This is a genomic window from Rhodococcus sp. NPDC057297 (assembly GCF_042667435.1).
Taxonomy (GTDB): Bacteria; Actinomycetota; Actinomycetes; order Mycobacteriales; family Mycobacteriaceae; genus Rhodococcoides.
In genome coordinates this window covers 684,897-800,239 of the sequence record NZ_JBHUZE010000002.1, presented here as the reverse complement: position 1 = coordinate 800,239, position 115,343 = coordinate 684,897, and the positions used below count along the sequence as shown (strand labels likewise).

Genomic DNA, 115,343 nt, shown 5'->3' with positions numbered 1-115,343 from the left:
CGACACCGACACCGACGACGAGGAGCACTGGTGCTTCCGTGCGGTCACCTCGCCGAACGCCCGGGCTGCTCTCGCGCGCGTCGAGCGGGCCGTGTCGACGGCGGGCCTACACATCGACATGCCCCGTCGCCGTCTGATTCTCATCAGAAACGCGCCGTGGCCGTCGGGAGCGAAGACCGAGCAGACAATTGCCGCACTTCGCCGTGCAGGTGGCGTCGAGGTGCCGCTGTCCGAGGATGACCGACGCTCACTGTCCGCGTTGAGCACGCTGGTGGCAGAGAATTCACCCGCGTTGACCTCGTGGTTGCTCGTGCGCAAACCCGCTCATTCGATCGAGCTGTTCAAGACTGTGTTGCCCGCGGTCAGCGTTGTCGACGACGACCGCGCCCTCATCGAACAGGAAGCGGAACCCCCGGCGCCCACTCTCGCAGTGTCGCCGGCCCGAGTCGCATCGATCTCGATCGGCCAGGAGACCAGTACCAACGCGGATGTCACGGTGCCTCTCGAAGCGCTGCGGAAGCACACCGCGATGTTCGCGGGCTCGGGTTCGGGCAAGACCGTGCTGATCCGTCGACTCATCGAAGAGTGTGCGCTGCAGGGCGTTTCGGCGATCGTCCTCGACGTGAACAACGACCTCGCGAGGTTGGGCACCCCCTGGCCCGCCGACGAACGCACATGGCCGCCCGGCGACGAGGCGAAAGCAGCCGCGTATCTGACCGACACCGACATCGTCGTCTGGACTCCCCGTAAGTCCAGCGGCCGCCCGCTCAGTTTTCAACCTTTGCCCGACTTCGCGGCCGTCGTGGGTGACCAGGACGAGTTCGACGCATCCGTCGAATCGGCCCTGTCTGCGCTCATTCCCGCCGCGATGGTCACAGGAGAGTCGCCGCGGGCAAAGCACGGCCGGGCCGTTCTCAAGCAGGCGCTCGTGCTGTTCGGCGGATCCGGCGGCGGGACACTCGGCAGCTTCGTCGACCTACTCGAAGACTTTCCCGAGGGTGCGAGCGACATGCGCGACGCAGTGCGCATTGCGTCCGGTCTCGCGGAAAATCTCAAGGCTGCTGCCTCGAACGATCCACTCTTCGCCGGCGAAGGAACGCCGGTCGACCCCGGTGTGCTTCTGACCCCCGCTGCGGGTAAGAAGGCGCGGGTATCGGTGATCAATCTCGGCTGGCTGACGACGGACGAGCAGAAGCACAATTTCGTCAACCAGTTGCAGATGGGCCTGTTCGCCTGGATCAAGCGCAACCCCGCAGGAGATCGCCCACTCGGTGGGCTGTTCGTCATGGACGAGGCGCAGAACTTCGCCCCATCCGGCCGTACGACTGCGGCTACCAGAAGCACACTCGCGCTCGCGTCGCAGGCACGCAAGTACGGACTCGGACTGGTGTTCGCGACCCAAGCCCCCAAAGGCTTGCATCCCCACATAGCCGGAAACGCGGCGACTCAGTTCTACGGTCTGCTCAACAGCCCGGTGCAGATCAACACCGCTCAGGAGATCGCTCGCGCGAAGGGTGGCTCGGTGCCCGATATTGCACGTCTGCCCACCGGCCAGTTCTACGCCGCAGTCGAGGGGACCGAATTCCGCAGAACAGCAACGGCACTCTGCCTGACGTACCACCCCAAGAGCCCTCCGACCGAGGAGGAAGTCCTGCGACTCTCCCGGGCGAACTGAACCATTCCAACGACACGAAAAAGCCCACTTCCGAAAGGAAGTGGGCTTTTTCGCAGCAGTGAATGCTTACTTGGCCTTTTCGAGGACCTCGACCAGTCGCCAGTGCTTCGTGGCGGACAGCGGGCGGGTCTCCATGAGCTGAACGCGATCGCCTACGCCGGCGTCGCCTTTCTCGTCATGTGCCTTGACCTTGGTGGTCCGACGGATGACCTTGCTGTAGAGAGGGTGCTTGACCCTGTCTTCCAGCTCGACCACGATCGTCTTCTCCATCTTGTCGGATACGACGTATCCGATGCGGGTCTTGCGGTTGTTGCGTCCTTCAGTCACAGTCTTTTCCTCGCTCATGCCGCGTCACCTGCAGTGTCGTCGGCAGGACCAGTGGCCAGACCGAGCTCACGCTCACGCAGGACGGTGTAGATGCGCGCGATCTCGTGACGAACGGTGCGCAGTCGACGGTTGTTGTCCAGCTGGCCGGTAGCCATCTGGAAGCGAAGGTTGAACAGCTCTTCCTTCGACTCACGCAGCTTGGTGACCAGCTCTTCACCGGTGAGCTCGCGGAGCTCTGCGGCTGGGGTTCCGGTAGCCATCAGAACTGCTCCTCCCTGGTGATGATGCGTGCCTTCATCGGCAGCTTGTGGATTGCGCGCGTCAGGGCCTGACGTGCGACGGCCTCGTCGGGGAACGAGAGCTCGAAGAGCACGCGACCCGGCTTGACGTTCGCGACCCACCACTCGGGCGAACCCTTACCGGAACCCATTCGGGTTTCGGCAGGCTTCTTGGTGAGCGGGCGGTCCGGGAAGATGTTGATCCAGACCTTGCCGCCACGCTTGATGTGGCGGGTGATCGCAATACGGGAGGCCTCGATCTGACGGTTGGTGATGTAGGCAGGCTCGAGAGCCTGGATACCGTAGTCACCGAACGTCACGTGGTTGCCGCCCTTGGACGCACCCGATCGCTTCGGGTGGTGCTGCTTCCGGTGCTTGACCCGGCGTGGGATCAACATCGTCAGCCCTCCTGATTCGGCTCGGTCGAGGCCGGAGCCTCTGCGGATGCCGCACGGCCTGCCTCGGTGCTCGTCGCGGTGGTGCCCGAAGCACCGGAACGACGCGGACGCGAGGGACGCTCACGGCGCGGGCGATCGTTGCCTGCAGCAGGTGCAGCGGCGGCCAGCTCACGACGGCCACCGACGATGTCGCCCTTGTAGATCCAGACCTTCACGCCGATACGGCCGAAGGTGGTCTTTGCCTCGTACAGGCCGTAGTCGATGTCCGCACGAAGGGTGTGCAGGGGCACTCGGCCTTCGCGGTAGAACTCCGAGCGAGACATCTCGGCGCCGCCGAGACGGCCGGAGCACTGGACACGGATGCCCTTGACGTTCGGCTGACGCATGGCCGACTGAATGGCCTTACGCATTGCACGACGGAAAGCGACGCGGTTGCTGAGCTGCTCTGCAACACCCTGGGCCACGAGCTGAGCCTCGGACTCGGCGTTCTTGACCTCGAGGATGTTCAGCTGGACCTGCTTGCCGGTCAGCTTCTCGAGAGCTCCGCGGATGCGGTCGGCCTCGGCGCCACGACGACCGATGACGATGCCCGGACGTGCCGTGTGGATGTCCACGCGAACACGGTCACGGGTGCGCTCGATCTCGACCTTCGCGATGCCTGCGCGCTCCATGCCGGTGGCGAGGAGCTTGCGGATCGCGACGTCTTCCTTGACGTACTCCGAGTACTGCTTGTCTGCGTACCAGCGCGACTTCCAGTCAGTGGTGATACCCAAGCGGAAGCCGTGCGGGTTGATTTTCTGACCCACTACTGAGCCCCTTCCTTGGACGCCTGGCCCTTACGACGGTTACGACTTGTTCCGCCGGTCTTGGGCAGGCTCTCGACGATCACCGTGATGTGGCTGGTGCGCTTGCGGATCCGGAAAGCACGACCCTGAGCGCGCGGCTGGAATCGCTTGCCCGTCTTGCCCTCGTCGACGAACGCGGTCGCGACGATCAGCGTGCTGGGGTCGAGATCCAGGTTGTTCTCTGCGTTGGCCGCTGCGGAGGCGATCACCTTGGCGACCGGCTCGCTGGCTGCCTGCGGCGCGAACTTCAGGATGTTGAGCGCGTCCTCGACGGAGCGCCCGCGAACCAGATCCACGACGCGACGAGCCTTCATGGGCGTGACGCTGACGTGCTTCGCGACGGCCTTGGCAGTCGGGTTGGCGGTTTCGGTGTTGCTCATCGCCTCTTCGCCTTCCGGTCGTCCTTGATGTGACCCTTGAACGTGCGGGTCGGTGCGAACTCTCCGAGCTTGTGGCCGACCATCGAGTCGGACACGAACACCGGCACGTGCTTGCGACCGTCGTGGACGGCGAAGGTGTGACCGATGAAGTCGGGGAGAATTGTCGATCGACGGGACCAGGTCTTGATGACCTGCTTGGTTCCCTTGTCGTTCTGGACGTCAACCTTCGCGAGGAGGTGATCGTCTACGAACGGGCCTTTCTTCAGGCTGCGTGGCATTCTGAACTCCCTCCTAGCGCTTGTTCTTGCCGGTACGACGACGACGGACGATCAGCTTGTCGCTCGCCTTGTTCTTGCGGGTACGGCCTTCAGGCTGTCCCCAGGGGCTGACCGGGTGGCGTCCACCGGAGGTCTTGCCCTCGCCACCACCGTGCGGGTGGTCGACCGGGTTCATCACGACACCACGAACGGTCGGGCGCTTGCCCTTCCAACGCATACGGCCGGCTTTACCCCAGTTGATGTTCGACTGCTCGGCGTTGCCGACCTCGCCGACGGTTGCGCGGCAGCGCACGTCGACGCGACGGATCTCGCCGGACGGCATACGCAGGGTTGCGTAGGGGCCTTCCTTACCGAGGAGCTGGATGCTCGCGCCGGCCGAACGTGCCATCTTCGCGCCGCCGCCCGGACGAAGCTCGACCGCGTGAACGGTCGTACCCGTCGGGATGTTGCGCAGCGGCAGGTTGTTGCCCGGCTTGATGTCGGCGCCTGCACCCTGCTCGATGGGCGAACCCTGAGCGATGCCCTTGGGGGCGACGATGTAGCGCTTCTCGCCGTCTGCGTAGTGCAGCAGTGCGATGTTGGCGGTGCGGTTGGGGTCGTACTCGATGTGAGCGACCTTGGCCGGCACGCCGTCCTTGTCGTTGCGACGGAAATCGATCAGACGGTATGCACGCTTGTGACCGCCACCCTTGTGCCGGGTGGTGATACGACCGTGTGCGTTACGTCCACCGCGACCGTGCAGGGGGCGAATCAGCGACTTCTCGGGCGTGCTGCGAGTGATCTCCGCGAAATCGGAGACACTGGCGCCGCGGCGGCCCGGAGTGGTCGGCTTGTACTTACGGATTGCCATGAGTCTTCTCGTCCTTATATCCGAAGAGTCCCAGTCGCTTACGCGACCGGACCTCCGAAGATCTCGATGGGCTTGCTGTCGGCGGAGAGCGTCACGAGCGCGCGCTTGGTGTCCTTGCGCTTGCCGTAACCGGTGCGGGTCCGCTTGCGCTTGCCCTGACGGTTCTGCGTGTTGACGCTGGTCACAGTGACGTCGAAGATCTTCTCGACGGCAATCTTGATCTGCGTCTTGTTCGAATCCGGGTGCACCAGGAAGGTGTAGGTGCCTTCCTCGATCAGTCCGTAGGACTTCTCGGAGATGACCGGTGCAAGCAGGATGTCGCGGGGATCGGCGATGGTGGTCACTTGCTTCCCTCCTCGTTCTTCGCAGGCCCTGCGATGAACGTGTTCAGCGCTTCCACGCTGAAGACGACGTCATCGGCTTCGAGCACGTCGTACGTGTTGAGCTGATCGGGTGCGATGGGGTGCACGCCGTCCAGGTTCTGAACGCTCTTCCACGCTGCAACGTCCTCGCGGCCGACAACAAGAAGAAGCTTCTTGCGATCGGAGATCTCACCGAGGAAGGACTTCGCGACCTTGGTCGACGGAGTCTGTCCGGCAACCAGTTCGGTGATCACGTGCAGACGCTCGCTGCGAACCCGATCGGAGAGGGCACCGCGCAGTGCAGCTGCCTTCATCTTCTTGGGGGTGCGCTGGCTGTAGTCGCGCGGCTGCGGTCCGTGGACCGTGCCACCGCCGACGAACTGAGGAGCGCGAGTCGAGCCCTGACGAGCCCGGCCGGTGCCCTTCTGCCGGTACGGCTTCTTGCCGCCACCGCGAACCTCGCCACGAGTCTTCGTGGAGTGAGTTCCCTGACGAGCAGCAGCGAGCTGAGCCACGACGACCTGGTGCAGAAGCGCGATGTTGGCAGGCGCATCGAAGATCTCGGCGGGGAGATCGACGGTGCCGTTGGTCTTGCCGCCGGCTTCCTTGACGTCGAGCGTCAGGTTGGTCTTCTTCTCGAGGCTGGTCATGCCCGAGCACCACCCTTCAATGCAGACTTGACGATCACGACATTGCCGCGACGGCCCGGGATTGCTCCCTTGATCAAGAGCAGACCGTTCTCGCTGTCCACCTTGTGGACCGAGAGGTTCTGCGTGGTAACGCGGTCGCCACCCATGCGGCCGGACATACGCATTCCCTTGAAGACGCGACCGGGAGTGGCGCAACCGCCGATGGATCCCGGACGACGGTGCACGGCCTGGGCGCCGTGGCTTGCGCCCTGGCCCTTGAATCCGTGGCGCTTCATGGTGCCGGCGAAGCCCTTGCCCTTGCTGGTGCCGGTGACGTCGACGAAAGCGCCGTCCTCGAACACTGCAGCGGTGAGCTCCTGGCCGACCTCGAACTGCGAGGCGTCGGCGACGCGGATCTCCACGACATGGCGGCGAGGCGTGACGCCTGCCTTCTCGAACTGGCCGGTGGTCGGCTTGTTCACCTTGCGGGGATCGATCGCGCCGAAGGCGACCTGGACGGCGCTGTAGCCGTCGCGCTCCTGCGTGCGGATCTGGGTGACCACGTTGGGTCCGGCCTTGATCACGGTCACGGGAACGACGCGGTTGTTCTCGTCGAAGACCTGAGTCATTCCGAGCTTGGTGCCCAGAATGCCTGTGGCAGGCCGATTCTTGTTATCAGTCATCGTTGTCTCCGCGCTCACTGGATGTTGACGTCGACACTGGCAGGCAGATCGATGCGCATGAGCGCGTCGACCGTCTTCGGCGTCGGGTCGAGGATGTCAATGAGCCGCTTGTGAGTACGCATCTCGAAGTGTTCGCGCGAATCCTTGTACTTATGGGGCGAACGGATGACGCAGTACACGTTCTTTTCGGTCGGCAACGGCACCGGTCCGACGACGCGGGCACCCGTACGGGTGACCGTCTCGACGATCTTGCGCGCTGACGCGTCGATCGCCTCGTGGTCGTAGGCCTTGAGCCTGATGCGGATCTTTTGTCCCGCCACGCTTAGTGTCCTTTTCTTGCCGCTTGTCGTGAAGCCGGCCTCATGGCCTGCTCCACCTCGTCTGCACAGTCCCCGAGCCGCTCGGCGAAAACCGAGGAGACTCGAACTGCCCTCGTGCTCACACGACGAACCGAACGTTGGCGATCAGGAAAGACCCGATCCGTTGCCGCTGTTCATCTGTCATGGTTCTCCGGTCCACGCGGTCGGGCGTGTCGTATTTCTACTGACACTTCTTTCCGCTTGCTCTTCTTCGATGACCGGGTGCGCGAGGCGTTCCTTCATCTCCGAGCCGGCAAACCGAACGCACTCACGTGGAGTGCTGGTCCTGTTCTGCTCTTACCTGGCGAAGGCCGCACGAAAGCGCGTCCCGTGTCCAGGCAACCCGACCAGTATGCCGTAGACCGCGCCGGAGCACAAATCCCTCTCGATGCGGATTCGTCGCACGCGGAACCCGCGCACCTTACTCGGCAGTAAGATACGCGCATGACCGCCACCAGCACTACCTACGGCCTGTGGAAGAAGCTTCCCGACAATGTCCTCGGGCAGACGATCTTCTCCATCGGAATGTGTCTCAGGGTCCCGTACTTCGGATCCGTCCTCCCCCGTGTGAAGTCCCTCGAGCCAGGTCGCTGCGAGGTGACGGCCCCGAAGTGGTGGGGAATCAGGAACCACTTGGGAACATTTCACGCGATCGCCGCGTGCAATCTCGCCGAGGTGGCCATGGGCATGCTCGCCGAAGCGACGGTGCCACCGACTCATCGCTGGATCCCGAAGGAGATGACGGTGCGCTATCTGACCAAGGCCACCACATCACTGACCGCGGTAGCCCTGCTCGATCCGCCCGAGTGGGCGACCGTCACGGAAGGCTCGGACATCGTCGTCCCGGTGTCGATTCGCGACAGCGCTGGTGTCGAGGTCGTCCATGCGGACATCACCATCTGGATCTCCGTCGCGAGCAGAAAGCGGTGATACTCGACGAATGAAGTCGTATGACGCCGTCGTGGTCGGTGGCCGTGGAGCCGTCGGCACCCTTCTCACCGGGCTCCTCGTCTCCGACGGCCTGTCCGTCGTCACCGTTGATGTCGACGCGTCCGACGATCCACAGCACGACTGTGACCATGTGCAGGGAAACATCGTCGATCCGGACGACGATCTGCGCGAATTGTTGGCGTCGACGACCGTCATCGTATTGGCGGTCCCGGAATCGGTAGCTCTCGCCGCTCAGGTTCCGAATTCCAGCCGGGACGTTCTGCTGGTCGAAACGCTGTCGGTGAAATCCCGATTCGCCTCCTCGGTCGAGGCTCGCTCGACGCAGGCCTCCGTGCTCGGCATCAATCCGATGTTCGCTCCGTCCCTCGGGATGGAAGGACGTCCCGTCGCGGCGGTCGTCCACCGAGCCGGCACACGCGTCGGCGAATTCCTTGCTCGTCTCGAAACGTGGGGCGCACTGATCGTGCGAGTGAACGCCGACGAGCACGATCGGGTGGCGGCTGCAACCCAAGCTCTGACCCATGCTGCTGTTCTGGCGTTCGGAACTGCTCTCGCCTCGCTCGACGTCGACCCGGCGCTCGTGCACGCCGTCGCGCCTCCCCCGGCTCGTACCGCGTTGGCATTGCTGGCGCGAGTGACGCGCGGCGAGCCGGAGGTCTACTGGGATGTGCAATCCGGAAACCCTCACGCGATGAGCGCGCGGTCCGCTTTGGCGTCGGCGATGTCCGAGTTGACTACGGTCGTCGAGGACGGCGGAGCGCGGGATTTCGAGAAGTACCTCGACCGCGCCGGGTCGGCCCTCCCCGATCCCGCCGGATACGCGGCTCTCTGCGCTCGACTCTTCGGTATCGTGCGAGAACAAGGACGTGAGGAGAACCGGTCATGATCGACAATCCATCACTGCCCGAGTACGACCCGGACGATCCAGTGGAGAGCGCGATCGTGTCGAGGCTGGCCGGCAACTGGGCCAATCGGGCCACGGTTAAGAAGCCCGAACCCGAACTGGACGACCTGTTCGATCATGCCAAGCACGATTTCCCGGAAGCCCTGATCCCGTTCGCGGAACACGACGTGTACCTCTCACTGCCGGAGGAGAAGAGGGAACGGATCCGGGCCTGGGGTTGGGTCGCGTTCAACAAGAACGTCATGGACGTGGAGCAGCATGTAGTCAATCCGGGTTTCTCGCTCCTCGCTCAGGACGCGTTCGGCACCGGAATGGGTGACGTCCTGGCGATCGCCGTCACGCAGGCGATGGTCGACGAGCAGTACCACACCCTCATGCACCTGAACGCGAGCGCACTCACCCGTCGTCAGCGCGGTTGGGCGATGCCCGAGCGACAGCTCCCGTTCAGCGCGACAGTCCGTGCCCAACGCGCCGCGCAGCTCGGTGCCGCGAACTCCGGAGCTGCTGCGTTGAGCGCGCTTGCGTACACGACCGTCGCGGAGATCTCGATCACCTCCTACCTGGACTTGATCGAGGACGACGACGTCGTTCAACCGGTGAATCGCGCGACGGTGAAGCTCCACAACCGCGACGAGTACTGCCATGCCTCGATCGCCGACGAGATGGCAAAGATCGTCTTCGGCACACTGGACGACCGTGATCGCAGACTGTTCCTCGACGGCCTCGCCCAGGGCATGAAGGCGTTCTCGAGCACGGACTTCTCGACGTGGGAAGCAATTCTCGGTGCCGAGAAAGTCGACGGATTCGAGGCGATGCTTCGCGACATCGTCGACGACGGGAGCCGGGAGCACCTCGTCCAGGACTACAGCGGCATTCGATCTCTGTGCCGCGAACTGGACGTCGAGGACGAAATTGGAATCGAGTGGTCGTGAGCGATGTGAAATCGCCGTCTTTCCCGGCAGGTAACATTTCCGTCCGGTGCCTGGATTGAACTGACGGGTACGCGCTCACCGAATCCCTTCTTCAGAAGAACCCGACTGCACCACCGACCGCACGGAGTATCGATGCCCTTTCCCGAGGACGTAGCTGTACTAGTCGAAGACGTCCACAAATCTTTCGACGACGTGCACGCCCTCCGAGGCATCAGCTTCTCGGCTCCCAAGGGGACGGTTCTCGGAATACTGGGCCCCAACGGCGCTGGTAAGACGACCACGGTGAAAGTACTGGCGACACTGATCAAACCGGACACCGGCAGGGCACTCGTCGCGGGCCACGATGTCGTCACCGATGCACCTGCAGTTCGCAGATCCATCATGATGACCGGCCAGTACGCCGCCCTCGACGACACTCTGTCCGGACGGGAGAACATCGAACTGTTCGGTCGTTTGATGGGCCTGGACAAGAAGGCCTCCAAGGCCCGCGCTCACGCGTTGCTCGAGGAATTCGACCTGGCGGACACCGGCAAGCGGCCGGTGCGCGGGTACTCCGGTGGAATGCGCCGCCGCATCGACATCGCGTGTGGCCTGGTCGTCCGTCCGGAAGTCGTGTTCCTCGACGAGCCGACGACGGGTCTGGATCCCCGCAGCCGTCAAGGCGTCTGGTCGCTGGTCGAGGCACTCAAGGCGCAGGGAATCACGGTGCTGCTCACCACGCAGTACCTCGAGGAAGCCGATGTCCTCAGCGACAACATCATCGTCATCGACAAGGGGACTGTGATCGCGGAAGGAACGTCGGATCAGCTCAAAGCGATGACAGGCGGCAACTTCTGTGAAGTGGTCCCGGTCGATCCGAACCGCTTGACGGAGGTAGTGGGAATCCTCGGCGAGTTGGTACCCGGAGTTGTGGCACGCGAACTCGCGCCCGGCGCAGACCGCGTCTCCATCCCCGCTCCGGACGGTGCTGCCACGTTGTCCGAGGTTCTGCGTCGAATCGATCATGCAGGCATTCCACTGGCGGATATTGCACTGCGCAGGCCGTCCCTGGACGATGTGTTCCTTTCCCTGACCGGTCACTCCAACACCGCTGCCACGAAGTGACGACGACATCTCGGGACTCGACGGTGGCTGCTGCGCCGAATCCGACGTCGGCGACACCGCCTGGCCGCACCCGTACCAAGTCTCGCTTCGAGCCCTCGGGCTTCGTGCAGTGGAAAGTCCTCACTGCACGCACCGTCCGAACCATGGTCCGCAAAGGCGAGCTGTTCATTGCGGTCCTCGCACCGCTGATCTTCACGCTGGGTTTCTTCCTGCCGCTGAAGTTCGTCATGCAGTTCCAGGGGATCGACTACGCGCAGTTCCTCATGCCGATCATCGTTCTGCAGGCAATGGCGTTCACCGCGATTTCCTCGGCGCAGCGAGCTTCGACGGAATCCCTGACCGGTCTGTCCACGCGCTTGAAAACCATGCCGGTCGCGATCGGCGCACCTCTCATGGCTCGAATGACCAGTGCGTTCCTCAGGTCGACGGTGACTTTGACCGCCGCTCTGATCTACGGGCACGTCATCGGGTTCCGATTCAGCGCGGGGTTCGACCAGGCAGTCATGTTCGGCGCCATGGCCCTGGCGATCAGTACTGTTCTGTCCTTCGGCGCCGACGCAATCGGAACGCTCTCGAAGAGCCCTGAGGCCACCAGTCAGGCGCTGACGTTGCCGCAGTTGATCCTGGGGATGGCGTCGACAGGGTTCGTTCCGGAGTCCGGCTTTCCCGAGTGGATTCGCCCGTTCGTGCGTAATCAGCCGATCTCACAGTTCGCGGCCGCGATGAGAGACATGGCCGACGGGACAGTTCAGCTGTCGGTCGTGCTCCCCGCCGTTCTCTGGATCGTCGGACTTACCCTTGTGCTCGTTCCACTTGCCCTGTGGGCGAGCCTGCGACGGAGAGACTGACCATGACCGACATTCAGCCGCGCGCCGCTACTCGTGAGACGTTCGGATTTCCAGAACCCACGACCCTGCTGCCGGAGTCGTCGGCTCGCGCTCTGCTCGTCCACAGCACGATTCAGTGCAATCGCCTGCTCAAACGTTGGTCGAGAGACCCTACGACGATGATTCAGGCCATGCTCTACCCGGCATTGATGCTCCTCATGTTCCGAGTAGTGCTCGGGGACTCGATTTCGATGGCCACCGGCCAGCCTGCGGTGTACGGCCAGGTGCCTCTCATCGTGCTCATCGGCGCAATGTTCGGTTCCATCGTCAGTGCAGTGGGCCTCAAACAGGAACGTATGAACGGGTTGTTGCCACGTTTCTGGACCCTGCCCACCCACCGTGCAGCCGGACTGGTGGGTCGAATGATGGCCGAGGCCGTGCGTGTGTTCGTGACCACGCTGGTGATCATCGCCATGGGGTTCGCACTCGGATTCCGGCTCAACCAAGGATTGCTGGCCGGGCTGGGCCTCGTGCTGCTCCCCATTGCGTTCGGCATCGGCTTCGCAGTTCTGGTGACGTTTCTGGCGACCGTGTCACGCGACGCACCGCTGGTCGAGTTGGTCTCGATTCTGTGTACGTTGCTGCTCTTCTTCAACTCCGGGTTCGTGCCGGTAGCGGCGTACCCGACGTGGCTGCAGCCAGTGGTTGCAGCGCAGCCCATGTCGTGTGCGGTGGACGCGATGCGTGCTTTCGCTCTGGGCGGACCGACGTTGACGCCGGTCCTGCAGACTCTCGCGTGGTCCTTCGGTTTGGTGATCGTGTTCCTCTACCCCGCCATCCGCGGTTATCGGCAGGCATCGAGTTCCGCCTGACCAGTTTTCTTTTATGCTGTCGATATGACAATCGACGCGCACCGAACCGTTCGCCCGACTGTTTCCGTCGTAATTCCGATGAATGGGATTATCAGCCAACTCGACGAACAACTCGACGGATTGGCGCAGCAGAATTACTCGGGGGAATTCGAAGTCGTAGTAGCCGACAACGGAGTCGGCGAACGCTTGAGGCGCCACATAGCCGACCATTCGCTCAATACTCGAATGAAAATCCAGTACATCGACGCTTCCGCGCAGGCAGGAGTGTCTTTTGCACGAAACTGTGGCGGCCTGCACGCGTCGGGCGAATTCCTAGCCTTCTGTGACGCAGACGACATAGTTCACGAAACCTGGATCAGCTCACTCGTGGACCTGGCGCAGGACTTCGACGTTGTCGGAACGGCTGTGGAGACCGCTGGGATCAACACCGCGAAGGCAATGTCCTGGACACCGTCGATGCCCGCCGAACGGCAGGGTAAGACCACGTTTCTCCCTCACGCCATCGGTGCCAGCATGGGGGCCTGGACGAGCGTGTGGCGTGACCTGGGAGGGATGGACACCTCCTATCACGCCAGCGAGGACGTCGAGTTCTGCTGGCGAGCACAATTGGCCGGGTACACCTTCGGATTCCTGCCGATGGCTGAAGTTGCCTACAGACTGCGCGAGGAGTTGCGGCCGTTGCTCCGACAGTCCTACAAGCTGGGGTACGGATTCGCGAGACTGCAGGGTGAATATCGCGCCCGAGGGTGCCCACCGGTCAGCATCCGACGGGTTGCCTACTGGTGGGCGCTACTGAGCCTGGGGAATCCGCTAATTCCCTCATTCGTCACCAAAGTTTCACGCGGTCAATGGGCACGAGCAGTAGCGGCGCATGTCGGCGAGGTGCGTGGAGGCTTGAAATATCACACATTCGGCTGGTAGCCATTTGCATTTAACCGCATGTCTCGTAATGCTGGGTAGATGTGCCCATGCAGCGGACAGCAATTCTCGTCTACTCCGATGGCGGCATCGGACTCGCTTCCGCTGGAATCGAAATAGTCGAAACCGGCCCAAGAGCAAGCTGCAGTGGACGAACAATCGCAGTGGACGAACGAACAAGGAGCAAGCAGTTGAACGCATGCGTACGACGCGGCCGAGCCTTATTCACGACGCGGTCACTACGTGCACTCGTTTCACTGTGTGCTCTGGTCGGACTCGCTGCCGTGATCGGCGCACCGACTGCCTCCGCCCAGCCGGGAGTCGGACCGGAACCGTTGTCACTGGAGCGCATGGGCACTCCTCCCGACGGCGCGAACGACTTCTCGTGCAAGCCCTCCGAAGCGCATCCCCGTCCGGTCATCCTGGTCCACGGAACCGACACCGACATGCAGGAGAGCTGGCCGACGCTCTCGCCCGAGCTCGCTGGTCAGGGTTACTGCGTGTTCGCACTCAACTACGGGGCGATGCCGGTGATGTGGGACCACAGTCGGCTCGTCTGGGGAATCGACGACATCGAGCAGTCGGCACACGAGCTCGGCCAATTCGTCGACTTGGTCCTGTCGAGCACCGGCGCCTCCCAGGTCGATCTCGTCGGACATTCGCAGGGAGGTACGGTCTCGCGGCAGTATCTCAAGTTCAACGGTGGTGCCGATGCATCCGACGCGTCACGCAGCAAGGTGAATCAGGTCATCACGCTGGGCGCCACCAACCACGGAACCAGCTTCAACGGGCTGCAGCAACTGTATCTACTCGCGGCGTCCGTCGGGCTTCCCCGTGACCTGACGTCGCAGCTGGTGTTCGGGATCGCGGGCACCCAACAGCTCATCGGTTCGCCTTTGCTGAAGAAGCTCAACGCCGGTAGCGAGGTCATGCCCGGTGTCGAGTACACCGTCATCGCCACTCGCAAGGACGAGGTCGTCACGCCGCCGGAGCGGACGTTCTTGAACGACGGCGGCACCGGCCAAGTGAAGAACGAGTGGGTTCAGGACATCTGCCCCGGCAACACGGCGTCGCACATGGGTATGACGCGTGATCCGGACGTGTTCTACCTGATCAGTCGCGCGTTGGATCCCACGTACCCGGATTCGCACCCCCTGGCGTGCGCTCCGCAGTCCTGACCTCCGCAGTCCTGACCTCCGCAGTCCTGACCTCCGCAGTCCTGACCTCCGCAGTCCTGACCTCCGCAGTCCTGACCTCCGCTAGAGCGACCACGGGTCGTCGATGACCACGTCGACGACCTCCGTCCCGCTGAGGTCCACGCCGGCCCCACTGCCATGAACGACGTGGGTTGCCCAAGTGTCGTCGATGAGGTCGCGCACCTGGGCAGTCCCGTCGTCCACGACGATCGCAGCCCCGGTCGCGGCTGCGACGGCCACCGTCAGGACGTCGCGGTCCCCGAGAACGTGTCGTCGATCGACAGCAGCCGTCAGGCTCTCCCCCGGATCGACAGTCCACGGGCGTGCCTCGTGGTCGACAGTCAGTACCCGTGCCTCGTGATCGACGCCGAAGGTACGCCCTGACGTCGATGCCGACTGCGCCAGCCGACCGTGCGTGACCACTTCCCCGCCGGAGACGACGGCCGTGTCGTCGGACTCGATGCCGAAGCCCCGTACGCCCCGGTCGATCGGCCGCGTCGATCGGCCTGACAGATTCGTGTCGTCGATGGAGATCCAGGTGAGCGCCGAGCCGGACGGATCCGAGGAACCTACACCGACCGCGATTTCGCCGGCGTCGAGGGACACAGCACCTCCGGCAGCCCAGACAGCGAGTACGGCGCAGATGCCCTGCTCGGTGAACGGCAGCTGGATCGTCACCGGTGTCCCCCGGCCGACGCCCTCGGACATCAGCAAGCGGGCCAGCTGCGCGACGTAGTTCGAAGTCTTGACGTAGGACTGCTCGACGTCTCTGTCGACGATCATCGGCGCACCCGGTTCCGCTTCGACCGATGCGTCGAATATCGCCACCATCGTGCGCTGGGCGGCCGGGGCCGAGTCGGCATCGCGGGGCTCGGGTGACGGTGGCACGGGCCGGGTGATCTCGATGTCGCCGACGACGGCATCGTCGTCGAGCGCAAACGAATGCAGGACCGACAGCAACACCTCGGCGACGTGGACCACCGTGGCCTCGTCGTACAGGTCGGTCGCATAGATCAACGAGCATGTGGATTCGACTCGCCCATCGGACGCAACAGCATCCGAGAACACGAACTGAAGGTCGTATTTCGCGACGTGTTCTTCCGCCTCGAATGCGGACACGGCCAGATCCGGAAGTTCGAGAACAGTGGTGGCGTGATTCTGTAGCGCGAGCAGCACCTGGAAGAACGGCGATCGAGACCTCGATCGCGGGGGGTCGAGGATGTCGACGATGCGATCGAACGGTACGTCGGCATGCGAGAACGCATCCAGGTCGGTCTCGCGGACCAGGGCAAGCACTTCACCGATGGTCTCGGATCCGTCGACCGGTGTTCGCAGCACCACGGTGTTGACGAACATTCCCACCATGTCGTCGAGGGCAGAGTCACCGCGTCCGGCAACTGGCGTTCCCACAGCGATGTCGGCATCACCGGACAGTCTGGCCAATGCAACGGCGAGGGCAGCGTGCAGCGTCATGAACAGCGTGACGCCATGCCGGCGAGCCAGCGTGTCGAGGGCCGACCGCAAGTCCGCGTCGACGACGAAGTCGTACCCAGCACCGACTCGACCGGCGTCCACGCCCCGTGCTCGGTCGACGGGCACACCCCGCTGCTCGGCAAGTCCGTCCAGTGTGGCTCGCCAGTACGACTCCTGCCGTGACACCAGCGAGTCCGGGTCGTCGGTCGAGCCCAGCGTTTCGAGCTGCCACAGCGCGTAGTCCGCGTACTGGACGTCGAGCGGTGTCCACGACGGCTCCATGCCGTGGGTGCGCGCGTTGTACGCGATCAGCAGGTCACGTGTCAGCGGTGCCATCGAGAAACCGTCCGCCGCGACGTGGTGGGTGACGAACACCATGACGTGCTCGGTGGGCGTCACCTCGAGAACACGCAGGAGCACCGGGACCGACACGGTGACGTCGAACGGGGTCGCGAGAATCCCGCCGACACGATCGACGACGTCGTCACCGGAGGCCTGTTCGACCACGAAGTCGATTGCTGCATCCGCACGCGAAAGAACGACCTGGGTGCCGACGCCGTCGATGTCGGGATAATACGTTCGCAGGGTCTCGTGGCGACCGACGACGTCGTGTGCGGCCTGATGCAGCACGTCGACGTCGAAGGTGCCGGTCGCTCGCAGCGCGAACGCGATGTTGTAGTCCGTGGACGTCGGGTCGAGTCGAGCGAGCAGCCACATGCGTTGCTGCGCTGGGGAGAGCGGGAGCGTGTCTGGTCGGCCGAGTGAGACCAGTGTTCGACGCCTGCCCGTTCCGACGTGGGACGCGATCCTCGCCGCGAGAGCCGACACCGTGGGTGCTTCGAACAGTGCCCGTAGGTCCACCTCGGTGTCGAGAGCCGCGCCCAGTCGGGCGGTGACCTGGGTCGCGACCAACGAGTTCCCGCCCAGCGCGAAGAAGTCGTCGTCCGCGCCGACCCGGTCGTGCCCGAGAACGGCCGAGAACGCCTCCGCCACTGCTTCTTCGACGGCAGTGGACGGGGCGCGGAACGACGTCTCGACGACGGTCGGTGCAGGCAGCGCGCGCCGGTCGAGCTTGCCGTTGACGGTGAGGGGCAGGTCGTCGAGTTCGACGAACCCGGACGGAATCATGTAGTCGGGCAGTCGTTCTGCGACGGTTCGGCGGATCAGGTCGAGGTCGAGAGCCACACCGTTCGCCGGTACGAGGTACGCGACGACCCGAGGTCCGAGCGGTGGATCGTCCCGCACGACTGCAACCGCTGCGGCTACCGACGGGTGGGCCGCAGTCGCTGCTTCCACCTCACCGAGTTCGATGCGGAAACCACGAATCTTGACCTGTTGATCGGCTCGACCCGAGAATTCGAGCTCGCCGCCATTCCCGGAGGTCACCCACCGGACACGGTCACCGGTGCGATAGAGAGGTTCGCCGTTGCCTCCGAACGGGTTTGCGACGAAGCGCGTGGCCGTCAAGCCCGGTCGATCCAGATAACCGCGGGTCACTTGAGCGCCACCCACGTAGAGTTCGCCTTCGACGCCTACCGGCACGGGATGCAGGCGCCGATCGAGCACGTGCACGGACAGGCCCGTGATCGGCCGCCCGATGATCGACCCGGACTCGACGTCGGACGCAGCGATTCGCCGTACGGTGACGTGCACCGTCGTCTCCGTGATTCCGTACAGGTTGAACAGTGAAGGACCGCGCGTTTCGCCATCACCGTGGCTGTCGAACCAGCTGCGCAGACGGCTCGGCTCGAGCGCTTCTCCCCCGAACAACACGTGCCGAAGAACGAGTGTCGACGACGACCGAGTGTCCACGTCGACCAGCCGTTGAAACGCCGACGGCGTCTGATTGAGAACCGTGACGCGCTCGGAAGCGAGCAGTTCCCGAAACACCTCGGGCGAACGCGCGGTGTAGTGGTCGACCACGACGAGCGTGCCGCCGTGAAGGAGGGCCCCCCACATCTCCCACACGGAGAAATCGAATGCGAACGAGTGGAACATCGTCCATACGTCGGTCGCTCCGAACTCGAAGACGTCGCTCGTCCTCTCGAAGAGGGTCAGCACGTTGTCGTGGGTGACTCCCACGCCTTTCGGCCGCCCCGTCGATCCCGACGTGTAGATGACGTATGCGAGCGAACCGCGATGCAGCGACGAATGTCGATCTCCGTCGGTCACGGTCGCCTCGGAGTACCGATCCACCTCGGGCGAGCTGGAAGCGAAATCGGCCATGTCGACGGCAGGCAGTTCAGCGAAGCGTGAATCGACGCCCTGGTACACGACTGCGACCGGGGCGCAATCGTCGAGGACGAAACGAACCCGCTCGTCCGGGTGATCCGGATCGATGGGGAGGTAGGCGGCGCCCGAGGTGACCACGGCGAGCAGCGCGACCACGAGATCCGCGGATCGGGGCAGCGACACAGCGACCGTGGATTCCGGGCGCGCACCCAGCGCGATCAGTTCGCGAGCGATCACGTTCACTTTCGATGCGACATCTCGGTAAGTCCAGGATCGACCGCCGTCACGCAGCGCGACCTGATCGGGTGCTGCCTCGGCCACGGCGTGAAATCGGTCGACCAACGTGGAGAAAGTGGACGGAACAAGGTCGTCTGTCGACTCGTGGGCGAGTGCGAGCTCGAGCTCCGCCGCCGGAAGCAGCGTCACGTCACCCAACGGCGCACGTGCATGTGCGACGAGCGCAGCCGCAGCACGCGCGTAGGCGTCGGCGATGCGCTGCACCGTCGCTCGATCCAGTACCTCTGCGGCGTACACGAATTCGACGTCCCAACCGGATACGTCACCGGCGTCGTAGGCGTCGGCCACCGTCACCTGCAGATCGAATTTCGCTTCGACGGAATCGAATTCCACCCCGCTGATGGTCAGGTCGGGCAGCTCCAGTTCGATCCGAGCGAGGTTCTGGAACACGAACATCACCTGGAAGAGCGGGTGTCTGCCGCGGGCCCGGTGCGGATCCGTCACATCCACGATCCGTTCGAACGGCACGTCGGCGTTGGCGAATGCGGACAGATCGGTTTCGCGTACGTCGGCCACGAACTGCTCGAAGTTCGTGGCCGGATCGACCTTGGTGCGCAGAACCAGAGTGTTGACGAACATACCGATCATCTCGTCGAGGCGACTGTCTCCACGACCCGCGACAACGGTTCCGACGGTGATGTCCTCGTTGGCGGACATTCGCGACAACACCACGGCGAGGGCGGCGTGCATGACCATGAACGGAGTTGCCCCGACGCCTCTGGCGAACGTTGCCACCGCATCTCGCGTCGGCCGATCGATGGACACGACGACGGCACCGGCCCGTACTTCGGCTGCGTTCCGAGACACCGCGCGAGAACTGCTGCGCGGCAACTCGATCTCGACCGGTACCTCGGACAACTGCTTGACCCAGTAGTCGATCTGATGCGACGCGGGCGATTCGGGATCGTCTTCGGAGCCGACGAAATTGCGCTGCCACACTGCGAAGTCCGCGTACTGCAGCGGCTGAGGATCCCACGCAGGTTCGTTGCCGGTCGCCCGGGCTGCGTACGCGCGCGCCAGGTCACGGGTGAGCGGGCCTATCGAGAACCCGTCCACGGAGATGTGGTGGGCGACGACGACGAGGACGTGCTCGTCTGCGGACTCCCGAAGCAGGACCGCACGTACGGGCACCGTCTCGGTCACGTCGAATCCACGGGACACCATCTCGAGGACCGTCGCGGCAGTCGACGCCGAGTCACTGTCCTCCACGCGTAGTGCAACCGTACGGTGGGGTTCGACGAACTGGAAGCCCATCCCGTCGACGTCGGGGTAGCGCGTCCGGAGGATCTCGTGTCGAGTCGTGACGTCGTGAAAGGCCTCGACCAAAGCCGCGACGTCGAGGTTTCCTGTTATGCGGATCAGCGCAGGCACGTTGTTGGCTGCCGAACGAGGATCGAGTCGGTTGAGGAACCACATGCGCTGCTGCGGTAGGGACAGCGGGGCCGGGGTGCCGTCGTTCGGTCGCTGCGCCAGAACGCCTCGGATCGACCGCGTGGTCTCCCGCTCGATTCGTCCCGCGAGGACCTCGACTCCCGGAGCGTCGAACAACATCCGCAGGGGAACATCGGTGGACAGCTCCGCACCCAACCGCGCCACCACCTGGGTTGCGATCAGCGAGTTCCCGCCCAGGGCGAAGAAATCGTCGTCCAGACCCACTCGGGGTGCGCCGAGCATGTCCGAGTAGGTCGAGGCGACGATCTCCTCGACGGGAGTCGCCGGCGCCCTGTGCGTCCGCACCTGGACCGCGGGCGCGGGCAGCGCCCGACGGTCGAGCTTGCCGTTCGGACCGACCGGCAGCCGGTCGACGACGACGATCGACGTCGGAACCATGTAGTCGGGGACGAAGCGCGCAGTAACCGCACGGATGTCCGCTGCGTCGATGCTCGCCCCGTCCTCGGGTACGACGTACGCCACCAAGGAGTCACCGACGATCGCGTCGGTGTGCAGTACCACGACGGCCTGGCGAGCGTTGGGATGAGTGAGCACTGCAGCCTCGACCTCACCGCATTCGATGCGCTGGCCTCGAAGTTTCACCTGGAAATCGCTGCGGCCCACGTAGTCGAGTTCACCGACAGGGTTCCACCGCACCAGATCTCCAGTCCGATAGAGTCGCCCGCCCGTCGAATCGAACGGGTCGGCGACGAACCTCTCGGACGTCAGTCTCGGTCTCGTCGCATAGCCTCTGGCGAGTTGTACCCCTGCCAGATACAGCTCCCCTACGACACCGGGCCATACCGGGTTCAAGCGCGAATCGAGCACGTACACACGGGTGTTCGAGACCGGCCGGCCGATGGGTACGGTCGGCGCAGCGGAGTCGACGATGTCGTACCGGGTGACATCGACGGCGGCCTCGGTGGGTCCGTACAGGTTGACGAGGTCGGTTCCGGAGAGAATCGCCGACGTCGCACGCACTGTGGCAGCGGGGAGCGCTTCTCCGGATGCGAAGATCCGCCGCAGCCTTCGCGCCGACCGCGCGTCCGGATGAGCGGTGAACACCGCGAGCATCGACGGTACGAAGTGCGCCACGGTAACGGAGTGCGTCTCGATCAGCCGTGCAAGATAGGTGGGGTCGCGGTGACCGTCCGCATCCGCGATCACCAGCGTCGCCCCGATCCCGAGCGGCCAGAACAGCTCCCACACCGACACGTCGAACGTCAGCGGAGTCTTGTGGACCACGACATCGTCGGTGCCCAGTGGATAGCACTGCTGCATCCAGTCCAGCCGATTGACGACGGCGCGGTGGCTGACCACCACGCCCTTCGGCCTGCCGGTCGACCCGGACGTGAAGATCACGTACGCCGCGATGTCCGGACGGTGTCGATGGACCGACGCGATCGCGGTCGGTTCGCCTTGGACGATGTCGTGCACGTCGACGGTGACGACCCCGGTTGTCGCCTTCGACAACTCCACGCTCGACGCAGCACCGTCGACGAGAACGACCGCGGCTTCGGACGCCTCCAGAACGTAGTGCAGGCGCTCGATCGGTTGCTGCGGATCGATCGGTACGTAGGCACCGCCGGCGTCGAGCACGGCGTACACCGCGAGGACCGACTCGAAAGACCGTGACACCGCCACACCGACGGTGGTCTCCGGTCCGACACCTGCGTGTTGCAGCGTCCGAGACAGCGCCTTCACCTGATCGGAGAACTGTGCGTAGGAGATCTCGTGGTTTCCGTGGCGAATCGCGATCGAATCGGGAGTCGTCTCCGCCACCCGGTGGAATCGATCGAGGAGCATGTCCTCGCGAGCCTCCACCGAGGTTCGGTTCCATTCGGTGAGAACCGACGTCGCCTCGTGGTCGTCGAGAAGGTCGATGTCACCGACGACCGCGAACCGATCGGTGACCATGGCCTCGAGTATTCGGACGAATCGCCGTCCGGCTGCGGCGATGGTGTCTTCGTCGAACAGCTCCGTCAGGTAGAGGAACTGAGCCGACATTCCTGCGGGTTCGCCGGAACGGTCGAAATCCTCCGACATGGTCAGGTACAGATCGAACTTCGACAGCCCGGTTTCCAGTTCGACGCCCGCGGCGCGGATCTCCGGGAGCTCGACGCTCGTGCGTTCGAGATTCTGGAACGCGAGCATCACCTGGAACAGAGGTTGTCTCGCCGTCGACCTCGTCGGATCGAGTATCTCCACCAGCCGCTCGAACGGAAGGTCCGAGTTCGCGAACGCGTCGAGGTCGGATTCGCGCGTCGACGCGAGCACGTCCCTCACGGTGTCCGAGGGACGGATCTCGGATCTGAGCACGAGCGTGTTGACGAACATGCCGATCACATCGTCCAGCGCACGCTCACCCCGGCCTGCGATCGGCGTTCCGATCGTGACGTCCTCCGTTGCCGCGGTACGTGCCAACATAATCGCGAACGCGGCGTGCACGACCATGAACGGCGTGCATCCCACGTCGAGACCGAGTCCGACGACGGCGCGATGCAATGCACCACCGATCGCGAAGCCGTGCACGGCGCCGCGCTCGGACTGCGCCACCGGGCGAGGACGGTCGGTCGGAAGGTCCAATTGCTCGGGGCTACCTGCGAGACGCCGCTTCCAGTAGTCGATCTGCGTACAGACCAGAGATTCCGGGTCGTCCTCCTCACCGAGGACCTCACGTTGCCACACCGAGAAGTCGGCGTACTGGACCTTCAGCGGCTCCCACATCGGTGTCCGCCCACCGACTCGTGCCGCGTAGGCGTACACGATGTCCCGCATGAGGGGACCGATGGAGAAGCCGTCGGCGGCGATGTGGTGGACGACGACCGCGAGAATTCCTTCGGTATCGCCGACTCGGAACAGATGGGCACGGAACGGCGGTTCCTCGGACAGCGCGAAACTCGAGTTCACCAGCACGCGAATGCGTCCGAGCGCGTCGTTCTCGGTGCACGTGTCCACACCGAGCTCGAACGGGCTCTCGTCGATACCCAGAACGCGTTGGTGGCCGATGCCGTCCACGTCGGGGTACACGGTGCGTAGCGTTTCGTGGCGTTCACGGATATCGTCGATGGCTGTTCGGAGGGCGGTTTCGTTCAGCTCACCGGTGAGACGGACGACGATCGGAATGTTGTAGGCGGCGGAGTCCGGTTCGAACTGGTCGAGGAACCACATTCGTTGCTGCGCAAGGGAGAGCGGGATCCGTTCCGGACGTGTCCGCGCAGTCAGGGGTGCGCGTCGCTTCTTCCCGACGCTGCGATCGATCACTGCTGCCAGGGCAGCCACCGAGGGTGCGTCGAACACGGCACGGACATCGAGGTCGACGTCGAGTTCGGCACCGACTCGGGCGGTCACCTGAGTGGCGAGAAGGGAGTTGCCGCCGAGAGAGAAGAAGTCGTCGTCACGTCCGACTCGATCGACACGAAGTAGGTTGCCGTAGACCTCGGCGACAACATGCTCGGCGCGAGTACGCGGCTCGAAGAACTCTTTTCGTTCGAACATCGGCTCCGGCAGCGCTCGCCTGTTCAGTTTGCCCGACGGCCCGAGCGGGAGCTCACCGATCACGAGGAACGCCGATGGAACCATGTACTCGGGCAGTGCCCGTCCGGCCACATCCCGCAGCCGTTCGGTGTCCACGGTCGACCCGTGCGAGGGAACGACGTAGGCAACGAGCCTGTCACCTCGCACATCCACCACAGCGTGGTGAACCGAACCGTCACGGAGGAGAACGTTCTCGATCTCTCCGAGTTCGATGCGCAACCCTCGCAGCTTGACCTGGAAGTCCGAGCGTCCGAGGTATTCCAGTTCACCGTCGGAGCGCATACGCACGACGTCACCCGTGCGATAGAGCCTCGCTCCGTCGATCGAGAACGGGTCGGCGACGAACCGGTCGGCCGTCAGGTCCGGCCGGTTCGAGTATCCGCGCGCGAGTTGCACACCGCCGAGGTACAACTCCCCTCGCCCACCCACGGGGACCGGGTGCAACCTCGAATCGAGCACGTGCACACGAGTGTTGAACACGGGACGTCCGATCGGTACGCCGCCGGTGTCGGTGTCGGAGAACTCGTGATGGGTCACGTCGACGGCAGCCTCCGTAGGGCCGTACAGGTTGACCACACGTGCACCCGGCAGTGCCGTCCGCAGCGACGACGCCGTTGCGGACGGGAGCGCTTCTCCCGAACAGAACACCCATCGCGGCGCGAGGTCCACCGGTGCCCGATCGGAGGCGAAGACGGCGGCCATCGACGGTACGAAGTGCAAGACCGTTATCCGCTCCGACGACAGAAGCGAGGCCAGGTAATTCGGATCACGGTGGCCGTGCGGACGCGCGATCACCGTTCGAGCACCGATGTGCAACGGCCAGAACAACTCCCACACCGAGACGTCGAACGTCACCGGGGTCTTGTGGAGGACGACGTCCTCTCGGGTCAACCCGTATTGTTCCTGCATCCAGACGAGCCGATTCACGATGGCGCCGTGGTCGACCGACACCCCCTTGGGGACACCCGTCGATCCCGACGTGAAGAGAACGTAGGCAGTGTTCGCAGCGGTGAGCGTACCGAGACGATCGGCGTCGGTCAGCGGTCCGGGCGAGAAGTCGCGCAGGTCGATCTCGTCCACGGACACCACCGGGACACTCGATGCTTCGGGCGCCTGGTTCGAGATCGGCGCGCCGACACGGTCCTCGTTCCTCGACAACACCAGCACGGCGTTCGACGCCGTGACGATGTGCCGCTGCCGCTCTCCAGGCTGGTCCGGATCCATCGGGACGTAGGCAGCACCGGCCGCCTGCACCGCGTAGATGGCCACGAACAGCTCGAACGAGCGATGCATCGAGACCGCGACTCGCGTTTCCGGACCGACGCCTCGCGAGATCAGGTAGCGCGCAAGCGTGTTCACACGTGCGTCGAACTCCCAGTAGGTCAGGGTGACATCGTCGAACGTGAGAGCGTCGGCGTCGGGCGACGCTGCCGCGCGCGCAGCGTACATCGACACCAACGTCGACGTCTCGTCGTACTCGTGATGGGTCGAATTGATCTCGTCGATCGACCAGCGACGCTCGGCGGCATCGATCAGAGCGATGTCGCCGACGACCACCGTCGAATCCTCGGACACCACGTCGAGGAGAAGACGAACGCGCGCGGCCAGCGCGTCGACGGTCGACGTATCGAAGATGTCGTGCGCGTACGTGATGGAGAATTCGATGCCGTTCGGGTCACCGGAGCTGGAGTAGCTCTCGGAGAAGACCAGTTCGAGGTCGAATCTGGCGGCATGGACGGCGACCTCGACGGGCGACAGCGCAAGTCCGGACGCCTGTACGGTCGCGCGGCCTGCGTCCTGGAAGGTCAACAACACCTGGAACAACGGGTGACGTCCAGAGACACGAGGTGGGTCCAGTATCTCCACCACACGGTCGAACGGAAGGTCCGCATGAGCGAACGCGGACAGGTCCACCTCGCGTACTCGGGCCAACACGTCGTCGAAGGTCGCCGACGAATCCACCGGCGTCCGCAGCACCAGCGTGTTGACGAACATACCGACGACTGCGTCGAGATCGGTCTCACCGCGGCCGGCAACCGGTGAACCCACGACGACATCCGGTTGACCGGACATCCGCGCCAACAACACTGCGAGGCAGGCGTGCACCACCATGAACGGAGTGACGCCCCGGCGTCCGGCGAGTTCGACGATTCGCTGATGGACGGCTGCATCGAGACGTCCTGATCTACGTCCACCCGATCCCGACCGAACGGGCCCTCGCGTCCTGTCCGCCGGGACGATCGTCTCCTCCGGCGCACCGGCGAGTGTCGTCGACCAGAATCTCTCCTGAGCCGCCGCCAGTGACGTCGGATCGTCGGATGCCCCGAGCATCGCTCGCTGCCACACCGTGTAGTCCGTGTACTGCACCGGTAGCGGTACCCACTCGGGCGCGTGCCCACCGAGGCGCGAGACATACGCTTCCGTGACATCCGACGCGAGAGGGCGCATGGAAAAGCCGTCGGCCGCTATGTGGTGGACCACGAAGATCAAGACGTGATGCTCGGATGCCGTGCGCAGTAACCTGACTCGGAACGGCGGCGCGGCAGTGACGTCGAACGGCGTCGTGGCGGCGCGCTCCAGGTGACGCATCACCGACGACGGATCCGCGTCGACGACGCTCAGATCGATCGGGGCATGCCCTGGATCGGCTACCGATTGGGTGCCTGTTCCGTCGACCTCCGGGTAGGTGGTCCGCAGTACCGCCTGGCGAGCGACCACGTCACCGACAGCTGCCGTCAGAGCAGTCGGATCCAGCGGCCCGCGCAGTTCGAGCGCCAGCACGATGTTGTCGGCGGCGGACTCGCTGTCGAGCCTGGCCGAGAACCACATTCGTTGTTGGGCAGCCGAGAGCGGGACGGGGTAGGTCACCGGCAGACGCCCGAGCACGGCGGTGCCGTCGGGCCCGGAACCGGCGGCGGACTCGACGACCGTCGCCCACTGTTCCACGGTCGCGTTGTCGAAGAAGTCACGCACTGCGGTGCGCACCCCGAATCGAGAATTCATACGGGACACCGCACGCGTCGCAGCCAACGAGTTCCCGCCGAGGGCGAAGAAGTCGTCGTCCAGCCCGACGCCGGATACACCGAGAAGCACCTCGAACTCCTCTGCGACACCGATTTCCGTGTCGGATTCCGGTGCGCGGAAGGCAGTGCGTTCGTCCGGGGGGTCGGGAAGCCCGCGTCGATCGAGTTTGCCGGATGGGCCGAGTGGCATAGCGGGAAGTTCCACCAACGCACTCGGCACCATGTACCCCGGAAGCGCCGCCTTCAGCCTGGACGTCGCCGCCTCCCCATCGAATTCGGACGATCTGGTCGGCACCACGTATCCGACCAGTCGTTCGCCGCGCACGATCACCGCGCATTGAAGCACGGACGGATCCTGCTGCAGAACGGTTTCCACTTCGCCGAGCTCGATCCGGAGTCCATGAAGTTTGACCTGTGAGTCACTGCGGCCGAGGTAGACCAGAACCCCGCCGTCGGTCCACTTGACCAGGTCCCCGGTGCGGTACATGCGCCGACCCGATTCGAATGGGTTGGCCACGAACCGATCCGCGGTGAGCGGCGGTTTTCCGACGTATCCGCGTGCCAGTTGAATGCCCGCGAGGTACAACTCACCGACGGTTCCGGCAGGCACGGGGCCGAGTGCCCCGTCGAGTACGTACAGTTCGGTGTCGTCGGCGGCAACGCCGATGGGTACAGGTCCGTCTCCTGCCACCGTCACGTGGTGCGCGGTCACGTCGACGCCGGCCTCGGTCGGTCCGTACAGATTGTGCAGCTCGGCGGACGACAGCGATACGAACCGTGCTGCGGTGGCGGCACCGAGCTCTTCGCCCGACGCGAAGACGTATCTGAGACTCGAAATATCCTCTGCGTCGGCGACATCGACGAACACCGCCAGCATCGACGGGACGAAATGCGCGACGGTCACGTCGGTGGACCGGACGGTCTGCGCAAGGTATTCGGGGTCGGTGTGCCCACCCGGCTCCGCGACGACGAGCGTCGCACCGACTCGCAGCGGCCAGAAGAACTCCCAGACCGACACGTCGAAGGTGAACGGTGTCTTCTGCAGGACCACGTCCCGCGTGTTCAACGGGTACAGGCGCTGTCGCCAATGCAGGTTCGCGGCGATTGCCCGGTGCGAGACCCCGACGCCCTTGGGCCGACCGGTCGATCCGGACGTGAAGATCACATACGCCAGGTCGTCCGGCGCCGGGCCCGGTAGGACCCCGTCGCGGACGTCGGAGCCGTGGGACAGGAGGGTTCGAACATCGACGACGGGCACGGCGGACGGAAGTCCGTGGGCGATGGTGTCCTCGGTGACGATCAGTACCGGCTCGGCGACGTCGACGATGTAGTCGAGCCGCTCGCGAGGATGATCGGGGTCCAACGGTAGATAGGCGGCGCCGGACTTGACGATTCCGTACATTGCCACGATCAACTCGAGCGACCGATGCATGGCCACGCCGACGGTTCGGTCGGGCCCGGCACCCAGCGACATGAGGTGACGCGCCACCTGCTCGGCCCTTCGATCCAGCTCTCCGTAGCTCAACACCTGGTCTCGAAACCGCACCGCAGGGCTGTCCGGTGTGCTCTCCACGACAGCGTCGAATTCGTCGAGCAACGTGCCGGAATGCCGGACGACCTCGGTTTCGGGGGCGGCGACGAGTGGGGACAGTGACTCGGCGAGCTCGGTGAGAACGCGATCGAGCGCACCTTCGTCGGACTGGAAAGTCGCAGGAAGCAGATCTCCCAGGACCAGCGCGAACAGTGCGTCCGGTCCCAGGACACCACCCATGCTGGAGTCCAGTCGGTCCAGTGCGTCGGCCAGCTGCCCGAATCGGACGGTCACGCCGTCGAAAACGAAGGCGTGTCGATCGGCATCCGAGTGCGCGACGGACGCGACGAGCCTGCGAACGTCCGTGATCGAGAGGGGCCGGCCGCGGTCGGGATCGACAACCATGTGGTGCAATCCTCCCCACCCTCGATCGAATGTTCGGTACCGCGGTGTTCGCGTGCCGAACAATCAAGAGCGGTCTACCTTGCCCACGATACTGTGGCGAACGCTTCCTCTCCGGTCGGGCTGGGCGTTTTGTGAAACTTCCCTGACCGTCAGTCTCCTCCGATCGCACCGGGAACCGACGGTGCGAGGGCCGCGCCGATGGTCACGGACGGGTCTATCGACACGGCGCCGAGAAGACGTGAGACGCCGGCTGCCAGTCGTTCCGCCGATTCTTCGCGAAACAGGTCGGTCGAATAGAGCACGGTCCCTGCCAGTGCGACGTCGCCTTCGTCACCCCGCACGTCCTGGAACACCAGCTGAAGTTCGTATTTACTGACCCCGTAGTCGACATCGACGGGTGTGATCCGCAGGCCCGGGAGTTCCAAGCCGGACCACCCGAGGTTCTGGAAACTGACCGTTGTCTGAACGGGCAATTCACCGGTGTCGACTCGGCTCAGCACGTCGTCGATGGGCACGTCTGCATTTTCGAGAGCACTCAGGTCGACGGCGCGGCTGTGCGCGAGCAGGTCGGTGAACGCGGAATCCGGGTCGATACGCGTTCGCAGCACCACCGAGTTGTTGAACTTCCCGATGAGCCCGTCGAGCTCTGCCTGCCCTCGGCCGGCAGTGGGAATTCGCACGGCGATGTCTCCGGACCCCGATTCGTGACCGAGCACTGCTGCTACAGCAGCGTGTACGGCCATGAACAGCGATGCGTTGTTCTCCGCGGCCAACGTTTCCACGGTTCGACGAACAGCGTGAGCGGGCATGGTTCATAAGCGAGACTCGTACATCGCCGGGTTGGCTTAGCGACTGATCAGGAGAAGCAGTCTTGTCGGATCGTCGCAAGCTCTCCACCTCCCATCTTCAGACCTGCCACTCCTTCGGTTCTCCCGCCGAACGCGGGTCTCACCTCACGCTTGCCAAATCTTCTATCGACTCGGCGGTCAGAATCCTGTTCACTGACAGTTGTCGCCCAAGCGCAGCGCTCAATACCTTCGACAGAACAACAGCATCGAGTGACCCCATTCCCAAGGCCGCCAAGTTGTCATGTGCTTCGGCATCGTCGCGGCCCAGCACGACGCGAATTACAGCCAGTGCCGTGTTCACTTTTCCGACAAGACCCCGTTCAGGTTGCGTCGACTCGGGCGGAAGCGCCTGCGCACTAACTGGCCACTGTCGGACGTCAAGAGGTTCGAGGGAACCGATTACCGAATCCAGCGCGGCGCTCGGATCCAGAGCGAAAGCGCACAGTGCGGTTTCGAGTGACCGCAACAACGCCTGCGCAGCCTCCATAGAAACAACCTCTCGCATGTACTCCAGTGAAGTGTGGAGCTGCTCGCCAGATGTGATTCGCAGGCAAACCGGATAGTGAGTCGATTCAGCAAAGTCCATCGCCTTCACAGCCAAACCATCGATTGACGCAGCTTGCTCTGCGATCCCGGACACATCGACCGGATAGGACTCGAAGACAGTCAGAGAATCGAACGCTGCGCCTGCGCCAACCCGTCGCTTAATGTCTGCAAGCCCGACATGGTGGTGTTCCAGCATTTCGACCTGCTCAGCCTGCAAACGTTGTAGGAACGTCGTAATGGTGTCCTCAGCCCGGAGGCGAACGCGGACGGGAATCGTGTTGATAAACAGACCTACCATCGATTCGACGCCATCGATTTCAGCTGGCCTACCGGAGACCGTGGCTCCGAACACCACGTCGGTCCGACCCAAGGTACGGGCGAGGAGCAAAGACCACGCGGCTTGAACCAAGGTATTCATCGTTATGTGCAACCGCGCTGCAACTTCTGTGAGTGCGCGGGTCGTGTCGACCCCCACGATCAAAGTGTCGCGATCAGCCCAGGCTGGAGCAGCGGTACGCTCATGACCAGCAAGCAACGTTGGAGTGCTTACCCCAGCCAGCGCGTTTGACCACGCTTCTGTTGACTCCGAAACATCCCGTGACCCGAGCCAGCCCAGATACCCTCGGTAAGGCCTTGGACGCGCAAGTAGTTCATCGTCGCCACGCAATGCGTACAACGCTAGTATTTCTTGCAACAGAATTGGCATCGACCACCCATCCAGAACGATGTGATGATCGGTGATTACCAGTCGAAAATCATCTGCCCCCAGTCGAACCAGTAAGAACCTGAGCAAAGGTCCCTTTGTCAGGTCGAACCGAGTCGCCCGATCGAGTTCGATTGCGTCTCGTAGTCGAACCTGTCTTTCGGATTCCGGAACCTCCGCCAGGTCAAGTTCGGTCCACCCGACAGCGTCTCCCGATCGAACGATCTGGACCGAAGAACCATCATTCGCTTGTACAAACGCCGTCCGGATGCTCGGGTGCCGTGCCACTGTCGCTCGAGCAGCCGTGTGCAACCTGAGAGGATCCAGGTCCCCACCGAGAGTAAGCACGATCTGCGGCATATACACGTCCGGCAAATCGCCTGCAGCAAGCGCGTGAAATTGGAGCCCTTCCTGAAGAGGCGTAAGAGGCCAAATATCCTCTACATCACCATATGCCGCTTCCCAAGCGTCGATGTCAGCCTGAGAAACCGACACCAGCGGCACGTCCGACGGCGTCAGGCCACCTGCCCCGTCCGTCTGCGCATACGTTGCAATCGCCTCGAGTGCAGCTACCCACAACTGCGAGATTTCTTCCGCCGTAGCGGGTTCGATCGCGCCCGAGGCATAGGAGAAGGACGCCTCGAGATGCTCCCCGTGTTGCGCATTGACCACCAAAGCATTTACGTCGATAAGTGCAACAGAAGCCAAATCATCGGCGGGAGCATTTATTTCACCGAAATCACGTGCTGGAACCCAACCAATGTTCGAGCCAGAGGGGATTTCACCTGACCCAGCACCGACACGACCGAGATAATTGAAGCTGACTTGGGGAGTGACACCGCGAAGAGGTCCAGTCGAGTCAGAACTCGAGTAGCGCAAGAGTCCGAAGCCAATACCTTTGTTCGGTACAGCTGCCATCTGCTCCTTGACAGACTTTAGCGCAACCCCGACGCCTGCGCCTGCACCGAATGCGTCGCCGAGGTCGACTCCGGTTAGATCGAGTGCAACAGGATAGACCGTCGTGAACCATCCAACAGTTCGCGCAAGATCTGCGCCAGGCACGACAGCTTCCTCGCGGCCGTGGCCCTCGAGATTGACAAGCGAAACGGGGACGTGTGTCCCGCGACGCCGACGGAATTCCACGACAGCCATTGCCAGAGCGGTCAGTAGAACGTCGTTCACACCGCCCCGGATCGAATCAGGCGCAGCGGTCAGCAAGATGCCCGTCGTTTTCGCCGGAATCGACACCGCAACCGATTTCATCGTCGATCGGGTATCCAACGCGGGATCGAAATGCCTGCTGCCCAGCGACGGATCCGGCGTATCAACCACTGAACGCCAGTGATCTAGCTCGGACCGCAATGAAACGGAGCGCGCCTCGCGCTTCAATGCGTGCGCCCACGTTCGCATCGAGGTCCCGACCGGCTGGAGTACAACGGGCGCTCCTGACGAGTACTGCGCCCATGCTGTAACGAAATCCGGAACCAATATTCGCCATGACACGCCGTCCACGAGCAGATGGTGAGCCACAACGACGATGCGTCCGGCGCGAGCCGGACCAAAGTCGATCCAGATGAACCGCAGTACCTCACCCGAAAGCGGATCCAACTCGCTCAGAACCTTGTCGAGCGCACTAGACCCTATCTCTATGACAACCGAGTCCGACGAATCGGCCGGACATTCCACTCGATACACAAGCCTGTCGATATCCACCGTGCCTGGTAGAGCAACTTCGACGGTACCCTCGGCCGGATCCAAGCGTGATCTCAACATGTCGTGGTGATCAACGACTGCGCCGATTGTCGTTCGCACTCCCGTTCGGTCAATCCCGACCGGTAATTCCAGGGTTACGGATTGAGTGAACCTGCCGTACTCAGATCCGCGCTCGAGCATTGCTTCGATGATCGGGGTGGTCGGCATTTTTCCGACGCCGCCCCCGATCAACTCCGGGAGCGTCGCGGCGCCCTCCTGACTTGACCACGAAGCTACCTCGGCCAATCGGCCCACGTTCTTGGCCTCGAAGACGTCGCGCGGGCGGAACATCAGTCCGCGGGCTTTTGCGCGAGAGACCAACTGGATCGACATGATACTGTCGCCGCCCATAGCGAAGAACGAGTCGTCGAGGCCGACTTGTTCGAGACCAAGAACCTCCTCGTACAACTCGGCAAGCGCCACCTCGGTCTCGGATTCAGGAGCTCGGTATGCCCGCGCCATAACCACACTCGGCTCTGGCAGCGCCCTCCTGTCGAGCTTCCCGCTGGAGTTCGCGGGCAACTGGGCCAGCACAACGAACCGTGAGGGGACCATGTATTCGGGTAGTACTCGCTCGAGCTGTTCGCGTGCTTGAGCCTCGTCGAACGAAAACCCGTCAGCGAGTACTACGTAACCGACTAACTGCCCAGCAAAAATCGAAGCGGCCGCCGCCGCGACGGACACGTTGGCGCGTAGAGCTGATTCGACCTCTCCAAGTTCGATGCGCAGCCCATTGACCTTGACTTGATCGTCGCTGCGTCCCATGTAGACCAACGACCCGTCCGCACGCCGACGGACCAGGTCACCTGTGCGGTAGAGCCTTGAGCCATGCGATTCAAATGGGTTCGCCACGAACCGCTCGGCCGTAAGGTCCGGGCGCGTTCCGTACCCACGGGCGAGTTGGTCTCCGCCGACGTACAGTTCACCCACGACCGAGACTGGCACCTCGTTCAATCCGCGGTCCAGTACATGAAGCTTCGCGCCGCGAACCGGTTCTCCTATCGGCACGACGGAAACATCGGCATCTCCACTGGCCGCATGGGTGATCTGGACGGTCGCCTCAGTAGGCCCGTAGACGTTGTGCACGTCGGCACCGCTCGCCGAACGAACCTCCGACGCGAGCTTTGCCCCGAGCTGCTCACCCCCGACCAGAATCGCTCTCAGACTCCGCATTTCGCCTTTACGAGCCACACCCGGCATGAGGGCGAGGACAGAGGGCACGAACTGCGCAATAGTGATCGATTCGGCGGCAATCAAATCTGCCATGTATCGAGGGTCTTTGTGCCCGTCCGGATCCGCGAGGACAAGTCGCGCACCAGTCCTGAGAGGCAAGAACAATTCCCATACCGATGCGTCGAATCCAGTCGAAGTCTTCTGCAGCACTGCGTCATTTCGGCCACTGTCGAATTCAGATGCAAGCCAATCCAACTGACTGATGATCGACCGATGCGATACCGAGACACCCTTCGGTCGGCCGGTCGAACCCGACGTGAAGATGGTGTACGCGCAGTTGTCGGGCCGCAGTAATGGCCGACGCACATCGCCGATCTCGATATCGTCAGCCAGTGCTTCGATCTGTCGCACCGGAATCTGCAGATTGGCGCCTACCTGGTCGAATTCTCCCTCATCGGCCAGGATCAGCACCGGCCGAGCGACCTCGAGGACGTATGCCGTACGGTCCTGCGGCCATCCCGGGTCAACCGGAACGTAAGAACCGCCTGCGCGCAAAATAGCGAGGACGCTGATGACCATTTCGAACGATCGGTTCGTGGTGATTGCGACCGCGGTTTCCGGCTCGACCCTTGCTTCGATCAGATGACGCGACGCGACCTGCACCCGTCGATCCAGCTCGCCGTAAGAAAGTGTGCGGGTCCGGAACGTGACGGCAGGAGCAGCCGGATCGCTACGAACGCACCGATCGAAGGCGTCGAGTAGTGAGTCGTCGGCGCTTACTACATCAGCGTCGGTGTCGTTCCACCGGACCAATGCGGCCTTTTCTTCGGGACTACGCAGATCGAGATCTCGTACCCTCTGCTCAGGATCGATGACTGCGGCTCGCATGACTGATAAGAAACGGCCGGCCAGCGACGCTGCGGTCGCCTCGTCGAAAAGGTCCTTGGCATACACGACCGTTCCATTGATCGATCCGTCTGAGGAAGGCGTCAGCGTCACTGCGATGTCGAACTTAGCCGGCGTTTCACCGTAGTCGATACCACTCACAGTAAGACCCGGCAGCTGCAGCGCTTGAGTCTCGAGGTTTTGCAGTGTGAGCATCACTTGGAAAAGTGGGGTATGCGCAGTGGAACGCGGCGGGTCCAGGACCTCCACCAGACGTTCGAACGGCAGGTCAGCGTTGGCGAAAGCTGCGAGTGCAGTTGCGCGAGAACCATTGATCACGTCGATGATAGTCGCTGCATCATTGACCTCGTTTCGAAGCACCAACGTGTTGACGAACATTCCGATGAGGTCGTCGAGTGCTTCCTCTCCGCGCCCCGCCACTGCAGTACCGACAGCGATATCAGACGAACCCGAGCTCTTGGCGAGTGAGATCGCTAGAGCCGCGTTCATGACCATGAACAGCGTCGCGTCACGGGATCCGGCAAGGACCCCAAGCGATGTCGCGAGCTCGGTGTCCACCACAAACGAGTGGACTGCGCCTGCACCGGATGCGTGCGCCGGCCGCGGTCTATCAGTGGGCAACTCCAACAGTTCGGGTAGCCCCTTCAGCTGTTTCAGCCAGTACGAAAGCTGTTGCGCAATAACCGATTTTTCATCCAGTTCACTTCCCAAAGTTTCGCGCTGCCAAATCGCGAAATCAGCATACTGGATTGCCAGCGGCGGTAAACCGTGGTCGACCCCTTCGCTGCGCGCCGCGTACGCCTGCATGAGATCGCGCGTCATCGGCGCTATGGAATAGCCGTCCAAGGCTATGTGGTGAGCAACGAACACGAGAATTGCATCGTCGAAGGCGGTTTCGAACAGGGTCGCTCGAAAGGGGGGTTCGACGGTTACATCGAATCCTTGCTCGACAAAGGCGGCAACGTACGCAGGAAGCTCGTCCTCTGGAGCTGACCGCACGTCCAAACCGACCCGAAGCTCGGACGAGGCCAAGATTTTTTGGAAACCTGCGCCGTCGTGCTCCGGATAAATCGTGCGGAGGACTTCGTGGCGATCGATCAAGTCTGTGACAGCCGCCGCCAGCGCGTCTCGATCCAGTTTACCAGTGAGGCGCATCGCGATTGGGATATTGTACGCCAGAGAAGATTCGTCGAAGCGATTGAGGAACCACATTCGCTGCTGTGCGTAGGACAATGGGATTCGCTCGGGCCGATCCCGCGCTGCCAACTCGATGCGCCCACCGACGTCCAGCCCCTCTGCCTTCGAGGCCAAACCACGCACGGTGGAGTCATTGAACACATCACGGACACCGAACTGTACTTGGAGCGCCGCTCCAATCCTCGCCGCGAGTCGGGTCGCTGACAGAGAATTTCCACCAAGTTCGAAGAAGTCGTCATCGACACCGACCTCGTCGACCCCAAGCACGTCGGTAAAAACCGACGCCACAGCGCGCTCGAAATCCGTTGCGGGAGCACGGTACGCGCGGCTCGCGAAAACCGGATCGGGCAGTGCATCACGATCGAGCTTTCCAGACGGGGTGAGTGGAACCGTATCGATCATCATGATCGACGACGGGATCATGTGTTTCGGAAGCACTTTGGCTACAAAGGACGACAGCTCGGGCATGGATATCTGCTTGCCTGCGACAGGTCGAACGTAGGAGACGAGGACCGTATCTCCGGTGGGTCCAACGACTCCGACGGTCACCGCAAACGACACTGCATCGTGAGCGGACAGCGCAGAATCTATCTCACCGAGTTCGATTCTGAATCCGCGAACCTTGACTTGAAAATCGTTACGGCCCCTGTACTCCAAACTTCCAGACGCCGTCCTACGCACTAAATCGCCGGTCCGGTACATACGCGATCCATCATCTGCATTCGGGTTTGCGACGAACCGACTGGCAGTCAAACCAGACTTCGATTCATAACCTCGCGCGAGGCCCGCGCCATCGAGATAGAGCTCACCGACAACACCCGCAGGAACAGGTCGCAAACGCCTGTCGAGGACGTGCGCTTTCGTTCCAGTCACCACGTCGCCGATCGACACAGCATCCCCAGGCACCAACGGCTCCGATATCGTGCTGACGACCGTCGTCTCCGTCGGTCCGTAAGCGTTGAAAAACGATCGCGACCCACCCCAAAGCTCCACCAGTTCAGGCGGGCAGGTTTCACCGCCGACCACCACAGTTGCAAGTGAGTCGAGGTCCGAGGGGTCGACCGAAGACAACGCAGCTGGCGTGATGAAAGCGTGAGTCACACCGCTGGATCGCAGAAAGCTACTCAGCTCACGCCCGCCGTAGATGTCCGTGGGCGCGACAACCATGGTCGATCCCGCGGCAACTGCCAGAAGGAGTTCGAGAACCGACGCGTCGAAACTCGGCGACGCGAAATGCAGAGTGCGAGCACTCGACGTGAGCCGGTACCGCTCCTTCTGGGCAGCAGCCAAGACAGCCAAACCCCGGTGAGTTACTACGACACCCTTCGGAATCCCTGAGGATCCCGATGTGTAGATCAGGTACGCCGCATTATCGCTACGAACGACGGCAACACGATCGGACACCGTTATCCGGTCGCCCGAAACAGAACTCATTCGTTCGACGAAGTCATGGTCGTCGATAACGGTCCAAGTGCATGAATCCGGAAGCTGATCGCGGTGAGCGGCAGTCGTGACGCCAATTCGCACGCCTGAGTCCGAGATCATGTGCTCGACACGGTCAGCAGGATAAGTCGGGTCGATAGGAACGAACGCGGCACCGGTCTTGGAAATAGCCCAAACCGACAGTACCGACTCTAGGGAACGAGTAAGACCGATCGCAACAACTGATTCCGGACCAACCCCGGAAGCGATCAACAACCTAGCAATCTGCGAGGACTGCCGATCCAGTTCTGCGTAGGACAGTTCGACCGCGCCCGCGGCGACGGCGATCTGCGATGGATTCAGCTCGACCGCTGCAGTCAGTAGCTGCGGCAGCAACGGTGCAGTGTTCCGCACCCGGCGGGGGCGACCGGGCCGGGGCTTACGTGAAGGGATGGTTTGGCCCGTGTCCGGAGATCGATTGTCGGTCATACGTTGCAACCCATGCAGTACACAATGTCCATCTTTCCTGACTGCACGTACACGTTGTGTCACGCCCTTCGATCGATGCTCGACCTGCGGCCGAGTCTCGCTATCAGCTTCAGCCCGCCTACAGGCCACGCACTTAGTTCGATGCATCGACCGCGATAGATTGCGAGCTTTTCGATACATCGAGTTCGGAGCAGTAGACGTTACCCGGCGGTAAGCGTTCCTTCACCTTTCACATGAATTTCGGACGCCCTAGCCGCGCCCGAAAGCTCGTTCGCCTGCAGTCACCCGAGCCTCTCCGATCGCACGTGCCGCGGGTTCGCCCTCGGTCGGTGCGTCGACGAGAACGACGAACTGGAGGTCCTCGGACTCTTCCTCGGACAGCTCCTCGACTCGATCCGCGGTGACGAACGCATGCGTGACCCAGTCGTCCAGGACCGCATCGCTCAGCGAGACGCCGGCCGCTGGTACCACCCACGCCGCGCCGACGAGAGCGGACGACAGCAGTGTGGACAGATGCCAGAGCCGTCCCGCAGCGACATCCGCGAGCACCCGGGACTCGAACGTCATCGACAGTCGTGCATCCGCGGCGAGCAACGACGCCACCAACTCACTCTGGGCGATCACGAACGGCTCGGTCGCTCGATCGTCGACCACGACGACAGCCGCGTCGTCGACGGCGAGCAGTCGGGTGCGCGCAGAGTACGCAATCGGACGACGCGATGCGGACTGCACGGCGTCGGACACCGCGAAATCGTCGAGCACAACGAGCTGCGCACCGTCACTCTTCTGAGAGTCGGAGGTGCCGATCACCCACGTCGCATCCGCGCTCGTGCCGAGTACCGAAGCGGGTGTGTCCGCCTCCGACACCACCACGGCGGCACCCGCGAACACGACCGCAAGCACGGTCACTACCCAGTCCACCGACATCGCGACGTCGACGACCACGCGATCACCGGGCCCGACACCGCGGTCGACCAGGACACGCGCCAGCGCGGACGACCGTCCTTCGATGTCGATGTAGGACATCTCGTCACCGTTGTCCACGACCGCGGGAGCCTCCGGATCGAGCTCGACCACGGATCCGATCACCTGCGGCAGCGACCGTTCGACGGCGACCGCCGTGGCGTCGTTCGCCCCAGCCGAGGTCGTCTGCGCGTCGGTTCGAGCCCTTTCTTCGTCGGACATGATCTCGATATCACCGACGATCACGAACGGATCCGACGCGACAGCGGTGAGGATGCGCGTCAGTCGGTCTGCGAACGACGCCGCAGTCTGCTCGTCGAACAGGTCGGTGGCGTACAGCAGCGAGCCGAACAGTCCGGCAGGTTCGCCGGCGTCGTCCATCCTGGACTCGACGGTGAACTGCAGGTCGAACTTCGCGCCGAGCTCGCCCGCCTCCAGGCCTTCCACCGAGAGTCCCGGCAGTTCCAACTTCACCCGTTCGAGGTTCTGGAACGACAGGGCAACCTGGAAGATCGGGTGGCGTGCCTGAGACCGTGCCGGCACCACGGCGTCGACGATCTCCTCGAACGGCAGGTCGGCGTTCCCGAATGCACCGAGGTCGACCGACCGCACGTCGTCGACCAAACCGGAGAACGTTCCACCGAAGTCGACTTGGGTGCGCAGCGCGAGGGTGTTGACGAACATGCCCACCAGATCGTCGAGTTCGGCGGCTCCGCGTCCCGCAACCGGGGTTCCGACGACGATGTCGCTGCTGCCGCTGAGACGGCCGAGCAGAACAGCCAGACCAGCGTGCACGATCATGAAGAGCGAGGTGCCACGATCACGCGCGAAGTCGATCAATCCTGCATGCGCTGCGCGATCGACATGGAACGGTGTCGAGTGCCCTCGCATCGACTGGGTCGGCGGACGCGGACGGTCGGTCGGTAGATCGACAGCCTCCGGAACTCCCGAGAGGGTCTGCTTCCAGTACTCGAGCTGTGTCGACGCCGGCGATCCCTCCACGGTCGTGTCGCCGAGCACCTGGCGTTGCCACAGCGCGAAATCCGCGTACTGCACGGGGAGCGCAGTCCACATCGGCGGAGTGCCCTGCGTCCGGGCCGAGTAGGCCACCATGACATCCCGGGCGAGCGGCGCAATCGAGGCGCCGTCGGCGGAGATGTGATGGACGACGAGAGCGAGCACGTGCTCGGTCGGGCTCAGCTGAACCAACCCCACACGAACCGGTACCGCCGACGCGACGTCGAATCCTCCGAGAACCAGCTGGGCGACTGCCTCGAACGCCCCTGCTTCACCGTCGACGACTGTGGGACGCAGGTCGAAGACGACCTCCTGCGGTGACAGGATCTTCTGCTCCGGGCCGTCGGCGTCCGACGGGTAGGTCGTACGCAGGGTTTCGTGACGAGCGACGACATCGGCGATCGCTGCGGCAAGCGCATCGTGGTCCAGCTCACCGGTCAACCGCACCGCGAGGGGGATGTTGTACGCGCTCGACTCCGGGTCGATGGTGCTCAGCACCCACATGCGCTGCTGCGCCAGCGACAGCGGCAGTCGCGCCGGACGCTCGGTCGCGACCAGAGGTGCCCGGCTACCCGTGCCGGCCAGACTCTCGACTGCGGCGGCGAAGGACTCGACCGTCGAGAAATCGAACAGTGTTCTGACTGGAATCGACGCATCGAGCGCCGCGCCGACACGGGACACGACCTGGGTAGCGATGAGCGAGTTGCCGCCGAGGTCGAAGAAGTTGTCGTCGAGACCGACCCGTTCGAGCCCCAGGACCTCGGTGAAGACACTGGCAACCGTGACCTGGGCCTCGGAAGTCGGTTCACGGAACTCCGACAGCTGGGGCGCCGGGTCCGGCAGCGCCTTGCGGTCGAGCTTGCCCGCTGAGCCGAGGGGGAACTCGTCGAGCACGACGAACGCCGCGGGCACCATGTACTCGGGCAACGACTCCGAGACGGTGCGCCGGATCGCGTCCACGTCGACGACTCGACCTGCTGCGGGAACGACATAGGCGACCAGCCGGTCACCACGGACCAGAACGACCGCCTGTCCAGCCGAATCCGATCGCAGCACAGAAGATTCGATCTCTCCGAGTTCGATGCGCAATCCGCGCAGTTTGACCTGGAAGTCCGACCGTCCGATGTACTCGATCTCGCCGGCGGAGTTCCACCGCACGAGGTCGCCGGTGCGGTAGAGCCGCGCGCCGTCGTCGCCGAACGGGTTCGCGACGAATCGGTCCGCGGTGAGATCGGGACGGGACGAGTATCCGCGTGCCAGTTGCACGCCACCGAGATACAACTCGCCGACTGCGCCGACGCCGACCGCGTTCAGTCGCGCGTCCAGAACGTACACCTGCGTGTTGTAGACCGGTCGACCGATCGGGACGGCGGCGATATCAGCTTCGGAGACCTCATGGAAGGTAACGTCGACAGCCGCTTCCGTCGGTCCGTACAGGTTCACCAATCGGGTGGACGGAAGAACCTCGGCGAGAGCACGCGCCGTCGACGTCGGCAAGGCTTCACCCGACGAGAACACGATCCGCAGAGACCTGTCCGACGCCGCAGACGGCTCGGCGGCGAACACCCCGAGCATCGACGGAACGAAGTGCGCCACACTCACCCGTTCCGCGGCGATCAGCTCTGCGACGTACTTCGGATCACGGTGCCCGTCCGGCCGTGCGATCACCAGTCGGGCGCCGATCTGCAACGGCCAGAACAGTTCCCACACGGACACGTCGAACGTCGTCGGCGTCTTCTGCACCACGGTGTCGTCCACCGTCAGCTCGTACTCGTCCTGCATCCACACCAGACGGTTGACGATCGAACGGTGCTCGACGACGACGCCCTTGGGCTTTCCGGTGGAACCGGAGGTGAACAGAACGTACGCGGGATCGCGAGGGGTGAGTGCTCCCGTGCGCTCGGCGTCGGTGAGGGGGCGGTCGGGGTGGACACTCGTGTCCAGATCGTCCAGCACCACCAGGTCGTCCAGAACCACCAGGTCGTCCAGCACGACCACGTCGTCGCCCGCGAGTTCTCCGCGATCACGCGTCGTCGTCAGGGTCAGCGCGGTGGCCGCGGTGTCGAGGATGTAGGAGATTCGGTCGTTCGGCTGCGACGGGTCGACCGGAACGTACGCGGCCCCTGCCTTCAGCACCGCGTAGATACCGACCATGAGCTCGATCGATCGGCCGACCGCTACTGCCACCGTTCCGCCCGGACCGACGCCTCGCTCGACGAGGTACCGCGCGAGGCGGTTCGCACGCGAGTCGAGTTCTCGGTATGAGACCGACTCGCCCTCGTAGGTCAACGCCACTGCATTCGGCGAGATCGACACGCGTGACTCGAACATCGAGACCAGCGTCGCCGACGGATCCAGATCGTGATCGGTCGAGTTCAGCTCCACCAGCAATCGGCTTCGCTCCGCGTCGTCGACGAGGTCGATATCACCGACGACGACCGAAGGATCAGCCGCGACCGCACCGAGCACCGTGACGAACTGCGCGGTGAGTAGTTCGATCGTCGACGCGTCGAACAAGTCGGTGGCGTAGACGATTTCGGCCTCACGGACCGGTGCGCCGTCGAGGCCTGCAGTGGGCTCCCCGACAGTCACTTGAAGGTCCATCTTGGCCACCGCAGCGTCGAAGTCGATCGACGACGCCTTCAGACCGGGTAGCGAAAACGAGGTGGATGCGAAGTTCTGGAACGTGAGCAGCACCTGAGTCAACGGATGTCGTCCACCGACACGCGGTGGATCGAGAACCTCGACGACACGCTCGAAGGGAACGTCCGCGTGCGCAAAGGCTGACAGGTCCGTTTCGCGGACGACCTTCAACAGGTCGACGAACGTCGAGGTTCCTGCCACCGGCGTTCGAAGCACGAGCGTGTTGACGAACATTCCGATCACGTCGTCGAGCTCGGCTTCACCGCGACCGGCGATCGGAGTGCCCACCACCACGTCGGATTCACCGGACACCCGCGACAACAACACGGCCAGCGCACCGTGCACCACCATGAACGGTGTCACGCCGGCACGGGTTGCCACGGAATCGATGGCTGCCACTGTCTCCGCGTCGATGGTGAAGCGGTGGGCGGCACCCCGCCCACTGGCCACGGCGGGACGGGAACGATCGACCGGTAGTGCCGGCTCGTCCGGAGCATCACGCAACCGTTCGAACCAGTACCGTTCCTGGGCAGCCATGGGTGACGTCGGATCGTCCGAGGACCCCAGCACTTCGCGCTGCCACAACGTGTAGTCCGCGTACTGCACCGGCAGGGGTGACCATCCCGGCTCGTCGCCTGCCGCGCGCGCCACGTAGGCCGTCACCACGTCTCGGATCAACGGCATCATCGAGAAGCCGTCGGCCGCAATGTGATAGGCAACGACGACCAGCACGTACTCGTCACTGCCGAGGTCCAGCAGTCGAATTCGAACCGGCACCGACCGGGTGACGTCGAATCCTTCGGACACGATCGTGGTGACCGCAGAGACCACGTCGGCCTCGGACACCTGCTCCACCCGGAAGTCCGGTCGAACAGCCGTGGCAGGAAGGACCACCTGGATTCCGGTTCCGGAAGATTCCGGGTACACCGTGCGCAGACTTTCGTGGCGAGCGACGACATCGTCGATCGCTGCACGCAACACATCGACGTCGAGTGCACCGCTCAATCGCACCGCCGCCGGAATGTTGTTCACCGCCGACTCGGGCTCCAGACGGTTCAGGAACCACATGCGCTGCTGCGCAGGCGACAGTGGAATGCGGTCCGGTCGCGGGCGGGGGGTCAGAGCGGGGCGGGCGCCGGAGCCCGACTCCACGCGTGCCGCAAGAGATTCGACCGAAGACGCATCGAAGACCATGCGCACCGGAACTCGACTGTCGAGGGCGACTCCGAGTCGGGACACGAGCTGAGTCGCAACGAGCGAGTTACCGCCCAATTCGAAGAAGTCGTCGTCGAGACCGACCCGTTCGAGACCGAGTACGTCCGCGAAGACGTCTGCGACGATCTCCTCGATCGGTGTGCGAGGTGCTCGGAACTGCGTGGCGTGGACCGCCGGGGCGGGGAGCGCCTTCCGGTCCAGCTTGCCGGAGGTGTTCAACGGGAACTCGTCGAGCGTGAGGATCGCACCGGGAATCATGTAGCGAGGCAGCGCCGCGGCAAGCGAATCGCGCAGTTCGTCGATGTCGAGGTCGGTGTCTTCGCCGGACGCAGGAACGACGTATCCGACGAGTTGGTCACCGGTGTTCGTCTGCACCACCGCAGCGGCGGACAAGCCCACCCGCGGGTGTGCAGCGAGCGCGGCCTCGATTTCACCCAACTCGATACGTTGCCCACGGAACTTGACCTGGAAATCGGTGCGACCGATGTACTCGAGCGTGCCGTCGGATTGCCACACCACGAGGTCGCCCGTCCGATACATCCGGCTGCTGGCCGAGGACGAGCGAGACACGAACGGATTGGCCACGAATCGATCGACCGTCAGGTCGACTCGACCGTGGTAGCCACGCGCGAGCTGGACGCCGGCAAGGTAGAGCTCGCCCGGAACTCCGACCGGGACCGGCCGGAGTCGTGAATCGAGCACGTAGACAGCGGAATTCCACTCGGGTCGCCCGATGGTGACAGCCGAGCCGATCGCGGTGTCGGTCACGTCCGCGTACGTGATCGACACGGCCGCCTCGGTGGGGCCGTACAGGTTGTGCACCCGCGCGTCCGAGACTCGCGCGAAGTCACGGACCGCTTCTCCGGGAAGAGCTTCACCGATGACGAAGATCTGCTGCACGGACCGAAGCGCCGCACGTCCTACCGCCGATGCGAACACCGACAGCATCGTGGGAACGAAGTCCGTGACCGTCACGTGTCGCTGCGAGATCACCTCGGCGAGGTAGCGGGGGTCGCGATGACCATCGGGGGTGGCGAGCACCAGTTGTGCTCCCACTCTCAGTGGAAGGAAGAATCCCCAGAGCGAGACGTCGAACGTCGTCGCGGTCTTCTGCAGATACACGTCCGACGCGTCGAGCGAGTACTCGGACTGCATCCATTCCATCTGGTTCACGATCGCGCGGTGACTCACTGCTACGCCCTTGGGACGGCCGGTGGACCCGGACGTGAAGATCACGTATGCGACGGACTCGGCAGACACCGGAGAAGGCGGCAGGACCACGTCCTTGCCGCCCCGGAACTCGGCCGGCGCGGCGTCCACGTCGATCACTCGGACGGCCCCGGGAGGTGTGAACAGGTCCCGACCGCGCACGAGGACGCAGACCGGTTGTGCGGCACCGAGTATGTAGTCGATTCGCTCCACCGGGTGGTCGGGGTCGATGGGGACGAAGCCTGCGCCCGCACGCAGCACCGCATACATTCCGACGACCAGGTCGATCGATCGGCGCACCGCGATGGCGACCAAGGCGTCGGGCCCCGCGCCTGCGTCCACCAGCACGCGCGCGAGTTCATCCACCCTCGTGGCGAATTCGCCGTACGTCAGAGATTCGTCCTCGTAGACCACCGCGACGGCGTTCGGTGTCTCGCGCGCAGCGTCGGCGAACCGGTCGAGCAGCATCGCATCGTCGACGGTTCGTCCGGTCTCGTTCCATCCGGCAACGAGCAGTTCCGCCTCGTCCGCAGCGACCAGATCGATATCGCCGACGGTCACCGTCGGCTCGTCGGTGACCTGCTCGAGAACGCGGAGGAATCGCCGTTCGAGCATCTCGACGGACGCCGGATCGAAAAGATCGGTTGCATAAGTGAATTCGACGGACCATCCACTGCCGTCGACAGGCTCGCTGACCGCGACCTGCAGATCGAACTTGGCGATCCCGGCGTCGAAGTCGACTGCCGACACGGACAGATTCGGCAACTCCAACGAGGATCGGCCGAGATTCTGGAAGAAGAGTGCTACCTGGAAGAGTGGGTGACGAGCCGCGGACCGAGCCGGGTCGAGTATCTCCACGAGGCGTTCGAACGGTATGTCGGCGTTCGCGAATGCAGCGAGATCCGTGCGGCGCACCGTGTCGAGAAGGTCCTCGAAGGATGCCGCGGCGTCCACGTCCGTCCTCAGGACGAGGGTGTTGACGAACATACCGATCATGTCGTCGAGCGCTGCGTCACCGCGGCCGGCGATGGGCGCACCGATGGCGATGTCCGACGTTGCCGACAGTCGAGCGAGCAGGACGGACAACGCAGCGTGCACCACCATGAACGGAGTGGCTCGGTACTCCTGCGCAATCCGTTCCACGGACGCGCGAAGCTCGCCGGAGACCTCGAACCGGTGGGTTCGACCACGATTGCTCGCCACGGCCGGACGGCGACGGTCGAACGGCAGATCCAACTGAGCGGGGAGCCCGGTGAGAGTGCTCTGCCAGTAGTCCTTCTGCGCGGAGATGATCGAATCGGGATCGTCCTCGGAGCCGAGCACTTCCCGCTGCCAGAGCGTGTAGTCGGCGTACTGGACGGCAAGAGGTTCCCAATCGTTGTCCAGCCCTGCCGCTCGTGCGGTGTAGGCCCGGACGACGTCTCGCGTCAGCGGACCGAGCGAGTACCCGTCCGCGGCGATGTGGTGGACGACGAACACCAGAACATGCTCGGTCGACGAGACCTCGAACAGGCTCGCCCGGAACGGCGCTCGCCCGGTGACGTCGAAACCTGCGAGAACGGTCTCCTCGATCGCTGCCGGAAGCTCGTCGGCGTCGATCGGGATGGGGGCGAGGTCGGGGATGACAGCGCGAGTCGGCACGACTTCCTGGCTGCCCACCCCGTCCACCTCTGGGTACACCGTCCGCAGAGATTCGTGGCGGGCCAGGACGTCGGCGACCGCGACGTGCAGTGCGTGTCTGTCCAGCAGACCGGACAACCGGATCGCGACCGGGATGTTGTTGACCGCCGACTCCGTGTCCAGTCGGTTGAGGAACCACATGCGCTGCTGCGCCAAGGACAGTGGCACACGATCGGGCCGCGGACGCGGGGCGAGAGGTACTCGTGCACCACCGCTTGCCTCGCTCTCGATCCGTGTCGCCAGGGCTGCGACGGTCGAGGTCTCGAACATCAGTCGAACTGGAACCGTCGTGTTCAGCGCAGCACCCAGCCGTGACACGACTCGTGTTGCGATCAACGAGTTTCCGCCGAGCGAGAAGAAGTCGTCGTCGACTCCTACACGTTCGGCCCCCAGCACCTCACCGAACACGCTCGCGACGATCTCCTCGACGGGAGTCGACGGCGCGCGGAATTCCGCCGCTTCCACCTGCGGTTCGGGTAGTGCTCCACGGTCCAGCTTTCCGGCGGAATTGACCGGGAACTCGTCGAGTTCGACGATCGCGGCCGGCACCATGTAGGACGGCAGTTCACGTCCCAGTGTCTCGCGCAGTTCGGCCGCGTCCACGCGGTCGCTCGCCGGTGACGCGACGTAGAGCGCTATCCGGTCGTTGCGCACGACGGCAACTGCATCCGCGACGCCGGGAACGGAACGGGCGACAGTGTCGATCTCGCCCAGTTCGATACGCAGTCCTCGCAGCTTCACCTGGAAATCGGTTCGGCCGATGTACTCGAGGTCGCCTTGGTGGTTCCAGCGCACGAGGTCGCCGGTGCGATACATCCTCCCGCCGCCGAACGGATCGGCGAGGAACCGGTCGGCCGTCAGATCGGGTCGACCGTAGTACCCGCGCGCGATCTGCCGTCCGGACAGATACAGCTCACCTGCGACACCTACCGGTACCGGATGAAGACTGCCGTCGAGTACGTACGCAGCCGTGTTCCACACCGGGGTGCCGATGGGTATGGATGCGTCAGCTGGAACCTCCGCGCCGGAGACCGAGCGGGCAGTCGCATGAACCGTGAATTCCGTTGGACCGTAGAGGTTGTGCACCGATGCATCGGTCACCTTCGACAGCGCGGTCACCGTCGAGGTCGGCAATGCCTCGCCGGCCAGTTGGATCAGGCGGAGAGCCGAGAGGTCGCGGCCGACCGACTCTCCCAGGAACGCACCGACCATCGACGGCACGAAGGACAGCGCGGTGATTCCCTCCGATTCGACCACGTCCACCAGATAGGCCGGATCGCGATGACCGTCCGGAATCGCGACGACGAGTCTCGCCCCGGATGCGAGCGGCACGAACAACTCCCACACCGAGACGTCGAAGGTGAACGGCGTCTTCTGAAGCACCGAGTCCTGACTGTCGATCCCGTATTCGGAAGCGAACCACGCTGTCTGGTTCGCTGCGGCCGAATGCGAGACGGCGACGCCCTTCGGCCTTCCGGTCGAACCGGAGGTGAACACGACGTAGGCGACGTTGTCGCCTCGGGGCGCTCGGCGATCGACGCCGGACAGCGGGGCGCCCGACAACTCGGACAGATCCAGTTCGTCGAGGCGAACGGTCTCGGCAACTCCACCGGCCACATCGGCTTCGGAGGTCGTCAGTACGACGGAGGCGCGCGAGGTCTCGAGAATGTACCGGTTTCGTTCGACCGGCTGGCTCGGGTCGATCGGTACGTACCCACCGCCGGCCTCGAGCGCCGCGTACACCGCGACCATCATGTCGAGCGAGCGTGGAATCGCAACCGCGACCAGTACTTCCGGACCGACACCCCGTCGGAGCAGGTACCGCGCGAGCCGAGCGACCCGGGAGGCGAACTCGGCGTACGTCAGCGACTCGTCACCGAACTGCAGTGCCCGCGCATGCGGAGACGCCTCCACTGTCCGGTGGAACCCGTCGAGCAGGGAGACGTCGGAGACGACGTGATCGGTTGCATTCCACTCGTGCAGCACCCGAGTCCGCTCGGACTCGTCGACGATGTCCACGGACGCCACCGGCACATCGGGCGCAGCAACGGCCGAGTCCAGCACGAGGAGGAACCGTCGCGCCATGTCCGCGACCGTTGCTTCGTCGAAGAGATCGGTGGCGTAGGTCAGATCGAGCGACCACCCGTCCCCCCGATCGGAGACGGTCACCTGCAGGTCCGTCTTCGCGACAGCGGTGTCGAACTCCACGCCCGACACCGTGAGACCGGGGAGCCGAAGATCGGTCGAACCGACGTTCTGGAACACCAGGAGGACCTGGAAGAGCGGATGACGGGCCTGCGACCGAGCCGGGTCCAGAACCTCGACGAGTCGCTCGAACGGTACGTCCGCGTGCGCGAACGCATCGAGATCGGTGTCTCTGACGGAAGTCAGCAACTCGGTGAAGCTTCGGCGGTCCTGGACGTCGGCTCGCAACACCAACGTGTTGACGAACATGCCGACCAACTCGTCGAGTACCTGCTCCCCTCGACCCGCGACCGGGGTCCCGACCACGATGTCCGACGTGCCCGACAGCTTCGCCAGCAATACCGAGAGTGCGGCGTGCACCACCATGAACGGGGTGGCGCCTCGGGCCGAGGCCAGTGTCTCGACCCTGCGCCGCATCTCGGCGTCGATGAAGGCCGAGTAGTTCGCGCCGCGGCCCGACGCCACAGCCGGTCGACGTCGGTCCGACGGCAGATCGAGTTGGACCGGAATATCGGCGAGTGCGCCGATCCAGAATCGTTCCTGCTCGGCGATGAGCGACGTCGGATCGTCGTCCGATCCGAGTACCTCTCGCTGCCACAGCGAGTAATCGGCGTACTGCACCTCGAGTGGCGCCCATTCCGGTGCCGCCCCTGCTGTGCGTGCCACGTATGCGGACACGATGTCCCGGGTGAGTGGAACCATCGAGAAACCGTCTGCTGCAATGTGATGCGCGACTACGACGAGTACGTGTTCGCTCGGCTCCAGTTCCAACAGTGTCAACCGGACGGGAACCTCGGACGTCACGTCGAAGCCTGCCGACACCAGCTCGACGACTCGGTCCAGAACGGTCTGCTCACTCACGACGACGGTCTCGAGCTCCGGCGTGCGGTCACCGATGTCCGCGACGACCTGACGACCGACGCCGTCGGTGTCGGGGTAGAGCGTTCGAAGCACCTCGTGGCGCTCGACCACGTCGTCGACTGCCGTGGTCAGCGCATCCTTGTCCAGCTCGCCGGACAACCGGATCGCGACGGGGATGTTGTCGACGGCCGACGTCGGGTCCAGTCGATTGAGAAACCACATGCGCTGCTGTGCCATCGACAAGGGGACGACGTCGGGACGTTCGCGTCGACTCAAGGGCACGGCCGTGGACGATGTTCCCGACGCCAGGGCGCTCTCCACCGAGGCGGCGAGTCCCGCGGCCGTGGGCGTGTCGAAGAAACCGCGGACGTCGACCTTGACCTTCGCGTCCGCGTTGACGCGAGCGACCGCGCGCGTCGCGCTCAGCGAGTTGCCGCCCAGCGCGAAGAAGTCGTCGTCGACGCCAACCCGGTCGACACCGAGAACGTCCTCGAACACGGCGACGATCGCGCGCTCGACGTCGTTTTCGGGGGCGCGGTACTCGGTCGCCAGGTCTGCGGAGCCGGGCACGGGAAGTGCCTTGCGATCGAGCTTTCCGCTGGCGTTGAGCGGAAACTCGTCGAGCGCGACGAACACGGCCGGCACCATGTAGTCCGGCAACGTGCCACGAATTCCGGCCGCCAACTGCTCGGAGTCCGCCGTACCCGTCGAGGTGACGACGTACGCCACCAACCTGTCGTCGACTCCGTTGTCGGACTCGTCGGAGACGACGACCACCACGGCCTGACGAACATCGTCCAGCGTGAGCAGCGCTGCCTCGATCTCGCCGAGCTCGATACGCAGACCACGAAGTTTGACCTGGAAGTCGGTGCGCCCCAGGTAATCCAACACCCCGTCGTTGTTCCACCGCACGAGGTCGCCGGTGCGGTACATCCGCTCGCCGGTCGAGGAGTTCACGTTCGCGACGAAGCGGTCGGCCGTCAGATCCGGGCGGCCAAGGTATCCACGCGCCAATTGCACGCCCGACAGATAGAGCTCACCCGGCACCCCGGGCGGCGTAGGGTTCAAGCCTTCGTCGAGTACGTGCAGTTCGGTGCGCGGCACCGCCGAACCGATCGGAACGGACACCGCGTCGGCACTGCCGGTCCGGTGGAAGGTCACGTCCACAGCGGCCTCGGTCGGGCCGTAGAGGTTGTGCAGTTCCGCGTCGAACAGCTCGTGGAACCGGCGAGCGGAGCTGGCCGGAAGTGCCTCACCGGACGCGAACACCTGCTTCAGTGCCGGCAGGCTGTTCCGCTCGTCCGAACCGTCGAACTGGCCGAGAAAGACCGTCAACATCGAGGGCACGAAGTGAGTGGTGGTCACCCCGTGCGCACGCATCGTATCGGCGATGTAGGCGGGGTCGCGATGACCGTCCGGCGCCGCGATCACCAACCTTGCCCCTGCTTGCAGCGGCCAGAAGAACTCCCACACCGATACGTCGAACGTGAACGGTGTCTTCTGCAGAACGACGTCGGCGTCCGACAACGGGTAGGCCGCCTGTCGCCAATCGAGGTTCGCCACGATTGCGTCGTGCGAGACGGCGACACCTTTGGGTCGTCCCGTGGAGCCGGAGGTGAAGATGACGTAGGCGGTGTTGCTCGGACGTGCCGGACCGGACGGCCGCTCGTCGTCGGTCAACGGATCGGACGAGTAGTCGTCGAGCGGCTCGGTGTCCACCGACAGAACCGGGACACCGTCCGGCAGCGCCACGTGCTCCCCCGACGTGGTGAGCACGAGCAGCGGTTCGGCGATGCCGACGACGTAGGCGATTCTCTCCGCAGGGTGACCCGGATCGATGGGGACGTAGGCGCCGCCCGCCTCGACGATCGCGTACATCGCCACCAGAAGGTCCACGGAGCGGGAGATGGACAGGCCGACTCGGACATCGGGGCCGACCCCCAGTTCGACGAGTCGACGAGCCAAGCGATCGACATGAGAAGAGAACTCGCCGTACGTCAGTGTCCGGCCGTCGAACTCGAGGGCAACGGCGTCCGGAGTGCGGTCTGCTCGCTCGCGGAAACGAGTGGCCAGGGTGACGTGTTCCCCTGGACCCGTCTCCGAGGCGTCCGCGCCGAGAACCGAACGCACGTCGCCCACGATCGCGGCGACGACGGACTCCAGACCACCTTCGGCCGACTCGACGGCTCCCGGAGCGAGCGTCGACAGCGCCAGCGGAACGAGGGCGTCGGCGCCGAGAACCCCGCCCATGGCAGCGTCCAGGTTCGTCAGCTCGAGTTGGACGGCACCGTAGGACACGACATTGCCGCCGATGTCGACGGTCCGCTCAGGCTCGGCCGCGACGACACGGTCGACGAGCCCAGGTAGATCTTCGATCGCCGTCGAGTGCGAACCGGATCCACCAGACACCATCTACTTCTCCTCTTGATCACGACACGCGTCGAATACCCGGTCGATTATCCCTACTCCCACGACAGCAGCCGACGTCCCCCTCTCCCGCCGAGGAATTCCTCGGCGAGGACGTCAGCTGTCGTCGTGGGTCAGCTGTCGACCACGTCCTCGGCCGCGGAGATCATCGTCGCTACCGCTTGCGCGTACCCCTGAGCACCGAGCGCAGGGAGGATTCCAGGCACCAACTGCGACAGTGCAACGGTGACCAACGCCTCGGGCTTGAGGGTGGCACCCATAGCCTTGGACACCGACGCGAGCTTGTCCGACAACTCCTCGAACGAGATCTCACGCCCCTCGTGCGTCAGAACCGTCGCCGCGGGGCTCGCCGACGCAGCCTCCGACACCAGCGACGGAAGGTCGTCCACTGTCCGCGGGGCCCGTTTCGGTGTCAGCGCCGCACGCTCCGACTCCGTCAGGATGTCGATCGATCGAAGCGTCACGGACGGATCCTGGGTGACCGTGTCGAGGATGCGCCTGAACCTGTCCGCGATCTTCTCGACGGTCGATCTCGTGAAGATCGAGGTCGCGTAGTTCAGGAGCGCCCGAATGTCGGTGAGCGCACCGAACTCGTCGAACTGCTCGATTGCGGTCAACTGCAGGTCGAACTTGGCCTGATCCTCGTCTGCAGCCAGGGTCGACACCTCGAGCCCTGGCAGCTCGAACGTGCCGCTGACAGCGTTCTGGAACGTCAGCATCACCTGGAACAGCGGGGAATACGCACTGGATCGCGTTCTACCCATCTGCTCGACGAGCCGCTCGAACGGCACGTCGGCGTTGCCGAAGGCCGCCAGGTCGCGGTCACGCGTGTCCGCCAACAACTCGGAGAACGTCGACCCGCCCTGCACGGACGAACGCAACACCAAGGTGTTGACGAACATGCCGACCAGATCGTCGAGGGCTTCCTCGCCTCGGCCCGCCGTCGGCGTTCCGACAGCGATGTCGTCGGTACCGCTGAGCCTGGACAGCAGCACAGCCAATGCACTGTGGACAACCATGAAGACGGTCGCGTTGTGCTCGCGAGCTGTCTTCTCGATACGTCCTGCGATATCGGCACCGAGGGTGAACTCGTACGCCTCACCGATCGTCGACTGCCGTGCCGGTCGCGGATGATCGGTCGGCAAGGGCAACAGGTCCGGAAGCCCCGCCAACTCACGAGTCCAGAACGCGAGCTGGCCGCCGAGTGCACTGTCCGGGTCGTCCTCACTACCGAGCACCTCGCGCTGCCACAGGCTGAAGTCCGCGTACTGCACCGGCAACGGTGCCCACTGCGGAGCATCCCCCGCGGCACGAGAGGTGTACGCCAGCATCACGTCGCGGATGAGCGGGCGCATCGAGAACCCGTCTGCCGTGATGTGATGCGCAACGAGCGCGAACACGTGATCGGTGTCGGACAGGGCGAACAGAGCCGCACGAACCGGCACCTCGCTCGTCACGTCGAAGCCTTCACCGAGGATCGCGCCGACGCGGCCGAAGACGTCGCTCTCCGTGACGGGGATCGGCGTCAGATCCGGCAGAGCGTCCGACACCGAACCGATCAGCTGGATCGGTCCGTCCTCACTGTCCGGGTACCGCGTCCGGAGCACTTCGTGACGTTCGATCACATCGGCCATGGCGGCTGCGAACGCTGCCGTGTTCAGCGCACCGGTGAACCGTACGGCTGCCGGGATGTTGTACGCAGCCGACGAGGTGTCCACCTGATTGATGGTCCACATGCGTTGCTGCGCAAGCGACAGCGGAACCGCGTCCGGCCGGGTGCGCGGAGCGAGCGGAACCCGCGCCCCGCCACCGACGAGTGGCTGAACCCGTGCGGCGAGCGCCTCCACCGACGACGCTTCGAAGATCGTCCGCACCGGAATGCGGGTATCGAGGGCTGCGCCCAGTCTGGACACCACCTGCGTCGCGATCAGGGAGTTTCCGCCCAGTGCGAAGAAGTCGTCGTCCAACCCGACACGACCGAGACCGAGCACGTCGGACAGCGTTCGTGCGACGACTTCCTCGATGGGATTGGTCGGGGCCCTGAACTCCCCGACGGTCGTCTCCGGCTCCGGCAGTGCTGCGCGATCGAGCTTGCCGTTGGCGTTCAGCGGCAACGCATCCAGCATCACGTACACCGACGGAACCATGTACGACGGGAGGGTTCGGGTCAGCTCCATCCGAATCGTCTCGGCATCTGTGCCGTCTTCGCCCCCGGCGAGGTTCGGCACGACGTACGCCACCAGCTGGTCACCGGTGCGTCCGTCGTTGTAGACGGTCACGGCGGTGTCGCGAACGGAATCCATTCCGCGCAAGGCAGATTCGATTTCACCGAGTTCGATGCGGTATCCGCGAACCTTGACCTGGAAGTCCGCACGCTCGATGTACTCCAGCTCACCCGAGCGCGTCCACCGCACGATGTCGCCCGTTCGGTACATACGTTCCGAGCTCGCATACGGATTCGCGACGAATCGATCGGCTGTCAGATCGACCCGACCGTGGTAGCCACGCGCCAGCTGAGATCCCGCCAGGTAGAGCTCACCGCTGACGCCGACGGGCACGGGCTGCAGACGCGCATCGAGAACGTGAACCCGACTGTTCCACTCCGGTTTTCCGATCGGAACCGTCGTGGTGTCACCGTCGACGACGCGGTGCGAGGTGATCGACACCGCCGCCTCGGTGGGCCCGTACAGGTTGTACAGCTCCGCGGAACTCGCCTTCTTCAGCGCCGAAGCGGTAGCCGCGGGCAGTGCTTCACCGATCGCCAGGACTCGCCGCAGCGTCGGTGGCAGTGCACCGTCGGACACCGTGGTCAGCATCGACAACATCGACGGCACCACGTGCAGTGTCGTCACCTCGTGGTCACGAAGCAGACCCAGCAGGTAGTCCGGATCACGGTGACCGTCGGCCGAGGCGATCACCACGGATGCACCGACGGTGAGAGCGGACCAGAACTCCCACACCGAGAGATCGAACGTCGCGACGGTTTTGAGCAGCACCGAATCCGACGAGTTCATCCCGAATTCCGCGTGCTTCCACACCAACTGGTTGACGATGGCGCCGTGCGAAACCGCGACGCCCTTCGGCTTACCGGTCGACCCGGAGGTGAAGATCACGTACGCCGTGTTGTCAGCGCGAAGCGCGCGGTTGTCACTGCGAAGCGCGCGCGCGTCCGTCGTCCGACCTGCATCCGCGTCCTTCTCGAGATCCGCCAGATCGACGGAGCCGTCGATGTCTACGTTCTCGCGTGCCGTGGTGATCACGCAGACCGGTGCCGCCACGGACAGGATGTACTCGGTCCGTTCGATCGGCTGATCTGGATCGAGAGGAACGTACGCACCCCCGGCCTTGACGATCGCGTACATCGCGACCACGAGATCGGTGGACCGTCGAATGGCTAGTCCTACCAGGCTTTCGGGTCCGACGCCGCGCTCGACGAGCGACCGCGCGACGCGCTCGACGCGAGCGTCGAACTCGGCGTAGGTGATCGAGACACCGTCGAACACGATCGCGGTCGCGTCCGGGGTGCGCCGTACCTGCTCGTCGTACAGATCGACGAGAGTTCGGTCCGCCCCGATGTCCCGAGCGGTGTCGTTCCATGTCGACACCAGCTCGACGCGTTCGCCGGGCGAGGTGATGTCGATGTCTCCGACCGGAACGTCCGGCCGCGCCACGACCTCGTCCAGGACGCGAACGAAGCGTGCGACGACGGCGTCGACCGTCTCTGGCTCGAAGAGATCGGTCGCGTAGGTCATCAGCGCCTCGAAGCCCGCAGGCGCACCCGAGTCGTCGTACTTGTCCGCCAGGATCAGGTGCAGATCGAACTGCGAGTTACCCGAGTCCGCGTCCACCGCCGACACCGTCAGATCACCGAGCTCGAGGGCCGTCTGCGCCACGTTCTGGAACGAGAAACCGACCTGGAACAGCGGGTGCCGTGCCGTCGACCGCGTGGGGTTGAGGACCTCCACGAGGCGTTCGAACGGAACATCCGCGTTGGCGAACGCCCGTAGATCCGTCTCGCGTGCCTGCGCCAGCAGGTCCACGAAGTCCCGGCCGCCGTCCACATCGAGTCGGAACACCAGAGTGTTGACGAACATGCCGACGAGATTGTCCAGCGCCGCTTCCCCGCGTCCTGCGATAGGTGTGCCGACGGCGATGTCGGTCATGCCCGACAAACGCGCGAGGAGTACCGAGAACGCCGCGTGCACGGCCATGAACACGGTCGCATTGTGTGCGCGAGCGAGCTCCTGCAACGCGGCGTGCGTGCCGGCCGGAACCGTGAATTCGACGCGGCCGCCCCGGAAACTCTGGTCCGCAGGACGCGGCTTGTCGATCGGCAGGGTCAGCTGGTCCGGCAGGTCTGCGAGTGCAGTCTTCCAGTAGTCCAACTGTTGCGCGCCGACCGACGTCGGATCGTCTTCTCGACCGAGAACCTCGCGTTGCCACAGTGCGTAATCGGCGTACTGGACCGGCAGTGGGGTCCACTGCGGTTCGGTGCCCGTAGTCCTCGCCGCGTACGCGGTCATCAGGTCGGTCGTCATCGGAACCATCGACGAACCGTCGGCGGAGATGTGGTGAACGACCATCGCCACGACGTACTCGTCGGCACCGACTCGGAACAGGGTGACGCGTACCGGAACCTCGGTCGTGACGTCGAATCGGGTGGCGGCCAGCGCCATCACCTTCTCCGTCACCGACGCCGGATCGGCATCCTCGATGTGCAACGAGATACCGGCACGCTCGGACGAGAGCACCCGCTGTACGGCACCACCGTCCGTTTCCGGGTAGACCGTCCGGAGCGTCTCGTGGCGTGCCACGAGGTCACCGATGGCCGCAGAGAACGCGTCCTCGTCGAGGCGGCCCGACAGGCGAAGTGCCATCGGGATGTTGTACGCCGTCGACGCACTGTCGAAGCGGTTGAGGAACCACATACGCTGCTGCGCCAAGGACAACGGCACGTTCGCCGGCCGTTCGCGGGCGACCAGTTCGGTGCGCCCACCTCCGACGGCGGACTCGACGCGTGCAGCCAGGTCGCCGACAGACGAGGCTTCGAACAACAGCCGCACCGGAACCGTCGCGTCCAAGGCACTACCGAGCCGAGACACCACCTGCGTTGCGATCAGGGAGTTTCCGCCGAGCGAGAAGAAGTCGTCGTCGATACCCACGCGCGCGACACCGAGCACGTCCGCGAACACTCCCGCGACGATTTCCTCGATCGGTGTCGACGGCGCGCGGAACGCCGTGGCCACCACCGCGGGCTCCGGCAGAGCACGCCGATCGAGCTTGCCGTTGACGGTCAACGGGATTTCGTCCATCTGCACGAAGGCGGAGGGAACCATGTACTCGGGAACGGACGTCGCCGTTCCCGCTCGCACCGCGTCGAGGTCCCCAGAGCCCACCACGTAGGCAACGAGACGCACCGCGCCCGGAGAGTCCTCACGCACCACGACCGCAGCCGCAGTCACCCCGTTCTGAGCAGACACCGCGGCCTCGATCTCACCGAGCTCGATGCGGAATCCACGCACCTTGACCTGATCGTCCGCACGGCCGAGGTACACCAGCTCGCCGCTGCCGTCCTCACGCTGCGTCCACCGCGCAACGTCGCCTGTGCGGTAGAGCCGCCCCTCGCCGAACGGATTGGCCACGAACCGCACCGACGACAGCTCCGCACGTCCGAGGTAGCCACGAGCCAGCTGCCCACCGGAGACGTACAGCTCGCCCGCCACTCCCACGGGCACCGGGTTCAACCGAGTGTCGAGCACATAGACACCCAAGCCCGTGATGGGTGCACCGATCACCGACGCCGAGCCGATCGACTCCGCAGTCAACGGGCGGTACGACACGTGGACCGTCGTCTCGGTGATGCCGTACATGTTCACCAGTCGCGGCCCCGCAGTGCTGCCGTCGCCGTGGCGATCGAACCATCCAGCGAGACGACGAGGCTCGAGAGCCTCACCACCGAAGATCACGTACCGAAGAGACAGCTCACCTGCGTCCGCAGCCTGCACCCGATCGAGTTCGGCAAGTTGGTAGAACGCCGACGGCGTCTGATTCAACACCGTGACACGTTCCGCGGCGAGAAGCTCGCGGAACGCCTCCGGTGACCGCGAGGTGAAGTAGTCCACCATCACCAACGTGCCGCCGAAAGCCAACGGACCCCACAGCTCCCACACCGAGAAGTCGAACGCGTAGGAGTGGAACATCGTCCACACGTCGTCCGGCCCGAAACCGTACGACGCGTCCGTGTTGTCGAGAAGTCGGACGACCGTACGGTGCGGAATCAGCACACCCTTGGGACGACCGGTCGAACCCGATGTGTAGATGACGTACGCCAAGTGCTCGGGGCGCAGCGGAGCGCGTCGATCGGCGTCGGACACCGCACCCGCACTGTCGCCGCGGTCATGGGTGTGCCCCTCGCCTTCGAGTCGCGTCAAGTCCACCACCGGCAGGGAACCGGCGCGCACATGCGCCATCGACTCGCCCTCCAGCACGGCCGAATCGGTGAGGACCGCAACCGGAGTCGCATCGTCGACCATGAACGCGATCCGCTCGGACGGGTACGACGGGTCGATCGGCAGGTAGCCTGCGCCGGCCTTCAGCACGGCCAACAATCCCACGATCAGCTCGACCGACCGCGGGAGCGCCACCGCAACGAGCGCGTCCGGACGTGCTCCGGCCTCGATCAGTGCTCGCGCGACACGATCGGCCCGGCCGTCGAGTTCCGCGTACGTCACCGACTCGTCGCCGAAACGGACGGCAACACCACCCGGATTAGCGGACGCAGCTGCCTCGAACCGATCGATCAGCGTCGCCTCGCTCACGGACACGTCCGAACCCGACGAACTCCACTGAGTGAGAACACGATCACGCGTCAGCGAATCGACGATCTCGATGTCACCGACCGCCCGAGACGAATCGGTCACGACACCACCGAGAACCGCGAGGAACTGCTCCCCCATCGACACGACCGTCGACTCGTCGAACAGATCGGTCGAGTACGAGACGTAACAGGTGTAACCGCCGCCGGTCACCTCCTCGAAGGTGAACTGCAGATCGAATTTCGCGATCTCCGCATCGAACTGCAACGCCTCCGCGGACAGCTTCGGCAGTTCCAGGGCCGTACGACCGAGGTTCTGGAATGCGAGCACCACCTGCACGAGCGGATGACGAGCCTGCGACCGCTGCGGGTCGAGGATCTCCACCAGTCGCTCGAACGGAACGTCGGCGTTTCCGAACGCCTGCAGATCGACTTCACGTACCTGCGCCAACACCTCGTCGAACGCAACTGCAGGCGACACCTCGGTGCGCAGAACCAGCGTGTTCACGAACATGCCGATCAGGTCGTCCAAGCGCGCATCACCACGTCCCGCGACAGGCGTACCGATCGCCACGTCCTCGGACGCGGACAACCGCGCCATCAGCACGGCCAACGCAGCATGCACCACCATGAACACGGTCGAATCGTGCGCCCGCGCAAGCTCTTCGAGACTGCGATGCAGAGTCGGCGAGACGGAGAACTGCGCGGTTCGCCCGCGGTAACTCGCCACGTCGGGTCGAGCGTGGTCGAACGGTAGGTCGATCTGATCCGGCAACCCGGACAGCTGCGACGTCCAGTAGTCGATCTGCGCCGACACGAGCGACGACGCGTCGTCCTCGCTGCCCAGAACACTGCGTTGCCACAGCGTGTAATCCGCGTACTGCACGTCCAGCGGTTGCCACTGAGGTCGATCACCGGCCGTGCGTGCCGCGTAGGCCGTCATCACGTCGCGCGTCAGAGGGCCCATCGAGAACCCGTCGGCAGCGATGTGATGCACGACGAACACCAGAACGTGCGACTCGGGGCTCACTTCCAGCAACCGAGTTCGCACGGGGACGTCTCGAGTGACGTCGAACCCGACCGAGACGATCGACACGACCTCGTCCACTACCTCCGATTCGGACACAGCGTGCGGCGCCATGTCGAAGGAGACCTGGGACGGCTCGAGGATCACCTGATGCCCGACACCGTCGACCTCGGGGTAGACCGTCCGCATCGTCTCGTGGCGGGTGAGGACGTCGGTCACCGCGTCGCGCAGCGCCTCGGTGTCCAACTCGCCGGTCAGTCGTATCGCGACGGGAATGTTGTTCACCGCGGAGGCAGAGTCGAAACGATTCAGGAACCACATTCGCTGCTGAGCGAGCGACAGCGGAATCCGTTCCGGGCGGTCCTGGGCAGCCAGTGCGACACGGCGCTGCGAGCCCGTTCCCTCGGACCCGACGTGTGCTTCCACTGCACGTGCGAGAGCGCCGACCGTGGTGGCGTCGAAGAGAACCCGGATCGGGACCGTCGTATCCAAGGCTGCGCCGAGCCTGGCGACGACCTGCGTTGCCACCAGGGAGTTGCCGCCCAGGGAGAAGAAGTCGTCGTCCAGACCGACGGACTGCACGCCGAGCACGTCGGAGAACACCGTCGCAACGGCCTGTTCGATCGGAGTCGTCGGTGCACGGAAGTCCGCGGCAGACACCTCCGGATCGGGAAGAGCCTTGCGATCCAGCTTGCCGGAGCTCGTCAGCGGGAGACCGTCCAGGAGCACGACAGCCGACGGAACCATGAACGCAGGCAGTCGAGTCTCGGCTTCCGACGAGATGTCCGCGACTGTCGTGCGTGCCGTCGATGGAACCACCCATGCCACCAAACGATCGCCGCGCACGGCCACTACAGCCTGCGCGACCGCAGGGTCGGCGACGAGGGCGGCCTCGATCTCACCGAGCTCGATTCGTTGTCCGCGCAGCTTGACCTGGAAATCGGAGCGGCCGACGTACTCGAGTTCGCCGGCTGTGTTCCACCGCACGACGTCACCCGTGCGGTACAGCCGCCCGTGTCCGAAGGGGTTCGCGACGAATCGGTCCGCGGTCAGATCAGGTCGTGAGCTGTAGCCGCGTGCCAGTTGAACGCCACCGAGATACAGCTCTCCCTCGGAGCCGTCGGGAGCCGGCCGTAGAGCGTTGTCGAGTACGTACACCTGTGTGTTCCACACCGGTCGACCGATCGGGACACCGCGGGTGTCCGCAGCGACGAACTCGTGATACGTCACATCGACGGCTGCTTCGGTCGGCCCGTAGAGGTTGACCAGCCGCGCCGACGGAAGCAGCGACACGATCCGTGCTGCAGTCGACTCCGGCAATGCCTCACCGGACGCGAACACCCACCGAAGGTCGCGAGCGTCGGCGGCACCTGGTTCTGCCGAGAACACGCCGAGCATCGACGGCACGAAGTGCGCCACCGAGACCGACTCCTGCGCGAACAGCTGCGCGAGATATGCGGGATCGCGGTGACCGTCCGGCCGAGCGACGACGGTTCTCGCCCCGACACGCATGGGCCAGAACAGCTCCCACACTGACACGTCGAACGTCACCGGTGTCTTCTGTACGACGGTGTCGGCGTCGTGCAGACCGTACTCGGCCTGCATCCACTCGAGGCGGTTGACGATGGCGCGATGAGTGATCGTGACGCCCTTGGGCCGCCCCGTCGAACCCGAGGTGAACAGCACGTATGCACTGTTGTCCGGCCCGACCGTACGGTCCGACGGCCCGAGTGCGAGCGCCGGGTACTCGGACAGCGGCAGCGTGTCGATGTGCACCACCGGGGGTGAGCCTGCACCCAGATCCACCGCGTCGCGCTCGGTCGAGAGCACGAGCACCGCGTTCGCCACGTCCACGATGTACTCGAGACGATCGACGGGCTGTTCCGGGTCGAGTGGAACGTACGCTCCGCCTGCCTCCACGACGGCGTAGATGCCGACCATCAGATCGATCGACCGGCGCATGCCGACTGCCACCGCGATCTCCGGCCCGACACCGCGGCCCACCAGGTAGCGCGCCAACCGGTGAACGCGTTCGGCGAACTCGCGGTAGCTGATGGTGTCGCCCTCGAACGTCAACGCAGGTGCGTCGGGAGTCGATTCTGCGCGGGAGAAGAAGGCGTCCAGCAGCAGCGCCTCGTCGACGGCATGATCGGTCTCGTTGCGATCGACGACCAGGGCATGACGTTCGTCGTCGCCGAGTAGGTCGAGGTCGCCGACCCTGACACTCGGATCGGCTGCCACCGCGGTGAGAATTCGCTCCATCCGACCGATCAGTGCTGCCACGTGACCTTCGTCGAACAGGTCCTCGAAGTACTTCAGTGTCAACCGAATTCGGTCGTTCGCGACGATGAGCAACGTCAGCGGGTAGTGCGTGCTGTCGTTCGACTCCACACCGGACACGGCCATGCCGTCGATGTTCGACGCCTGGGCCGCGAGGCCTTCCTCGTCGACGGGGTAGGACTCGAACACGGTCAGTGTGTCGAAGAGGGCACCGACACCGGCTGCGCGCTGGATGTCCGTAAGCCCGAGGTAGTGGTGATCGAGCAGATCGGCCTGCTCGGCCTGGAGCGTCGTGAGCGCCGACTCGACGGACTCGGCTGCGTCCAGGCGAACACGGATCGGGAGTGTGTTGATGAACAGACCGACCATCGACTCGACACCGGGAAGTCCTGCAGGCCTACCGGATACCGTCGCACCGAACACGACGTCGTCCCGGCCGGTCGATGCCGACAACAGGATTCCCCACGCGGCCTGAACCAGCGTGTTCACGGTGACTCCGAGGCGCGCGCCCAAGTGCGTCAGCGACGAGGACAACTCTGCCGACAGGACTGTCTCCACAGCACCCGACCGCGACGTGATCTCACGTCCCGCGGCACCGGGAGCGAGAATCGTCGGCTCCGGAGCGTCCTCGAACGCTCGGGCCCACACCCCTTCCGACCGTGCTCGATCCTGACGTGCGATCCAGGACAGGAACGTTCGGTAGGACGACACACGCGGCAGACCGGACGCGTCGCCGTGTGCGGCGTACAGAACCAACAGGTCCCGCATCAGCAACGGCATGGACCATCCGTCGAGCAGGACGTGGTGGTTCGCGAACAGCAGCCGACTGTCGTCCTCGGCGATCTTCACCAGGGTGAAGCGCACGAGAGGTGCCGTGGCGGTGTCGAATCGAGCTTCCTGCTCCCCCGCACGCAGCTCCTCGTACGCACGCTCACGATCGCCCGACGGGAGTCCGGACAAGTCGTGCTCGAACCACGGAAGTTCGACGTCGTCCTGAACCACCTGAACGGTGGAGCCGTCGGCGACCGTCACGAACGCGGAACGCAGGTTGTCGTACCGGTCGACGAGCGACGCCGCGGCGGTACGAAGACGACCGGCATCGACGTCGCCGGTCAGGCGCAGAACCATCTGCATCGTGTACACGTCGACGGACGACTCCGCGAGCAATGCGTGGAACAACAGACCCGATTGCAGCGGTGCAAGCGACCAGATGTCACGCGTCGACGGGTAGCGCTGTTCGACGACGTCGATGTCGCGCTGACCGATACGGACCAGCGGGACGTCCGACGGTGTCAGACCGCCGGCGGTACCGTCCGCGACGTGAGCGGCCAGAGCGGTCAGCGCGCCCACCCAGAGGTCGGCCAGTTCCCGAACGTCGTCTGCATCGATGGCACCGATGGGGAATGCGAACGTCGCGGCGAGCGCCGAATCGTCGCCGGCTCCGCGGACGATCGCATTGATGTCGACGGTCTTGTTCGCCGCCATGTCGGCGTCACCGATGATAGCCAGATCGTCGAAATCGGTTGCGGGCAACCACCCTTCGATTCCTTCCGGAACCTCACCGGTGCTACCACGACCGAGGTAGTTGAAACTGATCTGACCGGTCGACAGCGAGCCGAGCTCGTTCGCGGTGTCCTCGTTGAGGTACCGCAACAACCCGTATCCCATGCCCTTGTCCGGAATGCCGAGCAGTTGCTCCTTGATCAGCTTGACCGCGGCACCGATGGAGGAGCCACCGCCGAGCGCGTCGGAGATGTCGACTCCGGTGAGATCGAGACGGACCGGGTACATGCTCGTGAACCATCCGACGGTGCGCGAGAGATCGGCACCTGGAATCAGTTCTTCTTCGCGGCCATGCCCTTCGAGTTGAACCAACGTCGCAGGCGCATCGACTCCGCGACGCGCACGGAACTCTTGCACGGCAAGAGCAAGACCGGCCAGCAGACCGTCCGACACTCCACCGTGGAAGGCATCGGGCACGGTAGTCAGCAGGGCGCGAGTCACGCTCGGCGACAACTCGATCGCGCAACGTTCCACCGTCGACGTCACGTCACGGGCGGGGTCGAACGGGCGCGTACCGAGGACCGGGTCCGGAGTTTCCGCGACGCTCCGCCACAGGTCCATCTCCGCGAGACGGCGAGGCGAACGCGCGTCGTCCGCGAGGGCGTGCGCCCAGCGACGCTCCGACGTGCCGACCTCGGGCAGAGCGGGGACTGCACCCGCCGCTGTCTGCGCCCAGGCGGAGACGAAGTCCGGCACCAGGATTCGCCAGGACACGCCGTCCACGACGAGGTGGTGTGCCACGACGACGAGACGGCCGCTCCTCGACGAACCGAAATCGACCCACACGAAACGGAGCATGTCACCTGCGAACGGATCGAGGTGCGACATGGAATCGTCGACGGCCGCTGCGGTACGAGCGAGAACCTCGTCGATATCGTGCTCGGCGCCCATGTCGATGCGGTCGACGAGACGATCGACCGAGACCGAACCAGGTGCGGAAGTCTCGAGACCCCACCCCTGAGACCCGTTCACCAGGCGCGCTCGGAGTCCGTCGTGTCGGTCCACCACGGCGAGGATGGTCGCCACGATTCCCTGACGGTCTATACCGACGGGCAACTCGAGGGTCACCGACTGCACGAACCGATCGAACGATCCACCCCGATCGGTCATCGAACGAGCGAACGGAAGCAGTGGTGCCCAGCCGATTCCGCCGCCGTCGAGCTCACCGAGAACGACTTCGTCGACGAGGTTCTCGGCAGCGGCGGCCACCGACGCGAGACCGGCGACGGTCTTCTGCTCGAACACGTCACGCGGGGTGATCACGACACCCCTGGCTCGAGAGCGTGCAACGAGCTGGATCGACACGATGCTGTCACCGCCGAGCGCGAAGAACGAGTCGTCGACGCCGACTGTGTCGAGACCGAGGACGTCCGCGAAGACTTCGCTGAGTACTCGCTCGACATCGGTTTCGGCACCGCGGAACTCGGCCGAACTCTCGAACGTGTGCTCCGGCAGCGCTCTACGGTCGAGCTTGCCCGACGGTCCGACCGGCAGTTCGTCGAGAACGAGAACCGACACCGGAACCATGTACTCAGGCAGCGTGGTCGCCGCCGACGCGAGTACCGCGTCGACGTCCACCGACGCGCCTGCTGTGGGCACTACGTAGGCGACAAGCTGATCGCGCACGACCAGTACGACGGCCTGAGCCACCGAATCGGCACTCAGAAGGGCGGACTCGATTTCTCCCAGCTCGATACGCAGGCCACGAAGCTTGACCTGGAAGTCCGAGCGCCCGATGTATTCGAGCTCGCCGTTCGACGTCCAGCGAACCAGGTCGCCGGTGCGGTAGAGGCGGCCACCCTGCCCGTCTGCCGGATCGGCGACGAACCGGTCGGCCGTCAGGTCCGGACGCGAATGGTATCCACGAGCGAGCTGCACACCGGCGAGGTAGAGCTCGCCCACCATCCCGAGCGGGACCCGGCGCAGACGATCGTCGAGCACATGGACGCGGGTGTTGTACACCGGACGTCCGATGGGGACCGAGGCGACGTCCGTACCGACGAATTCGTGGTAGGTCACGTCGACGGCCGCCTCAGTGGGGCCGTACAGGTTGACCAACCGAGCGGCCGGCAGAACCGACCCGATCGCCCGCGCAGTGGCCGGCGGCAGCGCCTCACCGGACGCGAAGATCCAGCGCAGCGCGTCGGCCCCGTTCGCCGAGGGTTCCGCTGCGAAGACGGCAAGCATCGACGGCACGAAGTGTGCGACCGACACCTGCTCGCCGCGCATCAGCTCCGCCAGGTAGACCGGGTCACGATGCCCGTCCGGCTTCGCGATCACCAGACGCGCGCCGATCTGCAGCGGCCAGAACAGTTCCCACACCGACACGTCGAACGTCACCGGTGTCTTCTGCACCACCACGTCGTCGCCCCGGAGGCCGTACTGTTCCTGCATCCAGACGAGGCGGTTGACGATGGCGGCGTGAGTGATCGTCACGCCCTTCGGCCGACCCGTCGAGCCCGAGGTGAACAGCACGTACGCGGCATTCGACGGACGAAGAACACCGATGCGCTCCGCATCGGTGAGCAGCGCATCCGAGTACTCGCCGAGCCCCAGACGATCGATCTCGAGCACCACCGCGTCGTCCGCGCGGAAACCCTCCCGCGACGTGGTCAGGACCGTGGCCGCCCCGGAAGTGTCCAGGATGTACTCGACACGATCGGCCGGCTGATCCGGATCGACCGGCACGTAGCCCGCACCCGTTTCCAGAACGGCGTAGATGCCGACCATCAGATCGAGCGACCGCTTGAAGGCAACCGCGACAAGCGATTCCGCGCCGACACCACGTTCGACGAGGGCGCGGGCGAGTCGATTGACCCGGCGATGGAACTCGGCGTACGTGAGCGATTCGTCCTCGAACGTCAGCGCCACCGCATCGGGCGTCCTCGCCACCTGGGCGTCGAACATCGAAACGAGCGTCGCCGACTCGTCGACAGCGTGAGCGGTGTCGTTCGCCGCCGCGATCAGTGCGCGTTCGCTCGGGTCGGACAGGTCGACATCGCCGATAGCGGCCGTTCGATCCGCGGCGAAAGCCTCGAAAATGCGTTCCAACCGGCCCATCATGGTGGCCACGGCCGCGCCGTCCAGAACATCGGTCAGATACTTCAGCTTCAGATGCACCTGCGAGTCCACCGCGATGAGCAGCGTGAGCGGGTAATGGGTCGCGTCCTCCAGCTCCACCCCGGACACCGACATACCGTCGATGTTCTTCGCTTGTTCGGCGAGACCCGCTTCGTCGACGGGGTACGACTCGAAGACCGTCAGGGTGTCGAACAACGCTCCCAGATTCGCGGCTCGCTGAATCTCGTTGAGCCCCAAATAATGATGATCGAGCAGATCGGCTTGTTCACCCTGCAGACGCACCAGTACGGATTCGACGGATTCGTGGCCGTCGAACCGAACACGGACGGGGAGGGTGTTGATGAACAGACCAACCATGGATTCGACGCCCGCCAGGCCCGCCGGGCGTCCGGACACCGTGGCGCCGAACAGCACGTCGTTGCTTCCGACGGACCGGCCGAGGAGCAGACCCCACGCTGCCTGGACCATCGTGTTCAGCGTGACACCGAGCTGCGCTCCGACCGAGTGAAGCGCCGACGACAACGCCGGGCTGAGATCCAGAATCACCTCACCGATATCGGTGGACGCCTGTCCTGCGCGCTCGGCCGACGTGAGCATCGTCGGTTCTTCGACACCCGCCAAGGCCTCGATCCACTTGTCGTTCGACACGCGTGCGTCCTGCTCCGCGACCCAGCCGAGGAACGACCGGTAGGACCGCACACGAGGCAGCAACGACACGTCACCTTCAAGCGCGTACAGAGCCAGAAGATCTCGCATCAGCAGCGGCGTCGACCAACCGTCGAGAAGAAGGTGGTGACTGGAGACGAGGAACCGTACGTCGGTGGCCGACACGGTGACGAACGTGAACCGCATGAGCGGAGCCGACGTCAGGTCGAACGGTTCGATCTTGTCGGCTGCTCGAAGCTCGTCGAAGGCCGCCTCGCGCTCCGATTCCGGCAGCGACGTCAGATCGACGTCCTTCCACGGCACGTCGACTCGGTCCAGCACCAACTGGACCGACGTACCGTCGACGTTCTGGACGAATGCCGTTCGCAAGTTCTCGTATCGGTCGAGCAGTGCCTGTGCGGCGCCGTGCAGGCGTTCGCGCTCGACGTTTCCGCTCAGCCGCAGTACGACCCGCATCGTGTAGACGTCGACCGACCCAGCCCGGGCGTCGGTCGACTGGGCGATCAGAGCATGGAACAGCAAGCCCGACTGCAGCGGGGCGAGCGACCAGATATCTGCCGCCGCGGGATACGACGCTTCCCAACGATCGATGTCGGCCTGCGACACGGACACCAGAGGAACATCCGACGGAGTCAGTCCCCCTGCGTTGTCTCCTGCCACATGTTCGGTCAGCGCGGTCAGCGCACGATCCCACAGCTCGACCAATTCGGTGACCTGGGTGCGTGTGAGCATCCCTGTCGCGAACGTGAAACTTGCTGTCAGACGTGGTCCGTCGACGGTGTCGACGACGGCAGAGTTGATGTCCACCGCGGCATTGGCCGGCATGTCCGGGTCACCCGGTGCGCCGACGTCTGCCAGCACCGCGGACGGGAGCCAAGCACCGCCGGTCAGTTCCGCCGAGATGCCCTCGGTGGACACGCGTCCCAGGTAGTTGAAGCTGACCTGCGGAGTATTCGCGCTGGACTGCAGAACCTTGGCCGTCTCACCGTTCAAGTAGCGGAGCAGACCGTAGCCCATTCCCTTGTCCGGCACAGCGAGGAGTTGTTCCTTCACGGCCTTGACCGCATCGCCGGCCGCTGTGCCACCGGACAGAGCGTCCTCGACGTCGATCCCGTTCAAATCGAGTCGGACCGGGAACGCACTGGTGAACCATCCGACGGTTCGAGAGAGGTCCGCACCCGGAACGATGCCCTCCTCTCGACCGTGGCCCTCGAGCTTGACCAGGCTTTCGGAGGTCACAGCGCCGGTTCGGGATCGCCATTCGCCGAGAGCCAACGCCAGGGTGGCCAGAAGTCCGTCGTTGACGCCACCGTTGAACGCACTCGGTACTCGGGTGAGCACGGCGTCTGTGACCGCCGCGGACAGTTCGATGTCGACGCGGTCGGTCGACGACAGCGTGTCGATTCGCGCGTCGAACGCGCGAGAACCGATCCGCGGATCAGCACCTGCCAGAACGCCTGTCCACCAGCCAATTTCAGCTTCGCGCTCGCTGTCGTGAGCGGCATCGACCAAACCGTGGGCCCACCGACGCATCGACGTACCGACGGCAGGAAGAGTGATCGGCTGCTCGGCCGCTCCCTGCCCCCATGCCACGGCGAGGTCGGGCAGCAGGATTCGCCACGACACGCCGTCGACCACGAAGTGGTGTGCGACCAGGAGGAGGATGCCGGCCCGCGCAGGCCCGTCACCGACGAAGTCGAACCAGACGACCTCCAACATCCGACCACGCTCGGGATCGAGGCGGTCCTTGGCCTCGTCGAGCGCGGACTCGGCACGCACGCGGACCGCTGCGTCGTCGAGCCCGGAGTCGAGCTCGACGCGAACCAGCAGATCGTCGACGTCGACGGTGCCGTGATCACGGACGTAGAAGGTCCACTCGCCGCCTTCGGCACGCTCGACGACGGACCGAAGCACGTCGTGGTGATCGACGACCGCGCCGATGGTCCTGCTCAGCAGCCCGTGGTCGATGCCGGTGGGCAGCGTGACCGCCACCGACTGCGCGAACCTGGCGAATCCACCCGGACCTTCGAGGATGGATTTCATGATCGGCGTCAGTGCGAGCGGACCCAGTCCGCCGCCGGGCAGCTCTTCAACCACCGGGACGTCCGTGGTCTCGCTCACCACGGTGGCGACCTCGGCAAGCGCGGCAACGGACTTGCGCTCGAACACGTCCCGAGGGGTGAAGGAGATACCCCGTGCACGCGCCCGAGAGACCAGTTGAATAGACACGATGCTGTCGCCGCCGAGAGCGAAGAACGACTCGTCGACGCTCACACGCTCCATGTTCAGAACATCGGCGAAGACTTCGGCGATGATCGTCTCTATTTCTCCGGTCGCACCGCGGAATTCCTGTTCGGTGAACACCGGTTCCGGTAGCGCCGCACGGTCCAGCTTTCCCACCGGGGTCAACGGAACACTGTCGAGAACGATGATCGACGCCGGGACCATGTGCGCAGGAAGAGTTTTCGCCACGAACTCGGTGAGATCCTCGACGTCGACTGTCGCCCCTCGCGCCGGGAGCACGTAGGCAACCAGACCGGTTGCACCGCTGGGAAGCTCACGTCCGAGAGTGGCCGCGAAGGACACACTGTCGTGTTCGGTCAGTGCTGCGTCGACCTCACCGAGTTCGACACGGAATCCGCGGACCTTGATCTGGAAGTCCGATCGCCCGACGAATTCGATGGTCACCGCGTTCGGGTCGACGATCACGGCGTCCGATCCGAAGGTCCACCGGACGACGTCGCCCGTGCGGTACATCCGAGCACCGGGAGCGCCGTACGGATTGGCGACGAAGCGCGACGACGTCAGATCCTCGCGCTCGTGGTAGCCCCGCGCGAGAGCGCCGCCCGCAAGATAGAGCTCACCTGCGGCCCCGACGGGAACCGGGTGAAGACGCGCGTCGAGAACGAGCGCCGACATACCGTGAATCGGTCGGCCCACGGTAATGGGCATGCCCGGACGAAGCTCGGCGAACGTGGAGATGATCGTGGTCTCGGTCGGACCGTACCCGTTGAAGTACGTGCGGCCCGGCGCCCACCGAGCGAGGAGATCGGGAGTGGTGACGTCGCCGCCGACGGAGACGACCCGGAGACTGTCGATCCCCGCCGCGTCCACTGTTCCGAGCACGGCGGGCGTGATGATCGTATGGGTCACCTGCTCGGTGACGAGCAACTCGGCGAGGTCCTCACCGCCGATGATGGTCGACGGCACGACGACGAGGGTCGCGCCTTCGGAGAACGCGGCCATCCATTCGAGAACCGACGGATCGAAGCTCGGCGAACAGATGTGCAGGAACTTGGATGTTCGGTCCAGGTGATACAGGTCGGTCGCCGCGTCGAGCACGCCGCCCAGACCACTGTGCGTGACGACGACGCCCTTGGGGAGTCCCGTCGAGCCGGAGGTGTAGATCACGTACGCGGCGTGATCGATGGACAGCGGCGACGTGCGATCCGCGTCGGTGATCGGAGCGTCGGACTGCCGAGAGACCGCCGCTGCGAAATCCGCGCCGTCGGTCACGAGCCACTCGATCGCCGAAGGCAGTTCCTCGACGTGGTCGCCCGACGTCAGGCCGAACAGAGCGCCCGAGTCGCCGACCATGTGCTCGATGCGTCCGGACGGGTAGTTGGGATCGACCGGCAGGTGCGCAGCTCCTGACTTGGCCACCGCCCAGACCGCGGCGACCATGTCGTAGGAGCGCGGAAAGGCGAGCGCAACGATGCGATCAGGTCCGGCACCACGCTCGATCAACGCACGCGCGACACGCGTGGACGTCTCGTCGAGTTCTCGATAGGTGATGGAGCGGCCGTCCGCGCGCACCGCCACACCGTCGGGATCGATGTCGACACCGCGCTGGAAGATCTCCGGCAAAGTACCGCCGTGAGTCACCTCGTCGCCGTGGACGTGAGTCAGCCACTGGTACTCGTCGTTCTCGAGAATGGTGAGGTCACCGACCGGACGATCGGGTCGTGCGACGACACCTTCGAGAATTCGAACGAACCGGCGAGCGAACACCTCGACCGTCGAGCGGTCGAACAGAGCTGTCGCATAAGTGAATTCAGCGGAGATTCCGGTCTGCGCACCCGATTGATCGGTGTGCTCGGACAACAGCAACGACAGATCGAACTTGGCGACGTCGATGTCGAACTCGACCGCACTGACCTTGAGCCCCGGCAGTTCGAAGCTGGTCTGCGGCAGGTTCTGGAACGACAACGCGACCTGGAAAAGCGGGTGGCGCGCCGTGGAACGTTCCGGGTTCAGGATCTCCACGAGCCGCTCGAACGGCACGTCGGCATTACCGAATGCCTTGAGGTCGACCTCGCGAGTCGTCTCGAGCAGGTTCTCGAACGACCGACTCGGTTCGACGTCGGACCGGAGGACGAGCGTGTTGACGAACATGCCGATCACGTCGTCGAGTTCCGCTTCACCACGCCCGGCGATCGGCGTGCCGATTGCAATGTCCGACGTTCCGGACAAGCGGGCCAACAGAACTGCAAGCGCCGAGTGAACGACCATGAACAGCGTCGTGCCGGTACGGCGAGCCAATTCGACGAGGTCTCGGTGCAGTTCCGGTTCGATGCGGAAACTGCTCGTACCACCGAGGAAGGACTGCACGGCCGGGCGCGGCCGGTCGAACGGCAGAACGAGTTCCTCCGGCAGACCTGCGAGCGTCGACTTCCAGAAATCTGCCTGCGTCGAGATCAGCGACCGGGGGTCGGATTCGTTTCCGAGTGCCTCACGCTGCCACAGCGTGAAATCCGCGTATTGGACTGCGAGCGGGGACCAACCCGGCTCCTCGCCGACAGTCCGTGCTGCGTACGCGATCATGACATCGCGCGTCAGCGGGCCCATCGACCAGCCGTCGGCGCTGATGTGGTGCGCGACGAACACGAGCACGTGCTCGGTCTCGGTGACGGCGAACAGCTCGGCGTGAAGCGGCACTTCACGCGTCACGTCGAACCCTGTCGAGACCACGGACGCGATTCGTCCCGGAAGGTCGTCCTCGGCAACGGCGACCGGCACCAACACAGGAACAGCCGACGACGTCGGCAGAATCACCTGCGAGGCGACCCCATCGGTCTCCGGATAGACGGTGCGCAGCGCTTCGTGACGCTCGAGCACGTCGGCGATGGCGGCCTGCAGCGCAGACACGTCGAGGCTTCCGGAGAGCCGGATGGCCACCGGGAGGTTGTTCACAGCCGACTCGGTGTCGAAGCGGTTGAGGAACCACATCCTCTGCTGAGCGAGCGACAGCGGAATGTGATCCGGACGCGGGCCTGCAACGAGCGCGACTCGACCACCACCGATGTGGGATTCCGCACGGGCAGCGAGGCTTTCGACGGTCGAAGCTTCGAACAGCGTCCGCACTGGCACGCGGGCTCCGAGGGCAGCACCGACTCTCGACACGACCTGCGTCGCGACGAGCGAGTTTCCGCCCAGCTCGAAGAAGTCGTCGTCGAGACCTACTCGCGGCGCACCCAGGACCTCGGCGAACACACCCGCCACGATTTCCTCGACCGGTGTGCGGGGCGCGCGGAACACTCGCGCTTCGAACACCGGATCCGGCAGAGCCCGGCGATCGAGCTTGCCGGATGCGTTCAGTGGAAGAGCATCGAGCACGACGAAGGTGGACGGCACCATGTAGGTCGGCAGCACCGTGGAAACGGCGGATTGCAATGCCCCGGTGTCCACCGTTGCACCCGGGACGGCAACGACGTACGCGACGAGCTGATCGGAACGAACCAGAACGACGGTCTGCGCCACGAGCTCGTGTCCGAGCAACGCGGACTCGATCTCGCCGAGCTCGATACGCAGGCCGCGCAGCTTGACCTGGAAGTCCGTGCGTCCGAGGTAGTCGAGTTCCCCGGCAGCAGACCACCGAACGAGGTCACCGGTGCGATACATCCGAGTGCCGTCGCCGAACGTCGAGGCAACGAAGCGATCTGCCGACAGGTCGGGACGGCCGAAGTAACCGCGTGCGACCTGTGCGCCCGTCAGATACAGCTCTCCCGCGACACCGATCGGAACCGGACGCAACCGAGAATCAAGCACGAGCACCCGTGCGTTCCAGACCGGCGATCCCATCGGCGCCGAGGCACCGGGGATGGACACGCCCGGAAGTCCGGCCACTGCACGCGCGGTTGCGTGAACCGCGAACTCGGTCGGACCGTAGAGGTTGTGGATCCGTGCAGACGGAAGCGCCGACGCAGCGGACCGAACCACCGATGTCGGCAGAGCTTCACCTGCGACCAACACCGTCCGCAGCGACGAACATCCGTCGGGACCGACAGCCGAGACGAATGCGGACAGGACGGACGGCACGAACGACGTCGCGGTGACGCCCTCCGACTCTATGACGGACACCAGATATGCCGGGTCGCGATGACCATCCGGCTCGGCGACGACGAGGCGACCACCGGCAGCGAGCGACGCGAACAGTTCCCACACCGACACGTCGAACGTGAACGGAGTTTTCTGCAGGACGACGTCGTCGGTGCTCAGGCCGTATTCGGCGACCAGCCAGGAGATCTGGTTCACCACGGCGGAGTGTGAAACGGCGACACCCTTCGGCTTGCCCGTCGATCCGGACGTGAAGATCACGTAGGCGACGTTGTCCGCGCGGAGCGGCGCGAGGCGATCCGCATCGGTGACCTTCGCCGCCGAGTGACTGCTCGTGTCGAGCGAGTCGACCTCGACGATCGGTACGTCGGCTCGAAGGTCGAGGTCGTCGTGGGACGTCGTCAGCGCAGCGATCGGCAACGCGACATCGAGGATGTACCCGTTACGCTCGGCCGGCTGGTCCGGGTCGACCGGGACGTAGCCTGCTCCCGACCGGAGAACTGCGTACAGCGCGACGATCATCGACAACGACCGCCGCATCGCCACGGCGACCAACCTGTCCGGTCGCGCACCACGGGCAACGAGTTCGCGAGCAAGACGGTTGATACGTGCGTCGAGTTCCGCGTACGTGACACCCCGTCCGTCGAACACGACGGCAATCGCGTCGGGGCGCGCGTCGACCTGGGCGTCGAATGCGTCGAGAATTGTTGCGTCGGCGTTGATTCCGTGCTCGGTGTTGTTCCAGGACTTCAGGATCAACCCACGCTCGACGGCGTCGTACAATTCGATGTCGCCGACCGAAACGGAGCTGTCGGAGATGACCGCGCCGAGCACGTGCAGAAAGCGGTCCGCGAACGCCTGGACAGTGGCTTCGTCGAACAGATCGGTCGCGTAGGTGAATTCGGCCGCAAGACCGTCCGCGTCGCCGCCCGACGTCAGTCGCTCGGTGAGCGTCAGTTGCAAATCGAACTTCGCGACTGCGACATCCAGATCGAGGCTGTCGATACTCAGCGCAGGTAGATCGAGATGCGTGGGCCCGAGGTTCTCGAACGAGAGCATCACCTGGAACAGCGGATGCCGTGCCGTCGACCTGGACGGGTTCAACACCTCGACGAGGCGCTCGAACGGAATGTCCGAGTGCGCGAATGCGCCGAGCGCTGCCTCGCGGGCGTGCGCCAGCAGGTCGTTGAAGCTCTCGTGTCCGTCGACATCGGTGCGCAACACCAGCGTGTTCACGAACATGCCCACGACGTCGTCGAGTGCCTGCTCGCCGCGCCCCGCCACCGGGGTTCCGACGACGATGTCCTCGGTTCCCGACAGGCGTGCCAGAAGCACAGCCAACGCTGCGTGGACAACCATGAACAGCGATGCATTGCGCTCTCGTCCGAGCTCGAGCAGCCCGGCGTGGATCCGAGGCTCGATCTCGAACTCCACTGTCCCCCCGCCGAAGGACTGACGCGCCGGGCGCGGACGGTCCGTCGGGAGATCGAGTTGATCAGGAAGCGCGTCGAGTGTCGACTTCCAGTACGCAACCTGCTGAGAGATCAACGAGGACGCGTCGTCCTCGGAACCGAGAACCGCGCGCTGCCACAGGGTGTAGTCGGCGTACTGGACCGGAAGCGGAACCCAGGCAGGAGCGTCCCACTCCGTCCGCGCGGCGTACGCGATCATCACGTCGCGCGCGAGGGGGCCCAGTGACCAACCATCCGCCGAGATGTGGTGAACGACGATCGTCAGAACGTGCTCGGTCGGCGTGATCTCGAACAATTGCGCGCGCACGGGAACGTCCGCAGTGACGTCGAATCCGGTCGCAGCCAGGTGGGCGATGGATCCCTGCAGGTCCGTCGCGGTGGTCGACACCGGCATCAGATTCGGAACGATCTGTGCTGCGTCCTGCACCACCTGGTGGGGACCGTCGGCCGAGTTGGGGAACACCGTCCGCAGCGATTCGTGGCGGTCGATCACGTCCATGATCGCGACCTGAAGTGCAGGCACGTCGAGCGCTCCGGACAGACGAAGCGCGATGGGCAGGTTGTACGTGGCCGACTCGGTGTCGAAACGGTTGAGGAACCACATCCGCTGCTGCGCCAGGGAGAGCGGAATACGTTCCGGCCGAACACCTCTGGAGAGCTCGATACGAGCTCCACGTCCAGCCTCCTGCTCGACCCTGATGGCCAACTGCGCCACGGTCGGTGACTCGAAGATCGCCCGCACCGGCACCTGCGCGTCGAGCGCGGCACCGAGTCTGGCGACGACCTGAGTCGCGACCAGCGAGTTTCCACCGAGTTCGAAGAAGTCGTCGTCCAGGCCGACTACGGGCGCTCCCAGAACGTCGCTGAACACCGTCGCCACGGTCTCTTCGATCGGTGTCGTGGGAGCACGGAACTTGCGGAAGCTGATTCCCAACTCCGGCTCGGGAAGTGCCCGACGGTCGAGCTTGCCGATCGGTGTAAGCGGGACCTCGTCGAGCACGACGATCGCCGACGGCACCATGTAGTTCGGGAGCAGCCGCGATACGTACCGCGCCAACTCGTCGCTGTCGATACCGGCCGAACCGTGCACGTACGAGACCAGCGCCGTCTGTCCCGACGCCGTCTCCCGGCCGAGAGTGGCAGCGAAGGTCACCGCGGGGAAGCTTTCGAGTGCCGCGTCGATCTCGCCGAGTTCGATGCGGAACCCTCTGACCTTCACCTGGAAATCGGACCGTCCGACGTATTCGATGTCGAACTCGTTGGTCCACCGGACGACGTCGCCCGTCCGGTACATACGCGTGCCCGGCACGCCGAAGGGATCGGCGACGAATCGTTCCGAGGACAATCCGGGACGACGGTAGTACCCCCGCGCTACGGCTTCGCCCGACAGGTAGAGCTCACCTGCGACACCCACCGGAACGGGGTTCAGCCGGGTGTCGAGGATCAGTGCCCCAACTCCGGGCACGGGGCCACCGACGGTGATCCGCTCACCGGCGAAGAGCTCGCCGCGCGTCGAAACTATTGTCGTCTCGGTGGGACCGTATGCGTTGAAGTAGCGACGCCCTCGGGCCCACCGGCCGACCAGATCTGCCGCCGACGCCTCGCCGCCGACGGACAGCAACTCGAGATCGTCGAGACCGGCGGAATCCATCGAGCCGAGCACGGCAGGTGTGATGACGGCGTGCGTCACGGATTCGTCCGCGAAAAGCGTGTGAAGCTCAGGTCCGCCGATGATCGACGGCGGGACCACAACCAGTGTCGCGCCGGCGGAAGCAGCCAGCGCCCATTCCAGGACAGACGGGTCGAACGACGGTGAGATCACGTGCAGGAAGCGTGATTCGGGCGTGACTCGGTACAGCTCGCGTGAAGAATCGATCAGTCCGGACAGGCCACGGTGGGTGACGCTCACGCCCTTGGGCAGGCCGGTCGAACCGGAGGTGTAGATGACGTAGGCGACGCTGTCGAGGGTCACCGAGGACAGCCTGTCGGTATCGACCAACGCTGCGCCGGAACGACGTTCGACCGACTTCTCGAATTCCTCGGAGTCGATCGGCCACCATTCGCACGTCGCGGGTAGGGCGTCGACTCGCGCCGAGGTGGTGATGCCGACAACCGCCCCGGAGTCCGAGAGCATGTGACGCACCCGATCCACGGGGTACTCGGGGTCCACCGGCACCCATGCTGCGCCGGTTTTCGCGACTGCCCAGATGGACAGGACCATCTCGAGCGATCGCGGAAACGCGAGAGCCACCACGGTCTCCGGGCCGATTCCACGTTCGATCAAGTACCGCGCGTAGCGGTTGGTGAGCACGTCGAGTTCGCTGTACGTCAGTTCCGCTCCGGATGCGCGTACAGCCGCGCCGTCGGGGTTGGCTGCGACACCGGCGTCCAAGAACTCGTGCAGCAATCGCTGCGATTCGTTCGCACCGCCGTGCACCGACGTCAGCGTCGTTGCTTCATCGGCCGCCAGAATGTCGATCGCGCCGACCGGAACCGAGGGATCGGTCACGATCGCGTCCAGGATCCGCACGAACCGTTTCGAGAAGCTCTGGATCGTGGCCTCGTCGAACAGATCGGTGGCGTACTCGAAGACCGCTTCGATCCGGCCAGGTCGTCCGTTCTCGTCCTGATGCTCGGTCAACCATAACTGCAGGTCGAACTTCGCGATGGGAACGTCGAGTTCCTCCGCGGCCACCTCGAGGCCCGCGAAGCTGAGCTCACGCTGGCGGGCGGACTCGAGCGACAGAGCGACCTGGAACAGTGGGTGCCGTGCCGTGGACCGCGCAGGATTCAGTACCTCGACGAGACGTTCGAACGGGATGTCGGCGTGCGCGAACGCGGACAGGTTGGTATTCCTGACCTGATCCAGCAGCACGTCGAACGACGAGTGTGGATCCACCCGCGCGCGGAGCACGAGAGTGTTGACGAACATGCCGATGATGTCGTCGAGTTTCTCGTCCGCTCGACCGGCGATCGGCGCACCGATGGAGATGTCGGTCGTTCCGCTCAAGCGCGACAGCAGAACTGCGTACGCAGCTTGAACCACCATGAACAGCGACGCCTGGTGCGATCGAGCCACGGTGCTCAATCCACGATGCACATCGGGTTCGATCACGAAGCGACTCTTGGCGCCCCCGTTGGTCGCAACCGCCGGGCGCGGTCGGTCCGACGGGAGGTCGAGTTGATCGGGGAGTTCGTCGAGCGTGCGCAACCAGAACGCAATTTGCCGTGCCGAGAGCGAATTCTCGTCCGATTCGGCGCCCAGTACTCGGCGCTGCCACAGTGCGTAATCCGCATACTGGACCTCGAGTGGAGTCCAGCTCGGCGACCGCCCGTCGATGCGAGCTTCGTAGGCGACCATGATGTCACGCGCGAGAGGTCCGAACGACGACCCGTCGGCCGCGATGTGGTGCAGCACCATCGCCAACACGTAGTCGGTGTCGGACAGCTTGAACAGCTCGATTCGGAACGGCGCCCGAACGGAGACGTCGAACCCACCCCGGGCGAGTTCGACGAGACTGTCGACGAGTTGGGCCTCGTCGACATCCGTCACGTTCAGTCCGTCGAACACGTCCTGTGCACGCAGAACGACCTGCTGTGGGGCGTCGTCGATCTGGGGGTAGACCGTCCGCAATGTCTCGTGGCGCTCGACGACGTCCGCGAAGGCGCGCTCCACTGCCGATCTGTCGACGTTTCCACGAAGTCGAACCATGAAAGGAAGGTTGTACGCAGCGGTATCCGGGTCGAACCTGTTCAGGAACCACATTCGCTGCTGAGCGAGTGACAGAGGCACGACATCCGGCCTGGGCCCTGCCACGAGCTCGGGTCCGACGGAGCCCTGCGCCAGAGCGCTCGTTGCGCGCGCTGCCAAGGCACCGACGGAGGGGGCCTCGAACAATTCACGTACACCGAGGCGTACTCCGAGCGCCGATCCGACGCGCGTCACGAGTTGCGTTGCGACCAAGGAGTTTCCGCCGAGTTCGAAGAAGTCCTCGTCGAGCCCGACACGGGTGGCGCCGAGCACGTCCTCGAACACGGTCGCGACGACCTGCTCCGCGTGAGTCTGTGGCGCGCGATACTCGCGGTCGCTACTGAAAACAGGCTCCGGCAATGCTTTTCGGTCGAGCTTGCCGCTGGTGTTCAGTGGGAATGCGTCCAACGCCATGATGGACGCAGGCACCATGTACGACGGCAGCGATCGGCCCGCTCGCTCCACCACCGCCGCGACGTCTATCGACTCGCCGCTCCCCGGAACGACATACGCGACGATCTGATCACCCGTCGCCGTCTCCACCACGAGAACGACTGCCTGCGAGATAGTCTCGTCGGCCAGTAGCACAGTCTCGATTTCGCCGAGCTCGATTCTCTGACCACGGAACTTGACCTGGAAATCAGTTCGGCCGATGTAGTCCAGATTGCCGTCGGCGCGCCACTTCACGAGGTCGCCCGTGCGATACATGCGGTCCCCGCCCGCACCGAAGGGGTTCGCGACGAAACGATCCGAGCTCAGATCGGGTCGACCGACATAGCCTCGTGCCAGCTGGACACCTGCGAGGTAGAGTTCGCCCGCTTCCCCGATCGGCGACGGCCTGAGCCTGCCGTCGAGCACGAACGCACGAGTGTTCCATTCCGGGACGCCGATGGGGACGGTTCTGACGTCCTGGATCCCGCTCTCGTAGTAGGTCACCGACACTGCAGCCTCGGTCGGGCCGTACAGATTGTGCAGACCTGCCCCACAGAGCTCGCGGAACGCCGCCGCGGTCTCGGCAGGGAGCGCTTCACCGATGACGAACACGTGACGGAGCGAATCACACGTTCCCACAGGGGCATTGGCGACGAACACAGTCAGCATGGACGGCACGAAGTCCGTGACCGTCACGCCGTGTTCGGCGATCCTGTCCGCGACGTAGATCGAATCTCGATGCCCATCGGGGGTCGCCAGCACCATGGTGGCACCCACCTGCAACGGCAGGAAGAACCCCCACAACGACACGTCGAACGTCGTCGCAGTTTTCTGCAGGTAGACGTCGGAGGCGTCGAGGCGATACTCCTCACGCATCCATTGCAGCTGGTTGTCGATAGCCGCATGCGACACCGCGACACCTTTGGGGCGTCCCGTCGAACCCGACGTGTAGATGACGTATGCCGTGTTGTCCAGGCGCAACGGAGCGATGCGCTCCCGGTCCTCGATGCGCGTACGGTTCATCGATTCGAAATCGAGGTGGTCGATCTCCACAGCCTCGACACCGTCGGGCAGATCGACGTCGTCGCGGGCGACGGTGAGGACGCACAGCGGATCGGCGGACTCCAGGATGTACCTGGTGCGCTCGGCGGGATGGTCGGGATCGATGGGAACCCATCCGCCACCGGCTTCGACGATGGCGTACATTCCGACGATCAGGTCCAGTGATCGTCGGATGGACAGACCGACAAGTGTTTCCGGCCCGACCCCCTTGCTCACCAGAAGTCGCGCGAGACCACTGACCCGGGAGGCCAATTCGCCGTAGCTGAGAGTCGTTCCCTCGTAGACCAAGGCCGTTGCCGACGGATCGATATCCACGCGGGCGTGGAAATCGGACAGCAACGTTCGCTGGGAAACCTCGTGGTCGGTCTCGTTGAACCCACCGACGACGAGTTCCTGCTCCGTCGTGGTGAGCAAATCGAGATCCCACACACGGTCGGTGGGTGCCGCCGCAACGAATCGGTCGAGGAACTCCACGAAACGCGTGTGGTTGCGCTCGGATTCCGTTGCCGAGTAGACGTTGGGGTTCGACTCGAAGTCGATGTGAGTCTGCTGTCCACCCATGCTCTGGTACAGGTTCAGCCCGAAATCCTCGATGAGACCCGTCGACAGAACGTTCAGGGTTCCGACCATGGAGCCGAGCCGCACCTCGCTGAAGAACAGCATGATGTTGACCCAAGGTCCGAAGAACGACGCCTGCCCGGTGGTACTGCCTGCGTCGCGACGGATGTCCTCGTGGCGATAACGCTGATGTCTGAGTGCGCCGGACACCTCGGTGGTGACCTTCGCCAACAGATCCTCGACGGACATGTCCGCCGTCACCGTCAGACGCAACGGCACCACGTTGGACACCATGCCACCGGACCTACGCAACACTGCCGTCGTACGAGCGGTCACCGGCAAACTGAGGACGACATCCTGAGTGCCGGTCATCTGAGCCAGGTAGCTCGCGAACGCAGCGATGACCACCGTCGCAGTCGTGGTGTCAGCCGAGTCGACCAGTGCAGCGAGGTCCGCCGTCGTCCCCGCGGACAGTGATCGACTGTCGATCTGACTGACGGGCGCGGGGGCGGCAGTACGGCCACCGAGACTCGTGGGGGCCTCGATACCCGCGACGCGATCGGCCCAGTAATTCTTGTCGTTCTCGAACCGGCTCGACTCACGGTACGCGACCTCGGCCTCGTACACCTTGCTGAGATCGGAGGCCTTGCTCGGCGGTGGCTCGTGGCCCTCCACGGATGCCGTGTACAACTCCGCGGCGCGATTCATGAACGTGACGGCGCCGAAGCCGTCGAGCACGACGTGGTGGACTCGGTTGAACCAGAAGTACCTGTCGTCCTCGAGATGCAGAACGGTGGCCGCGATCAGTCGATCCCGGAGAATGTCGATGGGCGCGCTGTAATCCGCGCGCATCCAATCCTGAGCTGCGCTGACCGGGTCCGGTTCACCCCGCAGATCGATGTAACCGAGTGGATCTTCGAGGGTGGAGTCGACGAACTGGCGTGGCTCGGAATCGACCTCCACGATGCGGACGAAACCGGACTGCAGCTCCAACGCGGCGCGAGACTGCGCTGTGCGCAGTGCGTCCAGATCGAGATCCCCGCGCAGCTCGACGTACTGAGCGATGTTGGCGGGCACCGACGGATCCACGTGCTGGGCGAACCACATGCCCAGCTGTGCGGGAGAAAGCGGGAAAGACGAGTCCGGCACTTCCTGATGCGCCTGTGCTCCTCCGACTGATTCGTCCCAACCTAGCGGGTCCAATCGAATCCTCTCTTTCCCACAATCACACGCCTTCGGTCCGCGTCGACAGTTCCGACACTTCCGAACACCGAACTCACAAATCTAATTGGTATCTGCAACGAGAACTAATCGACGCCCCAGCAGTCGCTGATGTTACTCATGGGTACATCTGCGCACATGGGATCAATCGTTACACGGCCATCGGCCTCGGTCCCATCACGTGAGATATCGATTCGGACAGCGCACCGTGGGACCCGAAACGACAAGGACCGGACCGACGTCTGCCGGCGACGTTTGCGCCTGTGCACATCACTTGTCCAATCTACAGGGCATCAAGGAGAGCGGACCGAGCCCGGCACACCGACGAATCCCCTCCACTCTCGGTCCACTCACGCAGTCGCGTTCATGGACGCAATCACTTTCGTCGGTTTGATCCTCACGACCAGTTCTCCGGGCACGCCGTTGCGTCGACCGAATTCCTCGGCTCGGTCCGCGCCCATGTACCGACCACCGATGGCCGTCGCCGTCCGAAGCAAGTCATCGGGGTCTTCCGATGTCTCCGCCACACCCTGAATCTGCACGAAACCGTACGGCGGCTCCTCCAGATCGACCGACAACACCAGCCGCGGATCCCTGGCGATCGCCTTACCTTTGGCCGTGTCCGCGCCCGTGTTGAACACGACGGCGTCGTCCTCGAGCACGAACCACACCGGCGCCACCAACGGCCGACCGTCCGACGCCACGAATCCGAGCTTTCCGGTTCGTGTCCCCGTCAGCAGAAAATTCCTGACCTCGAGATCCGCAAGAGATGCCATGTCCACAACGCTACCGCTAGCTTCCGACACATCTCGTTCCGCTCATTCCGCAGGCTCCACTCGCGCCCTATCTGCTCATTCCGCAGGCTCCACTCGCGCCCTATCTGCTCATTCCGCAGGCTCCACTCGCGCCCTATCTGCTCATTCCGCAGGCTCCACTCGCGCCCCCCCAACGATTCGCCGCGCGATGGCGAGGTAGGTCTCGACCAGATCAGCCGGCGAGAGGGGCCCGTCCGGCCGATACCAGCCGGCGACGCCGACGCACATCGTCGTGACTGCACGCGACGCGTCCTCGGCGTGATCGAGGTCGAAGTCCCCGGTCGCGATACCGTCGGCGACGATGGAGTCGAGCATGCGTTGCTGCTCGTCGCGCCTGCCGACGTAGTCGATCCGGTTCACGTCGTCGAGGCTTCGAATTTCCGTCGACCCGAGAAATGCCTGCTCACGGCGATGCATATGAAACAGCAGCAACGACTCGACGACGGCGTCGAATCGTTTCCGCGGCGACGGCCCGGCCTCGGTCTCTGCCGATCGCGACCTCTCCAGCAGCTCGTCCATCGCTGCTGTCATCAGTCCGACGAGCAGCGCCTGCTTGGACGGGTAGTGATGGTAGAGGCCAGGGACGGACAGCCCTGCTCGTCCGGCGATTTCACGTACGGACGTGCCGTGGTACCCCTGGTCGACGAAGGCCGACAGAGCTGCGGCCAACGGCGTGGGTAGCGTCGACGCCTCGTATCGGCGCCAGGACCCCGTGTCGTTCATGCGAAGGAACCGTCGAATGTCAGGCGGCCGCCGAGCACGGTGGCGAGAATCGGGACGGCTCGTAGATCGCGGTTGCCGAGCCGTGCAGGATGCTCGGCGAGCAGCACCAGGTTCGCCTTCGATCCGAGTTCGACGGAGTGTCGCCCACCGGTCGCTGCGGCGAGTGCTGCGTCCAGAGGCAGTGCTTCCGACGGCTGCCACGGCGGACGCTCGTCGTCGGTTCGCCAGACGGCGTCGGCGACGGCGTCGAGCGGGCTGGGAGGACTGACAGGGGCATCGGAACCGAACAACAGCCGTGCTCCCGCTCGGTACAGAGAGTGGTAGGGGTACGCGATGGAACTGCGGCCCGCCCACAGCTCGTCGGCTACATCCCGGTCGCTCATTGCATGTTGAGGTTGGACGGACGCCGCAACGCCCGCGGCAGCGAATCGCGCGATGTCGCCGGGGCGGATCTGCTGAGCGTGCTCGATGCGGCCTCCTCCGCCCACCGTCTCGAATGCATCGAGCGCGAGCGAGTTGGCACGATCACCGATGGCGTGGATGGCCGGTGTGATGCCGCCCGCCCTGGCCCGCCTCATGACGGCCACGAGGTCCTCGGGCGTCTCGAGCAGCACCCCGCTCGACGTGCCGCCGGGATACGGGTCGTGGCAGCACGCCGTCCTCGTGTTCAGCGAACCGTCGAACATGACCTTCAGCGGACCGAGCGCGACACCGTCGGCGACGGTGACGCCCGTGGATGCGCCGCTCTCCAACTCGTGATCGAGCCATTCGGGCCAGATCGTGAAATCGACGTCGACATCCGCGCGCCCCAAAGCCGACCGTCGGGTCCACACGGCTCGGTTGTCCGCGTACTCGAAGTCCGTGACAGCGGTGATTCCTCGTCGTGCAAGTTCCTGAGTCGCGGCGAGGGCACCGCGGTCACTGTCCACGGGGTCTGCCAGCCGATCGAGAGCGCCGAGGCCCTCCATGCAGTCGTGATCTCGAAGCACCCCCGTCGGATGATCGATCCCGAGGTCGTCCAGAAGCGCAGGGCTGAGCCACAGAGTGTGCAGATCCATGCTCGTGATCGCCGCACGGCGGCCGGGCAACGCGTTCTGCAGGATGTCCTTGTGCGGGGCGTCCGGCCACAGGGCGTCGCGAAATCCTTGCGCTCGGAGAATCCCCGAACCGTGCCGCTCGTTCGAGCGGGCCAGTATGTCCGCGAGATCCGCGGCGGAATCGGCACCGGAGACGTCGATGCGAGTCAACGACGTCGCCCACTGCGTCAGGTGAACGTGATTGTCGACGAAGGACGGCAGCAGAGCCGCGCCGCGCCCGTCGAGAGCGTCGCCCTCGATCGCGCTGCCCTCGATCGCGCTGCCCGACGCCGTGGTTGCGCTGATGTCGGCGATCCGGCCGTCGACCGTCTGTACGTCCACCGCGGCGCCGCCTGGAGTAAGGACCACGTTCTTGATCAACACACCCGGACTCTAGAACACCGCGGGGCGTGAGACCGTGATGCGGTGACGAACTCGAAGCCCGGCTACCACGCCACGATCACCGTCCGCTGGTCGGACATGGACGCTTTCGCGCACATCAATCATGCGCGGATGGTCACCTTGCTGGAGGAAGCCAGAATCGAATGGCTGCTCAGCACGGGAACCGAGCCAGGCGAACGTCCGGAAGATCAGGCCGCGCAGGCGAACGAGTCCTTGATCAAGAGTGCGTTGATCGTGAACGTGAACATCGCGTACAAGAAGCCCCTGCGCCACTCGGACAGTCCGCTCGATGTAACGCTCTGGTTCGAGCAGGTGCGCTCGGTCGATTTCACTATCGGTTACGAAGTGCGCGCAGCGGGCGCACCGGCAGACTCCGCTCCGGCCGTGCTGGCTACCACGCGCATGGCGATGGTCGACGTCGGCTCGGAGCGCCTGCGGCGGATCAGTCCGACGGAGAAGGAGTACCTGGCGAAGTGGACTCGTCAGCCCTGACGAGTCCGCCCGACATCCGTGTACCAGTCGATGAGGTCCGGGGCGTCGACGGCTGATCGGTCGAGAGAACGCGCGGCATCTCGCCCCTGGAAGATCTTCTTCAGCGGCACTTCGAGCTTCTTGCCGGTCCGGGTGTGCGGAATGCCAGGCGCAGCGATGATCACGTCCGGTACGTGCCGAGGCGATGCGTGTCGACGAATCGAGTCCTTGATCTTGCCCTGCAGTGCGTCGCTCAACTCCTCACCGTCCGCCAGCACGACGAACAGCGGCATCCAGTAACCACCGTCCTCGGATTCGACTCCCAGAACCAGAGCTTCGACGATTTCCGGCAGGGATTCGACAGCCTGGTAGATGTCGGCGCTGCCCATACGAATACCGTTGCGGTTCAACGTCGAATCGGACCTGCCGTGCACGACGACGCTGCCGTGGTCGGTACGCGTGATCCAGTCCCCGTGCCTCCACACGCCGGGATAGGTGTCGAAGTACGCGTCTCGGTATCGCTCTCCGTCGGTGTCTTTCCAGAACCTCACCGGCATCGACGGCATCGGCTTCGTGACCACCAGTTCCCCGACCTCCCCGGTCACGGAGCGTCCATCCTCGTCGAACGCGTCGAGGGCAACTCCGAGAAACGGCGCCGACAACTCCCCGGGCCACACCGGAACAGTGCGAACACCGCCGGCGAACGCGGAGACGACGTCGGTTCCTCCCGAGATGGAGAACACCGGAATCCGCTCACCGACGCTCCGCGCCAACCACTCCGACGACGACGCAGGCATGCTGGACCCGGTGATTCCGATCGCGCGAAGCGCACTCAGATCGTGATCACGAGACGGAACGGAGTCCGCTTTGATGCAGGACAGAACGTAACCAGGGCTGGTGCCGAGAAACGTCACCGACTCCGCCGCCGCGATCGACCACAACCCGTCGGGCGCGGGATAGGACGGGCTCCCGTCGCTGCACACGATGGTCGCCCCGACGAGCAAGCCGGCGACCTGGAAGTTCCACATCATCCAACTCGGGCTCGTGTACCAGAAGAAGACGTCGTCGGCACCGATATCCGATTGCAGCGCAACGGCCTTCAGATGCTCGAGCAGGACTCCCCCGTGCCCGTGGACGATCCCCTTCGGCAGACCTGTCGTGCCGGACGAGAACACCACCCACAGCGGGTGGTCGAACGGAACGGGCGTCGTGACCCACTCGTGCTCACCTGCCGTGCATTCTGCCCACGACATCGATCCTTCGGCGACCTTGCTCCCGACCTGGACGACCGTCCGAACCGTCGGGAGGCCATCCCGCAGCACGGCCGCGTCGGCACTCTTGTCGTGGAACTTGCCGCCGTAGGAGTACCCGTCCGCAACCACGAGGACCTTCGGATCCAACTGTCCGAGACGATCGATCGCCGCCGATGGTGAGTAGTCCTGCCCACAAGCCGACCACACCGCCCCGATACTTGCTGCAGCGAGGAATGCGACCACCGCCTCCGGGATGTTCGGGAGGTATCCGACGACACGGTCCCCCGGCACGACGCCCTCGCGGCGAAGAGCGTCCGCCAACGCGGCACACTGACGCGCGAGTTCGGCCCAGGAAAGCTCGGATCGGGCACCGTCCTCACCGACGTGGACGATGGCCGGACGATCGTCTCGCACGTGGCGTCTCACCTGGTCGACGTAATTGAGCTCGGCTCCTGGAAACCACTGCGCCCCCGGCATATCGGACGAGCCGAGCACCGAGGTCGCGGGCTGGGAGGCAACGATGTCGAAATAGTCCCAGACCTGACGCCAGAACTCACCCAGATTCTGCGTCGACCATTGCCACAGCGCCGTGTAGTCCGGCAGCGAGACGCCGTGCCTGCGTTCCACCTCTCGCGTGAAGTCGGTGATGCGAGCGCTCTCGACGTCCTCCGTCGACGGTGTCCACTGCGGTTCGGTCATGCGTTCCAGTATCCCCTGAGCGTCGCTTCGCACAACAAAGATGTGCGTTCACAACGCTGATGCGTGTTGTGAAAACACCATCGACGTTGTGAGGACACCAGACGGAATGGTACGAGTGAACCAGAATTCATCCACAACCCACTCGTTCGTCCACAATCGGACGCGAGGGGGTGGTTTCGACGCCTGATCAGCTGCACGATCACCGCATGCATCCCGACGCCGATGGCTTTCTCACCCGTGCAGCAGCATCTGCAGCCGGATACAGCGACGGCGAATTCCGTCGAATGATCGCCTCCGGTGAGATCAGAAAGGTCGCCACCGGGATCTACTGTCCAGCAGATCGATTCGATGCTCTGACACCGACGGGCGTTCATCGACTCAGAGCCGTCGCCGCAGTTCGAGGAAAGCGGGGACATGCGGTGAGCCACGTCTCCGCTGCGGTGCTGCACGGCTTGACGATGTGGAACACCGACCTCGGGCGCGTGCACCTCACGGCCGATCGTGCGACAGGGGCCAGGAGGACCTCGACCCTTCACGTGCATACGGGCCGTTCGACGCCGTCCACCACTGTCGAACTCGGGTCGGTACCGGTTACCTCCCCGGCGCGCACGATCGTCGACACCGCGCGCGTGCTCGACCTGGATCATGCAGTGGTGATCGGCGACTCGGCACTGCGCAAGTTCGCGATCACGCCGGACGAGCTCACCGACGCCCTCGAGCGGAGTTCGAGGCTGCACAACATAGCCGCAGCGCGGCGGGCGGTTCACCGGATGAACGGACTCAGCGAAAGCGCAGGCGAATCCCTCAGTCGACTGCGGATGGAGGAGCACGGAATGCCTACTCCCACTCTGCAGTACAGAGTCCCCTTGCTCGATTTCCGGGTGGACTTCTTCTGGCCGAAGTTACGAATCATCGGCGAGTTCGACGGGCTGGGCAAGTACGGCGGCGACTCCCGGAACCTAGCTCGCGAGAAGGCCCGGGAGGACGCCCTGCGTGACGAGGGCTACCAGGTCATCCGCTGGGTCTGGAGGGACCTGTGGAATTTCGCGGAGGTGTTCATGCGATTCGAACGAGCCAGGGCTCGTGCACTCATGAGCTGAATGTGCGTTCACAATCGCGCTGACTGTCCTCGGAGCACGGACACCTGCCTTCGAGAACTAGATCAGATCCAGCGACCGCTCGCGCATTTCGACTTTGCGTACCTTGCCCGTGACGGTCATGGGGAACTCGTCGACGACGTGTACGTAGCGCGGAATCTTGTAGTGCGCCAGCTTGCCGTCGCAGAAGGCGCGTACCGAATCCGCATCCAGCGGAGCCGCTCCGTCCTGCATACGAATCCAAACCATCAGCTCCTCACCGTATTTGGCGTCGGGCACCCCGATGACCTGGGCGTCGAGGATATCGGGGTGGGTGTAGAGAAATTCCTCGACCTCTCTCGGGTAGACGTTCTCGCCGCCACGGATGACCATGTCCTTGATCCGGCCGGTGATGGAGACGTAACCGTCGGAGTCCATGACACCGATGTCGCCGGTGTGCATCCATCCGTCCGTGTCGACGGCCTCGGCTGTTTTCTCCGGCTGGTCCCAGTAACCGAGCATCACCGAATACCCGCGGGTGCAGAGCTCGCCGGGCTCCCCGTGTGCGACGGGCGATCCGTCGACGGGGTCGACGATCTGCACTTCGAGGTGCGGCCCGACTGCGCCGACGGTGGAGACGCGCTGCTCGATGGTGTCGTCGCTGCGTGTCTGCAACGACACGGGGGAAGTCTCGGTCATGCCGTAGCAGATGGACACTTCCGTCATTCCCATCCTTTCGATGACCTGCTTCATGACCTCCGTCGGGCACGGCGAGCCGGCCATGATTCCGGTGCGGAGCGAGGACAGGTCGAACGAATCGAATTCCGGCAGAGCAAGTTCGGCGATGAACATGGTGGGAACCCCGTACAGGGACGTACAGTTTTCCTGCTGAACGGCGGTCAGCGTCGCCGACGGGTCGAACGAGAGCCCGGGAATGATCATCGCCGCACCGTGCGATGTACAGGCCAGGTTTCCCATCACCATCCCGAAGCAGTGGTAGAACGGCACCGGAATGCACACGCGATCATGTTCGGTGTAATGGCACAGTTCACCGACGAAGTACCCGTTGTTCAGGATGTTTCGGTGACTCAAGGTTGCGCCCTTGGGAAATCCTGTTGTGCCCGAGGTGTATTGAATGTTGATCGGATCGCTCGGCACCATGGCGCTCTGGATGTCCGCGACCAGGGAAGGGTTCTCGGCGAGCGCCCGATGTCCGCGATCGGTCATCAGTTCCCAGCCGAAGCTCCCGATGAAGACGACCTCCCGCACGGTCTCCTCGCGTGCGTCCTCGATCATCGCGCCGTAGTCCGAGCCCTTGAATTCCTGCGCGGACAACAGAACCGACACTCCGGCCTGATTCAGGACGAACTTCAACTCGTGTGTGCGATACGCGGGATTGATGTTGACCAGAATTGCACCGATCTTGGCGGTCGCGTACTGCGCGAGCACCCATTCGGGACAGTTGGGTGCCCAGATTCCCACTCGGTCACCCGTCGTGACGCCTTTGACCAGAAGGCCCGCGGCGAGCAGTTCGACGTCGGCGAGGAACTCGGAGTACGTCCACCGTCTGCCGGAGGGGACGTCGACCAGTGCGTCGTGACCGGCGTACTCGGCGACGGTTCGGTCGAGGTTCTGGCCGATGGTCTCCTCGAGCAACGCTGTCGACGACGGCCCGGACGAATAACTACGACTTTCCATGTCGACCACAGTAGTGATTGTCGTCACAACTCGCCTACCCCCGAAAGGGTGTACTACTCGATGGTCAGCGCCTCGGAGTTCTCGAGCGCGTCGGCGCGCGAGGTGTCCTTCAACGCAACACCGGACCTGCCGAGCCTGCGAGCGCCGGCGACGAGACTGGCAACGATCCTGGCGGACTGCTCGTACCCGAGCCCTTCCGGCGGATGAATGTTGGAGATGCAGTTGCGGTCGGCGTCGGACTTTCCCGGTGCGGGCAGATGCGTCAGGTAGATCCCCAGACTGTCCGCTACCGACAGCCCGGGCCGCTCACCGATGAGTACGACGACGGTGCGAACACCCATTGCCTCCGCGATGTGGTCACCCAACGCAACGCGGGCCTCGGTGGCGATGACGGGCGGGGCAATGCTGTACACATCGGACAGTTCCTCGACCAACGCCGCGAGCATCGACGGTCCATGATCCATCAGAGCCCGGGGTGACAGCCCGTCACCGAGGACGAATCCGAGGTCGAAGTCACCTGGGGTGATGGAGGACAGGTCGTCGGGGGTCCGTCCGAGATCAGGCCGTCGCAGGTACTCGGCGCGAGAGGTCGCCTTGGACGTCACGACGGCCGGTACCCCGATGCCGATCTTGTCCACGGCCGACACAGTCTCGTCGATGTCCAGCGGCATGTGCACGGCATCCCGCGCAGCCGCGTGTGCCGATCGGAACTCGAGCACCCGGCGGGTGGGCAGCGAGTCTCCGGTACGTCCCAGTCCGATTCGCGCCTGCGTGCTCAGACGCAGCTCCTGCCAGAACCCGTCGTCGGCGCGTTCTACGGCGCTCATCGTGCACTCGTCAGCGAACGCAACGGCGACCCCAGTGCGTCGACGTCGAGGATTCGACCGCTGCCGTCGACCATGCCGAGCCGGTCCAGCCATGCTGCGAATTCCGGTGCAGGCTTCAGCCCGAGCACCTGCCGCACGTACAGAACGTCGTGGAAGCTCAGACTCTGGTAGCCGAGCATCACGTCGTCGGCTCCCGGGACCGCGATGACGAAGGCAACCCCGGCTGTACCCAGCAGCGTGAGAAGGGTGTCCATGTCGTCCTGATCCGCCTCGGCGTGGTTGGTGTAGCAGACGTCGACACCCATCGGCAGCCCCAGAAGCTTGCCGCAGAAGTGATCCTCCAGCCCGGCACGGACGATCTGCTTGCCGTCGTACAGGTACTCCGGTCCGATGAATCCGACGACTGTGTTGACCAGCAACGGTTCGAGATCGCGGCACACGGCGTACGCACGCGCCTCCAAGGTCTGCTGATCGACCGGGCGTCCCCCTGTGCCGAGGTGGGCACCTGCACTGAGGGCCGAACCCTGCCCTGTTTCCAGGTACATGACGTTGTTCCCGACGGTTCCCCGGTGCAGCGACCGGCCTGCCTCGTTGGCCTCTCGTAGCACTGAGACGTCGACACCGAAACCCGAATTCGCTCCTTCCGTCCCGGCCACGGACTGGAACACCAGATCCACCGGAACACCCTTGGCGATCAGTTCCATCGTCGTCGTGACATGCGAGAGCACACACGACTGTGTGGGGATCTCGAACCGTTGCCGGATCTCGTCCAGCAGGTACAGCAGGTCGGAGGTCGCGTGCGGCGAGTCCGTCGCGGGGTTGATTCCGATGACGGCGTCACCCGATCCGAGCAGCAGGCCGTCGAGAGTGGCCGCAGCGATTCCACGCGGATCATCGGTCGGGTGATTGGGCTGCAACCGTGTGCTCAGAGTCCCCGGCAGTCCGACAGTCGTCCTGAACGCCGACGTCACCTCGGCCGCCCGCGCAACCGAGATCAGATCCTGATTGCGCATGATCTTGCTGACGGCCGCAACCATTTCCGGTGTCAACCCTGCTGCGACGGATCGCAGTGTCGACGCCGAGTCCCGCGAAGCGGCGGCGTCGAGCAGCCAGTCCCGAAGTCCGCCGACCGTCAGGTGCGAGATCGCACCGAAGGCAGCGCGGTCGTGCGAGTCGATGATGAGCCGGGTGACCTCATCACTCTCGTACGGAACGAGGAGATCCTCGAGGAACACGTCGAGCGAGACGTCGGACAGTGCCCATTGCGCAGCCGCTCGTTCGGCGTCGGACTGTGCCGCGCACCCGGCCAGTTCGTCACCCGACCGCAACGGGGTTGCCTTCGCCATCAGGTCGACGAGACCGTCGAACGAGAAGTTGGCACCGGAGACTTGGTGTGAATACTTGCTCATTCGAGTTCGGCTTCTGCTTTCGCGAGGGCTGCGAATTCTTCGTCCGGCGAGTTGGCCACGAGGTGATGACGGCTGTAGAGCCCGAAGTACAGCATGAACGCGGCGAACACCCCGAGGCACCACAATGCCGCTGTGCTGTCGACGAGGAACGTGGCCACCACGGCCAGAGCTGCCACGACGAGCGCGAACCCCGTGGTGACGATGCCGCCCGGGGTCCGGTACGGCCGCGGCATGGTCGGCTCCTTACGTCGCAGGACGATGTGACTGACCATCATCAGAACGTAACTGAGCGCGGCACCGAAAACGGCCATGTTGAGCAACATCGCTCCCTGGCCCGTGAGCGAGAGGAGGAAACCGATGATGCCGGGGACGATCAGCGCGAGTGTCGGAGCCTTCCGAGAGTTGGTCACCGACAGGGTCTTCGGCAGGTACCCGGCCCGCGACAGTGCGAAGAGCTGACGCGAGTAGGCGTACATGATCGAGAAGAAGCTGGCGACGAGACCGGCGAGCCCGATGTAATTGACCACCTTGGCGGCAGTCCCGTCACCGAGAGCCTCGACCAGCGGGTTGCCCGACGCCTGCATGGCGTCGGCGCCGCCCGCGCCGGTCACCAGGAACAAGACCCCGGCTCCGGTCAGCAACAGGACTCCCATGGCCGCGATGATGCCGCGTGGCACGTTCTTGGTGGGGTCCTTCGCTTCTTCCGCGGCGAGCGGAACCCCTTCGATGGCAAGGAAGAACCAGATCGCGAACGGAACCGCCGCCCAGATTCCGAGATAACCGAACGGTAGAAAGCTCGAGGCGCCCGCGGCGTCCGTCGGCGCGATGTCGGTCAGGTTGGCCGAGTCGAACTGTCCCAGTGCCGATACCGCGAAGATCACCAGACCGACGAGAGCGATGGCGGTGATGACGAACATGATCTTGAGTGCCTCGCCGGCGCCCGCGAGGTGGATGCCGATGAAGATGGCGTACACCGCGAGGTACACCCACCATCCGTCGGTGATGCCGAACAGTCCGAGCGACTCGACGTAGGCACCGATGAAGGTCGCGATGGCTGCCGGAGCGATGGCGTACTCGATGAGAATGGCGGTACCGGTGGCGAATCCACCCCACGGTCCGAGAGCGCGACGAGCGAACGTGTACCCGCCGCCTGCCGCGGGCAACGCCGAGGACATCTCGGCCATGCCGAGGACCATGGCCAGATACATGCCTGCGATGAGGATGCCGGCGATCAGCAGTCCACCGAAGCCACCCTGTTCCAGACCGAAGTTCCAGCCCGAGTAGTCACCGGAGATGACATAGCTGACGCCGAGTCCCGCGAGGAGGACCCACCCTGCGGTTCCCTTTTTCAACTGGCGTCTGGCCAGATAGTCGCTTCCCTCGACGTGCGACTCGGTCCCGTCGTGATGGGTGGGTGTTGGTTCTGTGACGGACATGGCCGGCCTCTCTCGAAGCGATGAGACTTCTTTCGCGGGTGAGCGAATCCGAATCAAGATATGCCCGCGGTGTAAGCACCGAGTCATCGCAATATGACGAGGGAATTACGTCAGTGGCTCGGTGTCGGACCGACATCTCCCTCGTCGGGTTCTGCGACTGTCAGTACTGCGTCCACCACAGCCTTGTTGGTCTCGAGCTCACGCTCCAGCCGCCGGAGTGTGTGCGCGATCGAAGATTCGACCGAGTCGCCGACGAGGTCGACGCTCGCGACCAGAAGGATCTGCTTCGGACCGACGAATTCGATGCGAACGAACCGAACGGACGCCACTTCCGGAAGCTGTTCGATTCGCTCCACCACTGCATTCCATAATGCGCGTGACCCCGGTTCGCCGGTGAGGAAACGTCGATTTCGGTCGATGAGCACGAAGGCTACGACGGCGAGCAGAACACCGACGAGAATCGATCCGACGGCGTCGTAGGCACTCGATCCGGTGAGTTGATGCAAGCCGATACCCGCACCGGCGATGACGATGCCGATGAGGGCCGCGCTGTCCTCGGCGAACACGGCACGCAGTGTCGGGTCGGACGTCTCGAGCGCGTAGTCGAAGAAGTCCTTCTCGTATTCGGCTGCTTCACCGCGGATCTGCCGAACCGACTGCAGGAAAGAGATACCTTCCAGGACGAACGCCAACGCGAGCACGACGTACGCGACGGTGTAGTTCTCGCTGCTGGACTCTCCCGCCAGAAGTGAGGTGATGCCGTGCCAGATCGACACCGCTGCGCCCGCGACGAACAGCCCGACCGCGGCGAGGGTCGACCAGAAGTACGCCTCCCTGCCGTATCCCAACGGTCTCTGCTCGTCCGGCCCACGCGAACCTCGCTTGTTCGCAACGAGCAAAAAGATCTCGTTGCCGGTGTCCGCCCACGAGTGCGACGCCTCGGCGACCATCGACGCCGATCCGGTGATGACCGCCGCGACCGTCTTGGCTATCGCGACACCCAGATTGGCTGCGAAGGCAATGACGACGGTTCGAAGGCTCTCGGTCTCCGCACCGGCAGGCGTCGTGCTGGAAGATTTCACGCGCTCGACTGTAGGCGTCCACCCCCTTGCGAGTGGTCAGCCCTGCAGCATGCCCGGCACCGGGCAGGCGTCGACGGCTTCGGCGACGACGATGACATCGTCGGGAACCGGAGGCCGTCGCCCTTCTTCCCAGTCGACCCCGACGAACGGAGCCTGTTCTTTCAAGACGTCGAACTCCTCTGGGGTGAAGGCGCGTCCGCGGCTCAGGAATCGCAGCCCCTCGGGTGTCTCGAGCGAAAATCCGGAGCCACGCCCGGGGACCACGTCGAGCACCATCTGGGTGTGCTTCCAGGCCTCGAACTGCGAACCCGAAATCCACACCGGCACAGCATCGTTTCCCTCGGGAAGATCCGTCGGGATGTCCCCGACTTCGAGCCTCAGGTCCAGCAGTCCGAGGAGCACGTCTCGGTCACCGACGATGAACTCCCCTGCCGGGTAGCACATCGGCGACGAACCGTCGCAGCACCCACCGGACTGATGCATCATCAACGCGCCGTGGATACCGCCGAGGCGACGGAGAAGCTCCATCGCCCCGGCGGTGGTTCTGAGTCGGGCCGGAGGCCTGACCACGGGCGACATCAGAAGAAGCCCTGAGCCTTCTGGGCGTAGCTGACCAACAGGTTCTTCGTCTGCTGGTAGTGGTCGAGCATCATCTTGTGGTTTTCACGACCGATGCCGGACTGCTTGTATCCACCGAACGCAGCGTGCGCCGGGTACTGGTGGTAGGTGTTGGTCCACACTCGTCCGGCTTTGATGTCGCGGCCGGCGCGGTAGGCGACGCCACCGTCACGAGACCACACACCGGCGCCGAGGCCGTAGAGGGTGTCGTTGGCGATGGAGATGGCTTCGTCGTAGTCCTTGAAGGACGTGACCGAGACGACCGGTCCGAAGATTTCCTCCTGGAAGATGCGCATGTTGTTCTTGCCGGTGAAGATGGTCGGCTGAACGTAGTAGCCGCCGTTGAGATCTCCGCCGAGCTGTGCGCGCTCTCCGCCGGTGACGACCTGAGCGCCTTCGCCCTTGCCGATCTCGATGTAGGAGAGGATCTTCTCGAGCTGATCGTTCGATGCCTGTGCACCGATCATCGTCTCCGTGTCCAGCGGATCGCCCTGGCGAACTGCCTTCGTACGGATCGCGGCGAGCGCCAGGAACTCGTCGTAGATGTCCGCCTGAATGAGCGAGCGCGACGGGCAGGTGCAGACCTCGCCCTGGTTGAGGGCGAACATCGTGAAGCCCTCGAGCGCCTTGTCCTGGTAGTCGTCGTTGGAGGACAGGACGTCGGAGAAGAACACGTTGGGGCTCTTGCCGCCGAGTTCGAGGGTGACGGGGATCAGGTTCTGCGAGGCGTACTGCATGATCAGACGGCCGGTAGTGGTCTCACCGGTGAACGCGATCTTGGCGATCCTCGGGCTCGACGCGAGTGGCTTACCCGCCTCGGTGCCGAAGCCGTTGACGATGTTGACGACACCCGGAGGAAGCAGGTCGCCGATGATGGAGATCAGGTGCAGGATCGACGCGGGCGTCTGCTCGGCAGGCTTGAGAACGACAGCGTTGCCTGCAGCAAGTGCGGGAGCGAGCTTCCACACGGCCATGAGGATCGGGAAGTTCCACGGAATGATCTGTCCGACGACGCCGAGGGGCTCGTGGAAGTGGTAGGCCACCGTGTCCTCGTCGATCTCCGACAGCGAACCCTCCTGCGCCCGAATGCATCCGGCGAAGTAGCGGAAGTGGTCGACGGCGAGAGGAATGTCCGCGTTGAGGGTCTCTCGGATCGGCTTACCGTTGTCCCAGGATTCGGCGAGCGCGATGGACTCCAGGTTCTCCGCGATCCGGTCGGCGATCTTGTTGAGGATGACGGAACGCTCTGCTGCAGAGGTCTTGCCCCAGGCCGGAGCGGCGGCATGGGCCGCATCGAGGGCGAGCTCGATGTCCTCGGACGTGGAGCGGGCGACCTCGCAGAAGTTCTCACCGGTGACGGGAGTCGGGTTCTCGAAGTACTGCCCCTTGACGGGTGGTACCCACTCGCCACCGATCCAGTTGTCGTAGCGCGGCTGGAACGACATCTTTGCATCGGCGGTACCTGGGCGGGCATAGACGGACATCTGGTGACTCCTTCGTCGTTCATCAACTGATGTGATTCAAGACACTAGAGCCTGCAACGTTGCAACTACGTTGCTGCACTGCGTGCACCTTTTGTGGTGTGCACGAAGCGCGACAGGTCAAACGCCGAGTTGGCGGTCGAGATGCTCGATCCTGGCGCTGACCTGGCCGTACAGCGCGGAGTCGCGGCTGAGCGTCGCCCGGTAGGCCTCCCACGCGTACACATCGGTGCGACCATGGATCGACGAGGTCCACTGCGCGAGCAGTACCGGGTCCCCCGCACGCAGCAGCGCTGCCTGGACCCGGGAGCGCAGTTCCTCTCGGATGTCCTCGATACCCGGGGCAGTCGATCCGGGAAGGACAGGACCGGTGTAGATGCGCAACGCTCCCTCGACATCGCCGCGATCGAGGGCCCGCCGGATGTCGGAGACATCGGTGGTCAGTTCACCCACCAGGCGATACGGCCTCGACGCCAGGCCTGCGCTTCCGAATGCCTTACGCAATCGCGACATTTCGGCACGTATGGTCACCGAGTCCAGTTCCTGCTCGTCGAGCAGTACGGCGAGATGATCGGAACTGAGGCCTTCCGGGTGATCGGCCAAGAGCAACAGGATCTCCGCATGCCGCTGCGACAGTGCGCTACGTCCGCTCCCCTTCGTCAGACCAGGTCGCCCAGAACCCAGCACTTCCAGACGAGGGGCACTGTCGCCCAGCGACTTCGGCGAGTTCATCAGATGAACACGCAACTCCGACTCGGCGGCGGCGACAGTGGCGCGGATCAGGGACAACACCTCGGGAACCGCAACCCGAGGCCCGCCGGTGATATCGATCGCGCCGAGAATCTGTCCGCTCGTCGGGTGATGGACGGGCGCCGCGGAACAACTCCACTCGTGCACGGTCCTGCTGAAATGCTCGGCGGCGAAGATCTGGACGCAGTGATCGACCGCGAGCGCGGTGCCGGGAGCGTTGGTCCCCTTGCTCTCCTCGCTCCAGTCGACGCCCTCGGCGAAGTTCATCGACATCGCGCGATCTTTCGCAGCCGAATCTCCTTCGACCCACAGCAACCGACCCTCGGCGTCGGAGATCGCGACGAGCAAGCCGGTATCCGCGGCATCCTCGACCAGCAACTTGCGAATGACCGGCCTGATGATGGACATGGGGTGCTCGGAGCGATAGCGCTCCAGTTCCTCGCCGGACAACACGACCGAGTCGTTTCCACCGTCGGGGTCGACACCTTTGGTGCGGCTGCGCATCCAGGAATCGAGCACCACGGAACGAACACTCGCGGTGGACGACGAGTCCTCGACGAAGGAGCGGTGCGCTGTGGTCACCCGACGTGCGAGCACGTCGATGTCCTCACCAGGGCGAAGGGCAACCCAGGGGTTCCCCTGTCCTGGCGTTCTTCCAGTCATCACACAAGTACCTCTTCTGGCGCGGTCACACTACTGTAACGCAGCTCACACACGCAGAATACAGGCCCACCGAGCCCGGCGGGGATCGCCGAGGCCGGAGGGCCCGTGCATTCTCGACCTGCGTCGCGGTGTTCCCGAACAGAGCGGTGTTACCGGACCGAGCTGGGTGCCCGGCGCGGTCAGCGCTTCTTGACGGTGGCCGAGATGTCGATGCCGGTGTCGCCCGAGGCCTTCATTTTCTTGTCCGCGCGCTTCTCCTTCAACGACTTTCCTTGCTTCTTGGACATCGAACTGCGAGGAGATTTGTCAGACATGGCGGAGTGCCCCATTCTCTGCGGAACCGAGAATGGTCCACAGACCACGAACTTACGCCACCGAACCACGAATGAGGTCGCAGGCGCGTTCGGCGAGCATGATCGCCGTCGCGTGGGGCCCTCGCGAAGGAACGACGGGGAAGGCAGACGTGTCGACCACGTACAACCCGTCGACCCCGCGCACCGCGCACGTGTCGTCCAGGACGGCGTCCGGCCCGCCCATCGCGCAGCTCCCCGAGAGGTGAAGCGATGTCCCCAGCCTGGCGCGCACGAGCCGGTCGAGGTCGCCCTCGACCGGTTCGGTGTTCTCGACGAGCTCGGCGACGAGTTCCAGTCCGGACGCCAACGCCCGCCGGTCGGAGACGGACTCCAGGTACCGGTAACGAACCCGAGGCGCGATCGCCGGATCGGAGGACACCAGTTCGATGTCCCCTCTCGATTCGGGTCGCATCAGGCCGACGCCGATCAACGGATCCCCGGCCGGGAGGCCTGCGATCATGCGGTCGAACGGAACCGAGTAGGGACGGATCTCGAGGTCCCCGACGTGCAGCACAGCCTCCATGGGCGACGACGCACTGTCGGTCGACGAAACACTGTACGGCAGAGTAACTTCCGGATGATCGCTGAAACCGCGTCCCACGTTGGGTTGATCCACGATCGTCCTGATTTCCAGCGCACCAAGACGGTCTGCCGGCCCGATACCGGAGAGCATCAGCAACTGCGGGGTACGAAGGGCCCCTGCGCACAGCACAATTCGCTCCGCCCGGAGCATCTCCCTCGTACCGCCGTGGTCGACGGCGACCCCGACCGCGTGCAACCGATCGACCAAGATCTCGAGAACGGTCGCATCGCTGCGCACCTGAAGGTTGGGACGATCCGATGCCGGAAACAGGTACGCCAGAGCAGCATTCGTTCGCACTCCTCCGAAGATGTTGCGCGGCACCGGTCCTACGCCGTCCTCCGAGTACGGCGAGTTCTTGTCCTCGTCGAACGCGAAACCGGCGCGTTGGGCTGCAGCAACGAACGTCTCCGTCATGGGACTTCCCGCACCGGGCAGCACCCGCGACACGGGCATCGGCCCCTTGCTGCCGTGATAGGGCGCACTGAAATCGAGGTCTCGTTCCAGCGCAGAGAAGTACGGAAGCACGTCTGCGAAGGACCACGATGCGGGCCACGCGTCGAAGTCGTCCGGCCGGGCGCGCACGAAGTACCCACCGTTGACCGCGCCCGACCCACCGAGCACTCTCCCCCGCGAGACCCGAGCGGCGATACCGTCGGCCAGATCGGCGAAGTACGTGTCGAGCCACGGACTGTCGGCCCCCAGGGGAAGTACACGTGCGTCGAGCACATCCGGCGGAACCTCGTCGACGGTCCGGAATCCGGGCCCTGCTTCGAGGAGCAGGACCGAGCACGAAGGATCCTCGCTGAGCCTCGACGCGACGACGGCGCCGCACGATCCGCCGCCGACGACGATCACGTCGACCGTGCGGCTAGGGCTCATGTGTCCATTCGGGGTGTCAGGGCTTTCAGGCTGCGAGACCGGAGCGCCCCGGTCCACAATCCGGCTCCGTACGCGACGTCGTCGACGCGCTTGAAGAACGCATACCGAACGGGGTCGAGCCCACCGAGCTCGCGATGCTTGTACCAGTCCGTCATCGCGTCTGCGACAGCGATTCCCAGCGCGATCCTTCGTATTCGACTCGACAGCACGACCGCCAGAAGTGTGATGGGCCAATAATGTCGACACATCGCCGACGCAAGTTGCCAGAGCCCGCCGACGAACCCTTCCGTCGCAAGGATCGCCGCGATGCGGGTCGGTTGGTCGAGTCCGAGGAACATCCTGCGGAGCCTGCCTATCGTCACCCCGAGCGTCAGCAACGCGCCCAGAAGACCGAACTTGGTGAAACTGATCGCGAACAGGCAGGAGATCAGAGTCCACGGTGACATCGAGAGCGGAGGCACCATGCCCGGATGCCGGTCCGCGAGTGGACTCGCTCCGGTGCCGTAGAACAGTTTGCGACCGAACCACCGACCGAACGTGACGCGATGATCGTGCGCGACGTTGGCCACGGGCTCGTAGCGCAGCCGCCACCCTGCCTCCTGCAACCGCCAGCAAAGATCGACGTCCTCGGCGACATGCATTGATTCGTCGAACCCGTTGCACTCCTCGGCGACGTGGCGACGGATGAGCATTGCGGCGCTCGGGACGTAGGAGACCGAGCTGCCCGCTCGAACCGCGGCCTCCTTGCGTCCGAGATCCAGCGACGACCGGGCGTGCTCGTACCGGGCCAGAGCGTTGCCTTCGGGTTCGAGGGCCACGATCCTCGGCGCGACCAGTGCGACCGCAGGGTCGGAGAAATGCCCGAGCATGACCTCGAGCCAGCCCTTGCGCGGCACCACGTCCGAATCCAGGAACGCCACGAAATCAGTTGTCGCGGAACGAAGTCCGGTGTTACGTGCTGCAGCGGGGCCTCGAGAACTCTCGTGCCGCAGCGTCGTCACCCCACCGATGCTCCACGCAACCGGCGGTACCGTGACCGGCTCGTCGGATCCGTCGTCGACGACGATGACCTTCAGTCCGTGCAACGCAGGAAGGAGCCGGGACAGCCCTGCCGCGTTGTTCCTCAGCGGGATTACCACGGTGACGTCCTGCGGAGACGGGATGGACATCGGTCGCGGATTCGCGACACCGGAATCCAGCAGTTTCCGCGCCACGAGCGCGGACTGCGAATCGGTCACCTCGAGAAATCCGTCGCCGATCATCGCCGCAGCGGTGGGTGCCAATTTCAGCATCCGAGTCGGGGAACCCCCGATCAGAACGCGCCCCTCCGAGTATGTGCGTACACGAGGATCGACGCGCACCCCGAATCCATCAGGCAATCGTCCTTGACCCATCAGGTGATCGTAAGCGGACATCGCCGCGAAGTGGTATCCGTGGACGCAGAAATTCGGAAACATACCCAGAGCCTGTTCGAGACCGAGTTTTCGGACCGCAGGTTCACGTCAACATACCCCGCTCCGAGGGTTCCCACCGCTTCAGCGCATTCACCGCGAACACGCACATCTGCCCCAGAACGGCCTCGCCTTCGGCCGCCGACGACCCGCGCGGGTCACCCAGCACTCCGTTCGGCGCGACCGCTCGGACACCACCGGAACGCAGCACGGGTAGAAGGTCCGCGAGCGAATTCGTGTTCCCGACCTCGATACGCGACTCGTCCACCACCTCCGGAGAAAGATGCAGCAGCAGTGAAGTTTCGGTACGGCCGGCGTGTGCGTCGGCGCCCGGAACGACGCAGGGCAACCAGGCCACGTCACGCCCCTCGTACCGCAGCAGCCGAACCGCTGCGACCAGCGCACCGACATTGCCGCCATGTCCGTTGACGAACACCACACGGTCCGCCCACCGGCACGCCGACCTGCCGTACTCGACGAGAATCGCCTCCAGTGCGTCCGCACCGATCGAGATGGTGCCGGGGAAGCCCTCGTGCTCGCCGCTCGCGCCGTACGGGATCGACGGCGCAACGGCAACGCCGGGCAATCGCTCCGCCACTGCCTGGGCGACCCGGGTGTCGGTGTCGAGAGGCAGATGAGGGCCGTGCTGCTCGACTGCACCGACCGGCACCGCCACAGTGCGACGTCCGTCGACCATCGGCCACCGGTCGTCGCCCAATCGTCGGTGCTCGGGCGACGGAATCTCGGTCTCTACCACCGCTCGATGGTATCCGCTTCGAAAGTTCCGTCGACACACCGAACGTCACACACAGGAAACATTCCGCCACTAGCGTGCGCACCAGCGGCACGAAAGGAGCATCATGCCCCCACGTCGGCGATCGGTACTGCTGGCGCAGTTGAGCATTGCCGAACCGGGCGGTGCACAACCCGCTATTCTCGACGAGCTCCGACGGGTGATCCTGTCCGGGGACGCGCCGCCCAACACTGCCATTCCTCTGGGTGACGTTGCCGAACTGTTCGGTGTGAGCCGAATCCCCGTACGTGAATCGCTGAAGACACTGATCGGCGAAGGTCTGGTGGACCACCGCCCCAATCTCGGATACACCGTCGCACAATTGACCTCGGCCGAGCTCCGGGAGATGTACATCGTCCGAGAAGTACTGGAGTCGGCGGCACTCGCCACCGCCGTCGCGTTGGCCGACGAGCAGGATCGGGAGCGAGCGATCGAGGCCGATCGGCTTCTCGAAGAAGCTATTTCCGACGATGATCCCCGCGAATACCACCGTCGCAGTCGCGAGTTCCACATGGCATTGACCAGGCCGTCTCGAATGAAGCGATTGCTGCACATGCTGGAATCGGCATGGAACATCACCGAGCCGGTACAGCCGATGGTGCAGGTCGCGGGGTCGGACCGCGCGTCCCTGCATGCGGATCACCGGTCGATGCTCGACGCGTTCCTCGACCGCGACGCAGCAACCCTGCTGGCCATCTCGCAGTCGCACTCCGCCCGCCTCAACACCGTCATCTCCTCCATCACGAGCGATACCGGGTTGCTGGCGGATTCACCCGGGGACTGACGTCGCGAAAAGATATATCCCTGCCGTCACGCAGGGGCAACACTTCGTCGCTACTTTTTCTTCACCGGACTCGGCCACCGAAGGCAGAGACCCGATCACACCCGAAGCGCTCTTTCGCACGACGTACCAGGAGCATCGATGACAGACACAGCGAACAGCTCGATATCGCCTGTCGGCGACATGATCGAGGCGGCAGGCCATCCCGTCGGCGGTGGACTGATCAAGGACAGCTACGACCCGAGACTCACCAACGAAGACCTCGCGCCGTTGAAGAAACAATCGTGGACGTCGTACAACCTGTTCGCGTTCTGGATGTCCGACGTGCATTCCGTCGGTGGATATGTCACCGCAGGTAGCCTTTTCGCACTCGGACTGGCCAGTTGGCAGGTCCTGGTGTCCCTGCTCGTCGGCATCACCATCGTCTACTTCTTCTGCAATCTGGTCGCCAAGCCCAGCCAGGTGGCAGGCGTTCCGTACCCGGTGATGTGCCGGGCGTCGTTCGGTGTCCTGGGTGCAAACATCCCTGCCATCATCCGCGGTTTGATCGCGGTGGCCTGGTACGGGATTCAGACATTTCTGGCGTCGGCGGCGCTCGATATCGTCCTGATCAAACTGTTCCCGTCGCTTGCTCCGTACGCCGTCACCGCCGACTACGGTTTCGCCGGCCTCTCCGCACTCGGATGGGCGAGCTTCCTGTTCCTGTGGGTACTGCAGGCGGCTGTCTTCTGGCGCGGCATGGAATCGATTCGGAAGTTCATCGACTTCTGTGGGCCTGCCGTCTACGTGGTCATGTTCGCGCTGTGCGGCTACCTCATCTGGAAGGCCGGCTGGGGTGCAATCGATCTGAACCTGGGCGAGGTCGAGTACACGGGATTCAGTTCAGTTCCGGTCATGCTCGGCGCCATTGCGCTCGTCGTCTCCTACTTCTCCGGCCCCATGCTCAACTTCGGCGACTTCTCCCGTTACGGAAAGTCCTACGCCGCAGTGAAGAAGGGAAACTTCCTCGGACTGCCGGTCAACTTCCTGGTCTTCTCCATCCTTGTCGTCGTCACCGCGTCCCTGACGCTGCCTGTGTTCGGTGAACTCATCACCGACCCGGTGGAGACGGTCGCCCGGATCGACAGCACCTTCGCCATCGTCCTCGGTGCCTTGACGTTCACCATCGCGACGATCGGCATCAACATCGTCGCGAACTTCATCTCCCCCGCCTTCGACTTCTCCAACGTCAGCCCGCAGAAGATCAGCTGGCGGGCAGGCGGCATGATCGCCGCCGTCGGCTCGGTCCTGATCACCCCGTGGAACCTCTACAACAACCCCGAGGTCATCCACCTCACGCTCGAGACGCTCGGCGCATTCATCGGCCCACTGTTCGGCGTCCTGATCGCGGACTACTACCTGGTGCGCAAGCAGAAGGTCGTCGTGGACGAACTGTTCACCATGTCTCCTGCCGGAAAGTACTGGTACTCCAAGGGTTACAACCCCGCCGCCGTGTACGCCACGATCGTCGGCGCACTGATCGCCATGTTCCCGGTGCTGTTCAACGGCGCCATCGAGGGAATGGAGATCGCAGGGATGGCGACCGCGTCCAAGTACAGCTGGTTCATCGGATGCGGAATCGGGTTCGGGCTGTACTACGTTCTCGCCACCAGGACCAAGCTCGCCGTGACGAACCATCTCGACGATTCCGTGAGCGCATAGGATTCTGCAGGTGCTCATCAAGGTCATCAATCCCAACACCACATCGTCGATGACCGACACGATCGGGAGGTGTGCCCGGGCCGTAGCCGGTCCGGGCACGCTCGTCGACGCGGTCAATCCGACGATGGGGCCCGCCTCCATCGAATCGCACGTCGACGAAGCACTCAGCGTGCCCGGCATTCTCGAACAAATCGCGATCGGCGAACGACAGGGCGCCGACGGTTACGTCATCGCCTGCTTCGGCGATCCGGGCATCGAGGCCGCCCGTGAAGCTGCCGTAGGCCCCGTCGTCGGCATCGCCGAAGCCGCGATGCACGCTGCGAGCTTCCTCGGCCGAGGGTTCTCCGTGGTCACCACCCTGGAACGCACCACGGGCAGAGCGCAGGACCTCGCCGACCACTACGGTTTCACTCGCACATGCCTCGCGGTCCACGCATGCGACATTCCTGTCCTCGACCTCGAGACCGACCCGGACGCCCGCAAGATCGTCACCGAGGCATGTCGTGACGCTCTGGAATCCGACGGAAGCGACGCCATCGTGCTCGGCTGCGCCGGCATGGCCGACTTGTGCGAGCACATCTCGTCGGAGATCGGGGTGCCGGTCGTCGACGGTGTCGCCGCGGCAGTGCTCGCCGTTCAGTCTCTCGTCACCATGGGTCTGCGCACTGGAAAGCGGAGCGAATTCGCACCACCTCCACCCAAGGCATACGCGGGTTTGCTGTCCGGCTTCGGCCGTCCGTGAGTTTCACTGCTCGGCGGTGACCGAGGCGGCGTGAACGACAAGTGCCGCCTGTCGGCCTATCGTCGAAACATGAACGAGTTGATCGCGTGGGCGAATGACCTCGCGGCGGGACCTGGCCGACGAATCCTCGGGATAGCCGGGGCGCCCGGCGCGGGCAAGTCGACCCTCGGTGGGTGTCTGGTCGACGAGCTCGGATCCGACCGCGCTGTACTGGTACCCATGGACGGGTTCCATCTCGCCGACGCCACGCTCGACGCTCTCGGGCGTCGGGCCAGGAAGGGCGCGCCCGACACGTTCGATGCCGCGGGCTACGCGCATCTGCTGCGTCGCCTCCGACAGGAGTACGACGCCGGGATCGTCTACGCGCCGAGCTTCGACAGAACCCTCGAAGAGCCCATCGCCGGGAGCATTGCGGTCGCCCCGGACGTGGGGTTGGTGATCACCGAGGGAAATTATCTTCTGCTCGACGAGGGAGACTGGCCACTGGCACGTGCCGAGATCGACGAAGTCTGGTTCATCGACATCGACGACGAACTGCGCCGCAACCGACTCGTGGAGCGGCACAGCATGTTCGGTAAAACGGACTTCGAAGCACGGGCGTGGACGCACGGAAGCGACGAGGACAACGCTGTCCTCGTCGCATCCACCGCATCTCGTGCGGACCGCCGCGTTCGTCTGTGAGGGTTACTTGACCGCGTCGACCTCCACCTCCACGAGCCAGCCGGGAACGGGGAGGGTGGCGACTTCGAGCGCGAAGCGGGTCGGTCGTGCCGAGTTGCGCTCCATCGGTGCCGCAGGCTCCGCGGTACCCATCGGCACCAGTTCCGTCTCGTCCGAGTCCAGGTTGGTGTTGGCGAAGAACTGCCGGTACGCCCGGTTCCAGCCGGCGAAGTCCGCGACCGCGGCGCCGGGTGCGTTGTCGAGGAACACACGCATGGTCACCACGTCCTCGAGCGAATAGCCTTCGGCTTCGAGGTTGTCCCTGATCTTCTTCAGGACGTTGATGCCTTGCGCTTCGGTGACGGTGACGCCGTCGGGGAGCGTGCCGCCGGAGAACTCGTCGGTGTCGACGAAGGACTCGGGAGTGCCGGTGGCAGCGTCCTCGTTCATCGCGGTCGGGCCGATACCGCTCGTCTTGTACACCGTTGCGTCCCCGGCGATCTCGACTCCCTGGGCGATCATCGGATTCGACTCCCCCGCTTCGAGGACCGACCTGGCGCCCGGCGCCATGTCGGTCGAGGTCTCAGCGGCCGAGGAGTCCGACGAGCACGCCGCCGTGAACACGACGGCACCGGCAGCGAGCGCAGCGTAGAAGGAACGTGTGACCTTGGACAAGAGATTTCCTTTCGTGGAAGTGAGATGTCAGGACGCGACGACGCGCTCGTGGAGCGCAGTGACGACGTCGCGTGCGGAGGTGAAGGCGCCGTGCTGCCACGCGATGGCATTGGACAGGTGGTCCCCGGCGAAGTAGATGCGATCGACCGGCTTCAGCAGCAACTCGTACTCGGCCGTGGCCGTGCCGCCGTGCGATCCCCCCGACCCGGCCCAGTTCGCCCACGCGCTCTCGGAATACTTGGTTCGGCGCCAACTTCCCGAGAACGAACTCGAGATGTCCTTGGTGTACTTCTCGCCGTGGACGAGAGACCCTTCGGCGAGAGCTTTCGCCAAACGCTGCTTGTGCGTGAGCGATTCGAATGCCACGTGCCGTTTGCCGGAGTTGTAGTAGCCGACGACCACGCCTCGGTCGGAGTTGTAGTGGTCGTAGGGGAACATGATCTGCGAGATGTCGAGATCGGTGTTGCTCGCACCACCGTAGATGCGCTCGTCGGTCTCCCACCACCGGCGTGAGTACTCGATGCCGAGCTTGCCCGACGACGACGCCTTCGCCGCGCGATTGGCGGCGAGTACGTCGGCAGGCAGATTGGTGTCCATCCGCCCGATGAGGTTCGGCGGAATAGTGCAGATCACGTAGTCCGCCGAGATCGACTGTGCGGATCCGTCCTTGACGTACTCGACGGTCGCACCGCCGGAGGTGTTCTTCATGGCGGTGACTTCGGCACCGTAGACGATGTTGTCCTCGCCGATGGACTCGGCGAACGCGTAGTAGATGCGGTCCATACCCCCGACGGGGGTGAACATCAGCATGGCCTGGTCGTACCCGAACTCGAAACTGAAGTTCCGTCCGATACCACTGCGGATGACCTCCGACATGCCGTACGGCTCGATCTCGGTCCCGAAGTCGAGGCCCGCATTCGGTTCCGACGAGTACCCGCGCCGCGACGATCCTATGTATCTGCCGTCGTCGGACAGGTCTCCGAAATCGGCGAGAAATTCCGACAGAGCGTCCTTGTCGTCCGGGGTGAGTACATCGTCGAGTGCACCGCGACTCGCGGCCTTCTGCAACAACTCGGACATGTAGCCGTAGGTGTCGGCCTTCGCTGCGCGATAGGACACGGACTTCTGGTTCAGGGACGTGTCACTCTTGTAGTTGACAACGGTGTTGGCATTCTGATTGCCGAAGGTCTGAAGCTCGACGCCGAGTTCTCTGCAGTAGTCCATCGTGATGTGGCTCTGCGGGATTCGAGTCGCGCCGACGTTGTAGAAGTGCCCGTCGGAGAAGGTACATTTCTGCGTCTCCCCGTTGAGATCCGTTTCCTCCGCTCCGCCGCGGATCGACCACACGCGCCCGCCCGGACGCTGCCGGGCCTCGAGGATCGTCACCGAGTAGCCCGCCTTCTGCAACTCGTACGTGGCGCACAGCCCAGCCGGTCCACCGCCCAGCACGACCACGGTGGGGCTGCCGTCGACTCGCCCGATCAGATCGGCCATCGCCGGCGCCTGGAATCGTCTGGGGACCGCTGTCGCCGACGGCGCCAATCCCAACGTCGACATCGCGCCGTAGGCGAGACCAGCGCCTCCGGTGACCCCGAGTCCCCGCATGAACGATCTCCGTGTAACTCCCATGTGCTCTTCCACTCCTTCTGCCCACCCCAGGTAGCCCTGGCCGTCGAAATCACTGGTTTCGAGTCAGGGCAATCGTGGAACGCACACAATTCCGAAATGGGTAGCACACGAAACGTCTTGCGACTGGTGCAGTGAGAAGCAGTGACGGTTTCGCGGAGTGTTATCACTCGCGTGCGAACAGGTGAAGCATTCACGCAATCCGGGCGCAACATTCCACCGCTATTTTTCGGCCATCATGTCTGCACTGGAACACGCAATCACCGCGTCCTTCGGAGCGCGGGAGCCCGAGCGCCCCGCACTGTCACCGCTGCGCGCCCTCGGCCGGAGACAGCTGTCGGGAATCGAAGTGTTCGCCCAGTCCGTGGCCACGACGGCACCTGCCGCATCGATGGTGATTCTGCCGATCACGATGCTTACCCACGAAACCATGCTCGCCGGGGTTCTGACGATCCTGGCGGCGACGATAGTGGTGTCGCTGATCGCATTCTGCGTCTCGCAGTTCACCCGGAGGTTCTCCTCGTCCGGCGGCCTGTACAGCTTCGCGGTCAAGGGATCGGGACCGAGGGGTGCGCTGACCGTGGGCGCAGCCATGCTGTGCAAGTACTGCGCAAGTGGCGCGATGACCCTGTACTTCGGAGGGCAGGCCGTCCACACGGTTCTCCGCGAATTGGGCGCGCCCACAAGCGGAATCGTGAGCATTGTCCTGGTGCACGGTGCGATCGCGGCGGCAATGCTCGCGTGTCTGCTCCGCGGAGTCAGATTCGCCGCGACGGCCATCCTCCTAGTGGAAGTCTGCTCGCTGCTGTTCATCACCGCCCTTCTCGTGTTTCCCAGTAGCGGACCGGTCGAGATCGAACCGTCCGGGGCGCCGAACGGGCTCATGATCGTCGCGCTCGGAGCCATGTTCGCCCTGGCCGGATTCGAGAGCGCCACCTTCTTCGCCCCCGAGGCGAAGCGGCCTCTCGTCAACGTCACCAGAACGGTCCTTCTCACCCCGATCATCTGCGGCGCGTTGTTCACGTTCGCCGCGTGGGCTGTCTGGTCCGGCCGCGGCGGCGTACTTCTCGGCGCCTACCAGCACGGGACGTCGACGGGTATCGACGCGTGGCTCGTCGTCGCGTTGAACCTCGGCCTGAGTTTCTCGTGGTTGGCCTCCGCCATGGCATCGTCGAATGCGGCATCGCGGCTGCTGTACACGATGGGTGTCGAGAACGTGATCACGCGCCGAGTCGCCCGCGTGCACCGAGTGTTTCGAACCCCGCACGTTGCACTCCTGATCGTCGTCGGAGTCGTCGTCGGGCTCGGTTCGCTGCTGGCGCTCGCCGCCGGCTTCCCGATCGTCGACAACCTTCGGCTGCTCGAGGACGTTCGCCTGTTGGCCCGGGCCGCTGTCATCGTCGGATACGCTGTCGCCTCGGTAGCTGCGGTGGTCTTCCTGCGACGCATCGGTGAGCTGACGAAACCCGTCGTGTGCGCCGGGGTCCTGGCGTGCGTCTCCGGCACGGCGATCCTCGCCAACCTCATGTTCACGGTGGGTGTGCAACAGAACATCACGTTGCTCGCGATGCTCGGCGTCCTGGGTGCTTCAGGACTTGCTTGGCGTGCCATTCTCCATCGCAGGCGGCCTCGGTCGCTCGACGCCGTCGGAGTGTTCGACAGTGCAGAGAGTCACGACGTGCTGCCCGGCGCGGTGACGTACGGCGAGAACGTGCGCGGCGCGGTTGCCCTGGTGAAATCCCCCGCGCCCGAATCGCGCTGATGGCACTGAGAACCGCACGACCCCACGAGCTCGGAGGGCACGAACCCCGCGCGGTCCAGAAAGCACTTGCGTTGCTCGAAGCCGTCGCGCGTCTCGGTTCGGGCGCGACGGCAAAGGAGATCGCTCATGCGACGTCGACGCCGCCCGCCACCGCGTACCGATTGCTCAACCTTCTGGTCGCCGACGGATTTCTGGTGCGGATCGACGACCTGTCGGGATTCGCCCTCGGTCGTCGAACTCGGGAGCTCGCCGGCGCCGCACCTGCAGCGGACGTGGACTATTCGGAGGTGATCGACGATCTACGCAGCGGGACCCGCTTCGGGGTCTATCTGGCGGCGTACACGGGCGGCCGAGTCAGGCTTCTCGACCGGGACCCCGATCACGAGCTGACCGGCGAGACGGCTCTGGCGACACACGTGCACGCGTCGGCGATCGGAAAGTTGTTGTTGGCCAACCATCCCGACGGCGACGCGTTGACGGATCTGCGCAGGTTCACGTCCCACACCATCGTCGATCTAGCCGACCTCGCGATCGAGCTCAGTCGAATCCGTGCCACCGACCTCGCCACGGAACGCGACGAGATGAAGATGGGAAGGTCGGCCGCGGCGGTGCCGGTCCGCGACGCCGACGGCCGCGTCTCGGGCTGCATCGCGGTGATCGGTCGCACCGGTCGGCTGGACCCGGAGGATCCCACGCTGGTGGGCCTGCTGAGATCCAGCGCGAGCCGGATCAATTTGTAAGAACGACGATGTCCGACGGGGACAGCCCGTGCACGGTCGAGTGGCCCAACCCGAGCACCGTCGAGTCGAGGCCTCCTCGAAGAATGTCGAGCACGTTCTCGACGCCGGCCTGCCCGGCCGCCGCGAGTCCCCACAGGTACGCACGACCGATCAGTATTGCGCGTGCCCCGAGAGCTACGGCTTTCGCGATGTCGCTTCCCCGGCGGACACCACCGTCGAGTGTGATCTCGACGCGGTCCCCCACCGCCCCGACGATGCTGGGCAGCAAACGAATCGAGGCAGGTGTTCCGTCCAGATTGTTGCCACCGTGATTGGACACCGACAGTGCAGTGCATCCGATGTCGACGGCCCGCTCCGCATCGTCGACGCGTGTGATGCCCTTGAGCATGAACGGCCCGCCCCACTGCTCACGCAGCCAGGCAATGTCCTCCCACGTCGGTAGCGGAGTCGACATCCACTCGCGGTAGGCGCCGAAGAATGTCGGCGGAGCGCCGCCTGGGGGTGTCAGGTTCGGTGCCGTCAGGTCAGGGATCGAACCCGAACGCGCCCACCGTCCGAGCCACCGGGGATGCATCACGGCCTCCGGCGCGAATCGAACCATGGTGCGTAGATCGACCCGCTCCGGAATGGCCGGACTCCCCCAGTCTCGGCCCTCCGAGAACGACCAATCCATGGTCAGAATCAGCCCGGCTGCGCCCGCTGCGCGCGCTCGCTCGACCATGTGGAGCAGGAAGTCCCTCGACCCCACCCAGTGCAGCTGAAAGAACGTCTGCGGGTTCGCGGCGACGACGTCCTCGATCGGCTTGCTCGCGAACAGCGACAAACCCATCGGAATCCCGCGCGCTGCAGCAGCTCTGGCCACCGCGACCTCACCGTCCGGATGCACCGCTTGCACACCCGTCGGCGAGATCATGGCGGGGAACGACATCGGCTGACCCATCAGCGTCGTCGACAGATCGCGTATATCGGACAGCCCCGCTACGTGGGGCGCAAATCCCAGTTCGGCGAATGCCGCTGAGTTGTCCGCAACCGTGACGCCCTGTTCCGAACCCGCCAGCAACGCGGAGTAGACGGACCGAGGAAGTCTCCTCTTCGCACGGCGCTGTGCCTCCGCCACGGTCTCGAACCACTCGTTGTCGATGGACACCCTGGGTCAGACGCCGAGCTTCCGGTCGAATCCGAGCGGCATGACTACATCCGACGGCGACAGGTCGTGCACCGACGAATGCCCGAGGCCGAGAACCGCCGAATCCACACCGCCTCGCAGGATGTCGAGAACATTCTCCACACCTGCCTGCCCGTTGGCGGCCAGACCCCACAGGTAACCGCGCCCGATCAATACCGCCTTGGCGCCGAGGGCGAGGGCCTTGACGACGTCGCTTCCCCTTCTGATTCCACCGTCGAGAGTGATCTCGATCTGATCGCCGACGGCATCGGCGATCGCAGGCAACGCGCGGATCGGTGCCGGGGTCCCATCGAGGTTGTTTCCGCCGTGGTTCGAGACGGAGATCGCACTGACTCCCGCGTCCACGGCCTTCTTGGCGTCGTCGACGCGCATGACCCCCTTCAACATGAATGGTCCACCCCACTGCTCGCGCAGCCAGGCGACGTCCTCCCACGTCGGAAGCGGGGTGCCCATCCATTCGCCGTATGCACCGAAGAACGTCGGCGCGGCACCACCGTCGGGCGGCGTGAGGTTCGGGGTGGTCAGGTCAGGAATCTTCCCGGTCTTCGCGAACTCCCACAACCACTTCGGGCGGGTGATGCCCTCGGGCGCGAACTGCCACATCGCTTTCAGATCCATCTTTTCCGGAATCGACGGGCTACCCCAGTCGCGACCGTTGGAGAAAGACCAGTCGAGCGTCATGATCAGACCCACCGCGCCCGCTGCACGCGCACGCTCCATACGTTGCAGCAACACTTCTCGAGAACCGACCCAGTACATCTGGAAGAACGTCTGCGGGTTCGCCGCCGTGACCTCCTCGACGGACTTGCTCGCGAACGAGGACAGTCCGATCGGAATTCCACGCGCCGCGGCCGCCCTGGCCACGGCGACCTCACCGTCCGGGTGTACGGCCTGCACACCCGTCGGCGAGATCATGACCGGGAATGACAGTGGTTGCCCCATGACCGTCGTCGCAAGGTCACGCTTGTCCGACAGACCTGCCACATGGGGCGCGAAACCGAGCTCGCCGAACGCCGCGGTGTTGTCGTCGACGGTGATTCCCCGTTCCGAGCCCGCCACCAGCGCGGCGTACACGGACTTGGGCAGACGCTTCTTGGCGCGCCGTTGCGCCTCGGCAACGGTTTCGAACCACGCACTCTTGGCCATGATGTATTTCTTCCTATTCCATTCCTGCGAGCGGGTTCTCGTCGCAGATCTTTGCCGGGGGCCGCATCATCAACGTGAGCGGAACCGATTTACGGGGTGTCTTACGCTCACCGGAGCGAGAGTGATCGACGCTGGACTTGGGGATCTCGCCTGCTGCCGCCAGCGCGAGTTCGCCGTTGCCGATCACGCATTCGGGGTCCGGACCGTCCATCGGGAGACCGGTGAAGAATTTCGCTGCCATGCAGCCGCCTCGGCACGAATCGAAGAACGAGCACTTGGTGCATGCACCCGACGTCTGCGGCGATCGCAGTTCCTGGAACAACTCCGATGTCTGCCAGACGGATTGAAATCCGCCCATACCGTCTTTTGCGTCACGGACGATGTTCCCGGCGAGGAACTGCTCGTGGATTGCGAAGGGGCACGCGTACACGTCCCCGATCGGATCGATCAAGCACACGACACGGCCGGCGCCACACAGATTCAACCCGGGCAGCGCGTCACCGAACGCGGACAGGTGGAAGAAGGAGTCTCCGGTGAGTACGCCTTCGCCGTTGGCGACGAGCCAGTTGTACAGCTCGCGCTGCTGACCCGCCGTCGGGTGCAGATCGTCCCACACGTCGGCACCGCGACCCGAGGGCCGAAGTCGCGTGATGCGCAGCGTCGCACCGTACTTGTCGGCGAGCGCTTTGAAGTCGTCGAGCTGACTGACGTTGTGGCGAGTGACGACAACGGAGATCTTCGCGTCCTTGAAACCTGCCTCACGCAGATTCTCGAGTGCGCGGCACGCCATGTCGAACGAACCGGGTCCACGTACTGCGTCGTTGACCTCTGCAGTTGCTCCGTCGATGGAGATCTGCACGTCGACGTAGTCCGAGGCGGCCAGACGAGCAGCCACTTCCTTGTTGATCTTGACGCCGTTGGTGGAGAATTTCACTCCGACCTGATGGGCGGTCGCATAGTCGACGAGTTCCCAGAAATCCGAGCGCACGGTCGGCTCGCCCCCGCCGATGTTGACGTAGAAGACCTGCATCTTCTGCAACTCGTCGATGATCGATTTGCACTGCTCGGTACTCAGTTCGCGTGGATCTCGCCGGCCCGAGGACGACAGACAGTGCACGCAGGAGAGATTGCAGGCATAAGTCAGTTCCCAGGTCAGACAGATCGGCGCGTCGAGGCCGAGTTCGAACTGGTCGACCAGCTTGCCCACCGCGGGTGGTGGCGCCGGCCTTTCGAGCATGGAGGTCATTTCGCTGTCCTCTCGAAGACAGGGGGTGTCGAACAACGGAAGGGCTGTTCCGGTGTCAGAGCTTGGTGATCATCTTCGAATCGGCCAGAGTGGCGAGCGCTTTCACGTACGGCGCGCGGGCCGACTGATCGATTCCGGCTGCGGAGATCGCGGACCGCATATCCGGATGCTGGGGGAAGGATTCGATGATCGCTACGATCGTGCGATTCTTCAGAAAGGAGAGCTTCCGTGTCCCGAAGTGGTAGAGCAGCGCCCCGAAGGATTCGGGACGCAGCGCCACCTGCGGGTGAAGAGCCCACCGAGCGTCGAGGTCCACGGCTGGGA

At 64.3% G+C, this 115,343-nt stretch carries 56 protein-coding genes (2 of these 56 cut by a window edge); 18 read left to right on the top strand and 38 right to left on the bottom strand.

The features are described 5' to 3' along the window. A protein-coding gene (locus ACFULT_RS09490; RefSeq protein WP_378481307.1) for a helicase HerA domain-containing protein crosses the window boundary here: on the top strand, positions 1 to 1,675 show its 3' portion. It extends 1,472 nt beyond the left edge of the window; only the last 1,675 of its 3,147 coding nucleotides appear in the window; the start codon falls outside the window, past its left edge; the stop codon is at positions 1,673 to 1,675. A gap of 66 nt (positions 1,676 to 1,741) precedes the next feature. Here ACFULT_RS09490 and rpsQ read toward each other — a convergent pair whose 3' ends face one another. From rpsQ to rpsJ, 11 genes are read right to left on the bottom strand one after another with little or no spacing between them, the layout of a single operon-like run. Then, a complete protein-coding gene (gene rpsQ / locus ACFULT_RS09485; protein ID WP_019663552.1) occupies positions 1,742 to 2,020 on the bottom strand; it encodes a 30S ribosomal protein S17 in 279 nt (92 codons plus the stop codon). Continuing rightward, the gene (gene rpmC / locus ACFULT_RS09480; protein ID WP_019663551.1) at positions 2,017 to 2,262 is read right to left on the bottom strand and encodes a 50S ribosomal protein L29; all 246 of its coding nucleotides are present in this window, start codon (positions 2,260 to 2,262) and stop codon (positions 2,017 to 2,019) included. Before rpmC ends, rpsQ begins: the two co-directional genes overlap by 4 nt. Beyond that, the gene (gene rplP / locus ACFULT_RS09475; protein WP_019663550.1) at positions 2,262 to 2,678 is read right to left on the bottom strand and encodes a 50S ribosomal protein L16; all 417 of its coding nucleotides are present in this window, start codon (positions 2,676 to 2,678) and stop codon (positions 2,262 to 2,264) included. The genes rpmC and rplP overlap by 1 nt, the downstream gene beginning before the upstream one ends. Before the next feature lie 2 nt (positions 2,679 to 2,680). After that, on the bottom strand, positions 2,681 to 3,484 hold the full coding sequence (gene rpsC, locus ACFULT_RS09470) for a 30S ribosomal protein S3 (protein WP_019663549.1): 804 nt from the start codon (positions 3,482 to 3,484) through the stop codon (positions 2,681 to 2,683). After that, positions 3,484 to 3,903, bottom strand: a complete 420-nt coding sequence (rplV, locus tag ACFULT_RS09465; RefSeq protein WP_019663548.1) for a 50S ribosomal protein L22 — start codon at positions 3,901 to 3,903, stop codon at positions 3,484 to 3,486. Before rplV ends, rpsC begins: the two co-directional genes overlap by 1 nt. Continuing rightward, positions 3,900 to 4,181 carry a 30S ribosomal protein S19 gene (gene rpsS, locus ACFULT_RS09460; protein WP_008718309.1) on the bottom strand — a complete coding sequence of 94 codons (282 nt, stop codon included), beginning with the start codon at positions 4,179 to 4,181 and terminating at the stop codon, positions 3,900 to 3,902. Before rpsS ends, rplV begins: the two co-directional genes overlap by 4 nt. A gap of 13 nt (positions 4,182 to 4,194) precedes the next feature. Beyond that, positions 4,195 to 5,031 (bottom strand): 50S ribosomal protein L2, encoded by an 837-nt coding sequence (gene rplB, locus ACFULT_RS09455; protein ID WP_019663547.1) that lies wholly within the window; start codon positions 5,029 to 5,031, stop codon positions 4,195 to 4,197. Positions 5,032 to 5,069: 38 nt separating this feature from the next. Further along, positions 5,070 to 5,375: a 50S ribosomal protein L23 gene (gene rplW, locus ACFULT_RS09450; RefSeq protein ID WP_019663546.1), complete on the bottom strand. Its 306-nt coding sequence runs from the start codon at positions 5,373 to 5,375 to the stop codon at positions 5,070 to 5,072. After that, positions 5,372 to 6,043: a 50S ribosomal protein L4 gene (rplD, locus tag ACFULT_RS09445; protein WP_019663545.1), complete on the bottom strand. Its 672-nt coding sequence runs from the start codon at positions 6,041 to 6,043 to the stop codon at positions 5,372 to 5,374. Before rplD ends, rplW begins: the two co-directional genes overlap by 4 nt. Continuing rightward, positions 6,040 to 6,705: a 50S ribosomal protein L3 gene (gene rplC, locus ACFULT_RS09440; protein WP_026347512.1), complete on the bottom strand. Its 666-nt coding sequence runs from the start codon at positions 6,703 to 6,705 to the stop codon at positions 6,040 to 6,042. The genes rplD and rplC overlap by 4 nt, the downstream gene beginning before the upstream one ends. A 14-nt stretch (positions 6,706 to 6,719) precedes the next feature. Then, entirely contained in the window at positions 6,720 to 7,025 is a 306-nt protein-coding gene (gene rpsJ, locus ACFULT_RS09435) for a 30S ribosomal protein S10 (protein ID WP_003938093.1), read from the bottom strand. Between the two features lie 483 nt (positions 7,026 to 7,508). Here rpsJ and ACFULT_RS09430 point away from each other — a divergent pair, with 483 nt between their 5' ends. The 9 genes from ACFULT_RS09430 (at position 7,509) to ACFULT_RS09390 (ending at position 14,857) form a co-directional block, all read left to right on the top strand. Beyond that, positions 7,509 to 7,994 carry a hotdog fold domain-containing protein gene (locus ACFULT_RS09430; protein ID WP_378481306.1) on the top strand — a complete coding sequence of 162 codons (486 nt, stop codon included), beginning with the start codon at positions 7,509 to 7,511 and terminating at the stop codon, positions 7,992 to 7,994. 10 nt (positions 7,995 to 8,004) lie between these two features. After that, positions 8,005 to 8,901: a prephenate dehydrogenase dimerization domain-containing protein gene (locus ACFULT_RS09425; protein ID WP_378481305.1), complete on the top strand. Its 897-nt coding sequence runs from the start codon at positions 8,005 to 8,007 to the stop codon at positions 8,899 to 8,901. Further along, the gene (locus ACFULT_RS09420; RefSeq protein WP_378481304.1) at positions 8,898 to 9,851 is read left to right on the top strand and encodes a diiron oxygenase; all 954 of its coding nucleotides are present in this window, start codon (positions 8,898 to 8,900) and stop codon (positions 9,849 to 9,851) included. Before ACFULT_RS09425 ends, ACFULT_RS09420 begins: the two co-directional genes overlap by 4 nt. Before the next feature lie 132 nt (positions 9,852 to 9,983). Further along, entirely contained in the window at positions 9,984 to 10,955 is a 972-nt protein-coding gene (locus tag ACFULT_RS09415) for an ATP-binding cassette domain-containing protein (RefSeq protein WP_094719163.1), read from the top strand. Positions 10,956 to 10,978: 23 nt separating this feature from the next. Continuing rightward, positions 10,979 to 11,803: an ABC transporter permease gene (locus ACFULT_RS09410; RefSeq protein ID WP_378481303.1), complete on the top strand. Its 825-nt coding sequence runs from the start codon at positions 10,979 to 10,981 to the stop codon at positions 11,801 to 11,803. Positions 11,804 to 11,805: 2 nt separating this feature from the next. Continuing rightward, positions 11,806 to 12,654, top strand: a complete 849-nt coding sequence (locus ACFULT_RS09405; protein WP_037113826.1) for an ABC transporter permease — start codon at positions 11,806 to 11,808, stop codon at positions 12,652 to 12,654. A 24-nt stretch (positions 12,655 to 12,678) separates the two neighbouring features. Further along, positions 12,679 to 13,575 carry a glycosyltransferase gene (locus ACFULT_RS09400; protein WP_378481302.1) on the top strand — a complete coding sequence of 299 codons (897 nt, stop codon included), beginning with the start codon at positions 12,679 to 12,681 and terminating at the stop codon, positions 13,573 to 13,575. A 281-nt stretch (positions 13,576 to 13,856) separates the two neighbouring features. Next, complete coding sequence (locus ACFULT_RS09395; protein ID WP_378481301.1) at positions 13,857 to 14,750, top strand: lipase family alpha/beta hydrolase; 894 nt, start codon at positions 13,857 to 13,859, stop codon at positions 14,748 to 14,750. Next, a complete protein-coding gene (locus ACFULT_RS09390) occupies positions 14,732 to 14,857 on the top strand; it encodes a pentapeptide repeat-containing protein (RefSeq protein ID WP_378481300.1) in 126 nt (41 codons plus the stop codon). The genes ACFULT_RS09395 and ACFULT_RS09390 overlap by 19 nt, the downstream gene beginning before the upstream one ends. On the opposite strand, the gene ACFULT_RS09385 is transcribed toward ACFULT_RS09390, so the two are convergent. From ACFULT_RS09385 to ACFULT_RS09350, 8 genes are all read right to left on the bottom strand, one after another. Next, the gene (locus tag ACFULT_RS09385; RefSeq protein ID WP_378481299.1) at positions 14,832 to 28,697 is read right to left on the bottom strand and encodes an amino acid adenylation domain-containing protein; all 13,866 of its coding nucleotides are present in this window, start codon (positions 28,695 to 28,697) and stop codon (positions 14,832 to 14,834) included. The genes ACFULT_RS09390 and ACFULT_RS09385 overlap by 26 nt on opposite strands. Before the next feature lie 149 nt (positions 28,698 to 28,846). Further along, positions 28,847 to 29,506: a condensation domain-containing protein gene (locus ACFULT_RS09380; RefSeq protein ID WP_378481298.1), complete on the bottom strand. Its 660-nt coding sequence runs from the start codon at positions 29,504 to 29,506 to the stop codon at positions 28,847 to 28,849. Between the two features lie 139 nt (positions 29,507 to 29,645). Then, positions 29,646 to 37,733 (bottom strand): amino acid adenylation domain-containing protein, encoded by an 8,088-nt coding sequence (locus ACFULT_RS09375; protein ID WP_378481297.1) that lies wholly within the window; start codon positions 37,731 to 37,733, stop codon positions 29,646 to 29,648. 249 nt (positions 37,734 to 37,982) lie between these two features. Then, entirely contained in the window at positions 37,983 to 51,938 is a 13,956-nt protein-coding gene (locus ACFULT_RS09370) for a non-ribosomal peptide synthase/polyketide synthase (RefSeq protein WP_378481296.1), read from the bottom strand. Between the two features lie 128 nt (positions 51,939 to 52,066). Then, the gene (locus ACFULT_RS09365; RefSeq protein WP_378481295.1) at positions 52,067 to 82,198 is read right to left on the bottom strand and encodes a non-ribosomal peptide synthase/polyketide synthase; all 30,132 of its coding nucleotides are present in this window, start codon (positions 82,196 to 82,198) and stop codon (positions 52,067 to 52,069) included. A gap of 368 nt (positions 82,199 to 82,566) precedes the next feature. Beyond that, entirely contained in the window at positions 82,567 to 82,992 is a 426-nt protein-coding gene (locus ACFULT_RS09360; RefSeq protein ID WP_037113836.1) for a PPOX class F420-dependent oxidoreductase, read from the bottom strand. Between the two features lie 141 nt (positions 82,993 to 83,133). After that, a complete protein-coding gene (locus ACFULT_RS09355; RefSeq protein ID WP_037113491.1) occupies positions 83,134 to 83,754 on the bottom strand; it encodes a TetR/AcrR family transcriptional regulator in 621 nt (206 codons plus the stop codon). Further along, positions 83,751 to 85,214, bottom strand: coding sequence for an amidohydrolase (locus tag ACFULT_RS09350; RefSeq protein WP_378481294.1), 1,464 nt, complete (start codon positions 85,212 to 85,214; stop codon positions 83,751 to 83,753). The genes ACFULT_RS09355 and ACFULT_RS09350 overlap by 4 nt, the downstream gene beginning before the upstream one ends. 42 nt (positions 85,215 to 85,256) lie before the next feature. Here ACFULT_RS09350 and ACFULT_RS09345 point away from each other — a divergent pair, with 42 nt between their 5' ends. Continuing rightward, complete coding sequence (locus ACFULT_RS09345) at positions 85,257 to 85,724, top strand: thioesterase family protein (protein ID WP_037113495.1); 468 nt, start codon at positions 85,257 to 85,259, stop codon at positions 85,722 to 85,724. Here ACFULT_RS09345 and ACFULT_RS09340 read toward each other — a convergent pair. Next, the gene (locus ACFULT_RS09340; protein ID WP_378481293.1) at positions 85,715 to 87,655 is read right to left on the bottom strand and encodes an acetoacetate--CoA ligase; all 1,941 of its coding nucleotides are present in this window, start codon (positions 87,653 to 87,655) and stop codon (positions 85,715 to 85,717) included. The two genes, ACFULT_RS09345 and ACFULT_RS09340, sit on opposite strands and share 10 nt — an antisense overlap. 206 nt (positions 87,656 to 87,861) lie before the next feature. Between ACFULT_RS09340 and ACFULT_RS09335 the strand changes: the two genes are divergently transcribed. Further along, positions 87,862 to 88,755 (top strand): hypothetical protein, encoded by an 894-nt coding sequence (locus ACFULT_RS09335; protein WP_378481292.1) that lies wholly within the window; start codon positions 87,862 to 87,864, stop codon positions 88,753 to 88,755. 57 nt (positions 88,756 to 88,812) lie between these two features. Here ACFULT_RS09335 and ACFULT_RS09330 read toward each other — a convergent pair whose 3' ends face one another. The 12 genes from ACFULT_RS09330 to mftE all read right to left on the bottom strand — a co-directional run bounded on the left by ACFULT_RS09330 (position 88,813) and on the right by mftE (position 102,658). Continuing rightward, positions 88,813 to 90,429: an AMP-binding protein gene (locus ACFULT_RS09330; RefSeq protein ID WP_378481291.1), complete on the bottom strand. Its 1,617-nt coding sequence runs from the start codon at positions 90,427 to 90,429 to the stop codon at positions 88,813 to 88,815. Positions 90,430 to 90,482: 53 nt separating this feature from the next. Further along, positions 90,483 to 91,256, bottom strand: a complete 774-nt coding sequence (eutC, locus tag ACFULT_RS09325; RefSeq protein ID WP_037113498.1) for an ethanolamine ammonia-lyase subunit EutC — start codon at positions 91,254 to 91,256, stop codon at positions 90,483 to 90,485. After that, positions 91,253 to 92,665: an ethanolamine ammonia-lyase subunit EutB gene (locus ACFULT_RS09320; RefSeq protein WP_378481290.1), complete on the bottom strand. Its 1,413-nt coding sequence runs from the start codon at positions 92,663 to 92,665 to the stop codon at positions 91,253 to 91,255. Before ACFULT_RS09320 ends, eutC begins: the two co-directional genes overlap by 4 nt. Then, entirely contained in the window at positions 92,662 to 94,101 is a 1,440-nt protein-coding gene (gene eat / locus ACFULT_RS09315) for an ethanolamine permease (protein ID WP_037113500.1), read from the bottom strand. Before eat ends, ACFULT_RS09320 begins: the two co-directional genes overlap by 4 nt. A 110-nt stretch (positions 94,102 to 94,211) precedes the next feature. Continuing rightward, entirely contained in the window at positions 94,212 to 95,183 is a 972-nt protein-coding gene (locus ACFULT_RS09310; protein WP_378481289.1) for a cation diffusion facilitator family transporter, read from the bottom strand. Positions 95,184 to 95,219: 36 nt separating this feature from the next. After that, positions 95,220 to 95,711: a DUF779 domain-containing protein gene (locus ACFULT_RS09305; protein WP_378481288.1), complete on the bottom strand. Its 492-nt coding sequence runs from the start codon at positions 95,709 to 95,711 to the stop codon at positions 95,220 to 95,222. 50 nt (positions 95,712 to 95,761) lie between these two features. Further along, entirely contained in the window at positions 95,762 to 97,285 is a 1,524-nt protein-coding gene (gene adh, locus ACFULT_RS09300) for an aldehyde dehydrogenase (RefSeq protein WP_037113503.1), read from the bottom strand. 117 nt (positions 97,286 to 97,402) lie between these two features. Beyond that, positions 97,403 to 98,695: a transcriptional regulator gene (locus ACFULT_RS09295; protein WP_037113504.1), complete on the bottom strand. Its 1,293-nt coding sequence runs from the start codon at positions 98,693 to 98,695 to the stop codon at positions 97,403 to 97,405. Positions 98,696 to 98,874: 179 nt separating this feature from the next. After that, the gene (locus tag ACFULT_RS09290) at positions 98,875 to 99,009 is read right to left on the bottom strand and encodes a hypothetical protein (protein ID WP_019663518.1); all 135 of its coding nucleotides are present in this window, start codon (positions 99,007 to 99,009) and stop codon (positions 98,875 to 98,877) included. A 52-nt stretch (positions 99,010 to 99,061) separates the two neighbouring features. Continuing rightward, complete coding sequence (gene mftG / locus ACFULT_RS09285) at positions 99,062 to 100,510, bottom strand: mycofactocin system GMC family oxidoreductase MftG (RefSeq protein WP_378481287.1); 1,449 nt, start codon at positions 100,508 to 100,510, stop codon at positions 99,062 to 99,064. Beyond that, a complete protein-coding gene (mftF, locus tag ACFULT_RS09280; RefSeq protein ID WP_170945417.1) occupies positions 100,507 to 101,904 on the bottom strand; it encodes a mycofactocin biosynthesis glycosyltransferase MftF in 1,398 nt (465 codons plus the stop codon). Before mftF ends, mftG begins: the two co-directional genes overlap by 4 nt. Before the next feature lie 103 nt (positions 101,905 to 102,007). After that, positions 102,008 to 102,658, bottom strand: a complete 651-nt coding sequence (mftE, locus tag ACFULT_RS09275) for a mycofactocin biosynthesis peptidyl-dipeptidase MftE (RefSeq protein ID WP_378481365.1) — start codon at positions 102,656 to 102,658, stop codon at positions 102,008 to 102,010. A 163-nt stretch (positions 102,659 to 102,821) separates the two neighbouring features. On the opposite strand from mftE, the gene ACFULT_RS09270 reads away from it, so the two are divergent. From ACFULT_RS09270 to ACFULT_RS09255, 4 genes are all read left to right on the top strand, one after another. Beyond that, entirely contained in the window at positions 102,822 to 103,538 is a 717-nt protein-coding gene (locus tag ACFULT_RS09270; RefSeq protein ID WP_094719179.1) for a GntR family transcriptional regulator, read from the top strand. 138 nt (positions 103,539 to 103,676) lie between these two features. Further along, a complete protein-coding gene (locus tag ACFULT_RS09265; RefSeq protein WP_170947555.1) occupies positions 103,677 to 105,236 on the top strand; it encodes an NCS1 family nucleobase:cation symporter-1 in 1,560 nt (519 codons plus the stop codon). A gap of 10 nt (positions 105,237 to 105,246) precedes the next feature. After that, positions 105,247 to 105,978 (top strand): aspartate/glutamate racemase family protein, encoded by a 732-nt coding sequence (locus tag ACFULT_RS09260; protein WP_378481286.1) that lies wholly within the window; start codon positions 105,247 to 105,249, stop codon positions 105,976 to 105,978. A gap of 69 nt (positions 105,979 to 106,047) precedes the next feature. Then, positions 106,048 to 106,659 carry a nucleoside/nucleotide kinase family protein gene (locus ACFULT_RS09255; RefSeq protein ID WP_037113516.1) on the top strand — a complete coding sequence of 204 codons (612 nt, stop codon included), beginning with the start codon at positions 106,048 to 106,050 and terminating at the stop codon, positions 106,657 to 106,659. Between the two features lie 3 nt (positions 106,660 to 106,662). Here the strand turns inward: ACFULT_RS09255 and ACFULT_RS09250 are convergent, their stop codons facing one another. Both ACFULT_RS09250 and ACFULT_RS09245 read right to left on the bottom strand, forming a co-directional pair. Beyond that, positions 106,663 to 107,313, bottom strand: a complete 651-nt coding sequence (locus ACFULT_RS09250) for a Rid family hydrolase (protein WP_378481285.1) — start codon at positions 107,311 to 107,313, stop codon at positions 106,663 to 106,665. Positions 107,314 to 107,340: 27 nt separating this feature from the next. Beyond that, the gene (locus tag ACFULT_RS09245; RefSeq protein ID WP_378481364.1) at positions 107,341 to 108,918 is read right to left on the bottom strand and encodes a flavin monoamine oxidase family protein; all 1,578 of its coding nucleotides are present in this window, start codon (positions 108,916 to 108,918) and stop codon (positions 107,341 to 107,343) included. 259 nt (positions 108,919 to 109,177) lie between these two features. Between ACFULT_RS09245 and ACFULT_RS09240 the strand changes: the two genes are divergently transcribed. Next, entirely contained in the window at positions 109,178 to 110,701 is a 1,524-nt protein-coding gene (locus ACFULT_RS09240; RefSeq protein ID WP_378481284.1) for an APC family permease, read from the top strand. Then, positions 110,701 to 111,441, top strand: a complete 741-nt coding sequence (locus ACFULT_RS09235; protein WP_037113521.1) for an IclR family transcriptional regulator — start codon at positions 110,701 to 110,703, stop codon at positions 111,439 to 111,441. Before ACFULT_RS09240 ends, ACFULT_RS09235 begins: the two co-directional genes overlap by 1 nt. On the opposite strand, the gene mftD (ACFULT_RS09230) is transcribed toward ACFULT_RS09235, so the two are convergent. The 4 genes in view from mftD (ACFULT_RS09230) to mftB are tightly spaced (at most 55 nt apart) and all read right to left on the bottom strand, a layout consistent with a single transcriptional unit that may run on beyond the window. Next, on the bottom strand, positions 111,431 to 112,582 hold the full coding sequence (mftD, locus tag ACFULT_RS09230) for a pre-mycofactocin synthase MftD (protein WP_378481363.1): 1,152 nt from the start codon (positions 112,580 to 112,582) through the stop codon (positions 111,431 to 111,433). The genes ACFULT_RS09235 and mftD (ACFULT_RS09230) overlap by 11 nt on opposite strands. A gap of 12 nt (positions 112,583 to 112,594) precedes the next feature. Continuing rightward, a complete protein-coding gene (mftD, locus tag ACFULT_RS09225; RefSeq protein ID WP_020111190.1) occupies positions 112,595 to 113,773 on the bottom strand; it encodes a pre-mycofactocin synthase MftD in 1,179 nt (392 codons plus the stop codon). 13 nt (positions 113,774 to 113,786) lie between these two features. Next, a complete protein-coding gene (mftC, locus tag ACFULT_RS09220) occupies positions 113,787 to 115,019 on the bottom strand; it encodes a mycofactocin radical SAM maturase (RefSeq protein WP_094719184.1) in 1,233 nt (410 codons plus the stop codon). A gap of 55 nt (positions 115,020 to 115,074) precedes the next feature. Beyond that, positions 115,075 to 115,343: the 3' portion of a mycofactocin biosynthesis chaperone MftB gene (mftB, locus tag ACFULT_RS09215; RefSeq protein WP_037113524.1), read on the bottom strand. Its footprint extends 22 nt past the window's final position; 269 of the gene's 291 nt are visible here — the last part of the coding sequence; its start codon lies beyond the right edge, outside the window; its stop codon occupies positions 115,075 to 115,077.

Coding starts and splice junctions, on each gene's coding strand:
- rplV (WP_019663548.1), bottom strand. CDS start 3,903: ATGAGCAACACCGAAACCGCCAACCCGACTGCCAAGGCCGTCGCGAAG.
- ACFULT_RS09375 (WP_378481297.1), bottom strand. CDS start 37,733: ATGACCGACAATCGATCTCCGGACACGGGCCAAACCATCCCTTCACGT.
- eutC (WP_037113498.1), bottom strand. CDS start 91,256: ATGAGCGCCGTAGAACGCGCCGACGACGGGTTCTGGCAGGAGCTGCGT.
- ACFULT_RS09415 (WP_094719163.1), top strand. CDS start 9,984: ATGCCCTTTCCCGAGGACGTAGCTGTACTAGTCGAAGACGTCCACAAA.
- mftF (WP_170945417.1), bottom strand. CDS start 101,904: ATGGGTCAAGGACGATTGCCTGATGGATTCGGGGTGCGCGTCGATCCT.
- ACFULT_RS09235 (WP_037113521.1), top strand. CDS start 110,701: ATGGCACTGAGAACCGCACGACCCCACGAGCTCGGAGGGCACGAACCC.
- mftC (WP_094719184.1), bottom strand. CDS start 115,019: ATGACCTCCATGCTCGAAAGGCCGGCGCCACCACCCGCGGTGGGCAAG.
- rplD (WP_019663545.1), bottom strand. CDS start 6,043: ATGACCAGCCTCGAGAAGAAGACCAACCTGACGCTCGACGTCAAGGAA.
- ACFULT_RS09370 (WP_378481296.1), bottom strand. CDS start 51,938: ATGGTGTCTGGTGGATCCGGTTCGCACTCGACGGCGATCGAAGATCTA.
- ACFULT_RS09290 (WP_019663518.1), bottom strand. CDS start 99,009: ATGTCTGACAAATCTCCTCGCAGTTCGATGTCCAAGAAGCAAGGAAAG.
- ACFULT_RS09340 (WP_378481293.1), bottom strand. CDS start 87,655: ATGACCGAACCGCAGTGGACACCGTCGACGGAGGACGTCGAGAGCGCT.
- ACFULT_RS09245 (WP_378481364.1), bottom strand. CDS start 108,918: ATGCGGGGACTCGGGGTCACCGGAGGCGCTGGTCTCGCCTACGGCGCG.
- ACFULT_RS09430 (WP_378481306.1), top strand. CDS start 7,509: ATGACCGCCACCAGCACTACCTACGGCCTGTGGAAGAAGCTTCCCGAC.
- ACFULT_RS09320 (WP_378481290.1), bottom strand. CDS start 92,665: ATGAGCAAGTATTCACACCAAGTCTCCGGTGCCAACTTCTCGTTCGAC.
- ACFULT_RS09400 (WP_378481302.1), top strand. CDS start 12,679: ATGACAATCGACGCGCACCGAACCGTTCGCCCGACTGTTTCCGTCGTA.
- rplC (WP_026347512.1), bottom strand. CDS start 6,705: ATGACTGATAACAAGAATCGGCCTGCCACAGGCATTCTGGGCACCAAG.
- ACFULT_RS09240 (WP_378481284.1), top strand. CDS start 109,178: ATGTCTGCACTGGAACACGCAATCACCGCGTCCTTCGGAGCGCGGGAG.
- ACFULT_RS09420 (WP_378481304.1), top strand. CDS start 8,898: ATGATCGACAATCCATCACTGCCCGAGTACGACCCGGACGATCCAGTG.
- ACFULT_RS09335 (WP_378481292.1), top strand. CDS start 87,862: ATGCATCCCGACGCCGATGGCTTTCTCACCCGTGCAGCAGCATCTGCA.
- ACFULT_RS09380 (WP_378481298.1), bottom strand. CDS start 29,506: ATGCCCGCTCACGCTGTTCGTCGAACCGTGGAAACGTTGGCCGCGGAG.
- ACFULT_RS09385 (WP_378481299.1), bottom strand. CDS start 28,697: ATGGTTGTCGATCCCGACCGCGGCCGGCCCCTCTCGATCACGGACGTT.
- mftE (WP_378481365.1), bottom strand. CDS start 102,658: ATGGTCGACGGACGTCGCACTGTGGCGGTGCCGGTCGGTGCAGTCGAG.
- adh (WP_037113503.1), bottom strand. CDS start 97,285: ATGTCCGTCTATGCCCGCCCAGGTACCGCCGATGCAAAGATGTCGTTC.
- ACFULT_RS09255 (WP_037113516.1), top strand. CDS start 106,048: ATGAACGAGTTGATCGCGTGGGCGAATGACCTCGCGGCGGGACCTGGC.
- ACFULT_RS09330 (WP_378481291.1), bottom strand. CDS start 90,429: ATGGAAAGTCGTAGTTATTCGTCCGGGCCGTCGTCGACAGCGTTGCTC.
- rplB (WP_019663547.1), bottom strand. CDS start 5,031: ATGGCAATCCGTAAGTACAAGCCGACCACTCCGGGCCGCCGCGGCGCC.
- mftG (WP_378481287.1), bottom strand. CDS start 100,510: ATGAGCCCTAGCCGCACGGTCGACGTGATCGTCGTCGGCGGCGGATCG.
- rpmC (WP_019663551.1), bottom strand. CDS start 2,262: ATGGCTACCGGAACCCCAGCCGCAGAGCTCCGCGAGCTCACCGGTGAA.
- ACFULT_RS09265 (WP_170947555.1), top strand. CDS start 103,677: ATGACAGACACAGCGAACAGCTCGATATCGCCTGTCGGCGACATGATC.
- ACFULT_RS09355 (WP_037113491.1), bottom strand. CDS start 83,754: ATGAACGACACGGGGTCCTGGCGCCGATACGAGGCGTCGACGCTACCC.
- ACFULT_RS09425 (WP_378481305.1), top strand. CDS start 8,005: ATGAAGTCGTATGACGCCGTCGTGGTCGGTGGCCGTGGAGCCGTCGGC.
- ACFULT_RS09295 (WP_037113504.1), bottom strand. CDS start 98,695: ATGACTGGAAGAACGCCAGGACAGGGGAACCCCTGGGTTGCCCTTCGC.
- mftD (WP_020111190.1), bottom strand. CDS start 113,773: ATGGCCAAGAGTGCGTGGTTCGAAACCGTTGCCGAGGCGCAACGGCGC.
- ACFULT_RS09405 (WP_037113826.1), top strand. CDS start 11,806: ATGACCGACATTCAGCCGCGCGCCGCTACTCGTGAGACGTTCGGATTT.
- eat (WP_037113500.1), bottom strand. CDS start 94,101: ATGTCCGTCACAGAACCAACACCCACCCATCACGACGGGACCGAGTCG.
- rplP (WP_019663550.1), bottom strand. CDS start 2,678: ATGTTGATCCCACGCCGGGTCAAGCACCGGAAGCAGCACCACCCGAAG.
- rpsS (WP_008718309.1), bottom strand. CDS start 4,181: ATGCCACGCAGCCTGAAGAAAGGCCCGTTCGTAGACGATCACCTCCTC.
- ACFULT_RS09360 (WP_037113836.1), bottom strand. CDS start 82,992: ATGGCATCTCTTGCGGATCTCGAGGTCAGGAATTTTCTGCTGACGGGG.
- ACFULT_RS09305 (WP_378481288.1), bottom strand. CDS start 95,711: ATGGAGCTTCTCCGTCGCCTCGGCGGTATCCACGGCGCGTTGATGATG.
- ACFULT_RS09270 (WP_094719179.1), top strand. CDS start 102,822: ATGCCCCCACGTCGGCGATCGGTACTGCTGGCGCAGTTGAGCATTGCC.
- rpsQ (WP_019663552.1), bottom strand. CDS start 2,020: ATGAGCGAGGAAAAGACTGTGACTGAAGGACGCAACAACCGCAAGACC.